The organism is Dyella sp. C9 (assembly GCF_003332825.1).
Lineage (GTDB): Bacteria > Pseudomonadota > Gammaproteobacteria > Xanthomonadales > Rhodanobacteraceae > Dyella.
In genome coordinates this window covers 1-111,879 of record NZ_QIRF01000001.1, presented here as the reverse complement: position 1 = coordinate 111,879, position 111,879 = coordinate 1, and the positions used below count along the sequence as shown (strand labels likewise).

The window sequence follows — 111,879 nt, the reverse complement described above, 5'->3', positions numbered from 1 at the left end:
CAGCGCGCACGCCTGATCGAGGCGGCGCTCAAGGTGTTCGGCGAGGAAGGCTACGAACGCGCCTCCACCCGGAAGATCGCGCAGGAGGCCGGCGTGCGCCCGCCGGCCCTGCAGTACTACTTCGACAGCAAGGAAGGCCTGAGCCGTGCGTGCGGCGAGTACATCGTCGAGCAGGCCATGCAGCTGCTGCATGCGCCGCTGGAGCTGGCCAGCTCGCTGTCACGCCAGGCACCGCCCGAGGCGGCGCTGACCACCCTGTGCGACCTGCTCGATGCCCTGGTCGATGCCTCGCTGTTCTCCAAGGCCACGCCGGAACGCGCCCGTTTCTCGGCGCGCACCCGCACCGAGGACAGTCCCGCCTCTGCAGTGATGCGCGAACACCTGTCCAGCCCCATCGCCGACATCGCCACGCGCCTGGTCGCGCAAGTGCTCGGCTGCGAGCCCGGCGACGAAGTGCGGCTGCGCACCGGCCTGATCCTCGGGCAGCTGTCCGCGGTCCAGCCCTTCCACAGCACCACGCTGGAGCGGCTCGGCTGGTCCGATGCCGACGGCAAGCGGCGCGAGAAGATCAAGGCGGCCATGCGCGCACACACCCGCGGCGCGCTGGGCATCACCACCATCTAGGTCGCCCCGTGCACGGCTCGCCGCTGCGTCGGCCGTGCATCTGCGGGCATCACGCCATGGCAAGTAAGCTCGGGCCACCGCACCGTCCCTGGTCCGTGCAGCGCCATGGCCTGATTGCCCGATGCACCTGCCCTCGCGACAAGACTGGTCCTTTGCCTTGGTCACCTTCGCGGCGGCCATGCTGGCGCTGTACATCGCCTTCGCCGCCAACCTGGACCGGCCCTACTGGGCCGCGGCCACGGTCTACATCGTGTCGCAGCGCACCTCCGGCGCACTCAATGCGAAGGCGCTGTGGCGGCTGGTCGGCACGCTGTGCGGCGCCGCCGTGGCAGTGGCGGTCATTCCCAACCTGATCGACGCGCCTCCCTTGCTGATCATCACGATGACGGCATGGATCGCCCTCTGCCTGGCCGGTTCGCTGCTCGAAGGCGGGCTGCGCGGCTATGCCTTCATGCTGGCCGGGTATACCGCGGCCATCGTCGGCTTTCCGGCGGTGGACACCCCAGCCGCGATCTGGGACACCGCAGTGGCGCGCGTGGAAGAGATCGGCCTTGGCATCGTTTGCAGCCACCTGCTGCACAGTGTCTTCCTGGCGCGCAGCGTCAACCCCACCCTGCATGCGGCCATCAACGCGTGGATGCGCGACCTGGTCGCGCTGGCCCAGGCCACGCTGGGCCACGCGCACAAGGCGCATCCCTCGCCGGCCGAGTGGCGCCGGTTCGCCTCGCATGTGGGCGCGATCGACCAGATCGTCGACCAGGCCCGCTACGAGCGCGCCGACACCCGGCTGTTGTCCGACATGCAGGTGCTGCGCAGCCAGGTGCGCCGCTGCGGGCTGCTGATGACCTCGGTGACGGCGCGACTGGCCAACCTCGGCGAGCACGCGCCCGCGCTGTACCAGCAGGCCGAGCCACTGGTGAACGAGATCGGCGGCTGGCTGGTGGCGAGCATGCCCGACGGACGACCATCCTCGCAGGTGGGCCCGGCGCCGCTGCTGCAGAAACTGGAAGCCGAACTGGCCGCGCAATCGCAATACGCCGACTGGGGCCATCTCATCTACGCCGGACTCTGCGATCGTGGCCTCGAACTGGTGCGGCGCTGGCGGGACTGCATCGATCTCGCCCAGGGCGTACCGGCCAGCGGCCCCGCACCGCCGACACAGCGTGGGCGTCGCGGGCACCTGGATCCCTTGCTGGTGATGCTGTCATGCCTCGCGGTGGCGATCAGCCTGGTGGCCGTGTGCACGTTCTGGCGCTACAGCGCGTGGCCGTCGGGCAGCGTCGCGGTGATGATGGCGGCGGTGGCCGGCAGCATCTTTGCGCACATGGACGACCCTGCCCCCGCCATCGGCACCTTCCTCATTGGCAATGCGATATCGGTGGTGGTGGCCGGGGTGTTCCTGTTCGGCGTGTTTCCCATGATCGACGGCTTTCCCCTGCTGGCGTATTGCCTGGGCCTGTTCTTCATTCCCGCCGCGGCCTTCCTGGGCAACGCCAGCATCGCGCCATGGCTGACGCCGTTGCTGATCGGCATCTTCCCGTCGATGAGCCTGCAGGAGAGCAGCAACGCCGACTTCGTGAAGTTCGCCAACAACGGCCTCGCCACGGTGCTCGGCATCGGCTGCACGCTGGGCGTCACCCTGGTCATGCGTTCGGTGAGCGATCGCCAGCGCATCGCGCGACTCAACAAGGCGGATCGCCGCGACCTGGCCCGCATCGCCGCCGGCCGCCGTGCGGAAGAACACGACGAAGTGCTCGACCGCATGCTCGACCGTTTCGAGGCGGTGGCGATCCGCATGAGCAATGAGTCGACCGAGGCAGCGGGCGGACTGGCGCTCGGCGACCTGCGCGCCGCGCTCAACACGCTCGGGCTGCAGAATTGTTTTGCGCGCATGGATGGCCATCACCGGGGGCTGCTGGGCACGGTGCTGGAAGCCATCGCCGGGCATGCCACGGGCGAGCGGCCACCCGCCGATACGCTGCGCACGCTGGACCAGGCCATGGCCAGCGGCGCACCGTGGCAGGGCGCCGGCGAACGCGAAGCCCTGCTCGACCTGGTGGGCCTGCGGCTGGCCCTGTTTCCGCAGGATGCGCCACCGACGCCCGAGGCTTCCTGGCCATGAGGCGTCTCGCCGCGGGAAAGCCGCAGCCCTGCGGCAAGCGGGGCAGTTGTGGCATGATCCCTGAAGCCTGGTCCAGACTTGCCAGCCCGGAATCCCTCTTGCACCGCAGAAGCCCCCGCCGTCGGTTCGCTGCCTGGCTGGCCCTGGTCGCCATCGGGCTGCTGCTTTTTGCGCCCACGGTTTCGCGCACCCTGCTGGCCATGTCTGCGGCGCCCGACCTGGGCGCCTGGTGCACCGGGCACGGCCTGGATCGCCCGCACGGCCAGCCGGCGACGCCGGAACAGTCCGTCACCGGCGATGCCTGCGACTACTGCGTGCTGCTTGGCCACGGCCCGGCCCTGGCATCCACCTTCGGCGTAGCCATCCATGCGCTGGCTCCCGCGTCGCTGGCGTTGCCGGCCGCTACCGCACCTGCCCCGCCGCCCACGCCGCTGACGCTCCACTCGCGCGGTCCACCGCTGGCCTGATCCGCAGCGTCCCCTGCAAGGGACGCAAGCCACGCGCCCGCACCTCAGGTGCCCGCGCAAGTCGCGCCCATCACCCGGCGCAACGTTCGGATCATTGCCGATGACATTCGTTTCCCTGCGCGAGGCGGCTCCCGCCACGCGGTCCGCGCCGTCGAGGGTGCGCCCATGAGTGCCCCCCGCGTCGGAGGCACGCGCCAGCGCGATGCCTATCGCCTGTTGTGGCGCTGGCATTTCTACGCCGGCGTGTTCTGCCTGCCGTTCGTACTCTGGCTGGCCTGCACCGGCCTGATCTACCTGTTCCGTCCGCAGGTGGAGCCGTGGCTGGACCGCAGTTATGCACACGTCACCGATGCGCCGGCCCAGCCCGCATCGGCGCAGGTCGCCGCGGCGCTGGCTGCCGTGCCCGGCACCGTGCTCAATGCCTACGAACTGCCTGCGTCGCCCCACGCGGCCACGCGCATCCTGGTGGGGCAAGGCGGCGAGCTCACCCGTGTCTACCTCGATCCGGCCAGCCTGCGCGTGCTGCACGTGGTGCGCGAGAACGATCGGTTCATGCGCGTCATCTTCTACCTGCATGGCGAACTGATGCTGGGGACCGCAGGTTCCATGCTGGTTGAACTGGCCGCTTCGTGGACCATCCTGCTGCTGCTCACCGGCCTCTACCTGTGGTGGCCCCGCTCGGGTCGCCCGGGCGGCACGCTGTACCCGCGACTGACCCACGGGGGACGCGTGTTCTGGCGCGACCTGCATGCCGTCACCGGCGTCTGGGTGTCGCTGTTTGCACTGTTCCTGCTGGTCTCGGGCCTGCCGTGGGCCAAATCCTGGGGTGGCCTGTTGCGCGATGCACGGCAGTACATGGCGCACGCCGCCGTGGTGCAGGACTGGACCATAGGCAGCGCCGACGAGCGTCGCCAGATCGCGACCGCGAACACCCCGGCCGATGAGCACGCCATGCATGCGGACATGGCCGGCATGGCTGGCATGAAGGGAATGCAGGACGCCGGCATGCACCCTGTCGCGCCCGTCGACTACTCCGCACTGGATCGCCTGCTGCCGGCCGTGGTCGCCCAGCAGATGGCATCGCCGGTGCTCATTTCCCCGCCATCGGCCAAGCGGCCAACGTGGTCGGCACGCTCCGATGCCGACAGCCGCCCGCTGCGCGCCGACCTGAGCCTCGACCCGGTGCAGGGCCGGGTGATCCAGCGCGTGGATTTCGCCCAGCGGCCGCTGCTCGACCGCCTGATCGGCTACGGCGTGGCCGTGCACGAGGGCGTGCTGTTTCCGCCACTGAACCAGATACTGAGTGCGCTCACGGCGCTGGGCCTGATCACCATGGTATGCAGCGCCACCGTGCTGTGGTGGCGCCGACGCCCGAAGGGCACGCTGGGCGCGCCCGGGGCGCTGCACCGGCCGCGCTATGCACCGGCCTTCGTCTGCCTGGTGTGCGCGCTCGGTGTGCTGTTGCCGCTGCTGGGCGCGTCGATGCTGCTGGTGCTTCCCATCGAGCGACTGCTGTTGCGACGCCTGCCGCGCGCCCACCACTTCCTTGGGCTGGCACCTGCCACCCACCCGCACGCTGCACAATGACCAACGATGGGGAGATCGTGATGTTGTTTCGTGTTGCCTTGACTACCGCCTGCCTGGCCCTGGCGGTATCCAGCCAGGCCCTTGCCGGCACCGCCGACCACGTGCATGTCAGCCAGGCATGGATCCGGCTGCTGCCGGGGGATTTGCCCGCCGGCGCCTATGCCGAACTGGCGAACGACGGCGATGCGCCTGAAGTGCTCCGGCAGGTCAGCTCGCCCCGTTTCCGGCACAGCATGCTGCACCGGAGCCGCACCGAGGGCGGCATGAGCCGCATGGACATGGTCGACGAACTGGTGGTGCCCGCGCATGGCCGCGTGGCGCTGTCGCCGGGTGGTTTTCACCTGATGCTCGAAGGGCCGGTACAGCCGCTGCAGGTGGGTGAGCAGATCCCGCTTCGCTTCGAATTCGCCGACGGCAGCGCGGTCACGGCCGTCTTCACCGTGCGCCCCGCCAGCGCACTGGGCCCCGGCGACTGAGCCGATACAGGAGAGCCACCATGCACGAACCGGCAGCGATCCTGCTTTTCACCCAGGCCTGGGCCTGCACCTACGTCATCATTTTGCTCGGTGTCTTCACGCAGTACAGGCTGCGGAAAGGCAACAGCAGGCATGCTTTCACGTTGTTGGATTGAAGGTTGATGCTCTTGGATGGGTTGTCTTTGTCCCGTAGAACCCGCTGGTGCCTGCACCTGGCGGCGCTGTCGCTGATATGCGGCGTAGCCCAGGCCCAGGATGCGGGGGCCTGGACCGCCGCATGGATGACCTCGCTGCAGTCCATTCCGCAGCGCGAAGCCCTGCCCCCGCTTTACCAGGCGCCCGACGTGGCCGGCCGCACCGTGCGGCAAGTCGTGTACCCCACCCTGGCCGGCGACAGCATCCGGCTGCACGTGAGCAACCACTACGCGTCCACGCCGCTCGATATCCAGCGGATGCGCGTGGCGCGGGCCTCTGGCGGTAACGCGGCCACCGCCGATGCCGGCGTCGCGGTCACCTTCGGTGGCCAGCCACGGCTCCGCCTGCCACCCGGCGGCGAGGCGGACAGCGATCCCCTGCCGCTGAAGGTCGCCAGCCACCAGCCCTATGCCATCAGCACCTTGCTCGGCGCGGGGCAGCGCCTGCAGGCCTGGCATCGCGTGGCCAGCCAGACCAGCTACGTTTCCGCGCCGGGCGACCACACGCAGGACACCGCAGCTGATGCCTATCGCGTGCACTTCACCCAGTTCGCCTGGGTCGACTCGCTCGCGGTGACGCAGGCCCCTGCTGGTGCCGTGCTGGCCATCGGCGATTCCATCACCGACGGCATGCGTTCCACGCCAGGCACCAACCGGCGCTGGCCCGATGCACTGTCGCGTCGCCTGGGCGAGAACAACGCGCACGCGCCGGCCGTACTGAATGCCGGCATCAGCGGCAACCGCCTGCTGTCCGATTCGCCCTGCTATGGCGAGCGCCTGGTGGGCCGCTTCGAGCGCGAGCTCAGTGCGCAGCCGGGCGTACGCACGGTCATCGTGCTGATCGGCATCAACGACATCAACTTTGCCGCCATGCCGCCCCATCGTGGACTGGACTGCGACGAGCCGCATACCGCCGTGAATGCCGATGCGCTGATTGCCGGCTACCGGCGTCTCATCGACACGGCCCGTCGGCACCACGTGCGCGTGCTGCTGGGTACGCTGACACCCGCCGCGCTGCCCGCCCCGCGCGAGTCGCTGCGCCTGGCGGTGAACCAGTGGATGCGCAACACCCGCGAGGCCGACGGCGTGGTGGATTTCGACGCCGCATTGCGCGACCCCGCGCATCCAGGCAGCCTTCGCGCCTCCTACGACAGCGGCGACCATATCCATCCCAGCGATGCCGGCTATGCCGCCATGGCGCAGGCCGTGCCGCTGTCACTGCTCAACGCCCCCAACCATTCGACCGCTGCGCACTGACGCGCCCCCTTTCCTGCCGTATCCCGCAAGCCCATGACGCACCCACTTTCCCGCTTTGCCAATCCTTCCCTCCGACGCCGCGCACAGGTACTGCTCCTGGGCGCCTTGATGGCCTGCTCGGGCGTTGCCGCCGCCGCGACGCGCGTGATCGTGCTGGACTCCGCCGAGGCCCAGCTGACCCTGATCGACCCGACCACGCACAAGGTGGTGGACACCCAGCCGACCGGCAAGGAACCGCATCACCTGATGATCACGCCCGATCGAAGCTCGCTGATCGTGGCGAACTCGGTATCCAACAGCCTGCTGTTCATCGATCCACGCACCGGCCAGCTGCAGCGACGCATGGAGGGCGTGGACGACCCCTACCAGCTCGGCTTTTCGCCCGACCATCGCTGGTTCGTCACCGCCGCGCTGCGCCTCAACCGGGTGGACGTCTATCGCTATGACGGCCACACCATGGCGCTGGCCAAGCGCATCCCGATCGGCAAGACGCCGAGCCACCTCAATTTCTCCTCCGATGGCAAGACGGTGTTCGTCACCCTGCAGGACTCCGGCGAGCTGGCGGCAATCGACCTGGCCACGCAGACGATTGCGTGGCGCATGCCGGTGGGCAATGCGCCAGCCGGCCTGTGGATGACGCCGGGCGACAAGTACCTGCTGGTGGGCATGACCGGCGAGGACGACGTGGCAGTGGTCGACTGGCACAAGCGCCAGGTGGTCAAGCGCATTCCGACCGGCCGCGGCGCGCACAACTTCCGCTCGCTGGATGACGGCCGCCACGTCGCGGCCAGCAACCGCGTGTCCAACACCATCAGCATCATCGACTACGTCGCCCTGACCAAGACGCGGGACATCACCGGCCTGCTGCCCGGTCCGGACGACATGGAACTGACTGCCGACAAGCGCTACCTGTGGGTGACGTTCCGCTTCGCGCGGCATGTCGGCGTGATCGACATGAGCAACTACACGCTGGTGGACACCATTCGTGTGGGCCGTTCGCCGCACGGCATCTATTTCGCCGATCGCGCGCCGGTGCTTGGCCCCAATCCGGACTGAGCACCGCTCCTTGCCATGATCAACGAAATCATCAATCACCTGGAAGACGGCATCGCGGCGCTGCAGACGCTGCTCTACGTCGATGCCGTGCAGCCGCTGCTGTTCCGCCTGGGCCTGATGGGCTACGACGAGGATACCTATGACGCCCTGTACTGGGTGATCGTGGGCGTGCTGCAGATCGTGGTGATGTATGCGTTGCTGCGCCCGCTGGAGGCGCTCATCCCGGCCGAGCCATGGCGCGACCGCCGGGAAACCCGCGTGGACGTCATCTATACCTGGATCGCCAAGCTCGGCGTGTTCAACATCGCGTTCTTCTTCCTGCTGCAACCGGTGTTCGACCATCTGCAAAGCCTGATGGCGATCCACAACGTGCCCAATATCGAACTGGACGCGCTGTGGCCGGGCGTCACCGACCAGCCGCTGGCATCGTTCCTGATCTACCTGGTCGTGCTCGACTTCGCCGGCTACTGGTACCACCGCTGGCAGCACCGCTTCGGCGTATGGTGGGAGCTACATGCCGTGCACCATAGCCAGCGCCAGATGTCGCTGTGGAGCGACGACCGCAACCACGTGCTGGACACCGTCATCCAGGCCGCCTTCTTCGCCGGGCTGTCGCTGTTCATTGGCGTGGAACCGGGCCAGTACGTCATGCTCACCGCCGTGGGCAACCTGCTGCAGAGCGTGCAGCACGTGAATGCGCGCCTGCCCTTCGGCCCGGTGCTGGAGCGCGTGCTGGTAAGCCCCGCGTTCCATCGTCGCCACCATGCCATCGGCTACGGCCACGAAGGCACGCGTTACGGCTGCAACTTCGGCGTGCTGCTGCCGTGGTGGGACATGCTGTTCGGCACGGCATCGTGGAACGCCACGCTGGAACCCACCGGCATTCGCGACCAGCTGGCGCCGCCGGCAGGCGGGCAGCGCAGCTACGGCGAAGGCTGGTGGTCACAGCAGACCTATGCCATCGCGCGCATCGTCGAACGACTGAGGTAAGACCCGTGATCGACACGCGCCGATCGAGGCGCGTGTCGATATGCCACAGCGCGTGCACTCCTGTGCCACGGCGATTCATGGCAGCATGCCGAAAGTTCTTGTGGGGATCGGCATGCATCGCACGGGCACCCGACGCAACGTCGTCGCTTGGCTCGCCTTATGGGCGGCATGCCTGCTGCTGTTTGCCCCAAGCATCTCTCGCCTCGCCATGGCGGCGAACATGGACGCCACCATGGCGGACATGTGCGGCGAACATGCGCAGGCCGACGAACACTCCCCAGCCGCGCACCCCGGCACCGACGCCATGGACGCCTGCGCCTACTGCGCGCTCGTGTCGCACGGCACGGTGCTTGGCGGCACGATCGTCTTCACCGTCCCAGTCCTGCCCGGCGCACCGGCGATAGCTCCCGAGTCGGGTCGTCGGGCCGCGGCGACCGCTCCAAGGCGCCGCCTGGCTCGCGCCCCACCCCCACTAACGCAGAGCCCGCGCGCGAACGCCTGAGCGCGCGTCAAACGCCCTCGCCTCTATTCCCCGACTCACCTGCGGTCGGCTCACGCGCGTGTCTGGTGCCCGGCACCCACGCGCGGCGCCATTGCCTTGCCTGCTGGAAGTACGGCGGCAGCCGATCGCCCGAAGGACTCACGATCCATGAATTTCCCCATCCATCGTCACCTCACCGCGCAGCGCGCGCTGGCCCTGGCCGTAGGCCTCGCCCTGGCCACGCCCGCACTGGCCAGCGACCCCTTGCCACAGGATTCCAAAACGCTCACCCCTGTCGTGGTCACCGCGACCATGCAGGACAGCCCGCTGACTGTCGTCACCGATCCCAAGCAGCCGCGCCAACCGGTGCCGGCCAGCGACGGCGCCGATTTCCTCAAGAGCATCCCGGGCTTTTCCACCATCCGCAAAGGCGGCAGCAACGGTGATCCGTTGTTGCGCGGCATGAGCGGTTCGCGCCTGAACATCCTGATCGACGGCGGACAGATCGCCGGTGGCTGCCCGTCGCGCATGGATCCGCCCACGGCCTACATCGCTCCCCAGCTGTACGACCGCGTCACCATCATCAAGGGCCCGGAGACCGTGCTGTACGGACCGGGCAATTCGGCCGGCGTGGTGCTGTTCGACCGCGAATTCAACCGCTACACCGAGCCCACCGTGGGTGGCGACGCCAGCCTGCTGTTCGGTTCGGCTGGCCGCAACGACCAGAACCTCGACCTGCGCGCCGGGGATTCCACCGGCTACATCGGCCTGAGCGCCAACCACACCCATTCGCAGGACTACAAGGACGGCGACGGCAACCGCGTGCATTCGCAGTACGACCGCTGGAACGCCGATGCCACGGTCGGCTGGACACCCAATGACGACACCCGGCTCGAGCTCACCGCCGGCAAGGGCAATGGCGATGCCGCCTACGCCTTCAGCGGCATGGACGGCGCACAGTTCCTGCGCGAGAGCGCGGCGTTGAAGTGGACCCAGCAGCACCTCACCCGCCATTGGGATGAGCTTGAGGTGCAGGCATATACCAACTACGCCGACCACGTGATGGACAACTACACGCTGCGCCAGCCCGACCCTGACAGCATGATGCCGATGGCCATGGCGGCGGACGTCGCCCGCCGCACCTCCGGCGGGCGTGTCGTGGGCACCTGGCGCTGGGACGATGCCGTGGAGCTGCAGGCTGGCGTCGATGGCTCGGTCAGCGTGCACACCAGCCGCTCGGGCGGCCCGCCGGGTAGCATGATGGGCTATTACAAGGACCAGCCGCGGGAACGCGATGCCCGCATGCAGGACATCGGTGTCTTCGCCGAGGCGCGCTGGACGTTTGACCCCGGCCAGCGCATCGTCGCCGGCGCGCGCGTGGACCGCGCCCAGACGCGCGGTTACGCGCTGGACGTGCCGGACTCGGGCATGGGCGGCATGGGCTCGATGTCGATGGCCACGCGCCAGGTTGCCGCCGATCGCAGCGACACCCTGCCCGCAGGCTTCGCCCGCTACGAGCATGACCTGTCGGGCATGCCCGCGACCCTCTACGCAGGCATCGGCCACGTCGAGCGTTTCCCTGATTACTGGGAGCTGTTTGGCCAGCACGTGCAGGGCACGCTGGACAGTTTCAACGCGCTGCGCCCGGAACGCACCACGCAGCTGGACACGGGCATGCAGTATCACCAGGACCGCCTCAAGGCCTGGGTGTCGGCCTATGTCGGCGTGGTCGACGACTTCATCCTGATGCACTACCCCGCCAACTCCATGGGCGTGGGCTATGCGAGCAACGTCAATGCGCGCATCGCCGGCGGCGAAGCCGGTGCCAGCTACGCCATCACCGACCACTGGAAGACCGACGTGACGCTGGCCTATGCCTGGGGCCAGAACCGTACCGAAGGTCGTCCGCTGCCGCAGATGCCGCCATTCGAAGCGCGCCTGGGACTGTCCTACGAGGCCTCGCACTGGTCGCTAGGCGCGCTGTGGCGGCTCGCCGCCGCACAGGACCGCGTGGCCAAGGGCGAAGGCAACATCGTGGGCCAGGACCTCGGACCCAGCGGCGGATTCGGGGTGTTCTCGCTCAATGGCGCCTACCGTATCGACCGCCGCTTCACGCTCAGTGCGGGCATCGACAACGTGTTCAACAAGACGTATGCCGAACACGTCAACGCAGCCTCCGCCGGCCTCGCCGGCTACGTCAACACGGTGCGCGTGAACGAGCCCGGCCGTACGTTGTGGATCAAGCTCGACAGCAAGTTCTGATACTTGCATGCCACGTTTCCGGTCGGGCCCGGCACGCCCGGAAACGTGGCCCTGTGCGCGCCTAACGGGAGCTGGAGGTATCCAGCTTCCACAGGAACACGGCGAAGAAGGCCACGGTGAGGCCAATGATCACGGCGACCCGCACGCCATGATCTCCTGCCGGTGCCACCAGCCGGGGCAGGAAAACCATCAGCACGCCGTAGGCCAGCGTGGTCAGCCAGCCTTGCCAGCTGCGCGGCCCGAAGCCCCAACCAAGACGCTTGCGTCCGAACCAGTACTTGCCCCCAGCCTTCACGCGCCCACCTCCGCGGAATTCACCGCGACGGATTCTAAGCCTTGCGCCCGGCTTGCGTCGCCCCTCCCCCATGCCGCCGACGCCTGCCCACCCAAACGGCCAGAACTCAGTCCGGACAGCGCAACGCGGGGGTCGTCTCCGGCATGGTCACCAGCACCGGCAGCACGGCCAGCGCCGTCACTGCGATGAGTGCCCCCGGCACCGCGTTCCAGCCGGTCAACTTGACCAGCAGTTCCGCAAGAAACGGCGTCATGCCGCCGAAGATGGCCGTGGCGAGCGTGGCGCCCAGGGCCAATCCACTCAAGCGTCCTTCGCCGGGAAACTGCTCCGCCGTCGCCGGCGCGCCCACGGCACTGAAGGCACCCGCCACGCAGGCCAGCACCACTGCACCCAGCACCGCCTGTGCATAGGTACCACCGGCCATCAGGGCGAACATCCACAAGGGAAGCACGGCGCACAAGGCGGCCAACGCGGCGAGCACCGGCTTGCGCCCGATACGGTCGGACAACATGCCGGCCAGCGGCGTGACCAGGATCACCGCCACCGCGGCCACTGTGGAGAGCTTCAGCGATGCGCTTTCACCCAGCGTCCCCGTGGAGTTGAGGTAGACCGGCACGTAGGTGATACCGACGTAGTACGTGATGGAACCCAACGCAGAAATGGCAAACGTGCGCAACAGTGCCCGGCGGTGATGGGTAAGCGCGTGCCGTACGGGGGCCTCCGGCACGGTGCCGTGGTCGCGCTGGCGTTCGAAGTCGGGGGACTCCTGCATGGTGGAACGCGCCACCCAGATGCTGGCCGCGAGCAGCGCCCCGACGAAGAATGGTATGCGCCAGCCCCAGGCATCCAGCCGTGCCGCGTCCAGCATGCCCACCGTCAGCGCCGACACCGCCACCGCGAGCAAGGCGCCGATTTCACTCGCGGCGGAAGCGAACGAGGTGACCAGGCCGCGTCGCCGGACGTGCGCGCCTTCGAGCAGATAGGCCACCACGCCGGTGTATTCGCCGCCTACCGAGAACGCCATGGCCAGCCGCAGCACCAACAGCAGCACACCGGCGGTGGAGCCGATCCGCGCGTAGGCAGGAAGCAACGCCGTGGCCAGCATCGCCGCCGTCATCAGGGCCATCGACAACAGCATCATGTGGCGGCGGCCGAGACGATCACCGATATATCCGAACACCACGGCGCCCAGCGGGCGCATGCAGTACGACACGGCGAAACCGGCCAGCGTGGCGAGCAGCGAAATCTCGCCGCCGCCAAAGAACACCCGGGAAAGCACCGTGGCGAAATACAGGTAGAGGGTGAAGTCGTACCACTCCACGATGGTGGAAAGGGCCGCGATGACCAGCGAGGCGCGGGAGATCCGTGGTTGATCGTTCATCGCGGCGTCTGTCATCGGATAAGCCAAGCTCCACGCTGGAACGACTGGGGCAGCCCGTGCGCAGGGGACATCTGGAAGCCTGCGTCCACTGGCAACGGCGTTACCGTCATCCGCAGCCGGGGTCACTTTGCTGGACTGTACCCGACCCTGAAGGCGAATCCAGCGAAGAGAGGCTTACTTTTCAGACAAATCCGATTCATCGGCGAGTCGTCGACGCCTAGCATGGGTGAACCATTGCCGTTCCCACTTCTGCGATGGGCTTTCCTTCGCAGCGGCGGATGCATGGGCCAGCACCACAGCCTCTCACCACCATGCGGCAGTGCCAAGGAGTCGGCCGGCTTTCACGAGTACCTCACCATGAACATCAATACAGCCGTCTACAGCGTCACCGAGGGTCCACACGGCCGCTGGATCCTGTACCGCGAGGGTATCGCGATCGGCCGGGACCTGCAGCTTGGCTTCGCCATCCAGCAAGCCCTGCTGCTCGCCCACCGGGAGAACCTTGAAGGCCACGCAGGTACCCGCGTACGACTGGTCAGCAACGGCAGCAGCTACGACCTCACCCACTGAGCCGACACCACCGCGACCCGGCCGATCAGCCTCCTGCCGACTCCGGCGGGAGTTCCAGCCGAAGCACGGCCTTCAGCATGGGCCAGCGCAGCATGGCCGCGAGCAGGTCGCCACGCGCCTGGCTGTCGTAGTAATGCCTGGCGTCGATGCCTTCCACGTGATCGGCATAGGTATCCACGTCATCGGGCGCCAAATGGCCGTTCTTTCCTTGCTGAACCGACATCACTTTCCCTCCACCCAGACACCGTCGGACGTGTGTATCACATAGCCGTCGGGCGTGGTCATGGTCACCGTGTTCTCGTTCTCGCCGATCATGCGCGTCTGCGGCAGATCGGCCGCGTACTGCGACAAGGGTGGCGCGCCATCGCGGAACGGGCTGTCCGCCACCAGCTTGGACAACAGCTGGCCCAATGCAAGATAGCTCGTCGGCGTATCGATCGTCACGGTCTTGCGCGTGCCATCGTTGTGCCCGGGCAAGCCCACCAGGGTCACGCCGACGGGTACATGGATGATGCGCGGCGTAGGAATCTCGCGCATGCCGGCAATCTGGCGCGAATCGCCGCGCAGCGCCGCACCGTGCTCCGGCACGAACACGATCGCCGCCTTTCGACCCGACTGGGCGATCAGGTCGATCAGGCGATCGATGTCGTTCACCAGCTTGCTCATGCGCACCGGATAGGACTGCAGGCTGCTCATGTTGCTGTTGAGCAGTCGATTGCCGTCATGCAGGGTCACCGTGTTGTAGTACAGGGCCACCGGACCGCCGCCCTTGGCCAGGCGCTGCTTGTACCAGCGCTCCAGCGCATCGTAATCGCCGACCAGGCGTGAACCGTCGAATTCACGCATGGCCATCGGCAGGCCTTCATTGGATTCGAGCTGCACGCCGGGCACAGCGATCTCCCTGATCACCAGCCCGCGGAAGTCGTCGAACTGGCCATCGTGGTTGAGCAGGGCCTGCACGCCGTAACCGGCGGCGGCGAGGTCGGCGAACAGATGGCAACCGGCGTCCTCCGGGCTGTACAGGTCACGATGCTGCTGTTGCCCGCAAGCTGCGCGAAGCACTCGGATCGCCGCCGGTCCGCTGTAGCTGGCGGCGGAACTGAAGTTCTTGAACACGAAATCGAAGCGCTGGAACAGCGCATTGTCGTGCATGTTCACCACGTCGAGGTCGTCCCACGACAACGAACAGATGTGCAGCACGATGATGTCGAACTGCGCGTTCGGGTCCGAACTGGCCGGGGAGAAGTTCACCTTCCGGCCCTTTTCCGCTGCATAGAACGCGGCCAGCTGCTGGTCGTAGCCACCGGTCGCGTCGTTGGCGGCAGCGCCGGTGTTGGCGTGCGCCACCGCCACGCCCGGCTGCACTCCCGACTTGGCCACGAGCGCGTCCATGCCCTCCCACAGGCACACGCCAAGCATGGCCACCAGTACGAACGTACTGACCCGCACCCAGCGATTGATCAGCAGGTAGGCCAGCACCACGATGATCGGCACGTAGATCACCGCAGGCGTCACGATGCGGTGGGCCAGCTCGATCATGTAGCTCGCCGAAAACGTGCTCAGGCCGGGTATCTGGCGAAGCACGTAGGAGAACGGCGGAAGGTCCGACTCGTGGTAGATCAGCACCGTGCCCGCGACGATCGCCAGCACGAGCCGCGTCACGCGCATCCAGCGCTTCGGCAGCGGCACCAGCAACAGCAGCGCGAACAGCAGGTTCAGCCACCAGATCGGCCTGAGGTCGCCGACCGCGTACAGGTAGAGCTTGACGGCGAAGTAGAGGTTCCAGAATCCCATGAGCTGTCCTGTCAGCCGCTCTCGCGGGTCCGGCGTGAAAACAAGGAATCGATGGCGTCCATGCAGGCGTCGTACAGGCGCAGGAAACCCTGGTAGCCCATGTCGACCACCTCGAAGAAACTGTGCAGCGGCGCATCCGGCACCAGTTGCTCCTGCCAGCGCACCCAGGCGTCGGCGCGTCCGAACGTGCACTCGATCAGCTGGCTCTCCTTCTCCTGCGTCATTTGCTCGAAGCGCACGCCAAGATGCACGCCGCGGCAGCGCACGACCACGGCGGGAAACTGGTAGTCGACCGGGCCGCGCGAGAGCGCGACGTCAACTGCCTCACCCTTGGTCAGGCGCATCTCCAGCGGCAACAGGATGCCCAGGCCGCCGGTCGAATAGTTCTCGGCGTGGCAGGCCAGGGTACGACCGTCCGGGAATACCAGCGTCGCCGGCACCCGCAGCGGGATATGGTGCGCGACCCGGATCTGCCGCGCCTCCGTCGCCACGCCGACGGCAGCGCCCAGCATGGTGAGGTTGAACATGGCCCACACCATGTTCATCCAGATCGTCGCCGGCTCACCGGTATAGCCGAACAGCAGCTTGCCGAAGCCGACCAGGATCGCCACGAGGTTGAGGGCCAGCAGGAACAGGTAGGGCTTGGAGATGGTCCAGTCAAGGTACTGCTCCTTGATCACCCCGCCCTTCGACGTCACGTTGAACTTGCCCAGGCGCGGATTGATGAAGGCCAGCGTCGTTGGCAGCACGATGTACCAGGCCAGCACCGACTCGTAGATCTCCGCCCAGAACGAATGTCGGTATTGGCCCTGTATGCGCGAGTTGGCCAGGCCGGCGATGAACAGGTAGGGCACCACGTAGGCGAACACCGAAATCGCCTGCGCGTTGAACACATGCAGCCCGAAGTACAGGTACGCACACGGCATGGCCAGGAAGATCAGGCGCGGTATGCCATAAAAGAAGTGCAGCATCGCATTGCTGTAGCAAATGCGCTGGAAGAACGTCAGTCCCTTGCCAAGCAAGGGATTGTCGATGCGGAAGATCTGCGTCATGCCTCGCGCCCAGCGGATGCGCTGGCCGACATGGTCGGCGAGGCTGTCGGTAGCCAGGCCGGCCGCCTGCACGACGCGCAGGTAGGCGGTGCGATAGCCGCGACGATGCAGTTTCAGCGAGGTATGCGCATCCTCGGTGACGGTCTCCACGGCGATGCCGCCAACCTCCTCCAGAGGCGCGCGCTTGAGCACGGCGCAGGAGCCGCAGAAGAACGCGGCGTTCCAGAAATCGTTGCCGTCCTGGATCAGCCCGTAGAACAGGCTGCCTTCGTTGGGCACGCGGTGGAACGTGTCGTAGTTGCGCTCGAATGGATCGGGCGAGAAGAAGTGATGCGGCGTCTGCACCAGCGCGCACTTGGGGTCGGCCAGGAACTCGCCCATGGTCGTCTGCAGGAACGAGCGGGTGGGAATGTGGTCGCAGTCGAAGATCGCGATGTATTCACCCTGGGTGAGCGGCAACGCGTGGTTGATGTTACCGGCCTTGGCATGGTTGTGTTCCTCGCGGGTCAGGTAACCCACTCCCACCGACTCGGCGAACGCACGGAAGTCCTCGCGCGACCCATCGTCGAGCAGGTAAACCCGTAGTTTCTCGCGCGGCCAGTCCATGCTGTTGGCGGCGAGCACGGTAGGCACCACCACCGACAGGGCCTCGTTGTAGGTGGGAATATAGACGTCCACGGTGGGCCAGCTCGCCGGGTCGGGGGGTAGTGGCCGGGGCTTGCGGTTCAGTGGCCAGATGGTCTGCGCATAACCGAAGAACAGCACGATCCAGGTATAGATTTCCGCCGAATACAGGATGTAGCCGACGATCGCCTCGGGCACGCTGTTGAAGTTGAGGGTCTGGGTCGTGCGCCACCAGATGTAGCGGCCTGCCATCAGCACGGCCAGCGATACCATCAGCATGGTCGGCCCCCGACCCGGCACGCGCCGCGCCAGCACCATCACCAGCCACACGCACAGGAACAGGCGGAACTGTTCACCCAACTGCAAAGGCGTGGTGCAGAAGACCAGGCCGATGACCAACGCGAGCAGCAGGATCAGCTTCTTCAGATACGGCAGCCGGTCGATGCCGGCCGAGAAGCGGTGGGCGTGGTCGCTGAGCTTGTCCCAGTCGACGCCCGGCAGTCGCTGGCGCAACAGCTCGCCATAGTGGCTGGCGACACCATAGACCGGCTTGAACCAGCTTCCCACTTTGCCGAGCAGGGCCCGCCGGCGTGCCCGCTTGCGTTCGCGATGCTGAAGACGCAGGTTCGCCGCCAACCGCGCACGCCGGTGCCGGGGACGAAAGAACAGGCGGCGAAGCCATACGCCGAACCCGGACTCACCCGCGATGCCCAGCTCATGCTCCAGATGTCCGCCCAGGCTGGCCATCCAGAGTGCCGGCAGGTCGCGACGCCCCGTGCGCGGCGGCTGGAACAGCAGGCGGGCCAGCCATGTGCTGGCCGGCGCATCCGGCTCCAGTCCCAGGCCCTGCGCCGTGCTGTGCCTCAGGTAGATCTTTGCGCGGGCGATCAGCGACGCCATCAGGATGCCCCTCCCGCGATGGATGCCTCGCCCTGCCTTGCCACCCAGCCCGCGAGCCATGACGCCAGGCCCTGCATGTCATGCGCCGCCTGCGAGTGGGGGGCGCCGCGGCAGAAATCCTCGTCGCGCGCCAGCGCCTCCGGTATGCCGGTATCGGCGTGGATGCGGTAGGACGACATGGCCGTGCCCAGCGACGCCCGCAGCAACGTGAGTATGTCCATGTGCAGCTGGCGCCCTGGCATGACGCCATTGGCGACAAAGACGCACGGCTTTCCCGCGAGCGCCGCGCGCAGGCGTGGCAGCGTGGCGCAAACCAGGGGTTCGGGCGCCAGTACCGCCAGCACCAGGTCCGCCGCCGCCAGCGCCTGCGTGGTCTGGACCGATGGCCAGGCAGGCGTATCCACCAGTGCCACGGCACGGCCCGGCAGGTCGATGCGCGCAATCAGGTCACGCAGCCAATGCGGCTCCTGCAACAGCCTCGTCGCGATCGCCATCTCCGGCGAGGCATCGCCGCCCTGTCCATTTGCCGCGGCATCGCCCCAGGGCAACAGCAGCACGCCATCGTCCCCCTGCAACGCGGTATCGCGCCATGGCGCGGCGGGTGCCAGCAGATGCGACACCAGTCCCGCGCGCGCAGGCTGGTGCAGACCGTAGTGCGTCGCCAGCACGTTGCCCGGATCGCACTCGATCGCCACCACGGCGTGCCCGCGGGCCTTCAACAGGCCGGCCAACGCGACCGTCAAGGTCGTGCGCCCCGCGCCACCTGTCGAGGAGACCAGTGCGATGGTCTTCATCGAGCCCCTCCACGATCGGCACGCCAGCGCCGGCCGCGTATCACCAGCGGATGCAACTGGGGCGGCAGGCGAACCGGGCGACGGCTCAGCAACGAGGTCCAGCGCGGCACCCAACGCCGCAGGCGCAGCCGCCAGCCCAGCCATGCCAACGGCGCCGCCAGGATCAGGCCCCACACGAAGTAGCCGAGAAAGATGCCCATGTACGCCTACCCCTGTGCCTTCAGCGGCAACGACACCGCCTGGGGCACGCGTCGCGCCACCTGGCTCCGAACGGCTTCGTCGGCGGCGCCGATCCCCGGCAGCTTGTCTGCGGCGGTTGCCGGCGAAACCGCCGCCCCTGGCGCGGCCACCGGCAACGCGTTGCCAGCCGCATCACTGGCCATGGTGTCGAAGTGATCGTCCGTCGCCGTGGCGTCGACATAGCCCGAATAGTCCGGCGCCGGCAACTGGCTGATCTCCTGCTCGATGCTCGCCAGCAGGTCCATGATCGACGTCCGGTCACCACAGCGCAGCTCCCCCTGGAACAGCTCGCCCAACGGAAGCTTGAAGGCGCGCTGGCAGGCCTTGCCTGCGTCTTCCACGTGGCAGGCGAAGAAGAACACATACACGCTGTCGCCGCTGGCGGTGCACAGGTCACCCGAACGACGCATCGTGCAGGCACGCAACGCGTCGATCGCGGCCACGTCGGTCTGCAGCAACAGGCGCGTCACCACGTTGGGGAGGCGGATCACGCGACTGCGGTCAACCGCAGCGCGCACCAGCTCCACGAAGCGCGGGGTGGGCACATAGCCGCTCACCGGGTCGCGCACGGTAGCCGACAGCACCGACCGGTAATCGGCGGGCACCGGGCGCGAGAACAGCTGGCCCTGCACGCCGTCGACCAACACCTCGACCTGCGCCACCGGCAGGCGGCTGGGGATCACCATGTTCGCGCCGAGATTGAGCATCAGCAGCTCGTAGCGCACCGTGATGTTCTCTTCGCGCACGATGATCTTCAGCGCCTTGCCACACTGGCGGCGCAGCTGGTTCACCTGTTTCGCCAGGTCGGCCATGTTTTCCCGATGATGATGGTGCAACAGCACGGTGGCGGCCACGGAGCCGGCCGCGGCCGCGGCCAGCGCGTCGTTGTTGTCGAACACCTGCCAATCGCGCGGCACCGTGCGTTCGTTCATCACCTCATCGCGCGCCAGCATCACCACGGCCTCGTCCGGCGCCAGCAGTCCGGGCCCATGGCCATCACCCTCCTCGCCCTGCGTCTCGGCCACCGCCACCAGCCGATGATCGTCGGGCGAAAAACGCAGGGGAATCGACTCGCTGGCCGCCAATGTCTGGCGGTTGCTGCGCCAGAACGACACCTCCCAACGGTATTCCCCTTCGACCTGCGCCAGCTGGGCCACGCCGGCAAAACGCATCTGGAATTCGGCCAGCGCGGGCGCCGGCTTGTCCTCTTCCACCAGGGGCGGCGACATCACCAGCAGCACGCTGTGGCGATGCTCCGCGCACCAGCGGGCCAGCCGCTCACCCTGCCGCACCAGCACCGGCCCGTCCTGCCAGTTGAAGAAGGCCGCCGCGCCTTCGATGAGGAACTGGCTGCCCGCCAGCGCGCACTGGTCCGACAGCGCCTGCAGCGCCTCCATCAGCACCTCGCCGCTGTCGCGTCCTGGCAGCGTGCTCAGCGTGCACACGTTGGCCTTCGGATGCACCGAGCGCGGCACGTCGATATCGACGCCATGCTCGCGCAGCGAGGCAATCAGGTTTTCCGGCTCGCGACCGGACAGCACGGTCACCGGGCTGTGCACGGCATTGGCCGCCGTACCCCAGAACATCGCATCGCGCGCCGGAGACCGGTTGGCGTACACCACGTAGGCCTGGCCCGCCGCCAGGGTGGACAGGCGCAGCGGCAAGCCTTCGATGGCAAGCGTCTGGCTCATCCGCAGCAAGGCGGGCGAGACCAGGCTCGACGGGTTGGTGCTGGCTTGGGCGGGATAATTCTTCACGTGGTTGTCTCTAGCTTCCTTCCGGGCGGTCAGTACGCCGAATACGGCTTGACCGGGTTGGGCGGGAATGGCACGGGGAACCGCTGCTCGTCGAAGAAATAGCGCAGGTAAAGCATCCCAAGATTCGGGGCGTAGTCGTGTGAACGGTCGATCTTCAGGCGGGTGCCGGCCACCCAGTGCGGGGCGATCCGGTATTCGAGCGCGGCTTCCACGGTGTAGCTGAAGCCGCCGCCGGTGCCGCCGCCGAAATACGGCGAGCCAAGGTCGGCCGCCGCCATGCGCGCCACGGCCAGCGCCTGCAGGTCGGGCCGGGTGGGGAAGAACGGTGACTCGTCCTCGCGCGTCCAGGAGTTGCCCACCGACCCGTCCAGCTCCCACGACCAGCGCCCGTAGCGCCCCATCCAGTCGAGCGGGATGCTGATCGACTTGTACTGTTGCGGGCTGTAATAGCCGCCGTTGCCAAAGGTGTAGTAGTGCTGGTTGTCGCTGTACTGCCAGTAGTTGATCACCAGGCCGGAGACCAGCCGCTGGTTGGGGTGCTCGAATATCGGCAGGTCGAAGCCGGTGCGCACCTTGAACTCGTGGTTGTCCTCCACGTTGCGTCCGCTGAGCACTCCATAGCCGACCGAAGCGAACAGCGTGGTGCGTCCCCAATCCTGCGCCCCCCGCACCGTGACGCCACTGCGCACCACCCCGCCCCAGGTTTCCCCCGTCACCGGATCGCGGGCGCCGGCGTAGGACAGCATGCTGCTGGTGACCGGCCGCCGCGACACGTCGACCGTCAACGAGGAGTCGTAGAAGTCGTGCCGGTAGAGGAAGCCGCCGAGGATGTTGCCGACGGTGAAGCCCACCGGCGAACGTCCGATGTCGGCACGCCAGCTGTTGTTGGCCCCGCTGAACTCATAACCTGCCGCCAGCGCCACGCCCTTGTCGGTCTCGCTGATCTTGTCGGGCAGGCCCGCGGTGCCATAAGCGGCGATCTGGCCGAACTTGTAGGACGACGGAAAGTAATTGGCCGGCAACTCGCCCGCATCGAGCAGGACGGTATCGGCGTGGAAGAAATAGTGGCCGGTATAGCCATCGGGGATGCGCACATACAGCGGGATCTCGGTGGCGTTGAGGCGCGAGATGCCGCCGTCGCCGGACTCGTCGGACTGGATCACTGCCGTGGCGACCTGCCCCTGCCGGCGATCGTCCAGTCCCTGCAGGGCACGCTGGGCCGAGGTGAGGTTGTCCTCCGGACTGGGCAGTTCGCCCTCCGCCTGCTCCTGCACCCGCGCGGCACGGTACAACGCCGCTGCATCGTCGTAGCGGCCACGTGACTGCTCGGTGCGCCCCATCTGCAGGGTGATGTCGGAGCGGTCGGGATATTGCTGCCGCAACGACTGCACGATGGCGAGCGCTTCGGCGTTCTCGCCCAACGCACTGTAGCGGCGTGCAATCGCCAGCTGGGTATCGATGTCGTCCGGCGCGGTGTCCGCCTGCACCTCGCGCACGATCCGCAGCGACTCCTTGCGATGCCCCATGCGCTCTTCCATGCGCGCCACCGTCAGGCGCGCGTCGGGATCACCGGGATGCGTCGCCAGCACCTTGCGGGCGTAGGCCTCGGCACCGCGGTAGTCGCGCTGAGCCTCCAGCAGGTCGGCCTGCGCCAGCAGCCAGCGCGGATCGGACTGCAATGGCGCTGGCACGGCGTCCAGGGTGCGTGCCGCGCCCCTGTAATCGCCGGCATCCATCTGGCGGCCGGCGGTACGGATGGCCAGCCGCAGCAACTGGCTATCGAACGACGCCTGCTGGTCGGCCGTGACGCCAGGGCGTGCACGCGCATCGGCGATCCACGGCCCCAGTTCGTCGTCGCGATTGGCGGCGGCAAGCAGGTCGCCATAGCGCAGCCGCACGCCGATCGCAGGATCGTCGGGATGCGCGTCCAGCCAGTCGCGCACCAGCTTGAGCCCCTTGTCCGGTTGGCCCAGCGTGATCCATTCGCGGCCCACGCTGGCGAGCATCTGCGGATCGTCCCTGGATTCGGCGGCAATGCGGTCGAGCAGCTGGCCGGCCTCGTCGCGACGCCCCTGCGCCATCAGTTCGCGTGCCTGGCGCAGGTCCGCCTGGGCCCTGAGGCTGGTGGCCAGCTCGCGCATGCCGCTGGAGCGTTCTGCAGGCGGCACCTGGCTCAGTTGCGCGTTGGCACCGGCGATATCGTCCAGCGAGTTGAGATAGAGCGCAGTGGCGTAGTGCATGTCCGCCGATGGCGCGACACGGAGTCCGTCCTCCATCACCCCGCGCCCCAATCCAGGCAGGCCAAGGTCGCGATAGAGCCGCGCCAGGGTATAGCGCAGCCACGCATCATCCGGCGTGAGTCGGACTGCCGCCTCCAGTTTGCCCAGCGCGGCGCCCCGCTTGCCTTCATCGAGCAGCCGATCCGCCTCGATCGACAGCAACTCGGCACGCTGCTTGCGCGCATCCTCGCCGCTGCGCCCCACGCGCGGCTCGACGCTGGCGATGAGTGGGTCGATTTCGCGGTCGCGATGGGTGGCGTGCAACACCTGAATCAGGTCGCGCAAGGCATCGAGATCCGGCGCGGGCGCGTTCACCAGTGGCCGCAACACCGCTTCGGCCTGGGGCCACTTCTGCTGGGCGATCAGCGCCGAAGCGAGCACCCGCTTGGCCTCTGCGTTGTCCGGCTCGATTCGCAAGGCCTCCCGCGCGAGCGCCTCACCCTGTTCCGGATGAGCTTGCGCGTTGGCCTGCCGGGCGCGTGCGACGATGCCCCAGAACTGCGCCGTCTTCATCAGGCTGCGCCATTTTCCCGCGTTGTCCGGGTCCAGCTTCAGCGCGCGTGCAAACAACGCCTGCGCCTCCTGGTGATGGCCTGCGCGCAGCTGCTGCAAGCCCTGCTCGCCCAGCGCGGCGCCCTCGCGCGCCGATCGCGACGGTCCGGATGACACCGTTGTGCTTGTTCGCGAGGGCGACTGCACCACGGGCTGCACCACCGGTTGCGTGCCCGCGACCTGCGATGCAGCCGGCGGCGGGGGCGGCTTCGCGCCGCCCTTCTTGGCGAGATCGGCGAGCGCCTGCTTCGCCCCCACGTCGTCGGGCACTTCCTTGAGATAGCGCTGGTACCACACGTAGTACGCCGTATCGCTGCTGCCGGCGCTGTTCAGCGCGCGCCGCCACAGCTCCAGTGCCCTCGCGCGATTGCCATCGGGACGCAGGTACACCCGGTAGATGATGCCCAGCCCCTCCAGGCGGGTACCGTCACGGTCAGTAAGCAGGTCTGCCAACACCAGGGCGAGATTCAGGTCGTCGGGACGCTTCGCGATGCGCGATCGCAGATCGCTGATGGCACGATCGCGCTGTCCCGTCGCGGCGGCCCACAGGCGATAGTAATCGCCCGCCACCGGGCCAGTGGGCGCACCGCGCGGGAACAGTTTCTGCATGCGCACCCACGCTTCGTCCGCCTTGCCTGCACTGGACAACAGGCGAATCTCCGCTAGCTCCATCTTGTCGGTGGTGGCCAGACGGTAGGCGTCTGCCAGCTCGATCGTCGCCGGATGACCGGGATAGCGCTGCTGCAACTGCTGCAGGATCTTCGCCGCCTCGGCCGGGCGATTCGAACTCAGCTCCACCTCGCCCATCAGGGCCATGGCATCGGGCTGGTTGGGCTGGATCAACAAGGCCTTCTGCACGACACCCCGCGCCATGTCCGGCCGCCCCTTGTCCTGCCACATGCGGCCGGAGGACAACAGTTGGCTGACCTGCGGGCTGGGCGCGGCCGCCTGCGCCAGCACCACGCAGGGCGTGGCCGCCATCAGCAGCACGACCGGCGCAGCCAGCAGGGAGCTCAGTGTGCCGGGCATGTCGTGGTCCAGGCAGGAATGACAAAGCCGTTTGCATCGAAGCGGTACTGCTGATCCAGGTAACCCAGGCCAAACAGCGCCAGCACGCTGCTGTAGTAGCCCGGCGGCGCCTGCTGGGCCAGGGCGTGTGCACGCTGCACCTGCGCGGTGGCGAGATCGTTGCGGCCGAGTGCGGCCAGATACGGTGCGACGGCGGCGGAGAAGCCAAGATTGCCCTCGTTCGGGCCTACGGTGCCGGTGCGCGTGTCCACGCGCTCGGGCGGATACCCATGCGCCGCCACGAAGTCGGCCAGCGGACGAAACACCGGCAACAACGTCGCCCTCGCCGGGTCGTCCGTGGACAGCATGCCCGCCCACAGGTACACCCGGATGGCGTTGTACGCGCCCTCGGCGTTCGATGCTGCATCCGGCCGGAAGCCACCATCGGCGCGGTATTCGACCCAGTCCGGCGAATAGCCCTGCGGCGCCGTCTCCGTCACCAGCCGGATAGAACTATGCAGCAACGCCTGCCAGCTGGCCGCGGCACCTTCGCTGCCTGCCAGCCGACGCATCACCTGCAACGGCACGTAGCTGGGGTTGAGGCGCCAGACGCCCTCGGACGGCTTGAAGCCGACCGGCCCGGGCAGCAGCGTGCGGCCCAGGCCCGGCAGGCTGGCGGTCTCCCTGGCCGCGATGTTGCGCATCATCACAGTGCCCAGCGCCACGTAGCGGCGCTCCCGCCACAAGCGGCCCGCTTCCAGCAGGGTGTAGGCGATCCATACGTCGGAATCCGAGGCGGAAGCGCTGTCGAGCACGCCCCACGCCTGGCGATCGGGGGGCGTCGCCGACGTACTGCTGTTGGCGACGCCGGTAGCCGGTCGCCGGCCCCACTCCCACGCCGGCAGGTGGGTGGTCAGATCGCCTTGCGCCAGGTTGTCCTGTGTCCAGTCCAGCACCTTGTCGAAGGTGGCGCGATCATTGGCCACCAGCGCGAAGAACAGTGCGTACGATTGCCCTTCCGACACGGTCACCTGCTGCGGCGAGCTGGCGTCGATGACGCGGCCGTCCGCGCTCAGCATGCCCTGCTTGAATGCATCCCATGCAGGCCATGCGCAGGTCTCGGCCAGGGCGCCCTGCGAACAGAGCACCATGGCCGAGGCGATGAGCCCGATAAGCCGCGGTATCAACGCCCGTCGCATGGCTCAGCCTTCGATGCGTCGTGAGGCAAGCCGGCTCAGCGCCCAGAACACGGTCAGCGCGACGAACAGTCCCGCCAGGATGCCAGCCAGCGCCATCAGCACCGGATAGCGTGAAATACGTACCCAGATCCACGCGTACCACGGCAGATGCCCGACGTAATACGTGTCTCCCAGGCGCAGGCCGGTGACCAGCTTGTCGCGCACCACGGTGAGGTCACCGCGCACGTAGGGTACCTTGCCGTTGTCCTCGAGCACATCGAGCAGGCTGTCCAATTGCGCCGATGAGGTGCCGCTCAGCGCCACCACGCTGCGGCCGCCGCGCAGCGGCGATTCGAAACCGATGAAGGCCGCGATGGGGCCGTTGGAACTGAGCACGGCGCGTCCCACCGGCACGGACTGCGCCTGGTCGCCTCCCAGGCGATCACCCCAGCCCCAACCTTCGCTGTGCTGGTCGCGCAGGGTCAGGTCGGTCTGGCTGCGCTGGATCAGCATCGGCAGTGACTTGCCCCACTTCGCCAGCAGGTCGTTGCCCGTGCCGGTGCCGATCACCAGAAGGTCGCGATCGCCCACGCTGTCCACGGCGCTCACCGGCACCACGGCGACACGCAGCGCAGGCAGGCCGCTCCAGCCGCCCAGCCGCCCCAGCAGGGTCAGTGCGGCTTCCGCCTCATGCGCATCAGGCTGGTCGGGGATCACCAGTGCCGTATCGGCCAGGTCCGCCATGCGGCTGAACGGGAAGCCGCTGCGCGCGAAGAACGTCAGGTTCGGCATCGCCGCGTAGTGCACGAAATCGCTGAAATCGATGGTGGACTCCGGATCGATCGAGGCACGCGCGCTGTCGGTGGCGGCGGAGACGCACAAGCCCGTCTTCTGCGAATCGATATGGAACTGGAATTGCAGCTGGTTGTTGCCCGCCACGCGCAACCCTGGCAGCGGCACCTTTTCGTTGGAGGGTACGTCGGTGGAGCTGAGCAACGGCACGTTGAGATGCGTCTCGTCACCGGTCTTGTTGAGCGGCTTGAGGCGGTCGGATCGCAGCAACTGGTCATTGATGCCCACGTTGAGCACCGAGTCGTTGTAGCTGGACGGCGCGGTATAGCGATAGCGCACATCCATCGGCACGGTGTAGTGCGCCCATGCAAACAGGTCCGGCGGGACCATCATGTCGATGCGGATGGTTGGCGGATTGAAGCCGGTGACCTCGAGCTGCTGCGGATCGGTAACCAGCTCCTTGAATGGAACCACGCGATCGGTGGGCACCCAGTTCGGCGCGTCGTAGGGCTTGCGCTCCGCCCCCAGGTCGACCTCGTGCACGATCGCCGAATCGCCCGACATGCCCGCCTGCCCAAGCGCCAATGCATTCGCCGCCAGCTGCAGCTCCTTGGCGTCACGCCCGGCCACCACCAGCAGCTTGCGGCCCGACTCCGGCGGACTGGCCGGGTTGGCCATCACCAACACGGTGGGACCCTTGATCTCGGGCAGGTGCACGCCTTCGGGTTGCGCGTTCGGCAAGGCGAACGCGATCGCATGCTGGTCGGCAGGCGGTGCATTCAGCACGGGGAAGCGCTCGCCACGCCATGCCGCGAGCGAACCCAGCCATGACGCCACCACGCCCGCCGCGCGCATCACCTGCGCGTCGGCGTGGACCGGCAGCACGAACGGCACCACCACCGGGCGCTTGTCGTGGCGGTCGAAGAACGGGTTGGGCAGCAGCGCGAGATTGTTGGCGAGGGCGACGTCCGAGGTGGTCAGGGTCAGCGAGGAGTCCTGGCTGATGTCGGTCCACAACGAGGAGTGGTACGGGTCCTCGCAATGGTCGAGCGTGTAGTGCGCGATCATCTGCACGCTGATGCGATTGAAGTCGGTGAACAGGCGCGGATCGAGGTCGATCTCGCGGGTGACGCGCTGGTCGGCCTCGTCCTTGCTCATCGGCAGCGTGGCCACCAGCTCGCCGTTGAGATACACCTTCAGGTGCGAAAGCTGGTAGATCAGCGCGGGCGAATAGCTGTAGTTGAGCGTCAGCCTGGCCGCGGTCACCACCTCGTCGTTGCGGATATCGACGCTCATCACGCCAGTCGGATCCAGGCCCCGCAACTTCATCGGCCCGTACACGCCCAGCTGGCTGAGGTTGAGCACGCGCACACGGCCGGGTGCGCTCGCCGGCGGCGCTGGCGTCCCGGCACTGGACGCCGACGCCGGCTCCGCCGCGGTCGAAGCATGCGCCGGCAACGCCGGCTTGGTGGCGGCCCCTGTCTCCGCAGCGCAAGCCAGACTCGACCACAGCAACCACCCCGACAGGAGCACACCGAGACAAGCGAAAGGGGATGACCGCATTGCAATACGCCTTGGGCAATTGGTAGGACCCCGCGGGCGGACACTAGCTCCCGCGGACTCAGCGTTTCGCGAACATGCCTCGGCAAACCGTCACTGCGTGCTGCCGCGCCTGCCACGCGTTCGACCATTGCGACATCTGCCCCGGCGTCGAGCGTCCCCTTCACCGGCCCCTCTTTCCGCCAGCTCCCGTGGGCGGTGATCCGGTTGGCACCCCTCGACCACGGACATTTGCCCCACGGCACTGCTACACACCCGCTCCACACGCCCCATCGCGATCCATCCGCCGTGACCTCAACGGCCCTGATTTGCCTCTACGAATCAGGAAGATCCGATGAAAAAAAGGTGAAGCGATCTTCACGCCAGCCGCGTGAAAAGCGGGCGCAAGCCCGGCGCACCGCGCGGCAGCGCAGTTCCGTCTCGTCACCAGCGCGCCGGCCGCACGAATCCGCCCCTGTCCCGGGGCAGCAGCTGCAACCCGATAGCGTGTAAAATGGTTAATTTTTGGCCAGAACCAGCATGGTGCAAGCACCTCCCAGGACGACTGTCCATGGCCCGACGTTCGTGCGCCTGCTGGCACGCCTGGCGGACGTCGAGGTGGCCCCATCCAGGCAAACCCTGTCGGACCGGTTGAGCCAGTGGCTCGACTGGACCCATGCCATTGCCCTGTCCACGGCGTTGGACGGCCGCCCGGCCTCAGCCGAGACGCCGGCTTTCGGCAGCGCCGAAGAAGATGAGTGCGCCCGCGTGCGCGCTGCGCTGGCCCAGTCCATCGTCGGCCCGCGCGACGCGGAACCGGCTGCGGACCTGACGAGTCCGGAAGCCATCGACTACGCGCCGTTTCGCCAACGCTATCTCGCCATGCAGCGCTCCATGCAGGCGGCCACCGGCAACCTGCGGGGCCGCTTGCGCGACCTGCTCGCCGCCTCGTCACGCGACATGGCAAGGCTCGCCGAGGTGGATGCCGTCATGGAGCGGGCCCTCAGCCCGCGCGAGCAGACCCTGCTGGCCTCGGTGCCCGGCCTGCTGGGCAAGCATTTCGATCGCCTGCGCGACGCGGCCGCACAGGTGCTGCCCGGCGAGGCCGCAGACCCGCAGGCCATGCCGGCCACCGCTGCGTGGCTGGAGGTGTTTCGCAAGGACATGCAAAGCGTGTTGCTCGCCGAACTGGATGTTCGTTTTCAACCGGTCGAAGGCCTGCTTGCAGCGCTTCGCACTCGCTAACTGGTAAGTCATGCTCAGAAATCTTCTCAATCTCGCTGTGTTCCTCGCCGGTCTCGCCGCGGTGTGCTGCATCGCCGTGGGCTATATCGGTTCCAATCCGCTGGGCGCCGTCGTTGCGACACTGATTGGCGCCGGCTACCTCGCGGGCGGGCTCGAGTTGCTCCGCTTCCGCCAGGCCACGTCCACGCTGCAGCATGCCCTCGCCGGCCTGTCCTCCGCACCGGACAACCTGGATGCCTGGCTGCAACGCCTGCACCCGAGCCTGCGCAACGCGGTGCGCCTGCGCGTGGAGGGCGAGCGCGTGGCCCTGCCGGCACCGGCGCTGACCCCTTACCTGGTTGGCCTGCTGGTGTTGCTGGGCATGCTCGGCACCCTGCTGGGCATGATGGCCACGCTGCGCGGCACGGGCCTCGCCCTGGAAAGCGCCTCCGACCTGCAGGCCATCCGGGGTTCGCTTGCCGCCCCGGTCAAGGGCCTGGGTTTTGCCTTCGGCACCTCGATTGCCGGCGTGGCCAGTTCGGCCATGCTTGGCCTGTTGTCCGCACTGTGCCGTCGAGAACGGCTGCAGGCCGCGCAGCAGTTGGATGGCAGCATCGCCACGACCCTGCGCACGCATTCGCGCGCGCACCAGCGTGAAGAAATGTTCCGCCTGGTACAGCAACAGGCTCTGGCCATGCCTACGCTGGTCGATCGCCTGCAGGCGATGATCGCCGCCGTCGAGCAGCAGAACCAGGCCGCAAACGAGCGGCAGCTGGCCAGCCAGGATGCCTTCCATACCCGCACCGAGGCCGTATACACGCGCCTCGCGTCCTCGGTGGAGGCTTCGCTGAAGGACAACGTGGCCGAGGGCGCACGCGCCGCCAGCGCTGCCCTTCAGCCGGTGGTGGAGGCGACCATGGCCGGCCTTGCACGCGAAAGCGGCCAACTGCGCGACAGCGTCAACCTCGCCGTGCAGCAACAACTTGAAGGGCTCGCTGCCGGCTTCGAACGCAACAGCGCCAGTGTCGCGAAAATCTGGAGCGAGGCACTCGCCGAGAACCAGCGCGGTCACGCATCGCTCATCCACGCCATGCAACAGCAGCTGGACAGCGTGGCCACCGGCTTCGAAAGCAGCACCGCGTCGGTGGCGAAGATCTGGAACGACGCACTCGCCGAAAGCCGGCGTTCGCACGAGGGACTCACCCTCGCGGTGAAGCAGCAGCTCGAGGACGTGACAGCGGGCTTCGAAGGCACGACCACCGCGGTCGCCCGGATCTGGAACGCCGCACTCGCCGCAAGCCAGCGCACGCACGAGGGGCTCACGCTCGCGGTGAAACAGCAGCTTGAAGGCGTGACGGCAGGTTTCGAGAGCGGCACCGCGTCCGTGGCAAAGCTCTGGAACGAGGCCCTGGCTGAAACGCGCCGCACCCATGAAGCCCTGACCGGCGATCTGCGCGGCAGCCTAGCGCAGTTCAGCGATACCTTCGGCGAGCGCTCGGCGGCCCTCCTGCAGGATGTCTCCGTACGCCTCGATGCCTCCGGCGCAGCGACCACGCAAGCCTGGAACGACGCGCTGTCGCGACAGCAGGCCATCAACGCGGAGCTGTCCAGCCGCAACCAGCAGGCGCTGGACGAAGTCACCGCCCGTTTCAACGAGCGTGCGGCGTCGTTGGTCGGCGTCGTGCAGCAGTCGCATGCGGACCTGCAGGCCACGCTGGAAGCACGCGACGAGGCGCGCCTGAAGGCCTGGGCCGATAGTTTCGGCGCGATGAGCGCGGCAGCCGGCAAACAGTGGACCGAGGTGGCGCTCCAGGCCGCCAGCAGCCAGCAGGCCATCTGCGACACGCTGTCGAAGACCGCCGCCGAGATCTCCGCACAGGCGCAGGCACATGCTGGCGAAACCATCGCGGAAATCTCGCGGCTGGTGCAGGCCGCTTCGGAAGCGCCCAAGGTGGCGGCCGAAGTGGTTGCCGAACTGCGCCAGAAGCTCTCTGACAGCATGGTGCGCGATACCGCCATGCTGGAGGAACGCAGCCGCCTGCTGGCGACGCTGGAAACCCTGCTCGATGCCGTCAATCACGCATCCACCGAGCAGCGCGCGGCCGTCGACGCCCTGGTAGGCACGTCCGCCGACCTGCTCGACCGCGTGAGCACCCGCTTCACCGACCACATCGAGGCCGAAACCGGCAAGCTCACCACGGTCGCCGCGCAGCTCACCGGCAGCGCGGTCGAGGTGGCCAGCCTTGGCGAGGCCTTCGGTGGCGCCGTGGATCTGTTCGGCAAGTCCAACGAGGCCATGGTCGAACGCCTGCAGGACATCGCCGCGGCACTCGACAGATCGCAGGTTCGCAGCGACGAACAGCTGGCCTACTACGTGGCGCAGGCCCGCGAGGTCATCGACCTGAGCATGCTCTCGCAGAAGCAGATCATCGAGGAACTGCAGCTGGCGGCGCGCCAGCAGGCGGCCGCCGGGGCTGAAACGGCATGACCGACGAGTACGAGCTGGAGTCCGAATCGACGGCACCGATCTGGGCTGCCTTCGGCGATCTGATGTCGGTTTTGCTCGGCGCGTTCGTGCTCATCCTGGTCGGCGTGATCGCCGTGCAGCTGCAACTGTCGAACCGGCTGGATGCGGAAATGAAGCAACGACAGGCCGAGGCGCAGCGTCGCGTGTCGTTGGAAAAGGCACTGGCCGCACCGTTGGCCGCCGGCCGCGTGACCCTGGTCGACGGGCGCATCGGTATCCGCGGCAACGTGCTGTTCGCGCTCAACTCGGACCAGCTGCAGCCGGAAGGTCGCGACCTGCTCAACAGCCTGGCCGGTCCGCTAGCCGAGTATCTGCGTTCCCGCGACGAGATCCTGATGGTGAGCGGCTTTACCGATGACCAGCAGGTCCGCGATGGCAATCACCAGTTCACCGACAACTGGGAGCTGTCGGCCGAGCGCGCGCTCACCGTGACCCGGGCCCTGATCGCCGATGGCGTGCCTGCCTCCTCCGTGTTCGCTGCGGCGTTCGGCTCGGAACAACCGGTGGGCTCCAACACCAGCGAAGAGGGACGCGCACGCAATCGCCGCGTGGAAATCGCCCCGGTGCCGAAGTCGTCCACCACATCCGCGGCCAGCCATGACTGACCACGGCAGCGCGGTCCAGGCGACACTCGATGCGTGGCGGGCGCGACAGGCCGACCGCATGGATCCGCTGCGCTTCCTGCTGATCGAAGCACTGCTACGCCGCGCCGGCCACCACCACGGCGAAGCCCGGCAACGGCTCGCGCATCGGCTGCAGACCCTGCTCGACGCCTATGCCCACGACCTTGCCCGCCGGGACGCTGCGGTGGTGGGCACCGTGTCTGAAGTCCGATCGAGACGCGGTGCGCTGGGCGCGCTGGCCGATGGCATCCCCGAACGTGACAGCGGCACCGGCGTATCGTCCACGCCCTATCCGGAATTGGCCCTGCTCGACGAGTTCCGCCATCGCTGGACCCGCTTGCGCGGCGCCAGCCAGCTGCGCCAGTCGCTCCAACAGGCGCCCACCAATGCCGGACCGCTCAACTCCAGCGCCCTGGTACACCGCTCCATCGCCTTGATGCGCGAACTGTCGCCCGGCTACCTGCAGTACTTCCTGTCGTACATCGACAACCTGTCGTCGCTGGATCAACTAGGCGGCGAGTCCTTCGTACCGAGGGAGACGGCCCCAGCCGCGCCGCCGCGCAAACGCAGCAAGAGCCGGGCGCGCACCCCGCGCGAGTGATCCTGCGCACAGCCTCCGGGCTGTGCAGAGCCACCCGGCGTGGCTGACTCAGGTTTCCCGGCGCTTGCCCGGCGTACGCTTGGCCGGCGCACGCCCTGACGCAGACTTTTTCGCTGCGCTGCTCTGCCCGCGGGAATGGTTGTAAGCGATGGCGGCGCGAATGAGCTCCTTCAACGCGCGCTGATCGATAGTGTCGCCTTCCAGGAAATCGATGGCACGCCAGGCGCTGCCGCCGAGCCCGGCATTGAAGAGTCGTTGCGGATCGACAAGCTTCGCGCCATGGGCAAAAGTGAGCTTTACCTTGGCCTTGTGCGCGTTGCCCACGGCGAGCATGCCGTCGCACGACCACACCGGGCTGCCCTTCCACTTCCATTCCTCCACGATGGCAGGATCCGTTTCGAGGATGGTCTTGCGCAAGGCCGCCAGCATCTCGCCGCGCCAGTCGTCGATCCCGGCGATTAGCTGATCGATGTGTTCCGATGGATGGTCGCCAATGCTCATGCCTTCCGTCCCTGCTGCCTGCGGGCCCTGCGCCGATGAGAACACGCGACAAGGGCTCCGTGCCATCTCGACCTGGTCAAGCAGGCGACCGAGGCGGGCTGGGCGCAACAAGCCGCGGCTCCCGCACCCGTGCGGAGCCGGTTCCGGAGATGGTCGATGACGGACGTACCCTGGGCCGTCGATCACATCTGTCGCCACCAGACCGTGTGGGCGACGACCTTGGCACTTGCCCGACGATGCAACCGTTGCTGCGCCAGAATCTCCTTGGGCAGAGACTGTTGCGACACCGGGAGCTCGGCTTGCGCGACCCTCGCCGTGGGAACACGGCCCTGGCACCCCGCAGCGACGCACACCCCGAACCCGATCAAGGCGAATACATAGCCACGCATGACACCCCTCCTTCCCTCGCGCGTCGGACTTTCGAGACCAGACAACGCCGGCCCCGGATACATGCCTCCGGAATGCCGACGCCCGCGATGGAGTGAACATGCCTCCACGACGCATAAGGCAGAGGCTAAATATCGTCAACAATATGTTTTTTCGCTTGAATGCCGCGTCATGCCCCTCGCGGCGGTTTGCACGACATATGCATCAAGGCATATGCATCCCAGTGATCCCTGCGATGCAACGATGCCCACCATCGTGGCCTTGCCTCCAGATCGCAACAGGGCCGCTTTTCCTGCCCTTGCGCACAGACCCTCGAAGGAACCGTCATGGATTTCACGCATGCCGTTGGATTCATCGCCGGATTCGGCACCACCGTGGCCGCCGTCCCCGACCTCCTGACCATGCTCAAGCGCCGCTCGAGCACCGGCATGAACCCCAGGATGGCGGCCGTGCTGGCGTGCTTCCAGGTGGTATGGGTGTACTACGGGCACCTGATCGGTTCGGCCCCCATCATGCGCTGGAACATCATCGCCGTAGTCATCAACACCGTGACCGTCGCCGCCTACTTCCATTTTTCCCGTGCGGAAAGCCGGCAGCTTTGAGCGGCGAATTGCGGGGGCGCGCACCGCGATACGGCAACGACATCGCCCGTAGCCAACTAGGGAGCCGAGCTTGTTCGGGCATTAAGTAGTTTTACTGATCGCACGGCCGTAATTGTTCCGACGAGAAACCTACGGCGATGTGCTGCCATGGGCGCATCCCACCCAGGGCAGCCGCCATGAATACCCGCATCAAGCTCGCAATCTCAGCGTGCCTGCTCCTGGCGATGGCAGTGCCCGCCGTCGCGCAGGAGTACAACTTCAAGGGCGGCTACCCGGACCCGCAGACCATCCAGAAGGCCTATGATGCGGCGGATCTCAATCGCGCCATCGAGGCGTACAAATTCTTCTATCCCACCGTGTCGGGTGAGGCGATCTTCGAGGGCAACCTGCAGATCGGCCTGAAGGTCAACAAAGCCTTTGGCACGCTCGATACCAAGCCCAAGCACATCGGTTACACGCTCAACTCGGACACACCGTATGCACCCGTGCTGCTCGACCTGAGCCAGGGACCGATGGTGGTGGAAATCCCGGCCGGCCCGCTGATCGTCGTGGCCATGGACGTCAACCAGCGATGGGTAGCCGACATGGGTCTTCCCGGCCCCGACGCCGGCAGGGGCGGAAAGCACCTGCTGCTGCCGCCCGGATACAAGGACACCGTGCCGGACGGGTACCACGTGTGGCATTCCTCATCGAACTATCTGCTGGTAGGCGTGCGCTCGCTGCCGGTGGGTGGTGATGTGCCCGCCGCGATCCAACGCATCAAGACGGTCAAGGTGCATCCGCTCAATCCGCCGCCGGGCTGGACCGATCCCACCTGGGCCGACCTGACGCCGAAGCCGCAGGACACCACGCCCTTGAAGTGGGAAGACAACATGAAGTATTGGGAGGTGCTCGCCAAGGTGATCGATCGCGAGCCGGTATTCGAAGGCTATCGCAATTTCTATGGCGAACTGGCCGCGCTGGGCATCGTCAAGGGTAAGCCGTTTCATCCCGACGCCCGCATGACGCGCATCCTCACCGAGGCGGCGAAAACCGCCAATGCGCAGATGCGCGTGCAATCGTTTGCCGACCGACGGCCCGATCGCATCGTGTGGCCCGACCGGCAATGGGAATGGGTCGGCCTGATTTCCGACAACGGCAATTTCGATGCGCCTTCGTACACCGACCTGGAAGCGCGCGAACTGTGGTTCTACCAGGCCATCGGCGCCTCGCCTGCCATGTTCCGCCGCGGCGCCGGTGCGGGCTCGGTCTACTGGCTGGGCCTGCGCGATGCCGGCGGCGCCTACCTGGACGGCGGCAAGACCTACAAGCTGAGCGTACCGCTGCCCGTGCCCGACAAACTGTTCTGGTCGGTGACGGTCTACGACAGCGAAACTCGCAGCCAGATACTCACTGACCAGGGCAAGGCCGCACTGCGCTCGCTGTTCGAGTTGAAGGGAAGCGCATCGGCCACCAGTGGCAGCGCCGATCTCTACTTCGGCCCCACCGCGCCCAAGGGCCACGAAGCGCAATGGATCAAGACCATACCGGGCAAAGGCTGGTTTGCGTACTTCCGTGTCTACGGTCCCGAACAGGCTGCGTTCGACGGCACCTGGAAGCCCGGTGACTTCCAGGAGGTGAAGTAGCCTCTCGACGGGTTCCGCCGGGTAGCGGCATGAAACTGCACCCTGCGCCTGCGAACCACTCTAGATGAATTCATCCGCGCCTAGGCCAACGTGGTGTTCGCCCGGAGACGTTGACCGTCGTCGGCACACGTCACGGGCACCCGGGCGGCCGTGCACGGGGATTTCAATTACACGCGACCTGCGAAAAATCAGCCGTGCGCCTTGATGCTTGAAGGAAGCACGACGAAGTCTTGGGTTCTTTCCAGCGACTCCATCGCCGCCATGAGTTCCTGCGGTGGTGCCACGAGCCTGCGCTCGTTGAGATCCAGCCATCCACCCGCGCTTGTCACCCGCGCGCTGAGCTTGCCGTCCGGCCGGAATATCTCGTGTCGCAACAGGAACCGGCTTCCGTCGTCGGAGTGGCCGGCGAGCGCGTACGTCACCGTGATCTGCTGTTGCAGACCGACCTCCTTGAAGTATTCGACTTCATCCTTCATGACCACCGGCCCTATCCTCAGGCGCATGAATTCCTCCATCGGAAACCCATGCTCCATCAGGAACATCTGCCGCACGTCCGCCGTCTTGTCCAGGTAAGCCGTATTGCGCATGTGGGAGTTGAAGTCCATGTCACCCCAGCCTGCATAGAGAGTCTTCGTGTACATGCACGTGCTCCATTGGCTGTGAACAGCTGGCTTCGGGCCATACCGCTTGCGTCATCCCGCAAACGCACATCCCTTGCCCAGAGCCTGCGACCTTACTCGCTTTTTGCCGCCAAGACCCCCATCGCCCTGCCGCGCAGGCAACTGGCCGGCTCTCTTGCGCATGGGTATCACCGACCGTCACGGCTTGTGCATGTGCGATTCCATAAGCATCGGGCAGCCCAGCGACCACCCGGCTCGCCCGCCATGGCGAGAAAAGGCTACGCACGGGTTCAATCAGTACAAAGCCGCGCCGTGTCGCCTGGCCGCTCAGGTGGCGAAGTGATACACGCCGGCCCAGATCACCAGGAAAAGCAGCACACCACCAACGGCGAATGAGCCGATGGCTTCCGCCACCGTCTGGCGGCCGTCGCGAACACCCGCGACCACGACCATGAGGGACACCGGATAATAGATGAGCGACGACGTGATCAGGCCGGGCGAGTAGTATCCGGTGAGCACGGTGTACAACAGGTGCGCGCCAAAGTTCCAGAACAGATTGCCGCTCGCCCAGGCCATGAGCAGGAACGCCGACAGGCGCGACTGGCTACGGCTGGCCCACGTGCAAAGGCTCAGCAGTATCGCCATGAACGCGGCGTTGTTGGTGAAGAACAACGCGGGCGGCATTGGCGAGCCGTGCATGTGGTCCACGACGTAGCGTGGAAATCCACTGAACCACTCATCGCAGATATGCACCGCATAGGCTGCAGGCATCAGCCAAATCAGTTTACGGAAGGGTGCACGCATCCAAACGGCTCCAGTGCCATTCATCGATTCCGACCACGTTAGCAGCGCCGCTGCCCGGAGGTTATCCCCTGGAACGTCCCAACCGTGCGATTCGGAAAGGGCCCGCCCAAAGGGTTCCGAAGTGGGGCAAAGGCAGGCCAGGAGCGTCCTCTGACAGCAACACACCAAGCATTCGTGGAGTGCCTTCAGGCCAAATTCGCATGGGCAGCGCGCGATGGGACCTGAAACTCGTCCTCGCAGCGCGAGGCATGCGGCCCAATCGCCCGTGCGGCCTGCCACGCCACAGGCTCACCTGCGATCGCGAACAGAGCCAATCCAAAGCACGCCAGCACCCTGCCGTTATGCACCTTTTGTCGCATCACAGGCCCACACTTCATCGTGAATTGTCCGCTGGAGGTCGAAAGCGAGCAGCGTCACCCACCGTATCCGGGCACCCATGCCAGGCTCCAAAGGCTCTCGATACGCCCCTCAGCCAGCTTCCCCCAAAGCCCTAAAATGCTGTCGAACGACAAACCACGCATGTGCCACGGACCGTCTCCAGTCTCCACATTTTCAAGCCAAACGATACCTGAGCGGAAGGCGCTGATGGACCACCCAGACTCATGGGTCAAAGACACGTCGGGGTGCTCATTGCTGGCAAGACGGAGAGATTCAAGCAATGCGGCCATTTCCTCGATCGAAGGCTCGCGAAGGGTCTCGCCAGACCTGTTGCACGCAAAACAGCTCATCGCCTCCACCTTTTCGTCCAATCCGCTTCGGGAAGAGAACGGACCTTGCCAGCGACCGTGTCCGAGCAGCACATTCCCACGCTCAGGCTTTGCGCAGGGAACGTTCCATTCAGCAAGGAGCGCGTCATCACCATCGTCACCCGCCTCCGAAGGAGGCGCATGGCGCCTAGTTCAAAAAGCCACGGAATTCCTGCCGCGACGTTTTGCTTCGTACAGCGCAGCGTCTGCACTGCAATAGGCCTCGGTAAACGTGCCGCCGGATGGCGTGAAGCTGACCCCGAAGCTTGCCGTAACGATGCGACCGACCGGCATGTCGAACGGAGAGGCGGCAACTTGTGCGCGCATACGCTCGGCCAGGGCGGCGGCGACTTGCAACTCCATTCGCGGCAACACGACGGTGAATTCTTCGCCGCCGACACGGCCGATTTCCACGGGTTCAGGGGCGATGGTGCGCAACCGAGCAACGAGTTCCACGATCACCGCATCGCCGGCCGGATGACCATGCGCATCGTTGATGCGTTTGAAATGATCGATGTCGAGTACGATCAGCGCGACCCCATCGCTGCGCAGGTGCGCCTCGGTCAGTTCGATGACAGCCAGCCGGTTGAAAGCACCGGTCAAGGAATCATGCCTCGCCTTGTAGTCGAGTTCGGCGGCGAGTTGGGTCAGCCTGGCGTTGAGGATGTTGAGTTCGCGTTCCTGGCGGTCGCTATGCATGATGACACGCCTTGTTTCGCGCACCAGCCGGCGAAACTGGGCGATGAGAGTACCCAGCGCGTCGCGATAGCTCCGAGCATCGAGCGAATCCAGCGCATGCGTGTCCGTAGCGGCACGCAGCGCCAATTCCTCGGCTTCAAAGAGATCGTGCTCACCCATCAACTGGCAGTTGGCAGGTCACGGAATTCAAGCGCGCTGAAATCGTCACGCAACTCACTACCGAAATCCCCGATGGTGTCGTCTTCCGGATCGTAATGCCAGTTCAGAACAACATGCACGCCGCGCTCCGCCGCGCTGTTTAGCGCCTCGAAGAAGGCGAACAGCATTTTTGTGCTGGAGCTGTTGAAGTAGATCAACGCGATATCGACCTTGATCGTGGTGCTTTCGTCGCAGCCGGCCAGGTAGTCGTTCAGTTGCCTCATGATGCTGCCATAGAACGCAGCAGCGTTCTCCGGATACGACTCGCCCTTCAGGGTGAGTTCGTGCGCATCGAAGCGGAAGTCAACCTCGGGCGAGTCCGCCGTTGCCGGCAGGTAAAGATTTTCCATCGTTGCATCATTCATGTCAGACAGTCACTTTTAGATAGAAAATCATGTCATCGTGGTCATCGAGGGGCGCGAACTCGAATTCGAGCGGCTTGCTGGCATCGCGTGCGACCGTGAGGAATCCGAGCCCAGCGCCCTTGCTGCCCTCCGGCTGCTCGGCGCGCAACGTATCCTGGTAGGCACGCTTAATCTCTTCCAGCGTCATTGACTTGAGCGGCTCGAGCTTTTCGCGCAACGGACTTATGTCATTCGCGGCAACTCGATTGGAACACATCAGGTAGAAGCGACCCTCGGCATGGCCGATGCAGACCGAGCCCTGGCGGACTTCGGCGTCGTCCTGCGTCACCGGAGTGAGCGCCTCGGACGAGTAGTGGATGATGTTCTGCGCCATCTCCACAAAGCAGGAGAAGAGCTTGCGCTTGACCGACGCGGTGGTGTCCGCCTGCTTCATGCTCAACTTGATCGTTTCAGCCATGGCCGAAACGATGGTCTGCGAGAAGTAGCCGTAGTAGTAGAAGACGATCCTGCGCTCTTTGACAAAGTCCGAAAATATGCGGTATTCGGAATGGTTCATGTGGGTTCTCAGGGTACTCGCAGGCAGATAAGGGAAACGTCGTCACGGCGCCGGTGTTGCCCTTGGTATTCGACATGCGCCTGGACGATCGCGTCAGCCTGTACTGGCGCAGGCATTTCACGGTAATCGTGCAGCAATTGGCGCAGGCGGCGCTTGCCGAAGCTGATGTTCCGGGGGCCGCCGATCTGGTCGGTCAGGCCATCGGTAGCCGCGTACAGCAGGTCGTTCTGCTGTAGCGACAATGTGCGGTTCGTCCAACGGTAGTCGATTGGCGTGGCGACGTAGCCGACGCCGACACGATCCGTTTCGTGGGTGGAGGCCATCTCCGCACCGACCGAAAGCACATGCAGCGGCATGCGCGCCCCCGCATAGGTCACCACACGGTCCCTGAGATTGATCCACATGAACAGGGCATCCAGCCCATCGTCGGATTGTTCACCGACAGCCCGCGAACCGATTTGTCCGAGTGATTGCTTGATCTTGTGGTTAAGCGTGCCAAGCAACTGCGCGGGGTTGGCAGGATCGTCGCGTTCCAGTGCCTGAGCCAGCCATGACGACGAGATCAGTGTCATGAAGGCGCCCGGCACACCATGCCCGGTGCAGTCGCCCATCGCGATGAAGACGCCCTGGTCGAATTTGGCGCACTGGAAAAAATCGCCGCCAACCGTATCGCGCGGCTGCCACACGATGGCCGAATTCGGCAGCTCCGCCTTCAGGACTTCTTGCGAGGTCTGCAGCATGGCGCGCTGAATGACACTCGCGTAGTCGATGCTTTGCATGATCTGACGATTTTTGGCCTCCTGCAGGTCGGCAACCTTGCCCATGAGGTCAAGGCCAAACCCGATGCCGAGGAATTCGTTGTCGCGCACCACCAGGAATCCGTCGGCGAGCGCATTCGTCTGGCTGTCGGCCACTAGTTTCGCGGTACGCTCAAGCGACGTATCCGCTTCGATGACTAGCGGTTGCCTGTCCATGAAGGCGACGCAGCTCTTGTGTTCATGCAGTTCCTGCCGGAATGGCTTGGCCATCTCGGACTGGAACGTGTGCCGCTTGATGAGTCCGCGCACGCGCGTGCCATCGACCACCGGCAGACTGATCAACTCCCGGTGCTGGTCGAACAGGTCGCGTACCGTTGCATTCGTGTCCGTGGACGCGACCGTGGGCACCGGTCGACAGAGGTTTGCGGCGCACTGCATCTCAGCTTGCCCGAAACTCCGAATTATCGGCGTGATTTGTGATGAAGTCGCCATTCCACCCCCTTGCTGCGGGTAGGATCAAAAGGTTTGATGACGAATTAATGACAGGCCATGCGGCGCAAAGGTGCTCGGAAATTGGCCGAAGCAGGGGCTGTTTTGCCGGTTCGGTCAGAGACCGATCGTGATGTCGTTGCCATCGTGCACATCGCAAGGCGCGCGCCGTGAACTTGGCCCCTGCTTCGTCCGGGCCCTTTTGGATGACAGCCTTTCTCGCCCGGGTGCGGTTTGAGGTCGGAAGCGATCTGGGCGGTCCAATCGTCCTGACTAATCGCGCGCTTTCCTTGGACAGACCTTCGAGAGCAGCAGCATGACTACCCCCATGCCAAGAGCCCAGGCGAATGGCCTGGGCCGGTAGAACCCCGAGCGCGATTCACCGGCCTGGCCTCCACGCTCCTCGCCCATCGCTCATCGCCCATCGCAACGATATGGTCATCTCTGACGCCCGGCAGAACTCGCTGCCGCTTGTCGAGCCCTGGCGGATACCCACGCGTTCGAGGGGATGAAAGTGGCAAGTGCTTTCCATCACCCGCCGTGTGCCATGCGGTGGATGATGGCCATGCAATCCGCCCGTCGCGTTGCAGCTCAGTTGTCGTCACCGCTGAGCAGCGAACCCATGATGCCGCCAAGCAGCGCCCCGCCAACGGTCGCCCGCGCGCCACCGCCTTCGTTGCTGGGCAGGTATTCGGCCACCTGGTGCGCAAGGCGCGCGATGGGCAGCGTTTGCAGCCACACCGTGCCCGGGCCGGTGAGCGCCGCAAGGAAAATGCCGTCACCGCCGAAGATGGCGTTGCGAATGCCAGGCACTGTGGTGATCTGGAAGCTCACCGAGGACTGGAACGCACCCACGTGCCCCGGATGAACCCGCAGGGTTTCGCCCGGTGCCAGGTCCTTGCGGATGAGCTCGCCGGAAAGCTCCAGCCATGCCGTGCCGGTGCCGCCCACGCGCTGCAACACGAAACCGTTGCCGCCGAAGATGCCCGCACCCAGCGACTGCTGGAAGCCCACGCCCATGGTGACCTGCGGCGTGGCACACAGAAAGCCGTGGCGATGCACCAGGAATTCGTTGCCCGGGCTTACCGACACCGGCACGATGTGGCCGGGAACCTTGGTGGCGAACGCCACTTCCCCTCGCGCGCCCACGGCCCGGTACTCGGTCATGAACAGGCTGCCGCCGCTGACCACACGCTTGAACGCGCCGAACAAGCCGCCTCCGCCGCCCATCTGGGTGTGCGTAGTCATCTGTACCGAGGCGGTCATCCACGAGAGCTCACCGCTCTCGGCGAAGACGCTGTCGTTGGGTTCGAGCTGCACTTCCAGCACGGGCATCACCGTGCCCTGGATACGTGTCTGCATGGGGTTCCCCTTGATGATTGGATGCGTAGCGGGCGTTATCAAACCGGCGTTGCCGCCTTGGTCGGGCAACGGACGCGCACAGCCTGCCGAGCCCGGCGCCTGCCCGCAAGCCGTCCCACGCCACTGATCACTGCTGCAGCGGTGGCTTTTCCTCTACCCCGATAGACGGAACGAAAGATCCTGCGCCCGTCACACGCGCAAGCCGCATGCGCAGGCCCTGCACCGGACCTTGTGACGCGACCGAAGACGCGAGTGTGCGGACACCCGGGACGCAACACTCGGCTACTTGTCGTTATCCGCGCTATCCCATCGATGCGTGCCGCTTTCGATAATCGGTCGGTGTAACGCCCATGTGCTGCACGAAGGCACGCCGCAGATGGTTCACGTTGGTGAAACCACACAGCGCGGCGACCTGCTTGGGCGCGCGGCCACCCTGCTCCAGCCACTGCCGTGCGGCCGCGACCCGCGCCGACTCCACCCAGTCTGCGGGCGTAGTGCCCACCTCGCTGCGAAACAGGCGCGCAAAGTGGCGGGGGCTGAGTCGCATGCGTTCGGCCAGACGTGCCACGCCGTGGTCCTCGGCCAGGTTGGCCAATACCCAGCGCTGCAACTCCTGCAGAGACGATCGCCCCGCAGGCGCCGCCTCACCCTGGCGGCTGAAAGGGGCCTGACCTCCGGGCCGCCTGAAGTACATCACCAGTTCGCTGGCAACCCGCATCGCCAGTTCGCGCCCAAGGTCTTCTTCCACCAGCGACAAGGCCAGGTCCAGGCCGGCTGTTACGCCGGCGGCCGTCCTGAGCTTGCCGTCCGCGATATGCAGCGCGTCTTCCTCGACCCGTATGCCCGGATACCGCTCGGCAAGCGCACGCGCCACCGCCCAGTGCGTGGTAACGCGGCGGTTTTCCAACAGACCGGTTTCCGCCAGCAGAAACGCACCGCTGCAGATCGAACCGTATCGCCGCGCGCGCCTGGCCTGCTGCAACAGCCACCGGGTGAGCGCCTTGGGTGGATCCTGCTCGGCGACATGGGGCGCGCCGGCCACCAGCAAGGTATGCACCGGCTCGGCTTCGTCCGGCGTGGCGTGTATGGCCTGGTCGGGCAGCAGTTGCACACCCGAGGAACTGCGGATCGGCGCGCGGGAGAGGCCGATCACGCGCGGCTGATAGAACTGCCCGCCAAGCTGCGCGTTGGCCTCGGCAAACACGTCCAGTGGCCCGGCCACATCCAGCAGCTGCACTCCCGGAACAGCCACGATGGCCATGATGCGCGGCTTTGGCATGGTTCACCTCGCGGCGTCTGCAAACGGCTCGATATGTCTTTAATTTGAACATTATTCAAATTGAAGACGGACGACGGCGAATCCTAGCATGGCTGCACCCCAACCTCCGCCAGGTATCTCGCCATGACACGCACCATCGAAGGCATCCAGATTCCCGACAGCCAGCTCGCCCGTGAAGTCACCCAGTTCGTGCGCGACACGGAAACCGAGCTGCTGTTCAACCACTCCAGCCGGGTGTACTGGTTTGGTGCGTTGGCGGGCAGGCAACGCCGCCTGTCGTTCGATGCCGAGCTGCTGTACGCCGGCGCGATGTTCCACGACGTGGGGCTGATGCCAACGCATAGCAGCCCGCACGACCGCTTCGAAGTGGACGGTGCCAATGCGGCCGCCGCATTCCTGCGAGCCCGCGGCATCGCACCGGCCGATATCGACACGGTATGGACGGCCATTGCGCTACATACCACTCCGGGCATTCCGCAATACATGCACCCGGTGGTGGCGCTGGTGACGGCGGGCGTCGAGATGGATGTACTTGGACTCAGCTATGACCAATACGACGATGCCACGCGCAACGCCGTGGCCGGCCTGTATCCGCGAACGCCCCACTTCAAGGAAGACATCATCCAGGCGTTCTACGATGGCATTCGCCACAAGCCCGAAACGACCTTTGGCAATGTGAAAGCCGACGTGATCGCCGACAAGGAGCCGCACTTCGTCCCCGGCAATTTCTGCAAGGTGATCCGCTGCTCCCACTGGGCCGGCTGAACGGTTTCCGGGCCGATCGCAGAAGGCATGCGCCGGAGGTAACCCTCGCCGGCAGCCAGGCGAAGTATCCGCGTCGGGCCGCGGTCATGGCTGCGCAGGCAACGATGTAGCGCGCCTGCCATCTCCGCCCCACCTCCAAGGCCATCCCCACCCAAGGACAAGGAACCATGAAGATCACACTGTTGAAACACGCTTTACTGGCATCGGCGCTGGCGCTCGGCGTGACCGGCGTCACCTCGGCGCAGGCCACAGGCAGGGTCAACAACATCGTGCTGGTGCACGGTGCCTGGGTGAACGGCAATGGCTGGAAGCCCGTGTACGACATCCTGGGGAAGGATGGCTACCACGTCGCCATTGCCGAGCATCCACTGACTTCATTCCAGGACGACACCACCGCGGTCAAGCGCATCGTCGACATGCAGGATGGGCCCACCCTGCTCGTCGGCCATAGTTACGGTGGCGCGCTGATCACCGATGTCGGCAACGACCCCAAGGTGGTGGGCTTGGTCTACATCGCGGCACACGCGCTCGACGAGGGCGAAACCGAAGTGGCCAATGGCAAGCGCTACCCCAGCGCCACCAGCCAGACGGCCGACATCAAGAAGACAGCGGACGGGTTCCTGTATCTGGATCCTTCGAAATATCCCGCCGATTTCGCAGCCGACCTCCCGCCGCCGCAGGCCACGTTCGAGGCGAATGCACAGGAGCTGACGGCAGCCTCCGTATTCACCTCCCCGGCCGGCCATCCCGCCTGGAGGGACAAGCCCAGCTGGTACGCGGTAGCGACCGCCGACCGCATCATCAACCCCGACCTCGAACGCATGTACGCGAAGCGTGCGCACAGCCATACCATCGAGATCCAGGGCGCCAGCCACTCAGTGTACGAATCGCATCCCCGCGAGGTGGCGACACTGATCGAACAGGCGGCCAGCCTCGCCATGCCATGATCGTTCCGCATGCGTGAAGACAACGATCGTCATGCAGTGGAGTGAGCGGGCAAGCCGGCCTATCGAGGCCGGCAGATGACGGGGATGGCCGCCAAGCGAGGCGCTACTCCGGGTGGCTGTCACGGAAGTGTGGCGCCACCCGGCCCAGCGCTACTCGGTGTCGATCCGAATCAGCCGGGCGCGACTGACATTGCCGCGTGCCCCCGCGTGGAATTTCCAGGTCTGGCCCGGATCGATGTCATGCACCTCGGCCACGGCGCGACCGATCACCCGCCAGTGCACGTCATAGAGGCGAAAGCTGATGCGTGCGGTGTGCACGCGCTTCCTGCTCACATTGGTCAATGTACCCACGACCTTGTTGCGACCCGGCGTCACATCGCGCTCGACGCGATAGGAGTCCATGCGCAATCCATGGGGGTCTGCACGAACCACCGGCGCGGCCATGCCTGTCGTCGCCAGGCCAAAGCCGAGCAGCGCCTGGAATACCATCCAACCCGGATGCATCGAGAGCCGCGAGCCCCGCGCGGTCGATTCCAACGTCTTGCCTTCCACCCAACCTCCACTTGCAGGCGCGTTCAGTCGCGCCCTCGTTGACCGCAGCACGAATTGCCGCCGGCGAATTCTCTCGCGTGCGGCAAGGTGAAGGGAACAGGTACCACCCGGTTGACGCTCATTTCACCCGCGGAAGAGGATGGTTGCGCGACGCAGATCGGCTCCTGTCCAAGGGTGGCAGCGGGCAACAGGTCACCCATCGCGGCCACCCCCGAAACATCGTGACCAGGCTCCGGCTACGCCCTTCACCGGCCGGCTTGCAGTACGCGCCCGGTGGCACGTGTGAACCGCTGCGCCCAACGCTCACCAGCTCTCCCGCGCACCCTGCGCTCGCCGCGAGCGTCCGGGATGCACCTCGTCTCCACCCAACCAGCGCAGGTACGCCCATGGGAAGCAACTACATCAAGACCAAAGACGGTGTCGAAATCTTTTACAAGGACTGGGGCAAGGGCCAGCCCATCGTGTTCAGTCATGGTTGGCCGCTTTCGGCCGATGACTGGGACGCGCAGATGAATTTCTTTCTCGCGCACGGCTACCGGGTCATCGCCCACGACCGCAGGGGACACGGGCGTTCCACACAGACCGAAAGCGGCAACGACATGGAGCATTACGCCGCCGACCTCGCCGCACTCACCGAAGCGCTGGACCTGCACGACGCCATTCACGTCGGCCATTCCACCGGTGGCGGCGAAGTCGCCCACTACGTGGCCAGGCACGGCCTGAAGCGCACCGCGAAGATTGTGCTGATCAGCTCGGTGCCGCCGGTGATGGTCAAATCCAAGAGCAACCCGGAAGGCACCCCGATCGAGGTCTTCGACGGCTTCCGCCAGGCCCTGCTGGCCAATCGCGCGCAGTTCTACCTCGACATTCCCACCGGGCCCTTCTACGGATTCAACCGGCCGGGCGCGAAGGTCTCCCAAGGTACCATCTGGAACTGGTGGCGCCAGGGCATGATGGGGGGCTCCAAGGCGCACTACGACTGCATCAAGGCGTTCTCGGAAACGGATTTCACCGACGACCTCAAGAAGATCGACAAGCCTGCCCTGGTGATGCATGGCGATGACGATCAGGTGGTCCCGTACAAGGACGCCGGGGTGAAGTCGGCCGAGATCCTCAAGAACGCCACGCTCAAGATCTACCCGGGTTTTCCGCATGGCGCGCTGACCACCGAGCACGAAACCATCAACGCCGACCTGCTGGAATTCATCCGCAAGTAACCCGGCCGCGCCCTGCCGCCAAGGCAGGGCGCGCTTTACTCGAGCGCGTGCAGGTGCACGCCAAGCAGCAGCTTGATCAGCACCATGAAGGCGAAGCCGGCCACGGTCACCGCCAGCACCACGCCCAGCACCAGCCGGGCCACTCCGGCCAGCACGATTCGCCAGTTGAACTTCATGGGGCGGCGTCTCCGTCCATTTCGATGTACCCCCGAGCCGGCCGCAAGCTCCTGCGAACCCTGCGCGCAGCGCCCGTTGTGCAGGTGCTGCATGCATCGCGCGGCCATCCTGTGGATGATGTGGGCAGTTCACCACGGCTCAGGGCCCGATGTCACCGCTGTACCCTCGCTTTTGCTTTCCGCTTCGCGTCCGCGGTGACACCGCGTGACGTCGCCGTGGCCTGGGCCCACCATCGAGCCACTGGCGGAAGACGCGCTGCTGCTGCGCTTCGGTGACGCCATGGACGCCGTGCTCAACGCCCGCGTGCATGCCGCCGCGGCGCGCCTGCGCACCTTGATCGCTACCGAGTGCGTGCCGGCATACGCCAGCCTGTTGCTGCGTTTTGACCCGCTCTCGTGGCAGGGTGCCGACGGCCAAGCTGCGCTGGAACGGGTGCGCGAGGCGGTATTGGCGGCGCTGCAATCAGCGGAGGAGTCGCCCGTACCGCCACGGGAGATCGTCATTCCCGTCTGCTACGGCGGCGAGCACGGCCCGGATATCGAGGCCGTGGCCCGCCATGCCGGCCTCGAGGTGGCGCAGGTCATCGAGCGTCATGCGGCGGCGCGCTATCAGGTGGCCATGCTCGGCTTCGCGCCCGGCTTCCCTTATCTGCTGGGCCTGGATGAGACGCTCGCCATGCCACGTCGCGCCGATCCACGGCTGCGCGTGCCGGCGGGCAGCGTCGCCATCGGCGGCCGACAGACCGGCATCTACCCGCAGGAGCTGCCTGGCGGCTGGCACCTGATCGGTCGCACGCCATGGGCCGTGTTCGATCTGCGGGCCCGCGCACCGGCCTTGCTGCGTCCCGGCGACCACGTGCGCTTCCAGCCGATCGACGCCGTGCAGTACCGACAGCTGTCGCAAGCCACGGATGCAGCCCGATGAGCGTGCACGTGCTCAAGCCCGGCCTGCTCAGCAGCCTGCAGGATGGCGGACGCAGCGGTTACGCCGCCCTGGGCATCGGCCGCGCGGGCGCCATGGACACGCCCGCGTGGCAACTGGCCAACGCGTTGGTCGGCAACCGCGGTGACGAGGCGGCGCTGGAGTTCACCCTGGTCGGCCCGACACTGCAATTCGACCAGCTGACGACGATCGCCTTTACCGGTGCGCCGGTGGATGCACGCGTGGGCGAGCGATCGCTGCCCGGCTGGACCTGCTGCCTGCTGCCCGCTGGCAGCGTGCTGCGGCTCGGCGGCATGGCGCGCGGCTGCCGCGGCTATCTCGCCGTGCGCGGCGGCTTTTCGGCGGAACCGGTACTGGGCAGCCGCAGCATCGACCTGCATGCCCGGCTGGGACCGTTGGGCGGCCGCGCACTGCAGGCCGGCGACGCATTGAGCGTGGGCGAACACGCGCCGTGGCACGGCCTGCGTTGCCATGCGAAAGCGACACCGCTGTCGTGGGGACTGGACCCGCAACCCTGGTTCGATTTCGGCCAGGAACCACTGGCGCTGCTGCGTGGCCATCACTTCGACCAGTTGGACGACGCCTCGCAGCGCGCGCTGTTCGGCGCAGGCTTCAGGCTCGGCAAGGACAGCAACCGCACGGCCACCCGGCTGGACGGTCAACGCCTCAACCTGCGTGCGCCGCTGGAACTGATATCCGAAGCCACCCTGCCCGGCACGCTGCAGTTGCCACCGTCGGGCCAACCGATCCTGCTGCAGGCCGAGGCGCCGGTTACCGGGGGCTATCCGCGCATCGGCCAGCTGTCGGCAGTGGACCTGCCACGGCTGGCCCAGCGCCGCCCCGGCGATGCCGTATGCTTCCGCGAGACCACGCTGGAAGAGGCGTCGGCACGGCTGGCGCAACGCCAGCAGCGACTGCAGCGACTGCTTCAACGCATTGCATTACGACTGGAATCCGCATGCCCTCCCTAGCCACCAAGACCATCGACATCAACTGCGACCTGGGCGAATCGTTCGGGGCGTGGCACATGGGCGACGATGCGGCGCTGCTCGCCGTCGTCAGCTCGGCCAACATCGCCTGCGGCTTCCACGCCGGCGACCCCGACATCATGCGGCGTACCGTGGCGTTGGCCGTACAGCATGGCGTGGCCATCGGCGCCCACGTCTCGCTGCCCGACCTGCAGGGCTTCGGGCGGCGCGAGATGGCGGTGACGCCGGCCGAGGCTTATGCGATGACGCTGTACCAGATCGGTGCCCTGCACGCCTTCGCGCATGCAGCGGGCACGCGCCTGCACCACGTCAAGCCGCATGGCGCGCTGTACAACATGGCCGCGCGCGATGCCAGGCTCGCACAGTCCATCGCCGAGGCCGTGCGCGATTTCGACGCCTCGCTGTGGCTGTTTGGCCTGGCCGGCTCCGAACTCGTCGACGCCGGCCGCAACGCCGGCCTGCAGGTGGCGTCCGAGGCGTTCGCCGACCGAGGCTATCGCGCCGACGGTTCGTTGCAACCGCGCAAGGAGCCCGGCGCGCTGATCACCGAAAGCGACGAGGCCATCGCGCAGGCCATGGCGATGGCGCGCGAAGGCCGGGTACGCGCGGTGGATGGCAACATCGTGGAACTGCAGGCCGACACCTTGTGCGTGCATGGCGATGGCGCGCACGCGGTGGCGTTCGCGCGTAACCTGCATGCCGCGCTGGAAGCCGCCGGCATCACCATTGCGGCGCCGGGTGCCAACGCATGAACTACTGGCCACTGCTCGGCGTCGCGGTGATCGTGGCCGGCTTCGCGCTTCGCTTCAATGCGGTTCCGGTGGTGGTGTGCGCGGCACTGGTCAGCGGACTGCTGGCCCATCTACCCGTACCCGCCCTGCTTGCGCTGCTCGGCAAGAGTTTCGTTTCGGCGCGCATGCTGTTGCTGTTCGTGCTGACCCTGCCAGCCATCGGCCTGCTGGAGCACGCCGGCCTGCGCGAGCACGCGCAGCGCTGGATGACCCGGCTGCGCGGCATGACGCTTGCGCGCCTGCTTATCGGCTACCTGCTGGTGCGCGAGCTATTGGCCATGCTGGGGCTCACCGGCGTGGCCGGCGCACCGCAGACGGTGCGCCCCCTGCTGGCGCCGATGAGCGAGGCGGCCGCGGAGAAGATCCTGCCCACGCTCGATGCCCGCGACCGCGATGAATTGCGCGCCGTGGCCGCCGCCACGGACAACATCGGCCGTTTCTTCGGCGAGGATGTGTTCATCGCGCTGGGTGCCGTGCTGCTCATCCAGGGCTTCTACGCACAGCACGGCATCGACCTCACGCCGCTGTCCATCGCACTGTGGGCCCTGCCCACCGCCATCGCGGCGTTCGTGATCCAGTCGGTGCGCATCTGGCTGTTCCAGCGACGCCTGCGACAGCGCGCGGCCCGCCTTCAACGCGACCCGGTGGCCTGAGCATGCTGCGCATCCAATACGCCTACTGGCTGATCGCCCTGTTCCTGCTGTTCACCGCCTGGCGCAACCTGCGCGAGGGCCACGGCTGGCGCAGCGCGTTCTGGGGGTTGCTGGGCCTGCTGTTCGGCGGCGGCGACTACGTGCTGGCGCAGCAGGCGGCGGGCCATCCGCTGCCCGCGCAAGGCGCAGGCCTGACAGTGATCGCATTGGCCCTGCTGGCACCTCGGCTGCGTCGCCACGCGCAGGCCGACACCGGCAGCGCCGAACAGCGCATGCAATCGGCGATCCGGCTCGGGCATCGACTGTTCATGCCCGCCGTGCTGATCCCGCTGGTGACGCTGCTGGTGGCGTTGTTTGGCGCGCACCTGTCGATCGCCGGCCACGCGGTATTCGCGCCCCAGCAGATGACGCTCACCGGTCTCGCACTGGCCTGCGTAGTGGCGCTTTGCGCGGCGGCGTGGGTAACGCGCTCGCCATTGCGCGACGGCCTTGCGCAGGGACGCCGGCTGCTCGATGCGATCGGCTGGGCCGCGCTGCTGCCGTTGCTGCTGGCCGCGCTCGGCGAAGTCTTCACCCAGAGCGGCGTGGGCGCGGCCATTTCCGCGCTGGCCAATGCGGTATTGCCCAGCGGCAACGCGTTCGCCTGCCTGCTGGTGTTCGCATTGGGCATGGTGCTGTTCACGGTGATCATGGGCAACGCCTTCGCCGCGTTCCCGGTGATGATGGCCGGTATCGGCCTGCCATTGCTGGTGCACCAGTACGGGGCCCACCCGGCCATCCTCGGCTCGATGGGCATGCTGTGCGGCTACTGCGGCACCTTGCTCACGCCCATGGCGGCCGACTACAACCTGGTACCGGCGGCACTGCTGGAGCTGCGCAGCCCCTATGGCGTGATCCGCGCGCAGGCGTGGAGCGCGGCGTGCATTTTCGTTGTCACCTTCCTGATGATGTGGCTGCTGGTCTTCCGCTGAGCAGCCCGTAGCGAGCATCCACCATGAGCAAGACACCACGCATCCTGCTGACCGGCTTCACCCCCTTCGGCAACGAGGACATCAACCCGTCGTGGGAGGCAGTGCGCGCGCTGGACGGCCGGCACGTCGGCGACCACCGCGTGGTGGCACGGCTGCTGCCCACCATCTTTGCCGACGCCCAGCGCGAACTGGCGCTGGCCGTGCAGGACATCGAACCGGTGATCCTGCTCGGCGTGGGCCAGGCCGGCGGGCGCAGCCGGCTGTCGATCGAACGCGTGGCCATCAACGTGCAGGACGCGCGCCTTCCCGACAACGCGGGCGCGCAGCCCATCGACGAACCGGTGCTATCGGAAGGCCCCGCAGCCTACTTCAGCACCTTGCCGATCAAGGCCATGCTTGCCGCCCTGCAGGCGCAGGGCCTGCCCGCCGAGATCTCCAACACCGCCGGCACCTACGTGTGCAACCACGTGGCCTATCTCATGCTGCACCACGCCACCCGGCGCCAGGGCGCGCGCGCGGGCTTCATCCACATTCCCTACCTGCCGGTGCAGGCGGCGCGCCTGCCGCAGGCGCCCAGCATGAGCCAGGAAGACGTGGTGCGCGGCCTGGGCATTGCGCTGCAGGCCGCCGTGGAGCACCGCACCGACACCCGCCTTGGCGCCGGCGCGCTGGACTGAGCGCAACCGCGGTCAGTCGTCGACCGGATGCTGGAAACGCGCCAGCTGCTGGCGCAACGCATCGTTGTCCTTGGTCAGTTCTTCCACCTGGGCGGTGAGTTCGGCGACGCGGCGACGCAGGGTCGGTACATCCTCCTCCACGGCCGCATCCGGCGAGCCCCCCTCCTTCGGCGGCTTGCGGCGGCTTTCGCGCACGCGCTTGGCCACCTGCTTGAGCTCGTCGCGGCCACCCATGGCGGCGGCGCGCTGCTCTTCTTCCGGCAGGCTGGCCACCACCGCGGCGGCATTGATCGACAGCTCGCCGGATTTCACCGCTGCCACCACTTCGGGCGTGGCCTGCTTGTGGATCTTCTCGATCGCCGTCACCTGGCTGCTGCTCAGGCGCGCCTCGCGCGCGATGGCCTGGCGACTGGGCAGTGGCACGGGCTTGGTGCGCGGTTCGACCCGCGCTTCGGTGGATGCCGGCTCGGGCGTGGCGTTGTCCTCTTCGGCCTCAGCCGCCGGCGCAGGGGCGGCAGCCTGCGGCTTGGCCTGTTCACGGCGCGCGGCGAGGATCTCGCGCTTGCGCAGGGCCAGCACGCCACGCTGGAAATCGGACACGCTGCGGCGTCCCAGGTGCTGCTCGATCATCCACAGGTGCACGTCTTGCATGGACCGGAAGCGGGTGTTCTGCACGGTCTGGAACGGCAGGCCATGCTTCTGGCAGATGCCGTAGCGGTTGTGGCCGTCCACCAGCACGTCGCCCCACAGCACCAGCGCGTCGCGGCAGCCTTCCGCGAGCAAGCTGCGCTCCAGCGATTCGTATTCCTCGGCCGTCAGCGGGTCGATATAGGCCTTGAGTTCTTCGTTGACGACAATGTCCATCGGATAGCAGCGGTACAAATTGGGGGCGCGCATTGTAGAGAAAGCGCGGCGCCGGTGCCGCATGCATCGCCGTCGGGCCGATACCCACGGGCCGCTGCTCACCTCGCCCCCCGGTGCGGGCAGGCTTGACGGGCGAGACTCCGCTAGGGTTGGAACGCCGTCACCGCGCCGCTGACCTCACGCCCCCGGTGCCATACCGCGTCAATCCGGTCCACCGCGCCGATGTCCTGCGTGGGGTCATCCGCCAGCACCACGAAATCCGCCCGCTTGCCGGGTGCCAGCACGCCCCGGTCGGACAGGCCCAGCAGGCCGGCCGCGCTCTGCGTCGCCAACTGGATCGCCTGCAGCGGCGTGAGGCCGGCGTCGGTGAGCAGCTTCAGCTCCCGGTGTTCGGCAAAACCCGGCACGCGCAGCGGCGTAGCGCCCGAATCGGTGCCGAAGCCGATCTTCCCCCCGGCGTCGTAAAGCGTCTTGAGGTTGTGCTCGTTGGTGGCCAGCGATTGCCTGTTGGTGGCGATGTCGGCGCTTTTGGCCAGCGTGGCCTGCCGCCAGTCCGGGCTGGCCAGTTGTTGCCGCAACGGCGGCTGCAGGGCGTGCGCCACGAAAGGCTGGTCCAGCAGTTGTGGCTGTTCGGCAAACAAGTAGAACGACTCGTCCAGCCCCAGCGTGGGGATGTACCAGGTGCCGTGCACCTTCATCGCGTCGATGAAGGCCTGGTCCACCGGCCGGTCGCGTACGCCATGGGCGAGGATGTCCACGCCATCGGCCACCAGGCGCTTGGCGTCTTCGAGGTAATACACGTGCGCGGCCACGCGCAGGTGCTGCGCATGCGCCTCGTCGATCACCGCCTTGTAGACCTCGGGGCTCATCCTGGCTGGCAGCGTGCCGTGGAAATCGTCCAGCCACAGCTTCACCAGGTCGGTGTGCCGCGCGGCCATCTCGCGCACGTCCTGGCGCGCCTGTTCCGGCGTGTCGGGGCGATAGAGCTGGTCGGGCTGCACCTTCACCGGCGGCGCGCCGCCCTCGACGCCAATGCCGCGATCGGCGCCGAACATGTCGCTGCCCGCCAGCGTGCCCGCATGGGCCTGCGGCCTCAGCTGGTAGAACACCGGCCCGTTGAGTCCCAGCGACATCACCGTGGTCACGCCATAGGCCTCGAACTGGCGCAGCTGACGCTCGATGTTGGCCACCGTCGCGTTGGCGCCATCGGCACGCGTGCCATCCACCAGGCCCAGATGCGAGTGATCGCTGATCAGGCCGGGCATCACTGTCTTGCCGGCGAGATCGACCACTTGCGCACCCGCAGGTGTCGCCATCGAGGCCGGCCCCACGGCGGTGATGCGCTCGCCCTCGATGACCAGGGTGGTGTGTTCGCGCGGTGGCGTACCGGTGCCGTCGATCAGGCGAGCGTCCTTCAGCACGGTGACCGTCGATGCGGCCGCCGCGGCAGGTATCACGCCAAGGGCCAAGGCCAGCGCGGCAACGGCACACATCCCGCATCGCATCTCGATCACCTGTCGCGCCGACCGGTCGGTCGTACCGCTGCATCACACCATGCCGATCGTCGCGGTCACGTGCAGGTCCTGCTCTGGTAACGTGGTCCTTTCATCGAATGGGGGAATCTATGCTGCGTCACTGCCTTGCCACCGCCCTGGCCCTTGCACTCGCCCTGCCCGCCCTTGCGCAAGCCGCCGGCGACGCCACGCCCGCGCATACGCCAACGCCAAAGGAACTGCTGGCCAAGTCGCAACCGCAGGAGTGGCGCACGCCCGCACCGGACAACCTGATCGTGATGCAGCTGCCGCAGGGACAGGTGCTGATCGAGCTTGCGCCGGATTTCACCCCGCTGCACGCCGCCAACATCCGCACCCTGGTGCGCGAGCACTACTTCGACGGGCTCGCCGTGGTTCGCGTGCAGGACAACTTCGTCACCCAGTGGGGCGACCCGGAGGACGACGATGACGGCAACAAGAGCAAGCTGCGCCCGCTCGGCACCGCCAAGGCCAAGCTGCCGCCGGAATACACGCGTCCGCTCGATCCCACATTGCCGTTCACGGCGCTGCCCGACGGCGATGTCTATGCATCGGAAGTGGGCTTCTCCGAAGGTTTCCCGGTGGGCCGCGATGCCACCCTGGGCCAGGAGTGGCTCACCCACTGCTACGGCATGGTCGGCGTGGGCCGCGACAACGAGCCCGACACCGGCAACGGCAGCGCGCTCTACGTGGTGATCGGCCAGGCCCCGCGCGGGCTGGACCGCAACCTCGCCGTGGTCGGCCGCGTGCTCAAGGGCATGGAATACCTGTCCGGCCTGCCGCGCGGCACCGGTCCGCTGGGCTTCTATGAAAAGCCCGAGCAGCGCCTGCCGATCCGCACGGTACAGCTGGCTTCGGCATTGCCGCCGGTGCAGCGCCCCACGATCGAGGTGCTGCGCACCGACAGCGCCACCTTCGCCGCGCTGATCGAGGCCAAGCGCAACCGCCGCGACGATTTCTATCGCAACCCGGCCGGCAAGATCGACCTGTGCAGCGTGAACATCCCGGTGCGCGAGGCTGCGGCCAAGCCCTGATCCGGCGACGCCCGCCATGCACCCACGACGCCGGCCTTGTGCCGGCGTTTTTGTTTTCACGTGTGCTGCGAAGTATCCCAAGCAGAGCCGATCCCTGTAAAAGCGCACCCTCTGCGCGAACGCTCTTCGCTCCGATGAATCGCGCGCAGGGTGCGCTCCTGCAGAAAAGCCCAAGGCAGGGGCGCCGCCCCTTGCACTTGCGACGGCCACCAATTTCGATATATCGTTTTTAGATCGATATATCGAAATAGTCCATGACCCCGTCCTCCGACAGCACCCACAACACGCCCCGCGGCGGCAGTCGCCTGCTCGGCCATGGCGACTTGCGCCTGCTGCTGCTGGCCCTGATCGAGCAGCAGCCGCGCCACGGTTACGAGCTGATCCGCCTGATCGGCGAGATGTTCCATGGCCACTACACGCCCAGCCCCGGCGCCATCTACCCCACCCTGACCCTGCTGGAAGAGCTGGGCCAGATTCAGGTTGAGCAGGCCCACGGCAACCGCAAGCGCTATGCCATGACCGAGGCCGGCCACGCCTTCCTGGCCGACAACCAGGACGCCGTCGAGGCCATGACGCTGCGTACACGCCACGCCGCGCGCACCGCCGCCAAGATGGCCCTGCCGCCCGTGGTGCGGCAGGCCATGCACGAGCTCAAACACGCGCTGATGACACGCGGCAAGGCATGGAATACCGCCGAGGCACGCCGTGTCGCCGCGCTGCTGGACGATGTCGCCCAATCGATTGCCACCCCACCCGAGCACTGAGCGCCCCGCGCGCCCCCAACGCGAGACTCCCCATGACCCGTCATGCCCATCAAATGCAGCGCCACACCGTAGTCCTTCGCCAGATCGAAGTACTGCGCGTGGAACGACTGTCCCCCTACATGCAACGCATCGTCTTCGGCGGCGAGGCCCTGCGCGGCTTCCTCAGCGCGTCGCCGGACGACCACGTGAAGCTGTTCTTCCCCAACGACGACGGCAAGCTGGTGCTGCCGACGCCGGGCCAGGGTCGCCTGGAATTCCCCGAAGGCGAGCAACCTTCGCCGATGCGTGACTACACCCCGCGCCGCTACGACGACGAGTTCAACGAACTCACCGTGGACTTCGTGCTGCATGGCGACGGCCCCGCCGCCACCTGGGCCGCACAAGCGCAGCCTGGCCAGCACATCGGTGCGGGTGGCCCGCGTGGATCATTCATCGTGGCCAACGATTTCGACCATTACGTGCTGGTCGGCGACGAGACTGCGCTCCCCGCGATCGGCCGCTGGCTGGACGAAATGCCGTATGGCATGCACGCCATTGCACTGGTGGAAATTCCAGGCAGCGCTGATCGACAGGCACTGAGCTCACGTGCCGACATCGAGCTCACCTGGTTCGAACGCGAGGGCCAGGACGCCGCCAACAGTCGCCTGTTGGAGCAGGCGCTGGAACGCTTGCCTCAGCTGCCGGGCGACACCTTCTGGTGGATCGCCGCTGAATCCGGTCGTGCGCGCCGCATGCGCCAGTACCTCACCGACGAGTTGGGTGTGCCCAAGGAATGGGTGCGTGCCACCGGCTACTGGAAGGCCGAAGGCACTGTCGACGAAGAGTGAGCGGATGAACTTCGCCTGAGCCAAGCACGTTTTCACCACGAAAATTTGCCACTTGCACGGCTAAGACGTAAGGCAACGACCGGCCTCGGCCGGTCCTGCCGGAGATCGTCATGCCCTGGCGCAGAAGCAGGCTGACATGGTTCGTCTACATGCCGCTGGCCATCGTGCTGCTGTTGATCGTGGTGTTGCTGGTCGTGATCGCCACGTTCGACTGGAACCGGTTAAAGCCGACCATCGACGCTCGCGTGAGCCAGACCATCGGACGCCCCTTCACCATCAACGGTGACCTGCACGTGGGTTGGTCACGCCAGCCGGGGGAAAGCGGCCTTGCCGGGCTGGTGCCCTGGCCGACACTGGAGGCGCGCGATATCACCATCGCCAACCCCGACTGGGCGGCGCAGCCGCAGTTCGCCCAGCTCGATGCGCTGCGTTTCCGGCTGGCACCCCTGCCCCTGCTGCTTCATCGCGTCGAGATACCCACGCTCTACCTGGTGCATCCACGCATCGACCTGGAGCGCGACGCACAGGGCCACGCCACCTGGGACTTCACGTTTGCCAGCAACACCGAGCCCTCGGCCTGGACGCTGGACCTGCGCGCGATCGGTTTCGACCGCGGACATATCGCGCTCGACGACGCCAGCAACAAGGTGAAGCTGGAGGTGGCGGTGGAGCCGTTGCAACATGCCGTGGCCTATGAGGACATCGTCGCCCAGCAATCATCGGAGGCCCGCGATCAGGCCACGCGTATCGTGGGCGCAGGGGCACGCAACGCGCTGGCCGCGTCGGCGAAGGAGAACCAGGCTCAACCACGTGGCACCCGCATTCCCTACCAGTTCGCATGGCAGGCCGAAGGCAGTTACCAGGGCGCCACGACCAGGGGCAAGGGCAAGATCGGCGCGGTGCTCGCCCTGCAGCAGACCGACCAGCCGTTCCCGGTGCAGGCCGATGTGTTCGTGGGCGACAGCCATATCGCGCTGGTCGGCACGCTCACCGATCCGCTGCACCTGGCGGCGCTGGATATCCGGCTGTGGTTCTCCGGCAGCAACATGGCCAAGCTCTATCCGCTGACCGGCATCACCCTGCCCGACACGCCACCGTACGCTACCGAGGGCCACCTGAAGGCGACACTCAAGCGAGGCGACAGCCATTTCACCTACGAGCACTTCCGTGGACGCATCGGCGGCAGCGACGTTGCCGGCGACCTGGCCTTCGACACGGCCGGTCCACGTCCGAAACTGAGTGGCCAGGCACGCTCCAGCACGCTGCGCTTCGTGGACCTGGGTCCGCTGATCGGCGCCGGTTCCAACGCACAGAAGCAACAGCGCGGCGATGCCACGCCGCAGCCGTCCGGCAAGGTGCTGCCGGTGGAGCCGTTCCGCACCGATCGTTGGCGCGCGATGGATGCCGACGTGCAGTTCAGTGCGGCGCACATCGTGCGCGAGGCGGCGTTGCCGATCGACGCGCTGTCCACCCACCTCGTGCTCGATGCCGGCGTACTGACGCTCGACCCGCTGTCGTTCGACCTGGCCGGCGGCAAGGTCGACAGCAACCTGCGCCTGGACGGCAGCCGCACGCCCCTGCAGGGCGCGATCAGGCTCAAGGCACGCCATCTCAAGCTCAAGCAGCTGTTTCCCGCCCTCGAGCCGATGCGCACCAGCCTGGGCGAGATCAACGGCGATGCCGCGCTGGATGCGCGCGGCAATTCGGTGAGCGCGCTGCTGGGCACGGCCACCGGCGAGGTGAAGCTACTGATGAACGATGGCGCGATCAGCAAGACCCTGCTGGAGACCGCGGGCCTCAATGTCGCCAACGTGGTCATCGGCAAGCTGTTCGGCGACAAGACGGTGAAGATCAACTGCGCCGCCTCCGACCTCACCGCCACCGATGGACTGTTCCAGACCAACCTGTTCGTGCTCGACACCGAGGACGCGACCATCACCGTGGACGGCACGGTCAACTTTGCCAACGAGCAGTTGAACCTGGATGTTCGTCCGGACGCCAAGGGTGTGCGCATCTTCTCGCTGCGCTCGCCGCTTTACGTCAAGGGCACGCTGAAGAATCCCGACGTGGGCGTGCAGCCGGGGCCGCTGATCCTGCGCGGTGGCGGCGCGGTCGCCCTGGGCGTGCTGGCCGCGCCGGTGGCGGCGCTGCTGCCGCTGGTGGCCACCAGCAAGGGCCAGCCGGACAACACCTGCACCACCGTGCTGGAGCAGATGCGCGGTCCGTCGAAAGCCCGGCCGGTACCGGCCCCGGCGAAACCCGCCACCGGCGCACGCTGAAACCACCCGCCACGAAGCGCCGGCCATTAGAATGCGGCGCTCCCTTTTCCTCGTGCCCGTCCATGCAACCCGTCGCCAAAGCCCGCTGGCAGATCCACTTCTGCGTACTGCTATGGGGCTTCACCGCCATCCTCGGCAAGCTGATCACCCTGCCCGCCCTGCCGCTGGTGTGGTGGCGCATGCTGCTGGTGACGGTCGCGCTGCTGCTGATGCCCAAGGTATGGCGCGGCCTCAGGGCCATGCCGGTGCGCCTGCGCTGGGCCTATGCCGGCATCGGCGTGGTGGTGTCGCTGCACTGGCTGACCTTCTACGCGGCGATCAAGCTGGCCAATGCCTCGGTGGGCGCCACCTGCATCGCGCTGGGGCCAGTGTTCCTCTCGCTGCTCGAGCCGTGGATCGCCAAGCGCAGGTTCGATCCGCGCGAGCTGCTGATTGGCGTGGCGGTGGTGCCTGGCGTCGCGATGGTGGTAGGTGGCGTGCCGGTGGACATGCGCGCCGGCATCGCCGTGGGCGCGCTATCGGCGTTACTGGTGGCCTTGTTCAGCTCGCTCAACAAGCGCCTGGTCGAACACGCGGACCCACTCACCGTCACGTTCGTGGAACTGGGCACGGGCACGCTGTTCCTCACCCTGCTCGCCCCGCTGCTGCCGCATGCGGGGCCGGCCTTCGTGCTGCCGAGCCTGCACGATGCCGCGCTGCTCACCCTGCTCTCGTTCGGCTGCACCCTGCTGCCGTTCGCGCTGGCCCTGGTGGCGCTGCGCCACCTGAGCGCGTTCGGCACGCAGATGGTGACCAACCTGGAGCCGGTCTACGCGATCGTGCTTGCCATCGTGCTGCTGGGTGAGCAGCGCCAACTGGACATCTGGTTCTATGCAGGCGTCGCGGTGATCCTCGCGGCGGTATTCGCCCATCCGTTGCTGACCCGCCAACGCGGCAAGCCGAGCCAACCCGAACTGCTGGGCACCGCCGAAAGCCACAGCGTGGTGGAATAAGCCGCAGTTTTTTGCGGCGGCATACGCCAAACGGCGGCCTTCGCCATGCCGGCGCCGCGATTTAGAGTACGTCGGGCCGATCAAGCCGGCGTCCGCCGCGCCGCATGGGGTGCCAGCGATGAAGTCCAGCCGAGTGCCCGCGCTGCTCAGGGCCGAATGGTTCCTCGCCATCAGCGTGGCCACCTCGCTGGCCTTCCTCTGCTTCGGCCAGCGCCTGCTCTCCGGGCTGGACTGCATGAGCTGGCTGGCCCTGGTCTTCGTATGGCTGTTCGCAGCGATCCTGGGCTCCGCGCTGTCGGTCGTGCGACACGCCGAACGCCTTGGCGAACTGCTGGGCGAGCCCTATGGCACGCTGGTGCTCACGCTCTCGATCACGGCCATCGAGGTGATCAGCATCACCGCGATCATGCTGCACGGTGCGAACAACCCCACGCTGGCGCGCGACACCTTGTTTGCCGTCACCATGATCGTGCTCAACGGCATGGTGGGACTTTCCCTGTTGACCGGCGGCTGGCGACATCGCGAGCAGCACTACAACCTGCAGGGCGCCAACGCCTACCTGGGCGTGGTGATCCCGCTGGGCATCCTCGCGCTGGTGATGCCCGATTTCACCACCACCACGCCGGGCCCCACGCTGTCGCCGTCGCAGGAGACCTTCATCGCGGTGATCTCGATGGGCCTGTACATCGCCTTCCTCGTGCTGCAGACGCGGCGGCATCGCGCGTACTTCGCCACCGAGGACGAGGAGGAAACCTCACTGGGCCTGCATGGCGGCGCTGCTCGCACCGTGCTGCATGCGGTCCTGCTGCTGGCCTACATGGTTCCGGTGGTCTATCTCGCCGAGCAGCTTGCCCACCCGGTCGACTATGTCGTGGAGACGCTGCAGGAACCCGCCGCGCTCGCCGGCCTGTGCATGGCCGTGCTGGTGGCCACGCCCGAGGCGATCGGTGCGGTACGCGCGGCGCACGGCAACCACCTGCAGCGCTCGGTCAACATCTTCCTCGGCTCGGTGTTGTCCACCATCGGCCTCACCATCCCGGCGATCCTGCTGATCAGCCACCTCACCGCGCACCCGATCGTGCTCGGGCTGCAGCACACCGACCTGGTGCTGTTCCTGCTCACCTTCACGCTGTGCCTGGTGACCTTCTCCAGCGGGCACACCAACGTGCTGCAGGGCGCGGTGCACCTGATGCTGTTCGTTGCCTACCTGTTCTTCATGTTCCAGGGCTGAACGCTTCAGGCATCGGGCGTACCCAGCCAGGCGCGCATGTGGTCGATGAAGGCACGTACCTTGGCCGGTGGCTGGCGGCCGGAGTACACCGCATAGATGCCGCACTCGGGCAGGCTGTATTGCGCCAGCACCACCACCAGGCGTCCCTCGCGCACGTCGTCGGTCACCAGGTAATCAGGCAACACGCTGATGCCGGCGCCATGCGAAACCAGTGCATGCGCCGCCGCCACGTTGTTGGCCTGGGCCACCTGGCGCATGCGCACCGTGCGGCGCGAGCCATCGGGGGCAGTGAACGTCCAGCGCAGCGGCGAAGACAGCAGGGCCAGCGACACCCAGTCGTGGCCGGCAAGCTCCGCCAGCGTGCGCGGCCCACCGTGGCGGGCCAGATACGCAGGAGCGGCCACCAGCAACTGGCGGAATCCACCCAGTCGCGCCGAGCGCAGGTTGGAATCGCGCAGTCGCCCCATGCGTATGGCCAGGTCGAAGCGCTCGGCGATCAGGTCGCTCACGTGATCGGTCAGCGACAGGTCCACCTGTATCTGCGGATGCGTGCGCATGAATTCCGCCAGCGCCGGCGCCACCACGGCGGTGCCGTAGTCGCCCGTGGCGGTCAGTCGCAGCGTGCCGCTCGGCATCTCCTGGTTGCGTCCCACCTGCTCGATCGCCGCGGCCGCCTCATCGAGTATGCGCACGCAGGCGGCGTGAAACGCCGTGCCTGCCTCGGTCAGCGTCATGCGCCGCGTACTGCGCAACAGCAGTGTCACACCCAGTTCGCGCTCCAGCCGCGCGATGTGCTGGCTCACCATCGCCTTGGTCATGCCCAGCGCCTCGGCGGCGGCGGTGAACGATCCGGCGCGCACCAGCGCCACGAATACCGCGAGCCGGTTGAGATTGACCTCGCCTGCCATGCACCTGTCCATTCACGTCATTGTCAATTAGAACTTTACAGTGATTTCCCTTTTGATGCGTTTATCCGCCCGTACGGCTGGCGCATGATGCGCTCCCAACGCATGCAGGCGGCACGTTCACGCAGCAGGCGTCATCGTGCCCCGTCACCCCGTCCCCACTGGAGAGCTGTATCCATGAAGATCGCCCTGTTCGGCGCCACCGGCCATATCGGCCATGCCATCCTCGACGAAGCCCTGTCGCGCGGCTACGAAGTCACCGCCATCGTGCGTGATCCCTCGCGCCTGGCCACGCACAACGCCCACCTCAAGGTGGTCACCGGTGACATCGCCAAGCCGGACAGCTGGGTCGATGCCGTGCGCGGCGCCGACGTGGTGGTGGCGAGCATCTCGGCACGCCGCGATGGCAACCCGGACAGCATTCCGGCCAACGCGGTGACCCTGCTCGACCATCTCTCCCAGGCTGGCGTGAAGCGCCTGGTGTGGGTGGGTGGCGCAGGTTCGCTGGAGACCGCGCCGGGCGTGCGCGTGATCGACGACCCGCACTTCCCCGATGCCTGGAAGCCGGAGGCCACCGGCCAGGCCAAGGCGCTGGATGCGTTCCGCGCCAGCAAGGCCGACGTCGAATGGACGTATATCAGTCCAGCCGCGTTGATCGAGGATGGCGCACGCACCGGCAAGTACCGGGTGGGCGGCGACCAGCTGCTGGTGGATGCCCAGGGCAAGAGCCACATCACCGTGCCCGACTACGCCGTCGCCCTGCTCGACCGCGTCGAGAAGAACGACGCGCGTCGCCAGCGCATCACGGTGGCATACTGAGCGATGGGACGGGCGGCCCTGCCGCCCGTCTTTCCCGCACACCGTGCGCTCGAACTAGAACCACAGGCGCACGCCAGCCACCCAGGTGGTTTCACGCGCGTGCCATGCTGGCGTGCCGGCTTGGTCAAGGTCGCCCCAGCGGCGCATCCACTGCACGCCGATGTAAGGGGCGAACTTGCGGCTGAACTCGTAGCGCAGGCGCAGCCCGGCCTCCATGTCGGACAGGCCCGAACGGATGCCGCGCTGCGGATCGTCCTTGCCGTACAGGTTCATCTCCAGCTTGGGTTCAAGAATCAGCCGCTGGGTGAACAGCCATTCGTAGCTCGCTTCCAGCCGCAGCGCGGTGCGCCCCTCCTCACCGGCATAGAAGGTCGCCTGCGTTTCGAACCAGTACGGCGCCAACCCTTGCGCGCCGAGCGCCAGCCACTGGCGGTTCGGGCCCTGCCCGAAGTCCTGCCGCACGCCGAGCTGGCCATCCCAGAATGCGCTCAGCGCATGGCTCCACAACAGGTCGATCCGGCCATCTTGCGTTCCGTCGCTGCCACGCTCGCCTTCGGTCTTGAACCATACGCGATCGATCGCATTGCCCCACCAGCCCTCGGCCTCCCAGTTGGTGGCGTAGTCGCCATCGGTGCTGCGGCTGCGCTCCAGCCGATCCACCAGCAGCATGCCCAGGGGCGCCGCATCGTCCATCTGCATCAACTCAGTCATCTGGGCCGGCGTCATGTCGTGCATCACCAGCGCAGGCGGCGGTGGCGATACGTGGCCGTTGACCGGCATGACCATGTCGTGCATGGAATGATCGTTGCCGGACGTTTCCTGCGAAGTGGCGTGATCGTGCGCAGGAGCCGACGCCTCCGTGCTGTTTCCCGGCTGGCCTGGCATCGCCATGCCGGGCATGCCGTCCATCGGCGCGCTCTGCGCATGCAGTGCCAGGGGCAACACGGCGAGCGCCAGGGTGGTGAGAATGCGCCCGCTCATGCCACCACCACCTCGCGGAACATGCCTGCCTCCATGTGGTACAGCAGATGGCAGTGGTAGGCCCAACGTCCCACCGCATCCGCACTCACGCGATAGCTCAGCTGCTGTGCGGGCTGCACCACCACGGTGTGCTTGCGTACCTGGAATTCGCCATCGGGTGACTCGAGCTCGCTCCACATGCCGTGCAGATGGATCGGATGCGTCATCATGGTGTCGTTCACCAGCACGATGCGCACGTGCTCGCCATGGCGCAAACGCAGTGGCGATGCACTGGAATAGCGCTGCCCGTCGAACGACCACAGGTAGCGTTCCATGTTGCCGGTGAGGCGCAAGGTCAGCTCACGGTCGACCTTCGGCGAGATCGGCGTATCCAACGCATGCAGGTCGGCGTAGCTGAGCACGCGCCGGCCGTTGTCGCGCAGACCGACACCCGGGTCGTCGAGGTTGCGGCGCGGCATCGGCACACGCATGTCCACTTCAGGGCCGGTCTTCAATGGCGCAGGGGGCGCCATCGGCATGGCCGACATGTCCATGCCAGCCATGTCATGGGGCATGCCGTGGCCCATGCCGGCGTGATCCATCGACCCCATCATGTCGCCCATGTCCAGCAACCGACGCGGATCGAGCGGAGGCACCTCGGCCACCATGCCTGCGCGCGGCGCCAGCGTGGCGCGCGCATAGCCGCTGCGATCCATGCTTTGCGCGAAGATGGTCCACGCGCGGTCGGCCGACGGCTCGACGATCACGTCGTAGGTTTCGGCAGTACCGATGCGGAACTCGTCCACCGTCACCGGGTCCACCGGCTGGCCATCCGCCGCCACCACCGTCATCTTCAAGCCCGGGATGCGCACGTCGAAGAAGGTCATCGAGGCGCCATTGATGAAACGCAGCCGCACTTTGTCGCCCGGGTCGAACAGGCCGGTCCAGTTCCCTGCCGGCGTAGCGCCGTTGACCAGGTAGGTATAGGCCGCCGCCGAGACATCGGCCAGGTCGGTGGGATCCATGCGCATCTGGTTCCACATGCGGCGCACGGCCAGTGCCTGCGATACGCCGTCGCGCCCCGCGTCACGCAGGAAGTCACCCACCGTGCGCTTGCCGTAGTTGTAGTAGTCGCCCTGTTTCCTGAGGTTGGCGTAGATGGTTTCCGGATCGAGGTCGGTCCAGTCGTTGAGCAGCACCACGTAGTCTCGCTGCACCGCGTGCGCCTCGCCGTCCCGCGGCTCCACCACGATCGGCCCGTACAGGCCGGTCTGTTCCTGGAAGCGCGAATGGCTGTGGTACCAGTAGGTGCCCGCCTGGTTCACCGTGAAGCGGTAGACGTATTCGCCACCCGGCGGAATGCCGTCGAAGCTCAGGCCCGGCACGCCATCCATGTCTGCCGGCAGCACGATGCCATGCCAATGGATGGAGCTGGTCACTGCCAGGCGGTTGCGCACGCGCAACGTCACCGACTCACCCTGGCGCCAACGCAACAGCGGCGCTGGCAGCTGGCCGTTCACCACGGTCGCGATGCGCCGGCGCCCGGTGAAATCCACCGGCAGTTCGCCGATTTCCAGTTCGAAATGATTGCCGCGCAACTCCGTGCGCGGGGCCGCCTGCGCGAATGCGTTGCCGCGCCAGAGCCCGAGGCCGGCGGCAACGCCACCCAGCGCCAACCCTTGTACGAAACGCCGCCGCGGCAGCTGAAAGCCGCGCGGTTCCTGCTTGTTCATGCACTTGCTCCGTCATGCGCGCCGTGTCGCAGGCGCGTTCCGTCGGCCGGCGAACCGGCTCCCTGCTGCGAACAGAGACTCAGGCGACCGGTGGTCGCAGTGGCGGCTCGTAGAGCGGTTGCGGGGCGACCTCGCGATGGCGCGCCCAGTCGACGCTGGCAGGCGCCAGCGGAATCACGTGCGGCACGATGCCGGCCGGCACGTTGGCCGAGGCCGGCGCGCAGCAACTGTCGCCGGCACTGGCCATATGCCCCATGCCGTGAGCATGGGAATCCGCACCATGCGGCATCGCCATGGCCGGATAGGCGCCCATCTGGCCACAGCAATCGGGTTGCGCCCAGGCCACGCTGGAGAGCGTCAGCCACGCGCATAGCGCCAGCGCGAACAGCACGCGGCAACGATGCAAATGGCGGGACAGGTGGCGGAACATGGGCGCGAGCATAGCCAGCCGGGTGTGGCCGGCTCAACTCTGGAGCAACCTCCACCGGGGCCGCAGCCCGCGCGATACCGCCCTCCCCTATAATTGCCTACCATCCGGCGCCCCTGGTCGCACATGAACTACCGTCACGCCTACCACGCCGGCAACTTTGCCGATGTCCTCAAGCACTCGGTGCTGTTTGCGCTGATCGAGGCGCTGCAGGCCAAGCCCACGCCGTTCGCCTTCATCGATACGCATGCCGGCAGCGGCTGCTACGCGCTGGACAGTGCCGAGGCAGGCAAGACCGGCGAATACCGCGACGGCATCGCCCGCCTGCTGTTTCCCGACCTCAATCCTTCGCAGGCACCCGCCAGGCCGCTGCCTCCGCTGCTGCGCCGCTGGCTGGACAGCATCCTCAGGCTGCCCGGCAACGAGCACGGCCTGAAGCTGTATCCCGGTTCGCCGCTGCAGGCCGCCCGCGCCATGCGCGAGACCGACAGCGCCCAGCTGTGCGAGCTGCATCCGGAGGAAGCCGTGCGACTGCGCGAGCTGTTCCACCGCGATCACCGCGTGCATGTACACCAGCGCAACGGCTACGAGGCACTCAAGGCCCTGTTGCCGCCGAAGGAAAAGCGCGGCCTGGTATTGATCGATCCGCCCTACGAGGCACAGGAAGCCGAGTACCGCGTGATCGAGCAGGCGCTCAAGGCTGCGCTGCAGCGCTGGCCCACCGGCGTGTATGCGGTGTGGTACCCGATCAAGCTGCGCAGCCAGGTGCAGCCGTTCCATCGCTGGCTGCAGCACTGCGGCTCGCGGCGCGTGCTGCGCGCCGAACTGCTGGTGCATCCGGACGACTCGCCGCTGCGGCTCAACGGCTCGGGCATGGTGATTCTCAACGCCCCGTGGAAACTGGACGAGACCTTGCGCGAGGCCATGCGCGCGATGGCACCCATGCTGTCGCAGGAGCAGCCCGCGCAGTGGCGGCTGGACTGGCTGGTCGAGGAAACCGCCAGCTGAACGCAAGACGATGCGTCCGCGCATCGCCTATCGCACCACTGCAACGCGGGCTAAGCTCATGGCTTCCAAGCCTGGGGAGCCGGAGCCTGCCATGTCCATTCGACTCGTCGTCCTGCTGCGCCACAGCCTGCTCCCGGCCAGCCTGCTGGCACTGGCCGCCTGCGCACCCGCACCGATCTACAAGCCCACGCCGGCCACGGTGGCGGTCGCGCCGAACATGGTCACCCAGTCGCCCGACCGCTATGCCAACGCCGACGTGATCTGGGGTGGACGCATCGTCGAGGTGCGCAACCTGCCCGACCGCAGCGAAGTGGAGATCGTCGGCTATCCGCTGGACAGCTCGCAGCGCCCCAAGGTCGACAACAACGGCGGCTGGGGGCGCTTCATTGCGGTGATGCCCGGTTACGTCGAATCGTTCGACTATCCCACCGGCGCGCTGATCACCCTGGCCGGGCGCATCACCGGCGACCGCCCCGGCCACGTGGGCCAGGCCGACTATGTGTTCCCGCTGGTGAGTGTGGCCCAGTCGCACGTATGGACCGCCAGCGAACTGCAGGCAGGACGCTCCAACGTCAGCTTCGGCGTAGGCGTAGGCGTCGGCATCCGCTAGCCGCGCCAGCCACTACACTGTGGCCCTCGTCCAAGGGAATGCACGATGTCCGGCCACGCCAATTCGCTCAGGGCCATCCTGCTCGCCCTGGGCGCCAATTTCGCCATCTTCCTCAGCAAGCTGGTGGCTGCGCTGATCACCGGCTCGGGTGCCATGCTGGCCGAGGCGGTGCACTCGCTGGCCGATTGCGGCAACCAGGGGTTGCTGCTGTTCGGCATGCGCCAGGCCGACCGACCGCCCTCGGATGAATACCCGCTGGGCTGGGGCCGCGCGCTGTATTTCTGGTCGTTCCTGGTGGCCATGCTGCTGTTCAGCGTGGGCGGCATGTTTTCCATCTACGAAGGCATCCACAAGCTCGGCCACCCCGAACCGCTGCGCTGGCCATGGCTGGCGATCGGCGTGCTGGGCTTTGGCGTGGTCGCCGAGTCGTTCTCCATGCATGGATGCCTGCAGGAAGTGAACAAGGCGCGCCAGGGGCGCAGCCTGTGGCGCTGGTTCCACGAGACGCGTTCGAGCGAGCTGCTGGTGATCTTCGGCGAAGACTTCGCCGCCCTGCTCGGCCTCAGCGTGGCGCTGGTGGCCGTGCTGGCCACCATGATCACCGGCAATCACCTTTACGACGCCGCCGGCACCATCGTGATCGGCGTGCTGCTGGTGGTGGTGGCGGTGGCGGTGGCCAACGAGGTGAAGGACCTGCTGATCGGCCAGGGCGTGGAGCCCAGGCGTCGCGAGGAAATCATCGACTTCATCAACGCCCGCCCCGAGGTGGACGTGGTGCTCAACCTGATCACGCTGCAGATGGGGCCGGACGTGATGGTCGCGGTCAAGGCACGCATGGCGCCAGCTCCCGACCAGGCCGCGCTGATCGCGGCGATCAACAACGTGGAGCGCGCCATGAAGGCCCGCTTCGGCGACATCCGCTGGAGCTTCTTCGAGCCGGACGTCACCGACTGAGGGGCGCCGCTACAAGGCCTTGAGCTGCAGCAGGTCCCACTTGTTGCCGTACAGGTCCTGGAACACCACCACCGTGCCGTAGGCCTCCTCGCGCGGCTCTTCGCAAAACGTGGCGCCGGCCTCCTTCATGCGCTGGTAGTCACGCCAGAAGTCGTCGGTATGCAACAGCAGGAACACCCGGCCGCCGGTCTGGTCGCCCACGCGTGACTGCTGCTCCGGCGTGCTGGCCTTGGCCAGCAACAAGCGTGTCTCGCCGGCACCCGGCGGCGTCACCACCACCCAGCGCTTGCCGCCGCCCATGTCGGTGTCTTCCAGCAGCCTAAAACCGAGGACCCGGGTGTACCAGGCAATCGCCTCGTCGTAGTCGGCCACGACCAGGGCAATGCTTCCGATGTATTGCTTCACGTGTCCTGCTCCGGGGGCCAGGGGCCAAGGGCCGCCTGCATCTTCTTGGTGAGTTTCCCGCGCACCAGTCCGTAGGAAGTACGAATCAGGCCGGCAAGCTCCTCGGTGGCAAACCGCTGGGGCTCCACCACGCCGACCCAGTGCGAGCGCGCGAGATAGGGGGACGGGATGATACCCGGCTGGTCGGTCAGCTCAAGGAAGCGCTCGTCCGCCACCTTGAACGTCAGCCTGCCGCCGACGTCGGCCGGGGTGATGACGAACATCTTGCCGCCCACGCTGAACACCAGTTCCGCGCCCCACTTGATGTCCCGGGTCACCCCAGGCCAATGGCCGCACAAGGTTTCCAGCTGCCGGATGGTCATGCCCTTCGATGTCGCCATACCCTTCACCCTCCCTCGACGCCCGAGGCGCCTGGATGACGCATTGTGGATCACTCGCGCATCGCTTGCCGTGGCGCAATGCGGTGCGGCAGACCACCGCCATAATCCACCGTATCCAAAGGGATTTTGTTCATGTTGCAGCGCACACAATACGGTAAAGTATGGCAATGAGCCCCGCCATCGACTACTCCAACGCCCGGCACGCGATGATCCCCCCGCGCAGCACGGAACGCTTTGCCCGCCCGCGACTGGTCGAACTGCCGCGGCCCAAGGGTGAAATCGTCCACACGCATGATGGCCGCGAGCTGCGCCTGCGCAACATCGAGCCGGGTGACGAGGCCGCGCTCAAGCGCCAGTTCTCGCGGCTGTCGCCCGAGGACATTCGTCGCCGCTTCCTGCACAGCATGAGCGAGCTGCCCGACTCCATGGCCCGACGCCTGTGCCGCATCGACCCAGCCATCGAGACCGCCTACGTGCTGATGGACGAGACGGTGCGCCCAGCCGAGCTGCGCGCCGTGGCACGCATCTTCGTGGACGAGTCCGCCAACAGCGCCGAGTTCTCGATCCTGGTCGAGCATGACTGGGCCCGACAGGGCCTCGGCGCCCTGCTGATGCAGCGCCTGGTCGACGACTGCCGTCGCCGCGGCCTGGACGAAATCTGGGGCTACGTGCTGATCGAGAACCGCCCCATGCTGCAGCTGTGCAAGGAGCTCGGTTTCGTGCGCCGCCTGACCCCGGACGAACCGGGTACCACGCAGATCGCATTGCAGCTCTGAGGCTGCACCCCCACATGCAGATGTGAACCACCGCCCCGGCTTGCCGGGGCGGTCGCGTTACACTTGCCCGCTTTCCCGGTGCGGCCCCGGCGCCGCGCCCCTGAACCTGGCGTCTGCATGGCCAAAACGATTCCGCATCCGTCCCTTCCCACCAGCCCCAAGCAGCGTCGCTTCTGGACGTCGCCGCATGGCTCCTCGCGTGCCCTGCTGGTGGCCGAGGCGGCCCGCTCGCACCACGGCCTGCTGGTGGCCATCACCCGCGATACCCAGCGGGCCCACGCGCTGGAAGACGAGCTGCGGGTATTTGCCGGCGGCCTGCCGGTGCTGCATTTCCCCGACTGGGAAACGCTGCCCTACGACGTGTTCAGTCCCCACCCGGAAATCGTCTCGCAACGCATCGCCACGCTGTTCCAGTTGCCGACTACCCAGCGCGGCGTGCTGGTGGTGCCGATCGCCACGCTGATGCAGCGCATCGCCCCGCGCAGCCATATCACCGGCAGCGGGCTGATGGTGCAGAAGGGCCAGAAGCTGGACCTGGCCACCGAACAGCGCAGGCTGGAAGCGGCCGGTTACCGCAATGTGCCGCAGGTGGGCGAGCCAGGCGACTTCGCCGTGCGTGGCGCGCTGATCGACATCTTCCCGATGGGTGCCGCCGAGCCCTATCGCATCGAACTGTTCGATGATGAGATCGAATCCATCCGCAGCTTCGATCCGGAAACGCAGCGCTCGCAGCAGCAGGTGGATCGCATCGAGCTGCTGCCCGCGCGCGAGTTTCCGCTCACCGAAAACGCCGCCAAGGATTTCCGCGTCCGCCTGCGCGAGCGCTTTCCCATCGACGTGCGCCGCTGTCCGCTGTACCAGGACATGAAGGAAGGCGTCACGCCCGGCGGCATCGAGTACTACCTGCCGATGTTCTTCGAGCAGACGGCTACCCTGTTCGACTACCTCGCTGACAACGCCGTGTTCCTGCTCGGCGAGGGTTCGCTGGAATCGGCCGAACAGTTCTGGACGCAGACCGGCGAACGCTACGACCAGCGCGCCCACGACATCGAACGCCCGGTGCTGCCGCCGGCCGAGCTGTACCTCGCGCCCGAACAGCTGCGCGAGCAGCTCAACAAGCGCCTGCGCATCGAGCTGGTGGAGAGCGGCCACGAGCACGCCCTGTCCAGCGAGACCCAGGTGGCGCCGGAGCTGCCGCTCAACCGCAAGGGCGAGGAACCCGGCACCTCGCTGCGCCATTTCCTCGCCCATTATCCGGGACGCGTGCTGATCGCCGCCGACTCGGCCGGCCGCCGCGAGGCGCTGATCGAGCAGCTCGCCAGCGCGGGCCTCAAGCCCGAGACGATCGACGGCTGGCAGGCCTTCCTGGCCAACGACAAGCTGCGCCTGGCGATCACCATCGCGTCGCTGGAACAGGGCTTTGCGCTCAATACCCCACCGCTCACCGTGCTTACCGAGCGTGAGCTGTTCGGCGAGCGCGTGCGTACCGACCGCAAGCGCCGTCGCGGTGCCGCGCGCGATCCGGAAAGCATCATCCGCGACCTCACCGAGCTGACCATCGGTGCACCGATCGTGCACGTCGACCACGGCGTGGGCCGCTACCAGGGCCTGGTGTCGATGGAGCTGGGCGGCATGGAGGGCGAGTTCCTCACCATCGAGTACGCCAAGGGCGACAAGCTCTACGTGCCGGTGGCGCAGCTGGGCCTGGTGAGCCGCTATACCGGCACGGCGCCTGAACTGGCGCCGCTGCATTCGCTCGGTGGCGACGCCTGGGAGCGTGCGCGCCGCAAGGCCGCCGAGAAGGTGCGTGACGTCGCCGCCGAACTGCTGGCGATCTATGCGCAGCGCGAGGCGCGCGGTGGCGAGTCGATGCCGATCGACCGCCAGCTGGTGGAGGAGTTCGGCGCGAGTTTCCCATTCGAGGAAACGCCCGATCAGTTGCAGGCGATCGACGCCGTGCTCAGCGACCTGGCCGCGCCACGCGCGATGGACCGCGTGATCTGCGGCGACGTGGGCTTCGGCAAGACCGAGGTGGCTCTGCGCGCCGCCTTCGCCGCGGCCACCGCCGGCAAGCAGGTGGCAGTGCTGGTGCCCACCACCCTGCTGGCCCAGCAGCACTACCGCAACTTCGCCGACCGCTTCGCCGACTGGCCGGTGCGCGTGGACGTGCTTTCGCGCTTCAAGTCGACCAAGGAAGTGAACGAGGCCCTCAAGCGCCTCACCGACGGCCAGATCGACGTGATCGTGGGCACGCACAAGCTGCTCGCGCCGGAGATCAAGTTCAAGAACCTTGGCCTGGTGGTGGTGGACGAGGAGCAGCGTTTCGGCGTGCGCCAGAAGGAACAGCTCAAGAAGCTGCGCGCCGAGGTCGACCTGCTCACCATGACCGCCACGCCGATCCCGCGCACGCTGAACATGGCGATGAGCGGACTGCGCGACCTCTCGCTGATCGCCACCCCGCCGGCCCATCGCATGGCGGTGCGTACCTTCATCTCGGCGTGGGAACCGGCCTTGATCCGCGAGGCGTTCCAGCGCGAGCTGCAGCGCGGCGGCCAGGTGTACTTCCTGCACAACGAGGTGGACACCATCGAACGCGCCGCGCGCGAGATTGAGGAACTGGTTCCCGAGGCCCGCATCGGCATCGCCCACGGCCAGATGCCCGAGCGCGAGCTGGAACGCGTGATGGCGGATTTCCACCGCCAGCGTTTCAACGTGCTGGTGTGCACCACCATCATCGAGACCGGCATCGACATCCCCACCGCCAACACCATCATCATCAACCGCGCCGACCGCTTCGGCCTGGCCCAGCTGCACCAGCTGCGTGGCCGCGTGGGCCGTTCGCACCATCGCGCCTATGCCTACCTGGTGGTGCCCGACCGCAAGGCGATGACCGCCGATGCGGAAAAGCGCCTGGAGGCGATCGCCTCGCTGGAGGAACTGGGCGCAGGCTTCACCCTGGCCACGCACGACCTGGAGATCCGCGGTGCCGGCGAGCTGCTGGGCGACGAGCAGTCGGGCCAGATCCAGGAGATAGGGTTCGGCCTGTACACTGAGCTGCTTGAACGTGCGGTGCGCGCGCTGAAGTCCGGCAAGCTGCCCGACTTCGACCTGAGCAGCGAGCACGAGACCGAGGTGGAACTGCACCTGCCGGCGCTGATCCCCGACGACTACCTGCCCGACGTGCATACGCGCCTGACGTTGTACAAGCGCATCGCCAGCGCCCGCAGCGAAGAACACCTGCGCGACCTGCAGGTGGAGATGATCGACCGCTTTGGCCTGCTGCCCGACCCCGCCAAGCAGTTGTTCGCCGTGGCCCAGCTCAAGCTGATGGCCACGCCGCTGGGCATCCGCAAGCTGGACTTCGGCGCCAACGGCGGGCGCATCACCTTCCGCGACAAGCCGGAGGTCGACCCGATGGCGATCATCCGCCTGATCCAGAGCCAGCCGCGCGTGTACAAGCTGGATGGACAGGACAAGCTCAAGGTAAACCTGGAGCTGCCCGGCGCCAGCGAACGCATCCGCGCCGCGCAGGAAGTGCTGGTGCAACTGGGGGCTCGCCGGCCCGGTTGATCCACGCCGGCGTCCGCGCCGGCAATCACCCGCGGACGACGGCGTGCAGGGCATGCTTCGCTGTTTGAGAGTCGATCGCACAGGGGGATTCGTGCATGCCCATCAACCGCTCCATGCCACCGGGCGACATCATTCCCGAGCTGGCTTATGACGAGGTGCCGATAGCGGCCGACTGGCTATGTCGCGCATTCGGCTTCCGCGAGCGCCTGCGCATCGGCGATCACCGCGTGCAGCTCGTGTTCGGCAACGCATCGATCGTGGTCACGCAGGGCGCCGGGCCAGCCGGCGCCTCGCACACGGTCATGCTGCGGGTGGCCGATGTCGACCGGCACTACCGCGAGGCTCTGTCATGCGGCGCACAGGTGGCGGCCCCGCCGGCCGACCAGCCGTACGGCGAACGCCAGTACGCCGCACTGGATATCGGCGGCCACCGCTGGGTGTTCTCGCAATCGATCGCGGACGTTCACCCCGCGGACTGGGGCGGCGCGCTGTACAACGTTTCCTAACGCGTCGTCCTGTGCCACGCTGGCGCACGGCGGCGGACACCCTGTCATCGCCATCCGGGTCACCAGGAGGTTCACGCATGACCACAGGCGCGCAATCGCTGGCCACCGAGCAGCCGATGTTCCAGCCGAAAATGCTCATACGCCCGGCCATCGCCTGGCTCACCGTCACCCTGTTCCTGGTGTTCGGCTCGGACTGGATGGCCCACCTGAGCCGCCACGAGATCGGCCTGTCGCTGTTCGCCTGGTTGTTCTTCGTGATCGTATGGGGCGCGTTCGGCGTGGTGCATGAGGCGGAGGAGCTGGCCAGCCTGCTGGGCGAGCCGGTGGGCACGCTGGTACTCACGCTGTCCATCGTCATTATCGAGGTGGTACTGATTTCGGCGGTGATGCTGGGCGCGGGCGATACCGCCACGCTGGCGCGCGACACCATGTTCGCGGTGCTGATGATCGTGCTCAACGGCGTGGTCGGGCTTGGCCTGCTGATCGGCGGCATCCGCCATCACGAGCAGGCATTCAACCTGCATGGCGCCTCGGCCTTCCTGGCGGTGATCATCCCGCTGGCCACCATCGCGCTGGTGCTGCCCAACTTCACTGCATCCACTTCGGACGGCTCGCTCACTTCGGTGCAGGCCGTGTGCTTCTCCCTGCTCACCATCGCGCTGTACGGCCTGTTCCTGTGGCTGCAGACGGGACGCTACAAGGGTTATTTCGTGGCGCCGCGCTCCGACACCGACGCCAACCTGCCCGCCGAGCCGCCGGCGCCGCCGCGCAAGCCGCGCAAGGGCGAGATGGCGTTCCACCTGCTGTTGCTGCTGGTGAACATCCTGCCGATCGTGATCCTGTCCAAGAGCCTGGCCAAGGTGCTGGACTACGGCATCGCCGCCACCGGCGCGCCGCATGCGCTGGGCGGCATCATCATCGCCATGCTGGTGTTCACGCCGGAAGGCATTTCCGCGCTGATCGCCATCCGCCGCGACGAACTGACCCGCGCCATCAACCTCTGCCTGGGCGGTGCCGCCTCGACGGTGGGCCTGACCGTACCGGCCGTGCTCGCCATCGGCCTGTTCACCGGCAAACCGGTGGTACTCGGCCTGCCGCCGGCCAGCATCGTGCTGCTCGCCTCGACCCTGGTGCTGAGCACCCTCACCTTCTCGGGCTGGCGCACCACCATGCTGGAAGGCGCGGTGCACCTTTCGATGTTCGCGGTGTTCCTGGTGCTGGTGTTCAGCCCCTGAGGCGGTGCAGTCCGCCGTCTCACTGTGCGAGGCGCGCGCGGGTGCCCGCACGCATCAGGTAATAGACGGCAAACATGCCCTGCGGATCGGTCCAGGCACGGATCACCTCCAGCCCTGCCTTGCCGGCCAGCGCGGCGAAGTCCGCGGGCGAATACTTGCAGCTGTATTCCACCTGCATCGCCTCGTCGTGTGCGAAAGGCACTGACTGGCGGCCCACGCGCACGCGCTGGTCGCGGGCACTGACCAGGAAGGTCTCGATGCGCCCGGCCATCGCGTTGTAGTGCGAGCGATGGCGGAATGCGCCGAGGTCGAAATCGCTGCCGATCTCGCGATTCAGGCGCACCAGCATGTTGAGCGTGAACTCGGCGGTGACCCCCGCCTTGTCGTTGTACGCCGCCTCGATGGTCGCCGTGTCCTTCTTCAGGTCGGCGCCGATCAGGATGCCTCCGTTGTCGCCCATCTCGCCGCGCATCTTGCGCAGCAGGCTGGTGGCGTCACGCGCGTCGAAATTGCCGATGGTCGATCCGGGGAAATAGAGCACTGTGCGCCGCGGCGCGCGTGGCGGGATGGGGAGTCGCAAGGCGCGGGTGAAATCGCTGTGCAACGCCTGCACCGGCAGCTGCGGGAAACGCACGGCCAGGTCCTGCACGCACAGGCGCAAGGGCTCGGTCGAAATCTCCACCGGCACGTAGGAAACCGGTGCATGCATGTGGGCCAGCAGCATCTGCGTCTTGAGCGCGCTGCCGCTGCCGTACTCCACCAGCCGCACGTCTTCGCCCAGCACCTCGGCCATCTCGCCAGCGTGGGCCGCCATCAACGCGATCTCGCAACGGGTCAGGTAGTACTCCGGCTGCTCGCAGATGGCTTCGAACAGCTGCGAGCCACGCTCGTCGTAGAACAGCCACGAAGGCAGCCGCTTGGGACGGGCACGCAGGCCGCGCTGCACGATCCCCACCAGGTCGTCGACGGGCGGGCGACGGTCGTCGTCTCGGAGGTCGAAGGCTTGCACGTTCATCGGTCCTGCCCCAGGCGTATCCCCATGAACTGCCAGCGCGCATGGGGTGGGAAGAAATTCCGGTAGCTTGCGCGGATGTGGTCTCGCGGCGTCACGCAGGCGCCGCCGCGCAACACCCACTGCCCGCACATGAATTTGCCGTTGTATTCGCCCAACGCCCCTGCGAGCGGACGGAACCCGGGATAGCTGACGTACGGCGAGGCGGTCCATTCCCAGACGTCGCCGAACATCTGCAGCAGCCCCAGCTCCGGAGCGGCCGCCCGAGGGTGATAGGCCTGCTCATCCAGCAGGTTGCCCTGCACCGGCATCGATGCTGCCGCGCTCTCCCACTCGGCCTCGGTGGGCAGCCGTGCGCCGGCCCAGCGCGCAAAGGCGTCCGCCTCGTAGTAACTGACATGGCTTACCGGTGCATGCGGATCGATCGGCTGCACGCCGGCCAGCGTGAATTCGCTGGCCAGGTCCGGCTGCCAATACAACGGCCGCTGCCATTGTTCGCGGGACACGACGTCCCAGCCATCGGACAACCACAGCGACGACTCACGATAGCCGCCATCGTGCACGAAGGCGGCGAACTCGGCATTGGTAATCAGGCGATTGGCCAGCGCATGCGGCGGCAGCAGCACGCGATGGCGGGGCGACTCGTTGTCGAAACCGAAACCGGGGCCGTCGTGTCCGATGGTGCCGAGACCTTCGGCCCCAACGATGAACTCCAGCGCCGCGGCGGTGCTGCTCGACGGTACTGCCAGTCGCGCGGTGTACGCGGGCAACAGCGGGTTGGTGGAGAACGCGTGCTTGATGTCGGTGAGCAGCAGCTCTTGATGCTGTTGTTCGTGCTCGAGCCCGAGCTCGACCACCGCCAGCGTGGCCGCATCGGCGCCCCGCAACAGCAACTCGGCCACCGCATCGTCGACCCGCTCGCGGTAGTCGCGGATCTGCGCCGTGCCCGGTCGCGACAGCAGCCCGCGCTGCGGGCGGGCATGCATCGGCCCCACCGATTGGTAGTAGGAGTTGAACAGGTAATGCCACTCTGGATGCGGCGAACGGTACTTGCCGTCGCGCTCCAGTACGAACTGCTCGAAGAACCAGGTGGTGTGCGCAAGATGCCATTTGGCTGGACTGGCGTCCGGCATCGACTGCACCATCATGTCCTCGGGGCTGAGCGGCGCGCAGAGCGCCACGCTGCGTGACCGGATGTGCCGGAATCGCAGTGCCAGCGCCTCGGCCTGGAGGGCCGATTGCGCCAGGCTCATAGCCGCCTCCGGCGGGCATGCCGACCTTGGCCGACGAGTGTCCTTTGCATGCGGGTGGTGTCGGGCAAGCACATGCCGCGCACCATGCCGGACCGGCCGTTCACATATCGTGATGCGCTGATGGCGGATGCTTGACAGCGCCGTATGCGACCACCATGGTCGTGCGTCCAGGCCGGTGTCCCTTCCACCCGTGAGGTGACCTATGAAAGCGCATGCCTTCTTTCTGCTGGCAGCATCCCTTGCCGCCACCGGCGCCCTCGCCGCCGACCAGCCCCCTCCCGCCTATACCCCGCTGCGCCCCGTAAGCGAGTGCCTGCGGCCTGACCGCATCAACGAGTGGTATGTGGTCGACAGCCAGACCGTGGTCGCCCGCACCGGGCCCGACCATTACCTGGTCAAGTTGCAGGCCACCTGCCCGCGGCTGGGCATCGGCCAGAGCCTGCGCTTCAACCCGAATCGCTCGAACCTTGCGGTCGGAATGGGGGCTTTGTGCGGCGAGGCGGGAGAGACGCTGTCATCGCGCAGCCAACCCCCGTGCGCGGTGCAATCGATCGCCAAGATCGACAAGGCCCAGTATCAGCAGCTCAGCGCCAAGGCGATCCAAAGCGGCAATCCGTGATCGTCCCTGAAACGACAAGGGCCCGGCATTGGCCGGGCCCTTGTTGCGCGTACATCAGTCGCGATCAGTGACCGTAGTAACGGTAGCCGCCGCGATAGTAGTAGCCGCCGCGGTGGTAGTAGCCCGGGTGGCCGCCGACCACGACCGTGGCACCCACGGCCGGGCCGTAGACGACCGGCGCGGGAGCCGGAGCATAGACCACCGGGGCCGGCGCGTAGACGACCGGGGCCGGCGCGTACACCACCGGGGCCGGCGCGTAGTAACCCGCGCCCACGACCGGCAGGCCGACGCCGATGTTCAAGCTCACATGGCTACCGGCGAAGGCTGGTGCAACGGTGGCACAGCCGATCAGCATGGCAGTGGCCAGTGCAACGCGCTTGACGGTGGAAAGCTTGGACTTGTTCATGAGTTGTCTCCCAAGGGAGGCTTGATTCCGGTGGGGGATTCGCGTCACCCCCATCGCTCTTTGCCTGGATCAATGCTCTGACTTTTGCGCTGAATCCGCACTGAGTAAAAAACGGTAAAACAACTAGCGGCGACCCTGATTGCGGACGTGGTTCACACTGCCGCCCCAAGGCGACTCCTGCGGATGCAGGCGCAGCAGCCAACAGCCATGGATGTCCGAACGCCGGCTGAAATCGAAGGGAATGCTGGGCACGCTCCAGTCCTCGATGCTGAACCGTTCAGCCAGCGCTTCATGATCCAGTTTGAAGCGCCGGAAATTGTTCGAGAACACGATCACGCCATCGCCCGCCAGCCGCTCGGCGCAGGCCAGCAGCAGCTGAACGTGGTCGCGCTGGACGTCGAAATCCTCCGCACGCTTGGAGTTGGAGAAGGTCGGCGGGTCCACGTAGATCAGCCCGTAACGCTCGCGATCCTGCTTCAGGAACGCCACTGCGTCGGCCTGCATCAGGCGATGGCGCGAGCCGGTGAATCCGTTCAGCGCCAGGTTGCGCGAGGCCCACTCGAGGTAGGTGGCCGAGAGATCCACGCTGGTGGTATCGCGGGCGCCGCCAGCGGCCGCGTAGACGCTGGCGGTGGCGGTATAGGCGAACAGGTTGAGGAAGCGTCGCCCCGAGGCCAGTTCGCGCACCTTCTGGCGCACCAGCCGGTGGTCGAGGAACAGGCCGGTGTCGAGGTAATCGGTCAGGTTGACCAGGAACTTCAGGCCACCCTCGGCCACCTCAATGAAATCACCGCGCTGGTCGAACTGGCCGTACTTGGAGCCACCCTTGCCGCGTTCTCGGGTCTTCAGTGCGATGCGCTCGCGCGACACGCCGAACACCTCGCCCGCCACCCGGACGATCTCGCGCAGGCGATGCCGCGCGGTCTCGGCGGGGATCTCGGCGGGCGCGCGGTATTCCTGGATATGCAGCCAGGGCTGGCCACCGTCGTCGGCGTAGACATCGATCGCCGCGGCGTACTCGGGCAGGTCCTGGTCGTAGGCGCGCCAGCAGTGCACGCCTTCGCGCTCCAGCCGCTTGCGCAAGTGGCGCAGGTTCTTCTCCAGCCGGTTGCGCAACATCTGCGCGCCCTCGGACAGCGGCTTTACCTCGCGCGGCGTTTCGCTGCGCGCGTGCAGCTCGAAGATCAGCAGCACGGTTTCCAGCGCGCCGTTGTACAGCGCGTACTTCTTCTCGGCACGCAACGGAATGGCATGGCCAAGCTCGGCATCACCCGCCAGCACCGCGGCGCGCCAGCCTGCAAAACGCTCGCGCAGGCTTTCACCCAGCGCGCGATAGAGCTTGGGCATCTCGACGCGATCGCCCAGGCGTTCGCCATAGGGGGGATTGGTGATCACCAGGCCGCGGGTGTAACCCGGCGGCGGCGCCACATGGGTGGCATCGTGCTTGTCCAGGGTGAGGAAACCGGCCACGCCGGCCTCCTGCGCGTTGCGCTTGGCGGTCTGCACCATGCGCGGATCGGCATCGCTGCCGAAGAAGCAGCTGCGCAGCGCCCGCAGACCGGCCTCAGCGCGCTGCCGGGCCTCGTCCAGCAGGCCACGCCACAGCCCGATGTCGTGCTTGGCCCAGCCCAGGAAACCGTAGTACTCGCGATGCAGGCCGGGCGCCACGTCGGCGGCCATCCAGGCGCCTTCGATCAGCAGCGTGCCGGAGCCACACATCGGGTCGAGCAGCGCGCCGCCTTCGGCGTAGATCTCCGGCCAGCGCGCACGCAGCAGCATGGCCGCGGCCAGGTTTTCCTTCAGCGGCGCCTCGCCCTGCAGTTCGCGCCAGCCGCGGCGATGCAGCGGCGCACCGGCCAGGTCCAGCGACAGCGTGGCGCGGTCACGGCGCAGGCGCAGGTTGATGCGTATGTCGGGCTCGTCGGTGTCCACGCCGGGCCGCGAACCGTCGCGCTGCCGGAACTGGTCGACCACCGCGTCCTTCACGCGCTGGGCGATGAACTGGCTGTGGGTGAGCTTGCTCTGCGCCGAGTTGGCATCCACCGCCAGCGTGGCGTGGGAAGCCAGGTGCTGCGACCAGTCGATGGCCTGCACGCCGGCATACAGCGCGTCGTCGGTGGCCGCGTCGAACTCGGCCAGCGGCATCAGCACGCGGCTGGCCAGGCGGGACCACAGGCAGGCGCGGTAGGCCATTTCCAGCGAACCGGCAAAGTGTACGCCGGCCAGCGCCTCGCGCACGTCGCTGGCACCCAGCGCGACCAGTTCGTCGCGCAACAGGTATTCCAGACCTTTCGGACAGGTGGCGAAGAAGGCGCTCATGCGGACGGCGCCAGTTGCGTCAGGAACAGGCCGAACTGCTCGACGATGCGCTCCACGCTGTCGCCCAGGCGGTGATCGTCATCGACCATCAGCAGCGGCAGGCGACGGCGCGAGGCAAAGGCAATGATGCCCTCGGGCGGGCACACGTCGTCCTGCCAGCCGTGGTACAGCAGGGTGGGCACCCCGGGACTGAGGTCGAAGGCCTGCCGATAGCCGGGAATTTCGCTGGGCGTAGCGAGCAGGAACAGGCCGGCGACCGGCCGCTGCAGCGAGGCCAGGCCGGACACGAACGCGCCCATGCTGGATCCGACCAGCACCGGAGGCGTATCCAGGGCGTCGATCGCCGCCAGCAGGCGGTTGACGCGCGGGTCGACCGCACCGGCGTAGCCCGGGAGGTCATCGCTGCGGTAGTCCGGACGCTGGGTCGTCCAGCCCAGCGACTCGGCGAAGGCGGCCAGCACGCTGACCTTGGTGGCGTCCGGACCGGAGTCCGAGCCATGCGAAAGAATGATCTGGCCGCCCATCGCGGTCTCCAAACTGCGTCCATCAGGCCGCGCATGGTAACAGGCGGCGTTTCGCGGCATGGTCGAGCGTGCGAGACTCGCCCGATGACCGTGACCGTCGTCGACCAGCCCCTGCCCTACGTTTCCCGTCTCCCCGAGCGTCCCGCCGGCGCGGTGGAGATGGCGGTGATCCACTGCACCGAGCTGCCGGACCTCGCCACCGCCCGCGAATACGGCGAGCGGGTGCTGTACGAGGATCGCGGCACCGGCGCCAGCGGCCACTACTACATCGACCGGGACGGGGCCATTTACCGGTACGTGCCGACCAACCGGGTGGCCAACCACGTGCGCGGCCACAACCCCAACTCCATCGGCATCGAGCTGGTGAACCTGGGCCGCTACCCACACTGGTGGGATTCCCGCCACCAGACCATGACCGAACCCTATACGCCGGCCCAACTCGCCGCCCTGACCGCCCTGCTGGCCGAACTTCGCCGGATCCACCCCAACCTGCAGCTGATCGCAGGCCACGAGGACCTGGACACGGCCCGGCTGCCAGCCAGCGACGATCCCGGCGTGGAGGTGCCACGCAAGCTCGACCCCGGCCCGCTGTTCCCCTGGGCCGAGGTGCTGGCGGCCAGTGGGCTGACCCGCGCCGGCGCCGGCCACTGAAGCGGCCGGGCGGCCCGGCTATAATCGCCGGCCATCTTTCCCCTGAGCCCTGCCATGACGGAAACCCACGTCCGAGAACTGGTCGACCTGCTTGAACTGGAGCGGCTGGAGGACAACCTTTTCCGCGGCCAGAGCCGGGACATCGGCACCCATTTCGTATTCGGCGGCCAGGTGCTGGGCCAGGCCCTGTCGGCCGCGCAGCGCACGGTGGATGCCGGCCGCGAGGCCCATTCGCTGCATGCCTACTTCCTGCGCGCCGGCGACATCAACGCGCCCATCGTCTACAGCGTGGAGCGCACCCGCGACGGCGGCACGTTCTCCTCGCGCCGGGTGGTGGCGATCCAGCACGGCCAGCCGATCCTGAACGGCTCGATCTCGTTCCAGGTGCCTGAGCCCGGCTTCGAGCATCAGTCCTCGATGCCCGAGGTGCCGATGCCCGAGGACATCTCGCCGATGCAGCCGCTGCCGCCGGAACAGCTGGCCAAGCTGCCGGAGAAGCTGCAGCGCTGGCTGGGCGTGGACGCGCCGTTCGAGATCCGCCACGTGTGGCCGCAGGCCAAGCTGCCCCCGGTCAAGCGCCCGCCGTACCAGCACATCTGGTTCCGCCTCACCGCGCCGGTGGGTGATTCGCCGGCACTGCACCGCTCGCTGCTGGCCTATGCCTCGGATTTCAACCTGATCGGCACCGCCACCCTGCCCCACGGCATCTCGTACTACACGCACAACGTGCAGATGGCGAGCCTGGACCATGCGCTGTGGTTCCACCGTCCGTTCCGGGTGGACGAGTGGCTGCTGTACTCGTTCGACAGCCCGACCGCCCAGGGCGCGCGCGGGCTGGCCCGTGGCCAGATCTTCACGCGCGATGGCCGGCTGGTGGCCTCCACCGCCCAGGAAGGCCTGATCCGCCTGCGCAACTGAGCGATGGCGCAGGCGTAGTAAAATCACCCATGCATCGGGCGCGGCTTGCACCGCCCCGCCGTTCGCGAAAACCTCGAATGGCTTGTCATGGCCGCGCCAGCGGGAGCTCCGCTGGCTATCCGGCCGCCGCGCAGCAAGGCCACGGGCTCCCGGCAGCCGCCGGGATGACGAGCAGGAAACCGGTTTCCCGCAGCCCCGGGCAACAACCACAGGCTTACTCCATGCGCCAGCTGTACACCTCGCCCCGCCAGGAAAACATCGACCGCGTCGCTTCGCTGTTGGCCGAGCATGGCATCGAGTACACCATCGAGAACCGCTCCAACTACCGCCGACCCAGCTATCAGCGCTTCAGCTACTCGCAGCGCAACGAAAACCGCGAGGAATGGGCCCAGGTGTGGGTGAGCAAGGCCGACGACTACACCCGCGCCCGCGCCCTGCTGAAGGAACTGGGCATCGAGCCGGTGATCCGCCACGGCGAGGAGCTGGCGCTGGCCCGCAACCCCACCGCGGAATCGCGGCGCCAGGGCACGGCCACGCGGGTCCGGCGCATCGTGATGCTGGCGGTGGCAGGCGCCTTCGTGGTGCTGATGCTGCGTTACATGGGCGTCATCTGAGCCGGCTGAATATCCGGCGTTGGCTTACTGGCTGATCCGACTGCATTTGTCGGTGTTTTCCTACTCACACGCCGGCCCGAACCGGACATAGAATCGGACCATGCGCTCCGACCGTGTCCGCCTCTTCCAAACCCTGCCGCACACCTGCGGCTATTTTGCCGAGCGCACGGCACAGAACCTGGTGATCGACCCGGCTGCCCCGCAGCTGGACCAGCTCTACGGCCCGGCACTGGAACGCGGTTTCCGGCGCGCCGGCGGCCACCTGTACTACCCGTACTGCAGCAACTGCCGGGCCTGCACACCCTGCCGCATCGATGTCGCCCATTTCACGCCCGACCGCAGCCAGCGCCGCTGCCTCAAGCGCAATGGCGACCTGCAGGTGGTCGAGTCGATGGCTGGCTACAACGCCGAACGACACGCGCTGTACGAGCGTTACCTGCGCCAACGGCACCCGGGCGGGGGCATGGACGAAGCTGACGCCAGCGATTTCCGGCGCTTTCTCACCGCCCCCTGGAGCCCCACGCTGTTCCTCGAGTTCCGCGAGGGCTCGCGCCTGCTGGGCGTGGCGGTGACCGACGTATGCCTGCAAGGCCTGTCGGCGGTCTATACATTCTACGACCCCGACGAGACGGAACGTAGCCTGGGTACGTACGCGATCCTGCAACAAGTGGCCCTGGCCCAGCGCCGTGGCCTGCCCTGGGTCTACCTGGGCTTCTGGATCGCCGGCCACCCGAAGATGGACTACAAGAAGCGCTTCCGCCCGCTGCAGATTCGCACCAGCGAGGGCTGGGTGGAAATGCCCGAGGGCTGAACCCACCCAGCCGTACCGGAAGCGCTCGCTCAGGGCTGCCCGATGTCCAGCACCACGCGGCCCTGGATGTGGCCTTCGCGCAGGCCCTGCAGCACATCGTTCACGTCTTCCAGCTTGCGCCGCTCGATGGTGGCCGCGACCTTGCCGCGCGCGGCGAAGTCGACGGCTTCGGCCAGGTCGCTGCGTGTGCCGACGATGGAGCCGCGGATGGTGAGGCGCTTGAGCACCACGTCGAAGATCGGCGTGGCGAAATCACCGGGCGGCAGGCCGACCAGGCTCATGGTGCCGCGACGACGGGTGAAATGGAGCGCCTGCGAAAACGCCGGCGGCGAAACCGCCGTGACCAGCACGCCATGGGCGCCACCATGGGTGGCGTCGAGCACGTCCTGGACGGCATGCGGGCTGCGTGCGTCCACCGTGGCGGAGGCACCCAGCTTGCGTGCCAGCGCGAGCTTTTCGTCGGCCACGTCCACCGCCACCACCTGCAGGCCCATCGCGGTGGCGTACTGGATGGCGAGATGGCCAAGTCCACCGATGCCGGAGATGGCGATCCACTCGCCCGGGCGCGTATCCGTTTCACGGATGCCCTTGTAGGTGGTGACGCCGGCGCAAAGGATCGGCGCCATCATGGCGAAATCCACGTTGTCGGGCAGGCGCGCCACATAGGCCGCATTGCCGATCGCATATTCGGCGAAACTGCCGTCGACGCTGTAACCGCTGTTGTGCTGGGTTTCGCACAGGGTCTCCCAGCCGGTGATGCAGTACTCGCAATGCCCGCAGGCGTCATGCAGCCACGCGATACCGACCGGATCGCCAACCTTGAGGTTCTCCACGCCCTCGCCCAGCGCCGCCACCACGCCCACGCCTTCGTGGCCCGGCACGAAAGGTGGCTCGGGCTTCACCGGCCAGTCGCCATCCACCGCATGCACGTCGGTGTGGCATACGCCGCTGCAGACGATCTTCACCAGCACTTCGCCGCGGCCGGGCACCGGTACGGGGATTTCCTCGATGCGCAACGGTTCGCCGAAACGGTGGGCGACGGCGGCTTTCATCGTCTTGGGGACCATGGGTCATCTCCTTGGAAGTGGCAGAACATGCCTGCCCGCGCCCGAGGCACGGGCACCAGCACGACTGGGGACCGCTCCAAGATGCCGCCCATCGCGTGATGGGCGGGTGACCAGGATCAATGAAAACGCGTGGAAATGATCCGCGAACGGAATCAGGGGTGCACCGGCTCCTGCCGTACCTCCGGATACGGATACAACTTGATCAAAGGCACCGAAAGGCCGTCGTCGCCGACCACCCGGCAATGCGTGCGATCGAGCTGGCGTGGCTCCTCCACGCCGCAGCTGTGCGCGATGATGCCTACTTCGTGCATCACGTTGGTGGCGTAGTGCGCCACGCGCTCGCTCTTGTCGGTGACCACCAGGCCGCGCTGGAGCTTGGGGTTCTGCGTGGTGATACCGGTAGGGCACGTGTTGCGGTTGCATTGCAGCGACTGGATGCAGCCCAGCGCGAGCATGAAGCCACGCGCGGAGTTGACGAAATCAGCACCCATCGACAGCGCCCACGCCACGTCGTAGGCGGTGATGCACTTGCCCGAACAGATCACCTTGATGCGCTCTCGCAGCCCCTTCACGATCAGCGTGTCCACCAGCGCCGGCAAGGCCTCGTGCAACGGCAGGCCCACGCCCTCCATCAGGGTCTGCGGCGCGGCGCCGGTGCCGCCTTCCGAGCCATCCACGATGATGAAGTCGGGCGCGCTCTGGATGCCACGCTTGTGCACCTCGTCGCACAGTTCGACGATCCAGTCCATGCCACCGAACACGGCCTTGAAACCCACCGGCTTGCCAGTGAGTTCGCGGATGTGATGGATCGCATCCATCAGCTGCGGCACGTTGGCGATGTCCAGGTGACGATTCGGGCTTTGCGAATCCTCGCCCACCGGAATGCCGCGGATCGCAGCGATCTCAGGCGTCACCTTGGCCGCCGGCAGCAGGCCGCCCATGCCCGGCTTGGCGCCCTGGCCGAGCTTGATGCTCACCATCTTCACCTGCTTGTGCGCGCAGATCGCCAGCAGCTTGTTGTCATCGAGCTTGCCGTCGGGCGTGCGTACACCGTACTTGGCGGTGCCGATCTCGAAGATGATGTCGCAACCGCCCTCCAGGTGGTACGGCGCCAGGCCGCCCTCGCCGGTATCCATCCAGATGCCGGCCTTGGCCGCGCCGCGCGAAAGCGCGCGCACCGCCGGCGCCGACAGCGCACCGAAGCTCATCGCCGAGATGTTGAAGAACGCCGCGTGCTGGTAAGGCTCGCGCGAATAAGGTCCCAGCGTCACCGGCCTGGGCTCGAGGTGACGCTCGCCCAGCGCGGGGAACGGCGCGTTGACGAAGAACGGCACGCCTTCGCCGCGCAGGTCACGCGTCGAGCCGAACGCGTTGGTGTTGTCCACGTTCTTGGCCGCGCGATACACCCACATGCGCTGCGCGCGGTTGAACGGCAGTTCCTCGCGGTCACTCGAATAAAGGTATTGGCGAAAGAACTCGCCCAGATGCAGGAACCAGTAACGGAAATGTCCGATCACCGGGAAATTGCGCAGCACCGAGTTGGACGTCTGGTTGCGGTCCACCAGCCATACCACCGCCACCACCACCACCAGCAACGCCAGCAACAGCAGGAACAACGCCGCGAACGTCTCTACGACCACCACCAGCCAGTGCGCAAATCCCGTCGATTCCATCAGTGCCTCCAGTTGCCTTGATTCCCCAGCGCACGCCGAAGTGCGGGATGCACGGGGACCGCCTGCCAGTCGAGCTGATCGAAACAGGCATCAGGATCGACCCTTTGCCTGATCCTCTCCCCGATCGGGAAAGGAAGCAAACGCCTCAGAGTTCCACGCGCAACAGCTTCGCCGCGCGGATCGCCTTCACCTTGGCCGCCTCGACGCTTTCGTCGCGCGCGAGGGTCACCGCCATGCGGCGGCGCCCCTTGACGGTGGGCTTGCCAAAGATGCGCAACTGCGTGTCCGGCTCCTCCAATGCCTCCGCTACGTGGAAATAACGCGGTGCACTGCCCTCGCCTTCCACCAGCACGGCGCACGAGGCCGATGGCCCCAGTTGCCGGATCGCCGGGATGGGCAGGCCAAGGATGGCACGCGCATGCAGCGCGAACTCGGACAGATCCTGCGAGATCAAGGTGACAAGACCGGTATCGTGCGGACGCGGGCTGACCTCGGAGAAGATCACGCCGTCGCCCTTGACGAAGAATTCCACGCCGAACACGCCCCAACCGCCCAGCGCGCCGGTGATCGCGGCAGCCTGGCGCTGCGCTTCGGCCAGCGCGGCCTCGCTCATCGGTTGCGGCTGCCACGACTCGCGATAGTCGCCGTCTTCCTGGCGATGGCCGATCGGCGCGCAGAAGCTCACGCCGTCCCGGTGGCGCACGGTCAGCAGGGTGATCTCGTAGTCGAAATCGACAAAGCCTTCGACGATCACGCGACCCTTACCGGCGCGACCGCCGGACTGGGCGTAGTCCCACGCGGCCTCCAGTTCGCTTTCATGGCGCACCACGCTCTGGCCCTTGCCGGAGGAACTCATCACCGGCTTGATCACGAATGGCAGGCCGATCGCAGCCACGGCATCGCGGTACTCGGCTTCCGTCTCGCAGAAACGGTAGCGTGAGGTCGGTAGCTGCAATTCCTCGGCCGCCAGGCGGCGAATGCCCTCGCGGTCCATGGTGAGCCAGGCGGCACGCGCGGTCGGGATCACGCGCAGGCCTGCCTTCTCCAGTTCGATCAGGGTCGGCGTGTGGATGGCCTCGATCTCCGGCACCACGAGATCGGGCTTTTCCTGTTCGATCAGCGTACGCAGCGCGTGACCATCGAGCATGTCGATCACGTGGCTGCGATGCGCCACCTGCATCGCCGGAGCATGGGGGTAGCGGTCCACAGCGATCACCTCCACAGCGTAGCGCTGTAGCTCGATCGCCACCTCCTTGCCCAGCTCACCGGAGCCCAGCAGCAGGACGCGCAAGGCATGGTCGGAATAAGGCGTGCCAAACGGCTTCATTCGGTGTCTCCAGGCGAGGCAAAGACCTATTGTAAGCGGCGCCGATGCGCCCGGCTCGCAAGGTGCCAAAAGGCCCATTGACGGAGTGCGCTAACCGGCATTGACTGTAGTGGTCACCGTCCCCGCGGAGCGACCATGTGCAATCGGATTGCCGTGCTTTTGCTGGTGTTCTGTCTTTGCACCGCTCCCGGACTCGCCGCCCGGGCCGACCAGGCTGCACCCGGTGACACCCTCTGGATGACGGTGCTGCTGGGCGGGCGCAAGATCGGCCACCTTGAGGTGGAACACCAGCGCACCGGCGACGTGGTGACCACTACGCAGGATCTCGTGATCGAGCTGAACCGCAACGGCAGCGGCGTGCCGGTGGGAGTGATGACCCGCAGCGTGGAAAACGGCGCTGGCGAGCCGCTGGGCTTCTTCTCGCGCAGCAGTCTCTCCAATAGCGACAGCACGGTGGAAGGCCATCGCCTGCCCAATGGCAATTTCGCGGTGACCACCACCGTCGGCGGCGACACCCGGGAGATCACCCTGAACTGGCCCCCCGGCGCCGTGCTCAGCGAAGGCCAGCGGCTGGCCCTGCTCAAGGCGGCGGCACACCCGGGCCTCGACTACACCATGAGCATGTTCGACCCGGCCAGCCAGTCCGTGGCCCACGTGGACATGCGGGTCATCGGCGACGAGCGAGTGACCTTGCCGGAAGGGACGATGGTGCTCAATCACCAGCGCCAGGTTTTGCAGACGCCACGCGGCGTGCAGACCATGGACCTGTGGCTGGACGACCAGGGCATTGCGCGCAAGGGCACGCTGGGCATGCTCGGGCGCGAGCTGGAGATGCTCGCCTGCAGCCAACGCTGCGCCATGGCCCCGCCGCAGAACGTGGACATGTTCCGGGTGTCGATGGTCGACTCGCCCCGGCTGCTGCCGCCCAACCTGCGCAATGCGTTCCTGCGCTACCGTATCCACGTCGAGGAAGGCGGCCCGCAACCGGTGATCAATACCGACGAGCAACGCGTCACCCGCCTCGATGCGACAGACTGGATCGTCGACATCGGCAACGCCCAGCCCGGCGGCGAGCCGCCTCCCGGCCCCGAGGACACGCTGCCCAACGACTGGGTCCAGTCGGATGCGCCCGCCATCCAGCAGATGGCCGCGCGCGCGGTGGGAGGCGCGGACAACGACCTGGACAAGATGCGCCGCCTGCGCAGCTTCGTCAGCGACTACATCAACCAGCATGGCCTCGACGTCGGCTACGCCTCCGCACTGGAGGTGGTCCGCGACCGCCAGGGCGACTGCACCGAGTTCTCCGTGCTGCTGGCCGCCCTGGCCCGCGCCCAGCACATCCCGGCGCGGGTGGTCACCGGCATGGTCTATGCCGACCGTTTCGCCGGCGCCTCGCGCGTGTTCGTACCGCACGCCTGGGTGCAGGCCTGGGTCGACGGCCGCTGGCAAAGCTTCGATGCCGCACTGCGCCACTTCGACACCACCCACATCGCGCTGGACATGGGCGACGGTGATCCGTGGCACTTCTTCAACGCCGCCACCCTGTTTGGCCAGATCCGCATCGAGGCCGTCACCCCGGCATCGGAGCTGGCAGGCAACCTGCCACCGCCCTCGGTCCAGGCACCCGCAGCGTCCATCGGCGGCCGCTGAACTGGCACTTGCGGAAAGATATCAAACTGATATCAAATCCTCTCACCCAGGGAGGATTCACCATGAATGAACGCAAGGGTTTTTCGGTCGCCGGCATTCCCACCATCGCCGCGTGCTTCGTATTGGCCCTGGTGGGCCTGGCGCTTTACGTGGCGGTGAGCAATGGCCAGCCGATCTGGGTGGGCGCCATTGGCGTATTCATCCATGCCGGCGAGATCCTGATGCTGAAGGGCTTCTTCCAGGTCGCCCCCAACGAAGGCCAGGTGCTGCAGCTGTTCGGCAAGTACGCCGGCACCGTGCGCGCCGAGGGCCTGCGCTGGACCAACCCGTTCTGCAGCCGGCGCCGCATCTCCTTGCGCGTGCGCAACTTCGAGAGCGGCAAGCTCAAGGTCAACGACAGCGACGGCAACCCCATCGAGATCGCCTCCGTGGTGGTGTGGCAGGTGATCGACACCGCCGAAGCCGTGTTCTGCGTGGACGACTACGAAAACTTCGTCACCATCCAGAGCGAATCGGCGCTGCGCCAGATGGCCCAGAACTATCCCTACGACGCGCACGACGACGGCAAGCCGGCGCTGCGCAGCCATGGCGACGTGATCAACAACCACCTGCGCGACGAGATCCAGGCGCGCCTGGACAAGGCCGGCGTGCGCGTGATCGAGGCCCGCATCAGTCACCTCGCCTACGCGCAGGAAATCGCCCAGGCCATGCTGCAGCGCCAGCAGGCCAACGCCATCGTGGCGGCGCGCGAACGCATCGTCGAAGGCGCGGTAGGCATGGTGGCGATGGCGCTGGACAAGCTGCGCCAGCAAGGCGTGGTGGAGCTGGATGAGGAACGCAAGGCCGCGATGGTGAGCAACCTGCTGGTGGTATTGTGCGGTGACCGCGCCACCCAGCCGGTGGTCAACGCCGGCACGCTCTATGGCGGTTGACCGGAAGGCCTACCCGCTACGCATCAGCGCTGCCGTGCTCGAGGCCATGCAGCGCTGGGCCGACGATGATCTGCGCAGCGTCAACGCGCAGATCGAGTTCGTTCTGCGCGAGGCGCTGCGCAAGAATGGACGGCTGAAGCGCGAATCATCCGAACCGGTCGTCGACGACGAGGACTGATCGCCCCGGCAGCTTGCCCCGCGCTCGATCGCTGTCGAGAGGGTGGCCGGCTGGCGGTTGCCGCCACGCATGGTTCCGGCAGAAAGACATCCCCGTGGTGGTGGATGTGCCCATGCCCATCCGGGCCATTCGCACGCGAGCCGCGCGTCCACCAAGGGAACGGGATGCCTTTGGGCAAGACCATTTCGACACCCTCTGCACGAACACGGGTCTAGGGTGCAGGTGGTGATTCACGCCATGCCGCGGAGACGATCCATGTCCAACGATTATCGCCCCCTGCCCGACGGCCCCGTGCTGTGCGACGCCTGCGCCAAAGGCGGACAACAGGTGGAAATGGAGCCGCACGAAAAGCTGCCGCCCGAGGCGCGTAAATGGGCCGAACGCGAGGACACCGAACTGCAGAGCTATCGGTGCCCCGAATGCGAAACCATCGACGTGTTTCGCGTGGACTGACGACACCGCACGATCCGGATGGCCGCGCAGGCACATCCGGGTAAGGCTGGTACCACCTGTCCATGGGGTACCTGCCATGTCCTTCCGCATCAGCGGCCTGCACGCCGCCCAGTTCGCCGAACTGTTCCAGCTATCCGACGAGGCCCTCGCTGGCCGTCGCGCCATGCGCGTGGTTGCCGACCACGCCCACGGCTATCCATGCCGCATCAGCCTGACCGACGCCGAGCCCGGCCAGGAACTGATCTTGCTGAACTATCAGCACCAGGATGCCGATACGCCGTACCGTGCCAGTCACGCGATCTATATCCGTGAAGGCGAGCAGCGCTACGACGAGGTGGATGCCGTGCCCGAGCAGCTGCGGCGACGCCTCTTGTCCGTGCGCGCCTTTGACGGGGCCGGCATGCTGCGCGACGCCGATGTCACCGCCGGCACAGAGCTGGAGCCGCTGATCGAGCGGATGCTGGCAAACCAGGAAGTGGCCTACCTGCATATTCACATGGCCCGGCACGGTTGCTATGCGGCGCGGGTCGACCGCGTGTAGGCCGATCAGCGCGGTGCGCTTCGCATCCAGGGAACCAGCGCCCAACCGAGGGCCAGCCAGCCGACGATGAAGGCGATGCCGCCCACCGGCGTGATGGCTCCCACCCACCGCGGCGCCCCGAGAGCCAGCGCGTACAAGGTGCCGCAGAACACCACGATGCCCAGCGCGAAGGCGGCCAGCGACACCCGGCGTGGCCGGCCCGGCCCGGCAAACACCGCCAGCACCAGGGCGATCGCGTGCCAGAAGTGATAGCTCACCGCGGTGTGCCACAGCTCGGCGCCCCGGGCATCAAGCACGTCGCGCAGGGCATGGGCTCCGAATGCGCCCAGCATGACTGCACTGGCGCCGGCCAGTCCGATCAGCAAGGCAGGAATGGCTTGTCGCATGTCGAAAGTCCTCGGGTCACCGGCTTTAGGCGGTCTGGGCAGTGTCGTATGCTGGGGCGATGATGCCTATCGATTCTCGCATGACACTTCGTCGCGCCGGCCGCCTTGTACTGGGACTCGCCTGCCTGCTCGCGCCCCTGCTGCTGGCCGGCTGCAACCGCGACGACGCGATTCCCTGGCAGCTCACCAACGTGACCGGCCACATGCCCGACCTGGACTTCCACCTGGTCGATGACCAGGGCAAGCAAGTCACCGGGCAGGACTACCACGGCAAGGTGGTGCTGCTGTATTTCGGCTACACGCACTGTCCCGATGTCTGCCCGCTGACCCTGGCCCATCTGCACGTGGTGATGCAGCGCCTGGGCCCTCTCGCCGACGGCGCGCGCATCCTGTTCGTCAGCGTGGACCCGGCACGCGACACACCCGAGGTCATGCACGCCTACGTCAATGCCTTCGATCCCCGCGCGGTGGGCCTGACTGGCTCACCGCGCGAAATCGAGGCCCTGAGCAAGCGCTACCGTTCGGCCTTTACCCGCGAGCCGGACGATGCGAACGGCCAGTACGAAGTGAGCCACAGCTCGGCCATCTACATCTTCGATCGCAACGGCAATGCCCGTCTGCTCTCCACGCCCGATCGCTCGCTGGATGATCTGGTCCACGACCTGCACCTGCTGCTGAGCCTGGGAAATCCTGCATGAGCGCGCGCCGCGCAGGTCTCGCAGTCGTGCTGATGGTGGCGCTGCTGGCAGGACGCGCCGAAGCGACCGAGGCGGCGCACGTGATCCCCAGCCACGCCTGGATCCGCGTACTGCCCGGCGACCTGCCCGCTGGCGCCTATGTGGTGCTGGAGAACCAGGGGAACCAGCCCGCCACACTGCGCGCGGCGAGCAGCCCGGCCTATGCCGAAGCCATGCTGCACAGGAGCAGTACCGAAAACGGCGTCAGCCGCATGGCCATGGTCGATGACCTGGCCATTCCCGCGCACGGCAAGGTCGAGCTGTCGCCCGGTGGGTACCACCTGATGCTGATGAAGGCCCGCACGGCGGTGCGGCCCGGTGACAAGGTGAGGCTGCAGCTGCGCTTCGATGACGGCAGCACGCTCGAGGTGGACTTCCTCGCGCGCCCCGCCAACGCTACCGGCGATACGCCGTAGCCCTCAGACCGAAGCCGAGGGTTCGTCCTGTGCGATGGGCGCCGGCCTGGCCGGCGGGCGACGCGTCGGCCATGGCTTGCGCCGTATGCGCCCGTTGCGCGACAGGCGCAGCCACTGGCGCATCGCCAGCAGGCCGCCAACGGATTCGATCAGCGCGGCAGGCACCCACATGATCACCCCGCCGACCAGCTGGCCGGTCAGCACGTTGAAGGTGAACGCGCGCCCGCAGATCTCGAAGATCGGATACAGGTCGGACTTGGAAAAAGTGACGATGGCGCCAGCCAGGATCTGCGGCGTCATGGTGATACCGGGCGACAGCACGCGCACGCCGGGTGTCATGCGGCCCGGCGGACGCGGTCGATGGTCGAGCACCAGCCACCAGTAGCTGAAGCCGCTGACCAGCATCGACCAATTCATGAAGCGATACACGCGCCAGTCCAGCATGGCCAGCGTCTGCATCGACGGGATCAGCCACACCAGGATGAAGGCGACGAACAACACCGTCGCCACCGCCGGATTGAGCCAGACGGCGCTGAACAGCCGCCATGGCCACGAACGCAGCGCAGGCCGCAGCAGGCGCAGGCGCCAGCGCAGCGGCATGCCCTTGCGCAGCACGCTGCCCGGGTACGAGGCCATGATCAGCAGCGGCGCCAGGTGATGCAGCAGCACCTGCTGGATGCGATGCATGAAGAATTCATGCTCGAAGAAATAATCCAGGTAGGTGTGCAGCGAGACATAGATCATCGCCGTGCCCAGCCAGAACGCGATGCGGCGACCGACGCTCACCGGCAGACGACGACAGCCACGCACGTAGAGCACGCTGCAGGCCAAGAAGGTCAACAGGAACACCCAGGAAAACTCCCAGGGCACGATCCATTTGGTCACGCTTGCGATCATCGGTCGGATCCGGGCCGGGTCATCGGCGAACGATCATCATAGCTTCGTATCTCCTGCCCTCGCGCACGCACATGTCCTTGCACTCAGGCGCGGCGACGGCTGCGCCGCGAGCGTCGCCAGCCGTACAACAGTCCCACCAGGGTCACCAGGGCCGGAACCAGCACGATGTTGATGAACTTCAACTGCAAGCCCAGCGCATCGATCTCCGCGTTGAACTGATGCTGCACGTCGCGCAGCTCCTTGTTGATCGCCAGCTGGCGCTGCAGGAACTGCTCGACCTCGGTGCGCTGCTCGGAACTCACCGTGTCGCCACGGCCACCCTTGGCCGACTGCAACTCACTCAGGCGGGTACGGGTGACCGCCAGCTCGCGCTGCAGTTCCTGCATCTTCGCCAGGTACTTCTGATCCGCCGCGCTGCGCAAGGCCAGCACGCGCGTGAATGGGCGCTGCGAACTGACCCGGCCATGGATGGACAATAGCGCCGACGAACCGCTCAGGTTGTCCGCGATATTGGTCACGAGGTCACCGTTGTTGGCCAGCGCACTGAGCTGAGGCTGCCCGAGCAGGCTTTGCGTGTAGGACACCCACAGGCGGTCGCTCAGCAGGTCCGTATCGGCCACCAGGATCACCTCGGCATTGCCGCTGGAGTGCGCAAGATGCCCACTGGCAGAGGCTCGTTCCGGGAATGCGCTGGCGAATTCACCCCGCAGCCGTGCCGCCAGCACGTAGCGCACGTTGTCGGGGTGGTAGTTGTCCATCAGCGCAGCCGGATTGTTGATCGACTCGCGCACGCGCTGGGCCGGCACCACTTCGGCATCGGGCGTGCTCTGCATCAGCGGCTGCAAGCGCGAACTGGTACCCGGCGCGAGGTCGAAGTAGCCGATGCTGGAAACATTGACGCGCTGCAGGCTGGCGGTGATCACGTCGTCATGGTTCAGCTCCTGCTGGCCCAGCCCGAGCATCGCCGGATGGCTGGCCGAACTGTTGTCGGCCAGTTCGATGCGCAGTCCGCGCGAACGGTCCAGCACGACTTTCTGCGGGTCGTATTGCACGCCCCAGGTGGCGAACAGCCGCGGCAGGTCGGAGGCGTGCTCATCGGAACCGCCGTTGCTGTCGACGAACGGCGTGTTGTCCATTTCGGCAACCGGGTCCACGAACACCACCAGGTGGCCACCGCCAAGCACATACTGGTCAATCGCATACAGCGCATCGGCCGGCAGGTGCTTGGGATGCACCAGCAATACCGCCTTGATGTCCGGCGAGATGCGGGTCAGCTTGGCCGGATCGAGCTTGTTGACCTCGAACTGCTGGCCCAGCTGGCGCATCACCGTCCACGGCTCTTCGCCTATGACCGGGTTGCCCTCCAGCGGCAGGCTGCTGATCAGCCCGATGTGCGGCTTGGACGTCTGGTCGAGCTCATACAGCAGCTTGGCGATGTCGTATTCGAGAAAGGTCTCGCGCGAGGGATCGAACAAGGGAATCGCCAGGGCGCGCCCAGGCAGGTGCTCGTCGACGTCGCCATCGCCGTCCGCATTGAGCGGTTGCGTGCTGCCGACCAGCCCGAAGAACACGCGTTCGCCATTGGTGCCACCGCTGATCGGAGTGAGCCCATAGCCCTCGGCGCTCGCCTCGTCGTCCGAATAAGGCACCGGATCGATGATCTGCAGGCGGAGGCGACCATGTGCACGCGCCACCATCTCCTGCAGCATCTCGCTCACGCGTTGCTGGTAGGTGCGCAACTGCGGCAGGTCGCGTGCGGCGTGCGCGGAGAAATACAGGGTAAGCCGCAGCGGCGCATGCAGGCCATCGACGATATGGATGGTGCCCGGCGTCAACGTGTAGAGCTTGTCCGAGGTGAGGTCGATACGCGACACGCTCAGCCAGCGGCTGGTGATCAGGGTGAGCGCCACGAACACCACGGCAAGCAGCGCCAGCGCGGACAGCAGGAGGGTACGGCGGCTGAAACGGATGCGCATCATGGTTCAGGGGGTCCGCTTCAGGTCGAGCACCAGCACGCCGGCCGCAAGCCAGGCTGCCATGCTCAGCAGGAAGTAAAGCAGGTCGCGCAGGTCCAGCACGCCACGCGAGATCGCCTCGAAGTGGCGCAGCATGCTGAGGTGCGCGACACCATTGACCAGGCGGCGCGGCAGCGCACCCTGGAAGAAGTCCATCACCTGCGGCTGCCCCACCAGGATCAACAGGAAGCACACCACCAGGGTCAGCACGAAGGCGATCACCTGGCTCTGCGTGACCGCCGACAGGCAGGCGCCGATGGCCAGGAATGCGCCGGCCATCAGCCAGCTGCCGAGGTAACCGGCAAAAATCACCCCGTTGTCGGGCGACCCCAGGTAGTTGACGGTGATCCAGATCGGAAAGGTCAGCAGCAGCGCCAGCCCGATGAACAACCACGCCGCGAGGAACTTGCCCAGCATCGCCTGCGCCAGGGTCAGCGGCAGGCTCAGCAGCAGCTCCAGCGTGCCGCCCTTGGCCTCCTCGGCCCACCTGCGCATCGACACCGCCGGCACCAGCACCAGGTACAGCCACGGATGCATGGAGAAGAACGGTTGCAGGTCGGCCTGGCCGCGCTCGTAGAAGTCGCCGGCGTAGAAGGTGAGGATGCCTGCCAGCACCAGGAAGATCACCAGGAACACGTATGCCACCGGCGTCACGAAGTAGCTGCGCAGCTCGCGCCGCGCCACCGCCATCACCGGACTCATGCGTTGCCCCCCTGGCCCGTGGTGATATGACGGAACACTTCGTCGAGGCGGCCACGCTCGAGCTGGATCTCGGACACCTCCAGCCCCTGTTGGCGCAGCAGGCTTTCCACCGGCTCGAGGATGCGCTCACCCGGTCGCGGGAACACCGTGATGCGACCGTCCAGCGGATCGACCTCGATCGAGGCCACCTGCGGCAGGCGCCCCAGCATCTCCTGCGAGACACCGCTGCCCGGCGCGCTGAACGACACCGCGCCGTGATAGCGCGAACGCGCCTCCAGTTCTGCCGGTGTTGCATCGGCCAGCAGCTTGCCGTTGGCGATGATCACCACCCGGTTGCACAAGGCATGCACCTCCTCCAGGAGATGGGTGGAGATGAGGATGGTGCGGTCACGCGCCATCGCATCGATCAGCTGGCGCACCGTGTGCTTCTGGTTCGGGTCAAGGCCATCGGTAGGCTCGTCCAGCATCAGCACTTGCGGGTTATGCACGATCGCCTGCGCCAGGCCGACGCGGCGGCGCAGGCCCTTGGACAGGGTGTCGATGCACTGGTCCAGCACGCCCTCCAGTTGCAGGCCGCCGACCACCCGCTCGAAGCGACGATAGCCTTCGTCGCGCTGCAGACCGCGTAGCCGGATGATGAAGGTGAGGAACTCGCGCACGGTCAGCTCGCCATAACTGGGCGCGCCCTCCGGCAGGTAGCCGAGGGCACGCTTGGCCTTGAGCGGCTCCTTGCGCACATCGTGCCCGCACACCCGGGCCGTGCCCGAACTGGGCTCGAGGAATCCGGCGATCATGCGCATCGCAGTGGTCTTGCCGGCACCGTTGGGTCCCAGCAGACCCAGCACCTGCCCTGGCTCGGCTCGGATGCTCAGTGAATCCACCGCGGTCAGGGCGCCATAGCGCCTGGTGAGCTGTTCGGTTTCGATCATGTCCGGTCGAGGCAGGGGGCGAACCGCGGCGAAGGGCCGGGTGCCGTTTGGGTCAGCGAAGTCGACCTGCAATGTAACCGAAAAGTTCGCGACTGCCGGCCCGAAGCGAGCCCCTAAAAAGAAAAGGCCCTTCACGAGGAAGGGCCTTTTCGATGCTTGCGCAGTGGAGCTTAGTTCGTGCTGCTGGCGGCGGCCGGGGCAGCGGCGGAGCTCGACGAGGCCGGAGCCTGGTCGCCGCTCTCGTCCAGCGACGGCGGCTTGATGCCGGCTTCCTGCTCCGGGGTCTGCTCCGGAGCCCAGCTCAGCGGCAGGTACACGTCGAACTCGGCGTACTGCTTCACTTCGTCGCCCTGCTTCACTTCCGGCTTGGCTTCGATGTCGTAGAAGCGGTTCACCACTTCGTCGAACTTGTAGCCGTGGGTCTGCGCATAGGCCTTCAGCTGGTCGCGGGTCTGCGGCACGCCGGCGGCGGTGCCGTTCCACACGGCCTTGAGGGCCGGGCCACCGAAGGCCAGGAAGGCGCGCACGTCGTTGTCCACGATCAGGCGGCCGAAGCGGTCATGGCCACCCGGGGTGTTGTCGCCGGCGTTGCTGCTGGACGCATCGGCGCTGCTGCCCGAGGTAGCGGCCGCGCTCAGGTCCGGGGACTTGGCGGCGGTCAGCTCGACGGTCTGGCCACCGACGTTCAGGCTGGTCGCGCTGATCGGCATGGCCACGTCGAAGGTGTAGGTCTGGTCGCCGTAGTTGGTGGTGTAGATGATGCGCGGACCGGTGGTGGTCACGCCCAGCTTCTTGGCAGCGGCCTGGATCTCGCCGATGGCCTTGTCGGTGGCGTCATTGAGCGCCTCGAGGCCGCCCTTGCGCTCGATCGAGGTGGACACCAGCAGCACCGGGGTCGGCTGGGTCTGCTCGATGTACGGGATCAGCTTGGTGTAGTCGACGTTCTGCACCGCCGCCAGCACGTTCTGCAGGTTGTTCAGGGTGAACTGGATGAAGGCATCCGGATCGCCGTGAATGTACAGGCTGGAGTAGCGGTTGATCAGGTTCATGCCGTAGTCGACGTCATACGACCAGGTGATCTTGGTCAGCTGACCGCGGCTGCCCTGGCGCTCCAGGTCGAGCGTGAAATGCTTGTCGTTGCCGCGCCAGTCATTGTCCAGGTTCCACACGATGGACGCCTTCTTGGCGGTCGTATCGATCTTGTCGAAGCTCGGGTCGGCCGAAGCGATGGTCAGCTTGCCGGTGCCGACCTTGACGTCGTCACTGGACCAGCTCAGCTCGGCGCCCGGGCCATAGGCCTTGCCCGAGAAGTCGAACTTGATGTTGCGGTCGTACTCGCGCTGCACCGAGTACTCGGGGAAGCGGCGGAAGTTGTTCAGCACGTCATAGACCTGACGCATGTCCTTGCCGACGACCAGCGACCGGTCCACATGACCGCTGCCAGGCAACACAAAGCCCACCACCACCGCCACCACGGCGACGATGATCAGGGCAACAATAAATTCAAGAACACGCATCATTACAGGGTTCTCCGCACGTCTCTCTGTATACGGCACAAGGCAGTCGCCGGAGACCGGCCCGCCACGGGAGATTCCCGAAGAATCACTGCATGACAGGGGGTCGGCCAGCGCCGAAGTTACCGATACTACTTGCTCGCGCGCCTGAACGCCATCGGGCCGTAAAGACTGCCCGACGGCCATTCCCAGGGGTATGGAGAGGGCCGAGTTTCCCCCGGCCAGGGGATCAGACGATGCCCAGCTCCAGCGCCTTCAGGACGGCGCGGGTGCGGTCCCGCACGCCCAGCTTGGAGAGGATGTTGGAAACGTGGTTTTTCACGGTCCCTTCCGCCACTTTCAAGGAGTTGGCGATCTCCTTATTGCTGTAGCCGCCCGACAGCAGGCGCAGGATCTCGGTCTCGCGCTCGGTCAGCGGGTCGGGCTGCTCCAGGCTGGTGAACTGGTTCTGCATGCGCCCCACCCCGGCCAGCAGGCGCTGGGTGACCATCGGCGCCACCAGCGAGCCGCCAGCGGCCACCGTGCGCACCGCCTCCACCAGTTGCTCCAGCGAGACGTCCTTGAGCAGGTAGCCGCGGGCACCGGCCTTCAAGCCCTGCAGCACCAGTTGGTCGTCGTCGAAGGTGGTGAGGATGATGGTCGGGGGCAGTTCGTTGCGGGCCGACAGCGCCTGCAGCACTTCCAGGCCGCTCATGTTGGGCATGCGCAGGTCCAGCAACACCACGTCCGGCTTCACCCGTGGGATGTCCTGCACCGCCTGGGCGCCATCGGCGCACTCGGCGACCACGCGGATGTCCTCCGCCAGGTCCAGCAGCGAACGGACACCCTGGCGCACCAGGTTCTGGTCATCGACGAGACAGACGGAAATCATCGCGAATCCTCGAAACAGTTGCGGCCTGCGTGCGATGCCCGCGGCCGGCGGAGAAGAACGATGCGGCTATCCAAGCAGCACATTTTGACACGAGCCATGCGGAACACGTGAATTCTTACAGCATCCCCAGCGCCGGTGGCTCGAACCGTGACGGGGTATGCGCCAACTCCGGCACCTCCCCCAGCGGCAGCCGCACCGTCAGGGCAAAGCCCTGGCTCATGGCCGGATCCACCATCACGCTGCCCTCGAACTCGGACAGGCGCTCACGCATGCCGGACAAGCCGTTGCCGGGCCGGAAGTTGGCCGCGCCGCGGCCATCGTCACGGGCCGACAGTTCCAGCAGGTTCGCATTGATGTAGTCAAAGCGCAGCCACAGGTTGCGGGCGCCGGCATGGCGCGCCGTATTGGTGATGATCTCCTGCGCGCACCGCAGCAGCACCTGGGCCCGGCGCGGATCCTCCACGCTGAAGCGTGGCGGCGTATCCACGTGCACGCGCAGGCCGGGCACCCCCTCGATCAGGCTGCGCAAGGCCTGGGTCAGGTCGATCGCATCGTCCTGGCGCAGCTCGCTCACCACTTCACGCACGTCCGACAGCAGGTGCTTGGCCGTGGCCTGCGCCTTGAGCACGTGCTCGCTGGCCTGCGGGTTGGTGAGGTGGCTGGCCACCTCGAGGTTGAGGCTGAGCGCCGTCAGGTGATGGCCGACCAGGTCGTGCAGGTCGCGGGCGATGCGCATGCGCTCGGCGATGCGGGTGGATTCGGCCAGCAGCGCCCTCGTGGCCCGCAGCTCGGAGTTCAGGCGCCGCTGCACTTCGCGCTCCTCCGCCTGCAGGCTGGCGATCATGGAGGTGAAGAAGACCAGCGCCGAGATGCCCAGGTACATGCATACCTGCAGGAACGCCGTCACGATGGTCCAGCCCATGTAGCTGGCGATGATCGGGATCAGCATGAGGTTCTGCAGCAGCATCCACATCAACCCGGCGCCGACCGGCAGCTGCCAGGGCAACACCACCGCGATCACCAGCATCAGCATGGCCGACAGGCCGCTCTGGCTGAACCAACCCATCGCCACCGCCGAGCCGGTGAGCACCACCAGGCCGAACAACTGGGGAATCGACGGATGGCCGATCTGCCGGGTCATCGCCGAACGGCGGGTCAACAGCAAGTAGGTCACCCCGAAGGTGAGGTAGGACAGGATCCAGCCCGAGATGTTCGGGTTGCTCCACCATGCATTGACCTGCGCCAGCCCGCCAGGGCCCGAAAGCAACGGCAGGGCGACGCACAGGTAAGTGAACAGGCCGGCGTACCGCAGTAGCCGGATATGGTTGATGTTGGACCAGGCCATGGGCCCATCATCAGGCGGCGGCGGGCGTGGTGCAATGCGTGAGAAGTCACTCCCCCACCCCTGCCGGAAGCCATGGGGGCTGGCGCTTTACAAAGGTTTTACATGGTGCGCCGTGATATGTGCGGCCGCCGTACGCATGTCATAATGCCGACGAGCCTGCCCGGTGTCTCTGCATGGCTCGTAGCCACGCGGGGCCGCTTCATACGGTCTTGTCCTCGAACCACACAAAGCGGAGCAACGAATGGCCCTTGCCATCCGCGACGTGCGAGAGCACGACCTGGATGCCGTACTGGCGCTCAACAACGCCGCCGGCCGCACCATCCTCGCCCTGGACGCCGCGCAACTGCGCTACTTCTACGACCACGCCGATTATTTCCGCGTGGCCGAGATCGACGGTCACCTTGCCGGCTTCCTGATCGCCCTTCGCGAAGGAAGCGATTACGACAGCCCGAACTATCACTGGTTCAGCGAACACTACCCGCAGTTCGCCTACATCGACCGCATCGTCATCGCCAACGCCTATCGCCGCCATGGCCTGGGTCGCATCTTCTATTGCGACGTCACCAGCTATGCCGAGGTGCGCGTGCCACTGCTGACCTGCGAGGTGTTCCTCGAGCCGCGCGACGACGTGGTGGTGCTGTTCCACGGCACCTACGGCTTCCAGGAAGTCGGCCAGCAGCGCATGGGCAACGAGGGTCCGCAGGTCAGCCTGCTGGCCAAGGACCTGCCCAGCTACGCCTTCGTGCGCGAAACCTACCTGGAGCACGATGGCCTGCCCGACGTGCCCTGGCTGGCCGAGCGCGAGCGCCCTACCCCCCCTGATACCAACCAGCGCCGCCTCGCGGGAGAGCGGCGCCCGTGAATGCCCGAATGGATACTCAAGACGCCTGCGACCTGCGCTTCGGCCAGGTCGGCATCGCCAACGTGCGCATCCGCCGCGTGGATGCCGCTGCCCTCTGCGAAGAGCTGGAGCGCCGCGTGCGCACGGCGCCGCAGCTGGTTTCCCGCGCCGCCGTGGTGCTGGACCTGAGCCACCTGCTGGACCTGCCGGACGACGGCACGGTGGATGCCCTGCTCGAAGCGGTGCGCAGCGCCGGCATGTTGCCGGTGGGCCTGGCCTACGGCACCAGCGAGGTCGAGGCACTGTCGCGCCGCATGGGCCTGCCGCTGATCGCCAAGTTCCGCGCCGCCTATGAACCGGCCGATGGCGGCAGCATCGCGCCCCCGGCACCGCCGGCGCCTGCACCGGCGCCCGCCGCGGAAGCGCCGCGCCGCGCCGAGCCCGCGCGCCAGGAGCCGGAGCCGTTCGCCGGCCTCGGTGCGCAGCATTTCGACGGCACCGTGCGCTCGGGCCAGCAGGTCTACGCACGCGACCGCGACCTGGTGATCAATGGAGCGGTTGCCAATGGCGCCGAGGTGATCGCCGACGGCAGCATCCACATCTACGGCAGCCTGCGTGGTCGTGCCATGGCCGGCGCACAGGGTGATGAGAAGGCGCGCATCTATATTCACGACTTCCGCGCGGAGCTGGTGGCGATCGCCGGCCACTACCGCGTATTTGAACAAATTCCGAAAGACCTGGAGGGCCAGTCTGTGCGATGCTGGCTTGAAGGGGAAAAACTGTTGATTGCCAAGCTGTGATCCACAGCCATCATTACTACTACAAAGCATTTTGCGGAGATGAGCCTTGACTGCTGAGATTATCGTTGTCACTTCGGGCAAGGGTGGCGTGGGCAAGACCACCACCAGTGCCTCGCTTGCCACGGGCCTCGCCATGGCCGGCAAGAAAGTCGCGGTGATCGATTTTGACGTCGGCCTGCGCAACCTCGATCTGATCATGGGCTGCGAGCGGCGCGTGGTGTACGACTTCGTCAACGTCGTGCACGGCGAAGCCACGCTCAAGCAGGCCCTGATCAAGGACAAGCGTTACGAGAACCTCTATGTGCTGGCCGCCAGCCAGACGCGCGACAAGGACGCGCTGACCCAGGAGGGCGTGGAAAAGGTGCTCGAGGAGCTGGGCAAGGAAGGCTTCGACTACGTCGTTTGCGACTCGCCGGCCGGCATCGAGAAGGGCGCGCACCTGGCGATGTACTTCGCCGACCACGCGGTGGTGGTGGTCAACCCCGAGGTGTCCTCGGTACGCGACTCGGACCGCATCCTCGGCCTGCTGGCCAGCAAGACCCGCCGTGCCGAGCGCGGCGACGGCGCGATCAAGCAGCACCTGCTGCTGACCCGCTACAACCCGGCCCGCGTGGCGGTGGGCGAGATGCTGAGCGTCAAGGACGTGGAGGAAATCCTCGGCATCAACGTGGTCGGCGTGATTCCGGAATCGGAGAACGTGCTGGCTGCCTCCAACGCGGGCGTCCCGGTGATCCTGGACGACAATTCCCACGCCGGCCAGGCCTATAGCGACACCGTGGCCCGCATCCTCGGCGAGGAACGCACCATGCGCTTCCTCGACGCGCCCAAGAAGGGCTTCTTCCAGCGCGTATTCGGAGGTTGATCGCGATGGGTATTCTTGATTTCCTGAGGCGCAAGCCGGAACCGACTGCGGTTGTCGCCAAGGAACGTCTTCGCATCATCGTGGCCCAGGAGCGCTCCACCCGTGGCGCCCCTGACTACCTGCCGTTGCTGCGCAACGAGTTGCTCGAAGTGATCAAGAAATACGTCCACGTCGACCTCGAAGCCATCAACATCAACGTCGAGCGCGACAGCGGACACGAGGTCCTCGAACTGTCCGTGGCGCTGCCCGACCCGGCCGAAGCCAAGCCAGGCTGAGGCCAGGGCGCGGGCCTCCCGCGCCCGCCAACCTCTTCGCCGCCGCCTACCGGGCGGCGGCCACGTTGCGATGCACGACTCCCCTGCTCCCTCCCCTGCCGAAGCCAGCGTGATGCGCCTGGGCGAACTTGGCGTCGACGCGGCCACGGCGCTGCTGGCCCGTTACGGCCTGACACTGGTGCATGTGGCGCCAGGCACCGCCATTCCCGGCAGCTTCTGGGGCGACGAAGAGGCCGGCATCATCGGCACCACGGTCTATGCCCGCGACGACACCCCGGTGCACTCGCTGCTGCACGAGGCCGGTCACCTGATCGTCCTGCCGGAAGAACGGCGCGCCCAGGTGCACACCGACGCTACCGACTCGATCGACGAAGAGGACGCCACCTGCTACCTGCAGATCGTGCTCGCCGACGTCCTTCCCGGCGTGGGCCGTGACCGCCTGATGGCCGACATGGACGCCTGGGGCTACTCATTCCGGCTGGGCTCGACCCGGGCCTGGTTCGAGCAGGACGCGGCCAACGCGCACGAATGGCTGGTACGCCATGGCTTACTCGACCATGGCGGGAAGCCGCTGTTCCCGCACGCCGGGTAACCTCAACGTGGCTCGGTGATCTCGGTCTGCAGTTCGGTCTCGACCGTCGGCCCCAGCTTCTGCACGTCGACGGGACGCCGGGTCATGCGGTGATACTTGCGCCACGCAATCCAGCCCACCATCGTGAGCAGGCTCGCGCCGAGTGCCAGGTACAGCATGCGCCCCGACAGCAACGGCGACATCACGCCGGCCACGAACGCACAGGTCAACAGGCTGGAAAAAGCCTGCACGGCCGAAGCGCCGCCGCGACGATGGGGAAAGCGATCGAGCAACAGCAGGGTCAAGGTGGGGAACGCCAGCTGCACGCCCACGCCATGCAGTACCAACGGCAGCATCGACCATGGCAGCACGGGCTCGGGCATCACCACCGCCATCAGCAGGTGCAGTGCACAGGCCAACAACATTGCGCCGTAACCCAGGTTGACCGTGTAGGACACGCTGCGGCGATTCGCCATGCGGCCCGACAGCCAGGCGCCTCCCATCAATCCGGCCACCACCGGCAGGAACAGCCAGGGAAACCCCTGCGCGGAGAGGTGAAGCAGGTCACGGATGATGCGCGGCGCCGAGGCGATGTAGAGGAATAGTCCCGCGAAATTCACCGAGCAGGAGATCAGCAGGGGCCAGAACAGCCGATCATGGCCAAACTGCAGATAGCCGCGCACCAGCGTCGCCGGGTGGAACCGCACGCGCGCGGCAGGTGGATGGCTCTCCTCCAGGTACAGCGTGAGCGCCACCGCCAGTATCAGGGTGAAGCCCATCAGCACCCAGAAGATCCCGTGCCAGCCATCCAGGAACAGCAGCTGTGCGCCGACGATGGGTGCGACCACCGGGGCGATGCTGAAGATCATCATCACCCGTGACATCAACTGCTGTGCTTCGGCGCCAGCATAGCAATCGCGCACGATGGCGCGCCCCACCACCAGGCCGGCCCCGGCGCACACACCTTGCAGCGCGCGGCAGGCCAGCAACATGCCGTACGAGGTGGAGAGGGCCGCACCAGCCGAGGCGATGGCGTAGACCACCATGCCGGTGATGATCACCGGCTTGCGCCCGATCGCATCGGAAATGGCCCCGTGGAACAGGCTCATCACGGCATAGGTGATGAGGTACATGCTGACCAGTTGCTGCAGCTGCGCGCTGTCCACGCCAAAGCGCGCCCCGATCAGCGGGAACGCGGGAAACACCGCGTCCATCGAGAACGGGCCGATCATCGACAGCCCCGCCAGCAGCAGCGGCAGGCTGCGCTGGACGTTGCGCTGGGCAGAGGTCATGGCGTTTGGGTGCAGGCGAGGAACGCCGATTATAGCGGGCGCTCCTGAAGCCCCACTCCATGACCGATGGCGACCCCAGCCGCTTCAGCGGTGGCGCCGCGGCTCCCCTTCGCGCACCTTGGCGCGCACGTACAGGCCTACCGAGAGGATGATGCCAACCATCACGATGCTGCCGCCGATCGCCAGCCAGCCGACCGGCTCCAGGAGGATTGCGTGCCATACCGGATGCATGGGGTGTCCTCGTCCACGGGATCGGTGCACCGTAGCGGCTGCCTTCGCCCCGGGGTTGATCCCGATCAAGGGCTGCGTCACGCACCGCCATGACGACTGCCGGCGCTTGGGCTAGCATGCACGCACGGGGAGATGGCATACCTCCCGCGCTTGGCGACTGCTTTCCGCCTGGGACGACACGCGCAAGCGCAAACCACCTTCGGGTTGATGATGCCTGCACCACCGGAGTCCCCGGGGCGCAGGCGTGCCTGTTTCCGGGAAGTCCCCAAAGACTTGCAAGGAGACGATCGTGGGCTTTTCTGGTTTTGTCGCCGTAGGCATCGGGGGGGCGCTGGGTTGCTGGCTGCGCTGGACCCTGGGTGTGCTGCTCAACCCCATGTTTCCCACCGTGCCGCTGGGCACGCTGGCCGCCAACCTGCTGGGTGGCCTGCTGATGGGTGTGGTACTGGGCGTGTTCGACCACTTCCAGACCCTGCCGCCGGAGCTTCGCCTGTTCGCGGCCACCGGCTTCCTTGGCGGCCTGACCACCTTCTCGACCTTTTCGGCTGAATCGACCACGCTGCTGCTGCGCCAGCAATACCTGTGGTTCGGTGGACATCTCGCACTGCACCTGGTGGGCTCGATCGCCATGACGGTGACCGGCATCGCCCTCACCCGCGCCGTGCTGCGCAGCTAGGAGGCCCCATGGAAACCCTGCATCAAGGCGTATACCTGACGTTCTTCTGCCACATCCTCGCGCGCCACGACGGCAAGCTGCTGTACGAATGGTTGCTGGAGCGCGCCAAGAAGAGCGGCATCGGCGGCGGCTCCGCATTCCGCGCGGTGTGCGGCTACGGCCGTCATGGCGTGCTGCACGAGGAAGCCTTCTTCGAACTGGCCGACGACTTGCCGGTGAAGGTGGAATTCCTGTTGACCGAGGAGCAGGCGAAGACGCTGCTGGACGCCGTGCGCACATGCGGTGTCGACGCGGTGTATGCAATCGCTCCCGCAAGCTTCGGCGTATTGGGAAAACCGCCCAAGGCCGCTTGAAACGGTCGCCACGCCCGCCCCCGCAACGCGCATCCCTGCTTCGTCGCCACGCCACACGAGGAACGCATGAGCCAGGATTCACTCAAAGCACGCGCAGCCAGCCTGCTCGAACATGCGGGCGTCCACCTGGACGGCCTAGGGGCGACCGACATGCACGTCCACGACGATCGCGTGTACGCGCGGGTGTTCGCCCATGGCTCGCTGGGACTGGGCGAAAGCTACATGGATGGCTGGTGGGATGCCGACGACCTGGCCGGCATGTTCACCCGCCTGCTGGGCGCACGCATCGACACCGAGCTGCGCTCGCTCGATACCTTGCTGGCCCACCTCAAGGCCCGCTTCGTCAACCTGCAGCGGGGCGAGCACGCCTTCGATATCGGCCGGGTGCACTACGACCTCGGCAATGCCCTGTTCCGGGCAATGCTGGGCAAGCGGCTGGTGTATTCCTGCGGCTATTGGGCCGAGGCGGACAACCTGGACGACGCGCAGGTGGCCAAGCTCGACCTGATCTGCCGCAAGCTGCGCCTGAAGCCGGGCCAGCGCGTGCTGGACATCGGCTGCGGCTGGGGCGAGGCGTTGAAGTACGCAGCCGAGACTTATGGCGTAGAGGGCGTAGGCATCACCGTCTCGCAGGAGCAAGCGGAGTTTGCGCGCGAACTGTGTGACGGCCTGCCGGTCGAGATCCGCCTGCAGGACTATCGAGAGCTGGACGAGCCGTTCGACGCGATCTTCTCGATCGGCATGTTCGAGCACGTCGGCGCGCTTAACTACCGCACCTACTTCGAAGTGGCCCGTCGGTGCCTGCGCGAGGATGGCCTGTTCCTCTTGCACAGCATCGGCAGCAACAGCGCGCAGAACCGGCCCGACCCGTGGATCGAGAAGTACATCTTTCCCAATTCGATGATCCCCACCGCCGCGCAGGTAACAGGCGCGCTGCAGGACCTGTTCGTGGTGGAGGACTGGCACAACTTCGGCGCCGACTACGACCGCACGCTGATGGCCTGGCGCGCCAATTTCGATGCGGCCTGGCCGCAGCTGTCGGAACAGTACGACGACCGCTTCCGCCGCATGTGGCGTTTCTACCTGGCCGTCTCGGCCGCGGTGTTCCGCAGCCGCCGCGACCAGTTGTGGCAGCTCACCCTGAGCCCCCATGGCGTGCCCGGCGGATTGCGGGTGCCCCGCTAGTTCGACCGCCAGCGCTGCGAAGACCGACGGTCCGGCCGCGCGGCGTTGTACGATGACGCACGACCGTCACCACGGCGGACCGTTTCGTTTTTCGCCCCACACAGTGCACCCGCGGGATCCTCATGCCGTCCCGCGGGTGCCATCCCAGGAATCGCAGTGAGCCTGTTCCAACGCTTTGGTGCCGCCCTTGTCCTCGGCCTGTTGCTGGTCTCTTCCGCCGCCGCGGAGCCTGGCCTGTGGGTTGCCCGCAGCGGCCAGTCCACGGTGTACCTGTTCGGCACGGTGCACCTGCTGCCGTCGGACACCCACTGGCGCTCCCCCGCGCTGGACAAGGCGCTGCAGGCAAGCCAGCGCCTGAGCATCGAGATCGTGGACGACGATGCCGCCTCCATGCAGACGCTGGTGATGCAGCATGGCGTGGACCTGGGGCATCCGCTCTCCAGCAAGCTCGACAGCGCGGACCAGCAGCGCCTGGAACAAGCCGCCGAAGTCGCCAAGCTGCCGGGCGGTGCGGCCGCCCTGGAGCCGATGCGGCCCTGGCTGGCTGCGCTCACGCTGACCATGGCACCGCTGGTACAGGCCGGACTGGACCCGAACCAGGGCGTCGACAAGCTGCTCAAGGCCCAGATGAGCCAGGCCGGCAAGCCGGTGGATGGGCTGGAAACCTCCGAGCAGCAGATCCTGATGCTGGCCGACCTGCCCGAGGCGATGCAGCTGGATTTCCTGCGCCAATCCTTCAAGGAAGTGGCCGATGGCCCGGCACGTCTGCGCGAGCTGATCGATGCCTGGCGCGACGGCGATACGACCGCCATCGCGCGCATCGAGGACGAGGACCTTCGCCAGGACAGCCCGCTGCTCTACCAGCGCCTGATCGTTGAGCGCAACGCAGCGTGGGCCAAGACCATTGCGGAGCGGCTGAAGCAGCCAGGCGTGAGTTTCATCGCCGTGGGCGCCGGGCATCTGGCCGGCCCCGACAGCGTACAGGCGCAGCTGCACAAGCTGGGCATCGAAACCAGCCGCATCCAGGATTGAACGCCGGGTGCCCGTCGTAGAAGCGCACTGCTGTCGCAGCAGGGGCGAAGGGTGGCTGATGGGGGCGCCAATGAGGCCGGCCTGCAGGCTGTGACGTAGGTACGGGCTTGCACCATCACTACGTGGTCCTCTCCTCTTTGGCGCTTCGCTACGCAGGCTTTTCGCACACAGGGTGCGCTCCTGTGGGTGGCCTTCGTGCGCCGCCCCTCGCCGGTCTCTTATACACGTCTCTCTTATACACCTCTCCGAGCCCCCGAGACAGGCAGCGAGCT

Annotated in this window: 110 protein-coding genes and 1 riboswitch (1 of these 111 only partly in view); of the genes, 62 read left to right on the top strand and 48 right to left on the bottom strand. The window is 66.6% G+C overall.

The window, feature by feature from the left end; genetic code table 11:
- The 11 genes from DVU99_RS00545 to DVU99_RS00500 form a co-directional block, all read left to right on the top strand.
- Window positions 1-624 carry the 3' portion of a CerR family C-terminal domain-containing protein gene (locus tag DVU99_RS00545; protein ID WP_114238257.1) on the top strand. It extends 69 nt beyond the left edge of the window, so 624 of the gene's 693 nt are visible here — the last part of the coding sequence; the start codon falls outside the window, past its left edge; it ends in the stop codon at window positions 622-624.
- Window positions 625-745: 121 nt separating this feature from the next.
- On the top strand, window positions 746-2,746 hold the full coding sequence (locus tag DVU99_RS00540; RefSeq protein WP_114238256.1) for an FUSC family protein: 2,001 nt from the start codon (window positions 746-748) through the stop codon (window positions 2,744-2,746).
- 98 nt (window positions 2,747-2,844) lie between these two features.
- The gene (locus tag DVU99_RS00535; RefSeq protein WP_157971311.1) at window positions 2,845-3,213 is read left to right on the top strand and encodes a DUF2946 family protein; all 369 of its coding nucleotides are present in this window, start codon (window positions 2,845-2,847) and stop codon (window positions 3,211-3,213) included.
- Between the two features lie 165 nt (window positions 3,214-3,378).
- Window positions 3,379-4,800 carry a PepSY domain-containing protein gene (locus tag DVU99_RS00530; RefSeq protein ID WP_114238254.1) on the top strand — a complete coding sequence of 474 codons (1,422 nt, stop codon included), beginning with the start codon at window positions 3,379-3,381 and terminating at the stop codon, window positions 4,798-4,800.
- A 20-nt stretch (window positions 4,801-4,820) separates the two neighbouring features.
- Complete coding sequence (locus DVU99_RS00525; RefSeq protein WP_114238585.1) at window positions 4,821-5,276, top strand: copper chaperone PCu(A)C; 456 nt, start codon at window positions 4,821-4,823, stop codon at window positions 5,274-5,276.
- A 20-nt stretch (window positions 5,277-5,296) separates the two neighbouring features.
- On the top strand, window positions 5,297-5,431 hold the full coding sequence (locus DVU99_RS20215) for a hypothetical protein (RefSeq protein WP_255412899.1): 135 nt from the start codon (window positions 5,297-5,299) through the stop codon (window positions 5,429-5,431).
- A 27-nt stretch (window positions 5,432-5,458) separates the two neighbouring features.
- The gene (locus DVU99_RS00520; RefSeq protein ID WP_198670138.1) at window positions 5,459-6,727 is read left to right on the top strand and encodes an SGNH/GDSL hydrolase family protein; all 1,269 of its coding nucleotides are present in this window, start codon (window positions 5,459-5,461) and stop codon (window positions 6,725-6,727) included.
- Between the two features lie 33 nt (window positions 6,728-6,760).
- Complete coding sequence (locus tag DVU99_RS00515; RefSeq protein WP_114238252.1) at window positions 6,761-7,783, top strand: YncE family protein; 1,023 nt, start codon at window positions 6,761-6,763, stop codon at window positions 7,781-7,783.
- A gap of 15 nt (window positions 7,784-7,798) precedes the next feature.
- Window positions 7,799-8,773: a sterol desaturase family protein gene (locus tag DVU99_RS00510; protein ID WP_114238251.1), complete on the top strand. Its 975-nt coding sequence runs from the start codon at window positions 7,799-7,801 to the stop codon at window positions 8,771-8,773.
- 85 nt (window positions 8,774-8,858) lie between these two features.
- Window positions 8,859-9,275 (top strand): DUF2946 family protein, encoded by a 417-nt coding sequence (locus tag DVU99_RS00505; RefSeq protein WP_157971310.1) that lies wholly within the window; start codon window positions 8,859-8,861, stop codon window positions 9,273-9,275.
- Between the two features lie 147 nt (window positions 9,276-9,422).
- Complete coding sequence (locus DVU99_RS00500) at window positions 9,423-11,516, top strand: TonB-dependent copper receptor (protein WP_114238249.1); 2,094 nt, start codon at window positions 9,423-9,425, stop codon at window positions 11,514-11,516.
- 61 nt (window positions 11,517-11,577) lie between these two features.
- Here DVU99_RS00500 and DVU99_RS00495 read toward each other — a convergent pair whose 3' ends face one another.
- The gene (locus DVU99_RS00495; RefSeq protein ID WP_114238248.1) at window positions 11,578-11,811 is read right to left on the bottom strand and encodes a hypothetical protein; all 234 of its coding nucleotides are present in this window, start codon (window positions 11,809-11,811) and stop codon (window positions 11,578-11,580) included.
- A gap of 106 nt (window positions 11,812-11,917) precedes the next feature.
- Window positions 11,918-13,192 (bottom strand): MFS transporter, encoded by a 1,275-nt coding sequence (locus DVU99_RS00490; protein ID WP_198670137.1) that lies wholly within the window; start codon window positions 13,190-13,192, stop codon window positions 11,918-11,920.
- A 357-nt stretch (window positions 13,193-13,549) separates the two neighbouring features.
- On the opposite strand from DVU99_RS00490, the gene DVU99_RS00485 reads away from it, so the two are divergent.
- Entirely contained in the window at window positions 13,550-13,762 is a 213-nt protein-coding gene (locus tag DVU99_RS00485; RefSeq protein WP_114238246.1) for a hypothetical protein, read from the top strand.
- Window positions 13,763-13,787: 25 nt separating this feature from the next.
- Here DVU99_RS00485 and DVU99_RS00480 read toward each other — a convergent pair whose 3' ends face one another.
- From DVU99_RS00480 to bcsB, 9 genes are read right to left on the bottom strand one after another with little or no spacing between them, the layout of a single operon-like run.
- Entirely contained in the window at window positions 13,788-13,985 is a 198-nt protein-coding gene (locus DVU99_RS00480) for a hypothetical protein (RefSeq protein ID WP_114238245.1), read from the bottom strand.
- Window positions 13,985-15,556: a cellulose biosynthesis protein BcsG gene (gene bcsG / locus DVU99_RS00475; RefSeq protein ID WP_114238244.1), complete on the bottom strand. Its 1,572-nt coding sequence runs from the start codon at window positions 15,554-15,556 to the stop codon at window positions 13,985-13,987. Before bcsG ends, DVU99_RS00480 begins: the two co-directional genes overlap by 1 nt.
- An 11-nt stretch (window positions 15,557-15,567) precedes the next feature.
- Window positions 15,568-18,132 carry a UDP-forming cellulose synthase catalytic subunit gene (gene bcsA / locus DVU99_RS00470; RefSeq protein WP_114238243.1) on the bottom strand — a complete coding sequence of 855 codons (2,565 nt, stop codon included), beginning with the start codon at window positions 18,130-18,132 and terminating at the stop codon, window positions 15,568-15,570.
- Window positions 18,132-18,926: a cellulose biosynthesis protein BcsQ gene (gene bcsQ, locus DVU99_RS00465; protein WP_114238242.1), complete on the bottom strand. Its 795-nt coding sequence runs from the start codon at window positions 18,924-18,926 to the stop codon at window positions 18,132-18,134. Before bcsQ ends, bcsA begins: the two co-directional genes overlap by 1 nt.
- Complete coding sequence (locus DVU99_RS00460) at window positions 18,923-19,126, bottom strand: hypothetical protein (RefSeq protein WP_114238241.1); 204 nt, start codon at window positions 19,124-19,126, stop codon at window positions 18,923-18,925. The genes bcsQ and DVU99_RS00460 overlap by 4 nt, the downstream gene beginning before the upstream one ends.
- Window positions 19,127-19,132: 6 nt before the next feature.
- Window positions 19,133-20,923: a cellulose biosynthesis protein BcsE gene (gene bcsE, locus DVU99_RS00455; RefSeq protein WP_114238240.1), complete on the bottom strand. Its 1,791-nt coding sequence runs from the start codon at window positions 20,921-20,923 to the stop codon at window positions 19,133-19,135.
- Between the two features lie 29 nt (window positions 20,924-20,952).
- Entirely contained in the window at window positions 20,953-24,783 is a 3,831-nt protein-coding gene (locus DVU99_RS00450) for a cellulose synthase subunit BcsC-related outer membrane protein (protein ID WP_114238239.1), read from the bottom strand.
- Complete coding sequence (bcsZ, locus tag DVU99_RS00445; protein ID WP_114238238.1) at window positions 24,768-25,961, bottom strand: cellulose synthase complex periplasmic endoglucanase BcsZ; 1,194 nt, start codon at window positions 25,959-25,961, stop codon at window positions 24,768-24,770. The genes DVU99_RS00450 and bcsZ overlap by 16 nt, the downstream gene beginning before the upstream one ends.
- Before the next feature lie 3 nt (window positions 25,962-25,964).
- Entirely contained in the window at window positions 25,965-28,097 is a 2,133-nt protein-coding gene (bcsB, locus tag DVU99_RS00440) for a cellulose biosynthesis cyclic di-GMP-binding regulatory protein BcsB (RefSeq protein ID WP_232823394.1), read from the bottom strand.
- Between the two features lie 714 nt (window positions 28,098-28,811).
- Between bcsB and DVU99_RS00435 the strand changes: the two genes are divergently transcribed.
- The 4 genes from DVU99_RS00435 to DVU99_RS00420 are packed head-to-tail and all read left to right on the top strand — an operon-like array spanning window position 28,812 to window position 33,246.
- Window positions 28,812-29,516, top strand: a complete 705-nt coding sequence (locus DVU99_RS00435) for a DUF3348 domain-containing protein (protein ID WP_114238236.1) — start codon at window positions 28,812-28,814, stop codon at window positions 29,514-29,516.
- 10 nt (window positions 29,517-29,526) lie between these two features.
- Window positions 29,527-31,983 carry a DUF802 domain-containing protein gene (locus DVU99_RS00430; RefSeq protein WP_114238235.1) on the top strand — a complete coding sequence of 819 codons (2,457 nt, stop codon included), beginning with the start codon at window positions 29,527-29,529 and terminating at the stop codon, window positions 31,981-31,983.
- On the top strand, window positions 31,980-32,627 hold the full coding sequence (locus DVU99_RS00425) for an OmpA family protein (protein WP_114238234.1): 648 nt from the start codon (window positions 31,980-31,982) through the stop codon (window positions 32,625-32,627). Before DVU99_RS00430 ends, DVU99_RS00425 begins: the two co-directional genes overlap by 4 nt.
- A complete protein-coding gene (locus DVU99_RS00420; RefSeq protein ID WP_114238233.1) occupies window positions 32,620-33,246 on the top strand; it encodes a DUF2894 domain-containing protein in 627 nt (208 codons plus the stop codon). The genes DVU99_RS00425 and DVU99_RS00420 overlap by 8 nt, the downstream gene beginning before the upstream one ends.
- A 48-nt stretch (window positions 33,247-33,294) precedes the next feature.
- Here DVU99_RS00420 and DVU99_RS00415 read toward each other — a convergent pair whose 3' ends face one another.
- Window positions 33,295-33,747 (bottom strand): DUF1801 domain-containing protein, encoded by a 453-nt coding sequence (locus DVU99_RS00415; protein ID WP_114238232.1) that lies wholly within the window; start codon window positions 33,745-33,747, stop codon window positions 33,295-33,297.
- A 713-nt stretch (window positions 33,748-34,460) separates the two neighbouring features.
- Here DVU99_RS00415 and DVU99_RS00405 point away from each other — a divergent pair.
- Both DVU99_RS00405 and DVU99_RS00400 read left to right on the top strand, forming a co-directional pair.
- Window positions 34,461-34,736 (top strand): SemiSWEET family transporter, encoded by a 276-nt coding sequence (locus tag DVU99_RS00405; RefSeq protein WP_114238230.1) that lies wholly within the window; start codon window positions 34,461-34,463, stop codon window positions 34,734-34,736.
- Between the two features lie 176 nt (window positions 34,737-34,912).
- The gene (locus DVU99_RS00400) at window positions 34,913-36,361 is read left to right on the top strand and encodes a DUF1254 domain-containing protein (RefSeq protein ID WP_114238229.1); all 1,449 of its coding nucleotides are present in this window, start codon (window positions 34,913-34,915) and stop codon (window positions 36,359-36,361) included.
- Window positions 36,362-36,549: 188 nt separating this feature from the next.
- Here DVU99_RS00400 and DVU99_RS00395 read toward each other — a convergent pair whose 3' ends face one another.
- The 8 genes from DVU99_RS00395 to DVU99_RS00355 form a co-directional block, all read right to left on the bottom strand.
- A complete protein-coding gene (locus DVU99_RS00395; RefSeq protein WP_114238228.1) occupies window positions 36,550-37,002 on the bottom strand; it encodes a thioesterase family protein in 453 nt (150 codons plus the stop codon).
- Window positions 37,003-37,308: 306 nt separating this feature from the next.
- Complete coding sequence (locus tag DVU99_RS00390) at window positions 37,309-37,785, bottom strand: HXXEE domain-containing protein (protein WP_157971309.1); 477 nt, start codon at window positions 37,783-37,785, stop codon at window positions 37,309-37,311.
- 899 nt (window positions 37,786-38,684) lie between these two features.
- Complete coding sequence (locus DVU99_RS00380) at window positions 38,685-39,389, bottom strand: GGDEF domain-containing protein (RefSeq protein WP_114238225.1); 705 nt, start codon at window positions 39,387-39,389, stop codon at window positions 38,685-38,687.
- Window positions 39,389-39,793, bottom strand: a complete 405-nt coding sequence (locus DVU99_RS00375; RefSeq protein ID WP_198670136.1) for a DUF1987 domain-containing protein — start codon at window positions 39,791-39,793, stop codon at window positions 39,389-39,391. The genes DVU99_RS00380 and DVU99_RS00375 overlap by 1 nt, the downstream gene beginning before the upstream one ends.
- Before the next feature lies 1 nt (window position 39,794).
- A complete protein-coding gene (locus DVU99_RS00370; RefSeq protein WP_114238224.1) occupies window positions 39,795-40,349 on the bottom strand; it encodes a SiaB family protein kinase in 555 nt (184 codons plus the stop codon).
- An 8-nt stretch (window positions 40,350-40,357) separates the two neighbouring features.
- The gene (locus DVU99_RS00365) at window positions 40,358-41,599 is read right to left on the bottom strand and encodes a PP2C family protein-serine/threonine phosphatase (protein ID WP_114238223.1); all 1,242 of its coding nucleotides are present in this window, start codon (window positions 41,597-41,599) and stop codon (window positions 40,358-40,360) included.
- Between the two features lie 588 nt (window positions 41,600-42,187).
- On the bottom strand, window positions 42,188-42,958 hold the full coding sequence (locus DVU99_RS00360) for a TIGR00266 family protein (RefSeq protein ID WP_114238222.1): 771 nt from the start codon (window positions 42,956-42,958) through the stop codon (window positions 42,188-42,190).
- A 301-nt stretch (window positions 42,959-43,259) separates the two neighbouring features.
- Entirely contained in the window at window positions 43,260-44,237 is a 978-nt protein-coding gene (locus DVU99_RS00355; RefSeq protein ID WP_114238221.1) for a GlxA family transcriptional regulator, read from the bottom strand.
- A 123-nt stretch (window positions 44,238-44,360) separates the two neighbouring features.
- Between DVU99_RS00355 and DVU99_RS00350 the strand changes: the two genes are divergently transcribed.
- Window positions 44,361-45,002, top strand: a complete 642-nt coding sequence (locus DVU99_RS00350) for an HD domain-containing protein (protein WP_114238220.1) — start codon at window positions 44,361-44,363, stop codon at window positions 45,000-45,002.
- Window positions 45,003-45,169: 167 nt separating this feature from the next.
- Window positions 45,170-45,949: an alpha/beta hydrolase gene (locus DVU99_RS00345; RefSeq protein ID WP_114238219.1), complete on the top strand. Its 780-nt coding sequence runs from the start codon at window positions 45,170-45,172 to the stop codon at window positions 45,947-45,949.
- Between the two features lie 150 nt (window positions 45,950-46,099).
- Here the strand turns inward: DVU99_RS00345 and DVU99_RS00340 are convergent, their stop codons facing one another.
- A complete protein-coding gene (locus DVU99_RS00340) occupies window positions 46,100-46,501 on the bottom strand; it encodes an FxLYD domain-containing protein (protein ID WP_114238218.1) in 402 nt (133 codons plus the stop codon).
- A 386-nt stretch (window positions 46,502-46,887) separates the two neighbouring features.
- Between DVU99_RS00340 and DVU99_RS00335 the strand changes: the two genes are divergently transcribed.
- Window positions 46,888-47,718, top strand: coding sequence for an alpha/beta fold hydrolase (locus DVU99_RS00335; RefSeq protein ID WP_114238217.1), 831 nt, complete (start codon window positions 46,888-46,890; stop codon window positions 47,716-47,718).
- A 35-nt stretch (window positions 47,719-47,753) separates the two neighbouring features.
- Here DVU99_RS00335 and DVU99_RS19625 read toward each other — a convergent pair whose 3' ends face one another.
- Window positions 47,754-47,894, bottom strand: coding sequence for a hypothetical protein (locus DVU99_RS19625; RefSeq protein WP_157971308.1), 141 nt, complete (start codon window positions 47,892-47,894; stop codon window positions 47,754-47,756).
- Window positions 47,895-48,099: 205 nt separating this feature from the next.
- Here DVU99_RS19625 and pxpB point away from each other — a divergent pair, with 205 nt between their 5' ends.
- From pxpB to pcp, 6 genes are read left to right on the top strand one after another with little or no spacing between them, the layout of a single operon-like run.
- A complete protein-coding gene (gene pxpB, locus DVU99_RS00330) occupies window positions 48,100-48,819 on the top strand; it encodes a 5-oxoprolinase subunit PxpB (protein WP_114238216.1) in 720 nt (239 codons plus the stop codon).
- On the top strand, window positions 48,816-49,808 hold the full coding sequence (locus DVU99_RS00325; RefSeq protein WP_114238215.1) for a biotin-dependent carboxyltransferase family protein: 993 nt from the start codon (window positions 48,816-48,818) through the stop codon (window positions 49,806-49,808). Before pxpB ends, DVU99_RS00325 begins: the two co-directional genes overlap by 4 nt.
- Entirely contained in the window at window positions 49,796-50,578 is a 783-nt protein-coding gene (locus DVU99_RS00320; RefSeq protein WP_114238214.1) for a LamB/YcsF family protein, read from the top strand. The genes DVU99_RS00325 and DVU99_RS00320 overlap by 13 nt, the downstream gene beginning before the upstream one ends.
- Entirely contained in the window at window positions 50,575-51,270 is a 696-nt protein-coding gene (locus DVU99_RS00315) for a DUF969 domain-containing protein (RefSeq protein WP_114238213.1), read from the top strand. The genes DVU99_RS00320 and DVU99_RS00315 overlap by 4 nt, the downstream gene beginning before the upstream one ends.
- Window positions 51,271-51,272: 2 nt before the next feature.
- A complete protein-coding gene (locus DVU99_RS00310) occupies window positions 51,273-52,241 on the top strand; it encodes a 5-oxoproline transporter, DUF979 family subunit (protein WP_114238212.1) in 969 nt (322 codons plus the stop codon).
- A 23-nt stretch (window positions 52,242-52,264) separates the two neighbouring features.
- Entirely contained in the window at window positions 52,265-52,918 is a 654-nt protein-coding gene (gene pcp / locus DVU99_RS00305; RefSeq protein WP_114238211.1) for a pyroglutamyl-peptidase I, read from the top strand.
- Window positions 52,919-52,930: 12 nt separating this feature from the next.
- Here the strand turns inward: pcp and DVU99_RS00300 are convergent, their stop codons facing one another.
- A complete protein-coding gene (locus DVU99_RS00300; RefSeq protein WP_114238210.1) occupies window positions 52,931-53,782 on the bottom strand; it encodes a plasmid replication/partition related protein in 852 nt (283 codons plus the stop codon).
- Between the two features lie 143 nt (window positions 53,783-53,925).
- Window positions 53,926-55,275 (bottom strand): amidohydrolase family protein, encoded by a 1,350-nt coding sequence (locus DVU99_RS00295; protein WP_232823393.1) that lies wholly within the window; start codon window positions 55,273-55,275, stop codon window positions 53,926-53,928.
- Between the two features lie 131 nt (window positions 55,276-55,406).
- On the opposite strand from DVU99_RS00295, the gene DVU99_RS00290 reads away from it, so the two are divergent.
- From DVU99_RS00290 to DVU99_RS00265, 6 genes are all read left to right on the top strand, one after another.
- Window positions 55,407-56,348 carry a peptidylprolyl isomerase gene (locus DVU99_RS00290; RefSeq protein WP_114238209.1) on the top strand — a complete coding sequence of 314 codons (942 nt, stop codon included), beginning with the start codon at window positions 55,407-55,409 and terminating at the stop codon, window positions 56,346-56,348.
- A 254-nt stretch (window positions 56,349-56,602) separates the two neighbouring features.
- Window positions 56,603-57,112 carry a PadR family transcriptional regulator gene (locus DVU99_RS00285; protein WP_114238208.1) on the top strand — a complete coding sequence of 170 codons (510 nt, stop codon included), beginning with the start codon at window positions 56,603-56,605 and terminating at the stop codon, window positions 57,110-57,112.
- Window positions 57,113-57,144: 32 nt separating this feature from the next.
- Entirely contained in the window at window positions 57,145-57,939 is a 795-nt protein-coding gene (locus tag DVU99_RS00280; RefSeq protein ID WP_114238207.1) for a siderophore-interacting protein, read from the top strand.
- Window positions 57,940-58,049: 110 nt separating this feature from the next.
- The gene (locus tag DVU99_RS00275) at window positions 58,050-60,218 is read left to right on the top strand and encodes an AsmA family protein (RefSeq protein ID WP_232823392.1); all 2,169 of its coding nucleotides are present in this window, start codon (window positions 58,050-58,052) and stop codon (window positions 60,216-60,218) included.
- Window positions 60,219-60,280: 62 nt separating this feature from the next.
- Entirely contained in the window at window positions 60,281-61,210 is a 930-nt protein-coding gene (locus DVU99_RS00270) for a DMT family transporter (RefSeq protein WP_114238205.1), read from the top strand.
- A 118-nt stretch (window positions 61,211-61,328) separates the two neighbouring features.
- A complete protein-coding gene (locus DVU99_RS00265; protein ID WP_114238204.1) occupies window positions 61,329-62,441 on the top strand; it encodes a calcium:proton antiporter in 1,113 nt (370 codons plus the stop codon).
- Window positions 62,442-62,446: 5 nt separating this feature from the next.
- Here DVU99_RS00265 and DVU99_RS00260 read toward each other — a convergent pair whose 3' ends face one another.
- Window positions 62,447-63,349 (bottom strand): LysR family transcriptional regulator, encoded by a 903-nt coding sequence (locus DVU99_RS00260; protein WP_114238203.1) that lies wholly within the window; start codon window positions 63,347-63,349, stop codon window positions 62,447-62,449.
- Between the two features lie 174 nt (window positions 63,350-63,523).
- Here DVU99_RS00260 and DVU99_RS00255 point away from each other — a divergent pair, with 174 nt between their 5' ends.
- Window positions 63,524-64,165 (top strand): NAD(P)-dependent oxidoreductase, encoded by a 642-nt coding sequence (locus DVU99_RS00255; RefSeq protein ID WP_114238202.1) that lies wholly within the window; start codon window positions 63,524-63,526, stop codon window positions 64,163-64,165.
- 54 nt (window positions 64,166-64,219) lie between these two features.
- Here DVU99_RS00255 and DVU99_RS00250 read toward each other — a convergent pair whose 3' ends face one another.
- The 3 genes from DVU99_RS00250 to DVU99_RS00240 all read right to left on the bottom strand — a co-directional run bounded on the left by DVU99_RS00250 (window position 64,220) and on the right by DVU99_RS00240 (window position 67,288).
- On the bottom strand, window positions 64,220-65,146 hold the full coding sequence (locus DVU99_RS00250) for a copper resistance protein B (RefSeq protein WP_114238201.1): 927 nt from the start codon (window positions 65,144-65,146) through the stop codon (window positions 64,220-64,222).
- A complete protein-coding gene (locus tag DVU99_RS00245) occupies window positions 65,143-66,858 on the bottom strand; it encodes a copper resistance system multicopper oxidase (RefSeq protein WP_114238200.1) in 1,716 nt (571 codons plus the stop codon). The genes DVU99_RS00250 and DVU99_RS00245 overlap by 4 nt, the downstream gene beginning before the upstream one ends.
- Before the next feature lie 79 nt (window positions 66,859-66,937).
- On the bottom strand, window positions 66,938-67,288 hold the full coding sequence (locus DVU99_RS00240; RefSeq protein ID WP_157971307.1) for a hypothetical protein: 351 nt from the start codon (window positions 67,286-67,288) through the stop codon (window positions 66,938-66,940).
- Window positions 67,289-67,411: 123 nt separating this feature from the next.
- Between DVU99_RS00240 and DVU99_RS00235 the strand changes: the two genes are divergently transcribed.
- The 3 genes from DVU99_RS00235 to DVU99_RS00225 all read left to right on the top strand — a co-directional run bounded on the left by DVU99_RS00235 (window position 67,412) and on the right by DVU99_RS00225 (window position 69,857).
- Window positions 67,412-68,293, top strand: coding sequence for a 23S rRNA (adenine(2030)-N(6))-methyltransferase RlmJ (locus tag DVU99_RS00235; protein ID WP_114238198.1), 882 nt, complete (start codon window positions 67,412-67,414; stop codon window positions 68,291-68,293).
- 91 nt (window positions 68,294-68,384) lie between these two features.
- On the top strand, window positions 68,385-68,903 hold the full coding sequence (locus DVU99_RS00230) for a Slp family lipoprotein (RefSeq protein ID WP_114238197.1): 519 nt from the start codon (window positions 68,385-68,387) through the stop codon (window positions 68,901-68,903).
- Between the two features lie 45 nt (window positions 68,904-68,948).
- The gene (locus DVU99_RS00225) at window positions 68,949-69,857 is read left to right on the top strand and encodes a cation diffusion facilitator family transporter (protein ID WP_114238196.1); all 909 of its coding nucleotides are present in this window, start codon (window positions 68,949-68,951) and stop codon (window positions 69,855-69,857) included.
- A gap of 9 nt (window positions 69,858-69,866) precedes the next feature.
- Here the strand turns inward: DVU99_RS00225 and DVU99_RS00220 are convergent, their stop codons facing one another.
- Complete coding sequence (locus DVU99_RS00220) at window positions 69,867-70,262, bottom strand: VOC family protein (protein ID WP_114238195.1); 396 nt, start codon at window positions 70,260-70,262, stop codon at window positions 69,867-69,869.
- On the bottom strand, window positions 70,259-70,642 hold the full coding sequence (locus tag DVU99_RS00215; RefSeq protein ID WP_232823391.1) for an MmcQ/YjbR family DNA-binding protein: 384 nt from the start codon (window positions 70,640-70,642) through the stop codon (window positions 70,259-70,261). The genes DVU99_RS00220 and DVU99_RS00215 overlap by 4 nt, the downstream gene beginning before the upstream one ends.
- 167 nt (window positions 70,643-70,809) lie before the next feature.
- Here DVU99_RS00215 and DVU99_RS00210 point away from each other — a divergent pair, with 167 nt between their 5' ends.
- The 4 genes from DVU99_RS00210 (at window position 70,810) to DVU99_RS00195 (ending at window position 76,729) form a co-directional block, all read left to right on the top strand.
- On the top strand, window positions 70,810-71,418 hold the full coding sequence (locus DVU99_RS00210) for a GNAT family N-acetyltransferase (RefSeq protein ID WP_114238194.1): 609 nt from the start codon (window positions 70,810-70,812) through the stop codon (window positions 71,416-71,418).
- A gap of 117 nt (window positions 71,419-71,535) precedes the next feature.
- Window positions 71,536-74,988: a transcription-repair coupling factor gene (gene mfd / locus DVU99_RS00205; RefSeq protein ID WP_114238193.1), complete on the top strand. Its 3,453-nt coding sequence runs from the start codon at window positions 71,536-71,538 to the stop codon at window positions 74,986-74,988.
- A 95-nt stretch (window positions 74,989-75,083) separates the two neighbouring features.
- Complete coding sequence (locus tag DVU99_RS00200) at window positions 75,084-75,494, top strand: VOC family protein (protein ID WP_114238192.1); 411 nt, start codon at window positions 75,084-75,086, stop codon at window positions 75,492-75,494.
- A 77-nt stretch (window positions 75,495-75,571) separates the two neighbouring features.
- Window positions 75,572-76,729, top strand: a complete 1,158-nt coding sequence (locus DVU99_RS00195) for a calcium:proton antiporter (RefSeq protein WP_114238191.1) — start codon at window positions 75,572-75,574, stop codon at window positions 76,727-76,729.
- Between the two features lie 19 nt (window positions 76,730-76,748).
- On the opposite strand, the gene egtD is transcribed toward DVU99_RS00195, so the two are convergent.
- Together egtD and egtB are read right to left on the bottom strand one after the other, a co-directional pair.
- Entirely contained in the window at window positions 76,749-77,744 is a 996-nt protein-coding gene (gene egtD, locus DVU99_RS00190) for an L-histidine N(alpha)-methyltransferase (protein ID WP_114238190.1), read from the bottom strand.
- The gene (egtB, locus tag DVU99_RS00185) at window positions 77,741-78,994 is read right to left on the bottom strand and encodes an ergothioneine biosynthesis protein EgtB (RefSeq protein WP_114238189.1); all 1,254 of its coding nucleotides are present in this window, start codon (window positions 78,992-78,994) and stop codon (window positions 77,741-77,743) included. Before egtB ends, egtD begins: the two co-directional genes overlap by 4 nt.
- Before the next feature lie 202 nt (window positions 78,995-79,196).
- On the opposite strand from egtB, the gene DVU99_RS00180 reads away from it, so the two are divergent.
- Window positions 79,197-79,613 (top strand): DUF6491 family protein, encoded by a 417-nt coding sequence (locus DVU99_RS00180; protein ID WP_114238188.1) that lies wholly within the window; start codon window positions 79,197-79,199, stop codon window positions 79,611-79,613.
- Window positions 79,614-79,677: 64 nt separating this feature from the next.
- Here DVU99_RS00180 and DVU99_RS00175 read toward each other — a convergent pair whose 3' ends face one another.
- The 3 genes from DVU99_RS00175 to DVU99_RS00165 all read right to left on the bottom strand — a co-directional run bounded on the left by DVU99_RS00175 (window position 79,678) and on the right by DVU99_RS00165 (window position 82,862).
- Window positions 79,678-80,019 carry a hypothetical protein gene (locus DVU99_RS00175; RefSeq protein WP_114238187.1) on the bottom strand — a complete coding sequence of 114 codons (342 nt, stop codon included), beginning with the start codon at window positions 80,017-80,019 and terminating at the stop codon, window positions 79,678-79,680.
- Window positions 80,020-80,142: 123 nt separating this feature from the next.
- The gene (gene rlmKL, locus DVU99_RS00170) at window positions 80,143-82,338 is read right to left on the bottom strand and encodes a bifunctional 23S rRNA (guanine(2069)-N(7))-methyltransferase RlmK/23S rRNA (guanine(2445)-N(2))-methyltransferase RlmL (RefSeq protein ID WP_114238186.1); all 2,196 of its coding nucleotides are present in this window, start codon (window positions 82,336-82,338) and stop codon (window positions 80,143-80,145) included.
- Entirely contained in the window at window positions 82,335-82,862 is a 528-nt protein-coding gene (locus DVU99_RS00165; protein ID WP_114238185.1) for an alpha/beta hydrolase, read from the bottom strand. Before DVU99_RS00165 ends, rlmKL begins: the two co-directional genes overlap by 4 nt.
- An 84-nt stretch (window positions 82,863-82,946) precedes the next feature.
- Here DVU99_RS00165 and DVU99_RS00160 point away from each other — a divergent pair, with 84 nt between their 5' ends.
- The 4 genes from DVU99_RS00160 (at window position 82,947) to DVU99_RS00145 (ending at window position 85,856) form a co-directional block, all read left to right on the top strand.
- Window positions 82,947-83,513, top strand: a complete 567-nt coding sequence (locus DVU99_RS00160; protein WP_114238184.1) for an N-acetylmuramoyl-L-alanine amidase — start codon at window positions 82,947-82,949, stop codon at window positions 83,511-83,513.
- Between the two features lie 54 nt (window positions 83,514-83,567).
- Window positions 83,568-84,431: an acyl-CoA thioesterase II gene (gene tesB, locus DVU99_RS00155; RefSeq protein ID WP_114238183.1), complete on the top strand. Its 864-nt coding sequence runs from the start codon at window positions 83,568-83,570 to the stop codon at window positions 84,429-84,431.
- A gap of 221 nt (window positions 84,432-84,652) precedes the next feature.
- On the top strand, window positions 84,653-85,045 hold the full coding sequence (locus tag DVU99_RS00150) for a DUF2007 domain-containing protein (RefSeq protein WP_114238182.1): 393 nt from the start codon (window positions 84,653-84,655) through the stop codon (window positions 85,043-85,045).
- Window positions 85,046-85,145: 100 nt separating this feature from the next.
- A complete protein-coding gene (locus DVU99_RS00145; RefSeq protein ID WP_114238181.1) occupies window positions 85,146-85,856 on the top strand; it encodes an arginyltransferase in 711 nt (236 codons plus the stop codon).
- Between the two features lie 29 nt (window positions 85,857-85,885).
- Here DVU99_RS00145 and adhP read toward each other — a convergent pair whose 3' ends face one another.
- The 3 genes from adhP to purT form a co-directional block, all read right to left on the bottom strand.
- Window positions 85,886-86,923 carry an alcohol dehydrogenase AdhP gene (gene adhP, locus DVU99_RS00140; protein ID WP_114238180.1) on the bottom strand — a complete coding sequence of 346 codons (1,038 nt, stop codon included), beginning with the start codon at window positions 86,921-86,923 and terminating at the stop codon, window positions 85,886-85,888.
- Window positions 86,924-87,075: 152 nt separating this feature from the next.
- A complete protein-coding gene (locus DVU99_RS00135) occupies window positions 87,076-88,596 on the bottom strand; it encodes an FMN-binding glutamate synthase family protein (RefSeq protein WP_114238179.1) in 1,521 nt (506 codons plus the stop codon).
- 145 nt (window positions 88,597-88,741) lie between these two features.
- Window positions 88,742-89,923, bottom strand: coding sequence for a formate-dependent phosphoribosylglycinamide formyltransferase (gene purT / locus DVU99_RS00130; protein ID WP_114238178.1), 1,182 nt, complete (start codon window positions 89,921-89,923; stop codon window positions 88,742-88,744).
- Between the two features lie 135 nt (window positions 89,924-90,058).
- Here purT and DVU99_RS00125 point away from each other — a divergent pair, with 135 nt between their 5' ends.
- From DVU99_RS00125 to DVU99_RS00105, 5 genes are all read left to right on the top strand, one after another.
- The gene (locus DVU99_RS00125; protein ID WP_114238177.1) at window positions 90,059-91,573 is read left to right on the top strand and encodes a transglutaminase family protein; all 1,515 of its coding nucleotides are present in this window, start codon (window positions 90,059-90,061) and stop codon (window positions 91,571-91,573) included.
- A gap of 62 nt (window positions 91,574-91,635) precedes the next feature.
- A complete protein-coding gene (locus DVU99_RS00120) occupies window positions 91,636-92,505 on the top strand; it encodes an SPFH domain-containing protein (RefSeq protein WP_114238176.1) in 870 nt (289 codons plus the stop codon).
- Entirely contained in the window at window positions 92,495-92,683 is a 189-nt protein-coding gene (locus tag DVU99_RS00115) for an Arc family DNA-binding protein (RefSeq protein WP_114238175.1), read from the top strand. Before DVU99_RS00120 ends, DVU99_RS00115 begins: the two co-directional genes overlap by 11 nt.
- A 255-nt stretch (window positions 92,684-92,938) precedes the next feature.
- Complete coding sequence (locus DVU99_RS00110; protein WP_114238174.1) at window positions 92,939-93,136, top strand: hypothetical protein; 198 nt, start codon at window positions 92,939-92,941, stop codon at window positions 93,134-93,136.
- 76 nt (window positions 93,137-93,212) lie between these two features.
- On the top strand, window positions 93,213-93,677 hold the full coding sequence (locus tag DVU99_RS00105) for a DUF1203 domain-containing protein (protein WP_114238173.1): 465 nt from the start codon (window positions 93,213-93,215) through the stop codon (window positions 93,675-93,677).
- A gap of 5 nt (window positions 93,678-93,682) precedes the next feature.
- On the opposite strand, the gene DVU99_RS00100 is transcribed toward DVU99_RS00105, so the two are convergent.
- Complete coding sequence (locus DVU99_RS00100; protein WP_114238172.1) at window positions 93,683-94,063, bottom strand: DUF423 domain-containing protein; 381 nt, start codon at window positions 94,061-94,063, stop codon at window positions 93,683-93,685.
- A gap of 80 nt (window positions 94,064-94,143) precedes the next feature.
- On the opposite strand from DVU99_RS00100, the gene DVU99_RS00095 reads away from it, so the two are divergent.
- Together DVU99_RS00095 and DVU99_RS00090 are read left to right on the top strand one after the other, a co-directional pair.
- A complete protein-coding gene (locus DVU99_RS00095; RefSeq protein ID WP_114238171.1) occupies window positions 94,144-94,761 on the top strand; it encodes an SCO family protein in 618 nt (205 codons plus the stop codon).
- Entirely contained in the window at window positions 94,758-95,216 is a 459-nt protein-coding gene (locus DVU99_RS00090; RefSeq protein WP_114238170.1) for a copper chaperone PCu(A)C, read from the top strand. Before DVU99_RS00095 ends, DVU99_RS00090 begins: the two co-directional genes overlap by 4 nt.
- 3 nt (window positions 95,217-95,219) lie before the next feature.
- Here the strand turns inward: DVU99_RS00090 and DVU99_RS00085 are convergent, their stop codons facing one another.
- The 7 genes from DVU99_RS00085 to DVU99_RS00055 all read right to left on the bottom strand — a co-directional run bounded on the left by DVU99_RS00085 (window position 95,220) and on the right by DVU99_RS00055 (window position 103,489).
- A complete protein-coding gene (locus DVU99_RS00085; RefSeq protein ID WP_114238169.1) occupies window positions 95,220-96,113 on the bottom strand; it encodes a cytochrome c oxidase assembly protein in 894 nt (297 codons plus the stop codon).
- Window positions 96,114-96,196: 83 nt separating this feature from the next.
- Window positions 96,197-98,092: a Gldg family protein gene (locus DVU99_RS00080; protein WP_114238168.1), complete on the bottom strand. Its 1,896-nt coding sequence runs from the start codon at window positions 98,090-98,092 to the stop codon at window positions 96,197-96,199.
- Between the two features lie 3 nt (window positions 98,093-98,095).
- The gene (locus DVU99_RS00075) at window positions 98,096-98,830 is read right to left on the bottom strand and encodes an ABC transporter permease subunit (RefSeq protein WP_114238167.1); all 735 of its coding nucleotides are present in this window, start codon (window positions 98,828-98,830) and stop codon (window positions 98,096-98,098) included.
- Window positions 98,827-99,759, bottom strand: coding sequence for an ABC transporter ATP-binding protein (locus DVU99_RS00070; RefSeq protein WP_114238166.1), 933 nt, complete (start codon window positions 99,757-99,759; stop codon window positions 98,827-98,829). Before DVU99_RS00070 ends, DVU99_RS00075 begins: the two co-directional genes overlap by 4 nt.
- 170 nt (window positions 99,760-99,929) lie before the next feature.
- Complete coding sequence (locus tag DVU99_RS00065; protein ID WP_114238165.1) at window positions 99,930-101,279, bottom strand: polyketide cyclase; 1,350 nt, start codon at window positions 101,277-101,279, stop codon at window positions 99,930-99,932.
- 223 nt (window positions 101,280-101,502) lie between these two features.
- Entirely contained in the window at window positions 101,503-102,144 is a 642-nt protein-coding gene (locus DVU99_RS00060) for a response regulator transcription factor (RefSeq protein ID WP_019464490.1), read from the bottom strand.
- A 115-nt stretch (window positions 102,145-102,259) separates the two neighbouring features.
- On the bottom strand, window positions 102,260-103,489 hold the full coding sequence (locus DVU99_RS00055; RefSeq protein WP_114238164.1) for a sensor histidine kinase: 1,230 nt from the start codon (window positions 103,487-103,489) through the stop codon (window positions 102,260-102,262).
- 241 nt (window positions 103,490-103,730) lie between these two features.
- Here DVU99_RS00055 and DVU99_RS00050 point away from each other — a divergent pair, with 241 nt between their 5' ends.
- From DVU99_RS00050 to DVU99_RS00030, 5 genes are all read left to right on the top strand, one after another.
- Window positions 103,731-104,351: a GNAT family N-acetyltransferase gene (locus DVU99_RS00050; protein WP_114238163.1), complete on the top strand. Its 621-nt coding sequence runs from the start codon at window positions 103,731-103,733 to the stop codon at window positions 104,349-104,351.
- Window positions 104,348-105,130: a septum site-determining protein MinC gene (gene minC / locus DVU99_RS00045; protein WP_114238162.1), complete on the top strand. Its 783-nt coding sequence runs from the start codon at window positions 104,348-104,350 to the stop codon at window positions 105,128-105,130. Before DVU99_RS00050 ends, minC begins: the two co-directional genes overlap by 4 nt.
- A gap of 46 nt (window positions 105,131-105,176) precedes the next feature.
- Complete coding sequence (minD, locus tag DVU99_RS00040) at window positions 105,177-105,992, top strand: septum site-determining protein MinD (RefSeq protein WP_114238161.1); 816 nt, start codon at window positions 105,177-105,179, stop codon at window positions 105,990-105,992.
- A 5-nt stretch (window positions 105,993-105,997) separates the two neighbouring features.
- Complete coding sequence (gene minE / locus DVU99_RS00035) at window positions 105,998-106,267, top strand: cell division topological specificity factor MinE (RefSeq protein WP_114238160.1); 270 nt, start codon at window positions 105,998-106,000, stop codon at window positions 106,265-106,267.
- Window positions 106,268-106,337: 70 nt separating this feature from the next.
- Window positions 106,338-106,859 (top strand): hypothetical protein, encoded by a 522-nt coding sequence (locus tag DVU99_RS00030; protein ID WP_114238159.1) that lies wholly within the window; start codon window positions 106,338-106,340, stop codon window positions 106,857-106,859.
- Window positions 106,860-106,861: 2 nt separating this feature from the next.
- Here the strand turns inward: DVU99_RS00030 and DVU99_RS00025 are convergent, their stop codons facing one another.
- A complete protein-coding gene (locus tag DVU99_RS00025) occupies window positions 106,862-108,130 on the bottom strand; it encodes a multidrug effflux MFS transporter (RefSeq protein ID WP_114238158.1) in 1,269 nt (422 codons plus the stop codon).
- Between the two features lie 84 nt (window positions 108,131-108,214).
- Complete coding sequence (locus DVU99_RS19620; protein WP_157971306.1) at window positions 108,215-108,361, bottom strand: hypothetical protein; 147 nt, start codon at window positions 108,359-108,361, stop codon at window positions 108,215-108,217.
- 119 nt (window positions 108,362-108,480) lie between these two features.
- Window positions 108,481-108,585, top strand: a riboswitch (Fluoride riboswitch).
- Window positions 108,586-108,650: 65 nt separating this feature from the next.
- Between DVU99_RS19620 and crcB the strand changes: the two genes are divergently transcribed.
- From crcB to DVU99_RS00005, 4 genes are all read left to right on the top strand, one after another.
- Window positions 108,651-109,037 (top strand): fluoride efflux transporter CrcB, encoded by a 387-nt coding sequence (crcB, locus tag DVU99_RS00020; RefSeq protein WP_114238157.1) that lies wholly within the window; start codon window positions 108,651-108,653, stop codon window positions 109,035-109,037.
- A gap of 8 nt (window positions 109,038-109,045) precedes the next feature.
- Window positions 109,046-109,390, top strand: a complete 345-nt coding sequence (locus DVU99_RS00015; protein WP_114238156.1) for a DUF190 domain-containing protein — start codon at window positions 109,046-109,048, stop codon at window positions 109,388-109,390.
- Window positions 109,391-109,456: 66 nt separating this feature from the next.
- A complete protein-coding gene (gene cfa / locus DVU99_RS00010) occupies window positions 109,457-110,575 on the top strand; it encodes a cyclopropane fatty acyl phospholipid synthase (RefSeq protein WP_114238155.1) in 1,119 nt (372 codons plus the stop codon).
- Window positions 110,576-110,731: 156 nt separating this feature from the next.
- The gene (locus DVU99_RS00005) at window positions 110,732-111,607 is read left to right on the top strand and encodes a TraB/GumN family protein (RefSeq protein ID WP_114238154.1); all 876 of its coding nucleotides are present in this window, start codon (window positions 110,732-110,734) and stop codon (window positions 111,605-111,607) included.
- Window positions 111,608-111,879 lie beyond the last annotated feature (272 nt).

Excerpts from the sequence above, each read along its gene's own strand:
- DVU99_RS00255 (WP_114238202.1), top strand. The coding sequence starts at position 63,524 with ATGAAGATCGCCCTGTTCGGCGCCACCGGCCATATCGGCCATGCCATC.
- DVU99_RS00435 (WP_114238236.1), top strand. The coding sequence starts at position 28,812 with ATGGTGCAAGCACCTCCCAGGACGACTGTCCATGGCCCGACGTTCGTG.
- DVU99_RS19625 (WP_157971308.1), bottom strand. The coding sequence starts at position 47,894 with ATGAAGTTCAACTGGCGAATCGTGCTGGCCGGAGTGGCCCGGCTGGTG.
- egtB (WP_114238189.1), bottom strand. The coding sequence starts at position 78,994 with ATGAGCCTGGCGCAATCGGCCCTCCAGGCCGAGGCGCTGGCACTGCGA.
- DVU99_RS00345 (WP_114238219.1), top strand. The coding sequence starts at position 45,170 with ATGAAGATCACACTGTTGAAACACGCTTTACTGGCATCGGCGCTGGCG.
- DVU99_RS00150 (WP_114238182.1), top strand. The coding sequence starts at position 84,653 with ATGCGCCAGCTGTACACCTCGCCCCGCCAGGAAAACATCGACCGCGTC.
- pcp (WP_114238211.1), top strand. The coding sequence starts at position 52,265 with ATGAGCAAGACACCACGCATCCTGCTGACCGGCTTCACCCCCTTCGGC.
- DVU99_RS00120 (WP_114238176.1), top strand. The coding sequence starts at position 91,636 with ATGAATGAACGCAAGGGTTTTTCGGTCGCCGGCATTCCCACCATCGCC.
- DVU99_RS00230 (WP_114238197.1), top strand. The coding sequence starts at position 68,385 with ATGTCCATTCGACTCGTCGTCCTGCTGCGCCACAGCCTGCTCCCGGCC.
- DVU99_RS00300 (WP_114238210.1), bottom strand. The coding sequence starts at position 53,782 with ATGGACATTGTCGTCAACGAAGAACTCAAGGCCTATATCGACCCGCTG.
- DVU99_RS00320 (WP_114238214.1), top strand. The coding sequence starts at position 49,796 with ATGCCCTCCCTAGCCACCAAGACCATCGACATCAACTGCGACCTGGGC.
- DVU99_RS00335 (WP_114238217.1), top strand. The coding sequence starts at position 46,888 with ATGGGAAGCAACTACATCAAGACCAAAGACGGTGTCGAAATCTTTTAC.
- DVU99_RS00180 (WP_114238188.1), top strand. The coding sequence starts at position 79,197 with ATGAAAGCGCATGCCTTCTTTCTGCTGGCAGCATCCCTTGCCGCCACC.
- DVU99_RS00380 (WP_114238225.1), bottom strand. The coding sequence starts at position 39,389 with ATGGGTGAGCACGATCTCTTTGAAGCCGAGGAATTGGCGCTGCGTGCC.
- DVU99_RS00165 (WP_114238185.1), bottom strand. The coding sequence starts at position 82,862 with ATGGGCGGCCAGATCATTCTTTCGCATGGCTCGGACTCCGGTCCGGAC.
- DVU99_RS00360 (WP_114238222.1), bottom strand. The coding sequence starts at position 42,958 with ATGCAGACACGTATCCAGGGCACGGTGATGCCCGTGCTGGAAGTGCAG.
- DVU99_RS00135 (WP_114238179.1), bottom strand. The coding sequence starts at position 88,596 with ATGGAATCGACGGGATTTGCGCACTGGCTGGTGGTGGTCGTAGAGACG.
- DVU99_RS00260 (WP_114238203.1), bottom strand. The coding sequence starts at position 63,349 with ATGGCAGGCGAGGTCAATCTCAACCGGCTCGCGGTATTCGTGGCGCTG.
- DVU99_RS00175 (WP_114238187.1), bottom strand. The coding sequence starts at position 80,019 with ATGAACAAGTCCAAGCTTTCCACCGTCAAGCGCGTTGCACTGGCCACT.
- DVU99_RS00405 (WP_114238230.1), top strand. The coding sequence starts at position 34,461 with ATGGATTTCACGCATGCCGTTGGATTCATCGCCGGATTCGGCACCACC.
- DVU99_RS19620 (WP_157971306.1), bottom strand. The coding sequence starts at position 108,361 with ATGCATCCGGTATGGCACGCAATCCTCCTGGAGCCGGTCGGCTGGCTG.
- DVU99_RS00295 (WP_232823393.1), bottom strand. The coding sequence starts at position 55,275 with ATGTGTGCCGTTGCCGCGCTGGCCTTGGCCCTTGGCGTGATACCTGCC.
- purT (WP_114238178.1), bottom strand. The coding sequence starts at position 89,923 with ATGAAGCCGTTTGGCACGCCTTATTCCGACCATGCCTTGCGCGTCCTG.
- DVU99_RS00085 (WP_114238169.1), bottom strand. The coding sequence starts at position 96,113 with ATGATCGCAAGCGTGACCAAATGGATCGTGCCCTGGGAGTTTTCCTGG.
- DVU99_RS00275 (WP_232823392.1), top strand. The coding sequence starts at position 58,050 with ATGCCCTGGCGCAGAAGCAGGCTGACATGGTTCGTCTACATGCCGCTG.
- DVU99_RS00215 (WP_232823391.1), bottom strand. The coding sequence starts at position 70,642 with ATGGCGACATCGAAGGGCATGACCATCCGGCAGCTGGAAACCTTGTGC.
- DVU99_RS00060 (WP_019464490.1), bottom strand. The coding sequence starts at position 102,144 with ATGATTTCCGTCTGTCTCGTCGATGACCAGAACCTGGTGCGCCAGGGT.
- DVU99_RS00160 (WP_114238184.1), top strand. The coding sequence starts at position 82,947 with ATGACCGTGACCGTCGTCGACCAGCCCCTGCCCTACGTTTCCCGTCTC.
- DVU99_RS00030 (WP_114238159.1), top strand. The coding sequence starts at position 106,338 with ATGCACGACTCCCCTGCTCCCTCCCCTGCCGAAGCCAGCGTGATGCGC.
- DVU99_RS00065 (WP_114238165.1), bottom strand. The coding sequence starts at position 101,279 with ATGATGCGTGTTCTTGAATTTATTGTTGCCCTGATCATCGTCGCCGTG.
- DVU99_RS00425 (WP_114238234.1), top strand. The coding sequence starts at position 31,980 with ATGACCGACGAGTACGAGCTGGAGTCCGAATCGACGGCACCGATCTGG.
- DVU99_RS00490 (WP_198670137.1), bottom strand. The coding sequence starts at position 13,192 with ATGAACGATCAACCACGGATCTCCCGCGCCTCGCTGGTCATCGCGGCC.
- DVU99_RS00285 (WP_114238208.1), top strand. The coding sequence starts at position 56,603 with ATGACCCCGTCCTCCGACAGCACCCACAACACGCCCCGCGGCGGCAGT.
- DVU99_RS00055 (WP_114238164.1), bottom strand. The coding sequence starts at position 103,489 with ATGGCCTGGTCCAACATCAACCATATCCGGCTACTGCGGTACGCCGGC.
- DVU99_RS00245 (WP_114238200.1), bottom strand. The coding sequence starts at position 66,858 with ATGAACAAGCAGGAACCGCGCGGCTTTCAGCTGCCGCGGCGGCGTTTC.
- DVU99_RS00075 (WP_114238167.1), bottom strand. The coding sequence starts at position 98,830 with ATGAGTCCGGTGATGGCGGTGGCGCGGCGCGAGCTGCGCAGCTACTTC.
- DVU99_RS00100 (WP_114238172.1), bottom strand. The coding sequence starts at position 94,063 with ATGCGACAAGCCATTCCTGCCTTGCTGATCGGACTGGCCGGCGCCAGT.
- DVU99_RS00390 (WP_157971309.1), bottom strand. The coding sequence starts at position 37,785 with ATGCGTGCACCCTTCCGTAAACTGATTTGGCTGATGCCTGCAGCCTAT.
- DVU99_RS00420 (WP_114238233.1), top strand. The coding sequence starts at position 32,620 with ATGACTGACCACGGCAGCGCGGTCCAGGCGACACTCGATGCGTGGCGG.
- DVU99_RS00280 (WP_114238207.1), top strand. The coding sequence starts at position 57,145 with ATGACCCGTCATGCCCATCAAATGCAGCGCCACACCGTAGTCCTTCGC.
- DVU99_RS00460 (WP_114238241.1), bottom strand. The coding sequence starts at position 19,126 with ATGGGCATCTTTCTCGGCTACTTCGTGTGGGGCCTGATCCTGGCGGCG.
- mfd (WP_114238193.1), top strand. The coding sequence starts at position 71,536 with ATGGCCAAAACGATTCCGCATCCGTCCCTTCCCACCAGCCCCAAGCAG.
- DVU99_RS00290 (WP_114238209.1), top strand. The coding sequence starts at position 55,407 with ATGCTGCGTCACTGCCTTGCCACCGCCCTGGCCCTTGCACTCGCCCTG.
- rlmKL (WP_114238186.1), bottom strand. The coding sequence starts at position 82,338 with ATGAGCGCCTTCTTCGCCACCTGTCCGAAAGGTCTGGAATACCTGTTG.
- DVU99_RS00250 (WP_114238201.1), bottom strand. The coding sequence starts at position 65,146 with ATGAGCGGGCGCATTCTCACCACCCTGGCGCTCGCCGTGTTGCCCCTG.
- DVU99_RS00240 (WP_157971307.1), bottom strand. The coding sequence starts at position 67,288 with ATGTTCCGCCACCTGTCCCGCCATTTGCATCGTTGCCGCGTGCTGTTC.
- DVU99_RS00080 (WP_114238168.1), bottom strand. The coding sequence starts at position 98,092 with ATGATGCGCATCCGTTTCAGCCGCCGTACCCTCCTGCTGTCCGCGCTG.
- DVU99_RS00515 (WP_114238252.1), top strand. The coding sequence starts at position 6,761 with ATGACGCACCCACTTTCCCGCTTTGCCAATCCTTCCCTCCGACGCCGC.
- DVU99_RS00110 (WP_114238174.1), top strand. The coding sequence starts at position 92,939 with ATGTCCAACGATTATCGCCCCCTGCCCGACGGCCCCGTGCTGTGCGAC.
- DVU99_RS00025 (WP_114238158.1), bottom strand. The coding sequence starts at position 108,130 with ATGACCTCTGCCCAGCGCAACGTCCAGCGCAGCCTGCCGCTGCTGCTG.
- DVU99_RS00210 (WP_114238194.1), top strand. The coding sequence starts at position 70,810 with ATGAGCCCCGCCATCGACTACTCCAACGCCCGGCACGCGATGATCCCC.
- bcsZ (WP_114238238.1), bottom strand. The coding sequence starts at position 25,961 with ATGCGACGGGCGTTGATACCGCGGCTTATCGGGCTCATCGCCTCGGCC.
- DVU99_RS00375 (WP_198670136.1), bottom strand. The coding sequence starts at position 39,793 with ATGAATGATGCAACGATGGAAAATCTTTACCTGCCGGCAACGGCGGAC.
- DVU99_RS00070 (WP_114238166.1), bottom strand. The coding sequence starts at position 99,759 with ATGATCGAAACCGAACAGCTCACCAGGCGCTATGGCGCCCTGACCGCG.
- DVU99_RS00095 (WP_114238171.1), top strand. The coding sequence starts at position 94,144 with ATGACACTTCGTCGCGCCGGCCGCCTTGTACTGGGACTCGCCTGCCTG.
- DVU99_RS00540 (WP_114238256.1), top strand. The coding sequence starts at position 746 with ATGCACCTGCCCTCGCGACAAGACTGGTCCTTTGCCTTGGTCACCTTC.
- DVU99_RS00365 (WP_114238223.1), bottom strand. The coding sequence starts at position 41,599 with ATGGCGACTTCATCACAAATCACGCCGATAATTCGGAGTTTCGGGCAA.
- DVU99_RS00325 (WP_114238215.1), top strand. The coding sequence starts at position 48,816 with ATGAGCGTGCACGTGCTCAAGCCCGGCCTGCTCAGCAGCCTGCAGGAT.
- DVU99_RS00400 (WP_114238229.1), top strand. The coding sequence starts at position 34,913 with ATGAATACCCGCATCAAGCTCGCAATCTCAGCGTGCCTGCTCCTGGCG.
- DVU99_RS00265 (WP_114238204.1), top strand. The coding sequence starts at position 61,329 with ATGAAGTCCAGCCGAGTGCCCGCGCTGCTCAGGGCCGAATGGTTCCTC.
- DVU99_RS00200 (WP_114238192.1), top strand. The coding sequence starts at position 75,084 with ATGCCCATCAACCGCTCCATGCCACCGGGCGACATCATTCCCGAGCTG.
- DVU99_RS00235 (WP_114238198.1), top strand. The coding sequence starts at position 67,412 with ATGAACTACCGTCACGCCTACCACGCCGGCAACTTTGCCGATGTCCTC.
- bcsG (WP_114238244.1), bottom strand. The coding sequence starts at position 15,556 with ATGGGATTCTGGAACCTCTACTTCGCCGTCAAGCTCTACCTGTACGCG.
- DVU99_RS00525 (WP_114238585.1), top strand. The coding sequence starts at position 4,821 with ATGTTGTTTCGTGTTGCCTTGACTACCGCCTGCCTGGCCCTGGCGGTA.
- bcsQ (WP_114238242.1), bottom strand. The coding sequence starts at position 18,926 with ATGAAGACCATCGCACTGGTCTCCTCGACAGGTGGCGCGGGGCGCACG.
- DVU99_RS00505 (WP_157971310.1), top strand. The coding sequence starts at position 8,859 with ATGCCGAAAGTTCTTGTGGGGATCGGCATGCATCGCACGGGCACCCGA.
- DVU99_RS20215 (WP_255412899.1), top strand. The coding sequence starts at position 5,297 with ATGCACGAACCGGCAGCGATCCTGCTTTTCACCCAGGCCTGGGCCTGC.
- DVU99_RS00415 (WP_114238232.1), bottom strand. The coding sequence starts at position 33,747 with ATGAGCATTGGCGACCATCCATCGGAACACATCGATCAGCTAATCGCC.
- DVU99_RS00350 (WP_114238220.1), top strand. The coding sequence starts at position 44,361 with ATGACACGCACCATCGAAGGCATCCAGATTCCCGACAGCCAGCTCGCC.
- DVU99_RS00530 (WP_114238254.1), top strand. The coding sequence starts at position 3,379 with ATGAGTGCCCCCCGCGTCGGAGGCACGCGCCAGCGCGATGCCTATCGC.
- DVU99_RS00485 (WP_114238246.1), top strand. The coding sequence starts at position 13,550 with ATGAACATCAATACAGCCGTCTACAGCGTCACCGAGGGTCCACACGGC.
- DVU99_RS00225 (WP_114238196.1), top strand. The coding sequence starts at position 68,949 with ATGTCCGGCCACGCCAATTCGCTCAGGGCCATCCTGCTCGCCCTGGGC.
- tesB (WP_114238183.1), top strand. The coding sequence starts at position 83,568 with ATGACGGAAACCCACGTCCGAGAACTGGTCGACCTGCTTGAACTGGAG.
- DVU99_RS00125 (WP_114238177.1), top strand. The coding sequence starts at position 90,059 with ATGTGCAATCGGATTGCCGTGCTTTTGCTGGTGTTCTGTCTTTGCACC.
- DVU99_RS00315 (WP_114238213.1), top strand. The coding sequence starts at position 50,575 with ATGAACTACTGGCCACTGCTCGGCGTCGCGGTGATCGTGGCCGGCTTC.
- DVU99_RS00050 (WP_114238163.1), top strand. The coding sequence starts at position 103,731 with ATGGCCCTTGCCATCCGCGACGTGCGAGAGCACGACCTGGATGCCGTA.
- DVU99_RS00105 (WP_114238173.1), top strand. The coding sequence starts at position 93,213 with ATGTCCTTCCGCATCAGCGGCCTGCACGCCGCCCAGTTCGCCGAACTG.
- bcsA (WP_114238243.1), bottom strand. The coding sequence starts at position 18,132 with ATGGCGTCGCTGATCGCCCGCGCAAAGATCTACCTGAGGCACAGCACG.
- DVU99_RS00115 (WP_114238175.1), top strand. The coding sequence starts at position 92,495 with ATGGCGGTTGACCGGAAGGCCTACCCGCTACGCATCAGCGCTGCCGTG.
- DVU99_RS00510 (WP_114238251.1), top strand. The coding sequence starts at position 7,799 with ATGATCAACGAAATCATCAATCACCTGGAAGACGGCATCGCGGCGCTG.
- DVU99_RS00310 (WP_114238212.1), top strand. The coding sequence starts at position 51,273 with ATGCTGCGCATCCAATACGCCTACTGGCTGATCGCCCTGTTCCTGCTG.
- DVU99_RS00450 (WP_114238239.1), bottom strand. The coding sequence starts at position 24,783 with ATGCCCGGCACACTGAGCTCCCTGCTGGCTGCGCCGGTCGTGCTGCTG.
- minE (WP_114238160.1), top strand. The coding sequence starts at position 105,998 with ATGGGTATTCTTGATTTCCTGAGGCGCAAGCCGGAACCGACTGCGGTT.
- egtD (WP_114238190.1), bottom strand. The coding sequence starts at position 77,744 with ATGAACGTGCAAGCCTTCGACCTCCGAGACGACGACCGTCGCCCGCCC.
- adhP (WP_114238180.1), bottom strand. The coding sequence starts at position 86,923 with ATGGTCCCCAAGACGATGAAAGCCGCCGTCGCCCACCGTTTCGGCGAA.
- cfa (WP_114238155.1), top strand. The coding sequence starts at position 109,457 with ATGAGCCAGGATTCACTCAAAGCACGCGCAGCCAGCCTGCTCGAACAT.
- DVU99_RS00430 (WP_114238235.1), top strand. The coding sequence starts at position 29,527 with ATGCTCAGAAATCTTCTCAATCTCGCTGTGTTCCTCGCCGGTCTCGCC.
- DVU99_RS00015 (WP_114238156.1), top strand. The coding sequence starts at position 109,046 with ATGGAAACCCTGCATCAAGGCGTATACCTGACGTTCTTCTGCCACATC.
- DVU99_RS00370 (WP_114238224.1), bottom strand. The coding sequence starts at position 40,349 with ATGAACCATTCCGAATACCGCATATTTTCGGACTTTGTCAAAGAGCGC.
- DVU99_RS00270 (WP_114238205.1), top strand. The coding sequence starts at position 60,281 with ATGCAACCCGTCGCCAAAGCCCGCTGGCAGATCCACTTCTGCGTACTG.
- DVU99_RS00195 (WP_114238191.1), top strand. The coding sequence starts at position 75,572 with ATGACCACAGGCGCGCAATCGCTGGCCACCGAGCAGCCGATGTTCCAG.
- DVU99_RS00480 (WP_114238245.1), bottom strand. The coding sequence starts at position 13,985 with ATGTCGGTTCAGCAAGGAAAGAACGGCCATTTGGCGCCCGATGACGTG.
- DVU99_RS00145 (WP_114238181.1), top strand. The coding sequence starts at position 85,146 with ATGCGCTCCGACCGTGTCCGCCTCTTCCAAACCCTGCCGCACACCTGC.
- DVU99_RS00090 (WP_114238170.1), top strand. The coding sequence starts at position 94,758 with ATGAGCGCGCGCCGCGCAGGTCTCGCAGTCGTGCTGATGGTGGCGCTG.
- DVU99_RS00500 (WP_114238249.1), top strand. The coding sequence starts at position 9,423 with ATGAATTTCCCCATCCATCGTCACCTCACCGCGCAGCGCGCGCTGGCC.
- DVU99_RS00355 (WP_114238221.1), bottom strand. The coding sequence starts at position 44,237 with ATGCCAAAGCCGCGCATCATGGCCATCGTGGCTGTTCCGGGAGTGCAG.
- DVU99_RS00395 (WP_114238228.1), bottom strand. The coding sequence starts at position 37,002 with ATGTACACGAAGACTCTCTATGCAGGCTGGGGTGACATGGACTTCAAC.